Here is a 114,956-nt window from a genome sequence, read left to right on the forward strand (position 1 = left end):
AAACCGCCCGCTGCACCTCGGGGCAATCCTGCAGCGCCCGACACAACGCATCGGCCCGGGCGGCCAGAGACACGCCCTCGCGCTGCAGGCGCAACCAACTGTGCAATCGAACGGGAGTCAGGATCATTGCGGGTCCACTTCGTCAGGGAAACCAAGCATATACCAGCCTTGGAGGGCTGGCGGCGGCGATTTGGAGTCAAAAGAATAAAATATAGTATATATACTATATGACATAGGTTGTACTTCCATATTCACAGCAGAATGTTATATAAGGTAATCCGGACTTTGAAGGTGGCCTCGGCGAGGTCAACCATAGAGCTAACAATCAGCCATCGAGTACCCGCACATGTCTATCTATGACCAAGGCCTAGGCCCTTCGGCTGTGAACCACATAGCCTTGTCTCCGCTCAGTTTCATCGAGCGCACCGCTAGCACTTATCCTGATCACCCCGCCGTGATCCACGGTTCGATTCGTCGCACCTGGGCGCAGACCTACACCCGTTGCCGACGTCTGGCCTCGGCGCTGGCCGGTCGCGGTATCGGCAAGGACGACACGGTCGCGGTGATGCTGCCCAACATCCCCGAGATGCTTGAAGTGCATTTCGGTGTGCCGATGATCGGTGCCGTGCTCAACCCGCTCAACGTCCGCCTCGATGCCGAGGCGATCGCCTTCATGCTGCAGCATGGCGAGGCCAAGGTGTTGATTACCGACCGCGAGTTCCATGATGTGATCCAGGCGGCGCTTGGCATGCTCGATCACCCGCCTCTGGTGATCGACGTCAATGACCCGGAATACGGTGAAGGTCAGGCCGCGAGCGACCTGGACTACGAAGCGCTGTTGGCCGAAGGCGACCCGGCATTCGACTGGCAATGGCCGGTCGACGAGTGGCAAGCCATTTCGCTGAATTACACGTCAGGCACCACCGGCAACCCCAAGGGCGTGGTCTACCACCATCGCGGCGCTTACCTGAGCGCATTGGGCAACCAGATGACCTGGGCCATAGGCAACCATCCGGTGTACCTCTGGACCCTGCCGATGTTCCATTGCAATGGCTGGTGCTACCCATGGACCATCACCGCCCTGGCAGGTGTGCACGTATTCCTGCGCCGGGTCGATCCACAGAAAATCCTCACGCTGATCCGCGAGCATCAGGTCACTCACCTGTGCGGTGCGCCGATCGTGCTCAATGCACTGGTGAACATGCCCGAATCAGCCAAAGCGGCCATCGATCACCCGGTCAACGCCCTGGTTGCAGGCGCTGCGCCACCGGCCAAAGTGATCGGTGCCGTCGAAGAGATGGGCATCAAGGTCACTCACGTATTTGGCCTGACCGAAACCTATGGCCCGGTAACGGTCTGCGCCTGGCACGCCGAATGGGATGAGTTTTCTCTGGAGAAGCGGGCGCAAATCAAATCGCGACAGGGCGTGCGCTACCCGACGCTGGAAGGCGTGATGGTCGGCGATAGCACAACGCTGGAGCCAACCCCGCGCGACGGCCAGACCATCGGAGAGATCTTCCTGCGCGGCAACACTGTCATGAAGGGTTACCTGAAGAACCCGACCGCCACTGCCGAAGCGTTCGAGGGCGGCTGGTTCCACACCGGTGACCTGGCCGTCTGGCATCCCGACGGTTACGTCGAAATCAAGGACCGGCTCAAGGACATCATCATCTCGGGCGGCGAGAACATCTCCACCATCGAACTCGAAGGCGTGCTCTATCGCCACCCGGGTGTGATGGAAGCAGCCGTGGTCGCCCGTCCCGATGAGAAATGGGGCGAAACGCCCTGCGCCTTCGTCACCTTGAAGGCTGATCACCAGGACGTTCGCGAGGCCGACATCATCAGTTTCTGCCGTGAACATCTGGCCGGATTCAAGGTACCGCGAACAGTGGTTTTCACGCTCTTGCCGAAGACTTCCACAGGCAAGATCCAGAAGTACGTGTTGCGCGACCGGGCCAAGGCGCTCTAACCCCATCTGACATTGCATCCATCAAGCAGCAGGTGTTTTACCTGCTGCTGCGGGTTCGTGCAGGCCGGATTCGGCAGTGCCCTGCCCTACACAACGACAACAAAAACAATGTGGAGCTACCGATGATCGACATCCATTCAACCGATACCCAACGTTGCGAACGCATTCGGCGCAATCCGAAATTCCTTCAGCTGGTGAGCAGCCGTTCACGCCTGGCCTGGACGTTGAGCGCCGTTGTATTGGGCACTTATTACCTGTTCATGCTCGTGGTGGCGTTTGCCCCGCAGTGGCTGCATGCACCGCTGGGCGAACATCGGATGTTGACCTTGGGTATGCCGGTTGGCGCGGCAATCATCGTGTTTTCCTGGTTACTGACCGGTTGGTATGTCTACAGCGCCAATACCCGTTTTGACGCCCTGGGCGCAGCCATTATCGAGGAGAGCAAGTGATGACTCTGTTGCGTAAACTGATCCTCGCCGCTACCGGCCTGCTGCCAGCCTCCATTGCGCTCGCCGCGCCGACGATGGGCGCGGTGGAAAAGCAACCACTGAATATGAATGCGATCGGCATGTTCTTCGTGTTCGTCCTCGGCACGCTGGCCATCACCTGGTGGGCCGCGCGCCAAACCAAATCCACCTCGGACTTTTACACGGCGGGCGGTGGTATCACCGGGTTTCAGAATGGCCTGGCGATTGCCGGCGACTATATGTCCGCAGCTACCCTGCTGGGGCTTTCCAGCCTGGTATTCGCCAAAGGTTACGATGGCTTCATCTATACCATCGGCTTCTTCGTTGGCTGGCCCATCATTACCTTCCTGATGGCCGAGCGTCTGCGCAACCTCGGGCGCTATACCTTCGCCGACATCGTTTCCTATCGACTGGACCAGAACAAGGTGCGGATCTTCGCAGCCTTCGGCTCGCTGACGGTGGTGTGCTGCTACCTGATCGTGCAGATGGTCGGTGCCGGCCAACTGATCAAATTGCTGTTCGGCCTCGACTACCCGGTTGCGGTGATGATCGTTGGCGCGCTGATGCTGATCTACGTGATCTTCGGCGGAATGATCGCCACCACCTGGGTCCAGATCATCAAGGCTGTGCTGCTGCTCGTCGGCGGCACCACCCTCGCGGTCATGGCCATGTCGCAGTTCGGTTTCAGCTATGAAACCCTGGCCGACAAAGCCGTCAAGGTTCACGCCAGCGGCTGGAACATCATGGGCCCGGGCTCACTGCTCGCCAACCCGATAAACACCGTGTCGATGTCGCTGGGCCTGGTGTTCGGGATTGCCGGACTGCCGCACATCCTGATGCGCTTCTTCACCGTGCCGAGCGCCAAGGAAGCCCGCAAGTCGGTGTTCTACGCCACCGGTTTCATCGGTTTCTTCTTCCTCGTAGTCTGCACCCTGGGTTTTGTCTCGATGGTGATCATAGGCACCGATCCGCAGTACTACGTCAATGGCGAAGTCGGCGGCGCCCTGATTGGTGGCGGCAACATGGTTGCCATGCACCTGGCCAAAGCTGTCGGCGGCAATCTCTTCTTCGGTTTCCTCGCCGCTGTAGCGTTCGCAACCATCCTTGCAGTGGTCTCCGGCCTGGCGCTGGCCGGTGCTTCGGCGATTTCCCATGACCTTTACGCCACCGTATACAAGAAAGGCACCGCCAACGAGAAGCAGGAAATGCGCGTGACCCGCATGGCCACTGTGGGCCTGGGCGTCATCGCGATTGTGCTGGGCATTGTGTTCGAGAAGATGAACGTCGCCATTCTGGTGGGCCTGACGTTCGGCATCGCCGCTTCGACCAACTTCCCGGTGCTGATCATGGCCATGTACTGGAAAGGCCTGACGACCAAAGGCGCGATCCTGGGCGGTTTTGCCGGCCTGATCTGCGCACTGGCACTGGTGATCCTGTCGCCACCTGTCTGGGTGACCGTACTCGGTCATGCGCAAGCGATCTTCCCGTACGACCATCCAGCACTGTTCTCCATGCCGCTGGCTTTCCTGGTGATCGTCGTCGTGTCCAGGCTCGACCGCAGTGCGCGCGCCGACAAGGAGCGTGACGCCTACGCCGACCAATTCGTTCGAGCTCAGACCGGCCTCGGCGCTGCCGCCGCTTCCAGCCATTGACTGAAGGGGCACGGCCCGCCTGTGCGGCGCTGTGCCCGTGACACAACTGTCCCAACGAGGTTCACGTTATGCCCGAATTCAAAGCTCCGCTACGCGACATGCGCTTTGTGCTGCACGAAGTGTTCGATGCCCCGGCCATGTGGGCGCGCCTGCCGGCCTTGGCCGACAGCATCGATACCGATACGGCGGACGCCATTCTTGAGGAGGCGGCAAAAGTCACCTCGCACCTGATTGCGCCCCTCAATCGCAGCGGCGACGAAGAAGGCGCGCAGTGGCATGAGGGTCGGGTCACCACCCCCACCGGTTTCAAACAGGCTTACGCTACCTACATCGAAGGCGGTTGGGTGGGACTGTCCGGCAACGCCGGGTTCGGTGGTATGGGCATGCCGAAAATGCTCGCCGTGCAGTTCGAAGAGATGCTCTACGGCGCCAACTCAAGTTTTGCTCTGTATTCGGCGTTGAGCTCCGGTGCCTGCCTGGCGCTGGATGCCCACGCCAGCGACACCCTGAAAAAAATCTATCTGCCACCGATGTATGAAGGCCGCTGGGCCGGCTCCATGTGCCTGACCGAGGCCCATGCCGGCACCGACCTCGGGCTCATCCGCACCCGCGCCGAACCTGAGGCTGACGGCAGCTACAAGATCACCGGCAGCAAGATTTTCATCACCGGGGGCGATCAGGACCTGACCGAAAACATCGTGCATCTGGTACTGGCCAAACTGCCGAACGCGCCTGCTGGTCCGAAAGGCATTTCGCTGTTTGTCGTACCTAAAGTGTTGGTCAATGCCGACGGCTCCCTCGGTGCTGCCAACGCCGTGAGTTGTGGTTCGATCGAACACAAGATGGGCATCAAGGCCTCGGCCACCTGCGTGATGAACTTCGACGGCGCCAGTGGCTGGCTGGTCGGTGAGGAGAACAAAGGCTTGGCGGCGATGTTCACCATGATGAATTACGAACGCCTGTCCATCGGCATTCAGGGCATCGGCTGCGCCGAGGCGTCCTACCAGAGCGCCGTCGCCTACGCTCGCGAACGCATTCAGAGTCGGGCGCCCACCGGTGCCGTGACCCCGGACAAACTGGCCGACCCGATCATCGTTCACCCGGATGTGCGGCGTATGCTGCTCGGCATGAAAGCCATGACCGAGGGCGGCCGCGCATTCGCCAGTTATGTCGGGCAACAACTGGACCTGTCGAAGTTTTCCAACGATGCCAGCGAGCGCGACAGTGCGCAGGACTTGGTTGCGCTGCTGACGCCGGTGGCCAAGGCGTTTTTTACCGACACCGGCCTGGAAAGCTGCATCAATGGCCAGCAGGTTTTTGGCGGCCATGGCTACATCCGCGAATGGGGCCAGGAACAATTGGTCCGTGATGTGCGCATTGCACAGATCTACGAAGGCACCAATGGCATCCAGGCATTGGACCTGCTCGGACGCAAAGTGCTCGCCGATAAAGGCGTCGTGCTGCGCCAGTTCACCGGCGAGATTCGCCGTTTCGCCGCTGAGCCCGATGCACCCTATGCCACGCAGCTGCTCGATGCCGTGCAGCGGCTGGAGGACATCGGCGACTGGCTGCAGGATCGGGCGGCAACCAACCGCAATGAAGTCGGCGCTGCCTCGGTGGAGTATTTGCACCTTTTCGGTTACGTCGCCTACGCCTGGCTCTGGGCGCGTATGGCTCAGGTTGCCCGGCAAAAACGCACCGAAGACGAAGATTTCTACGATGCGAAAATCGCCACCGCCGACTTTTACATCCAGCGCTTGCTACCACGCATTTTGAGCCTGGAACAATCCATTCGGGCCGGCAGTGCCTCGTTGTATGGCCTGAGCGCGGAACAGTTCTAACGATTAAGTCGACGCCGCGTCAAAAAACTCCTCTCTTTCGGCGTTGGCGTTTTTTTATCCATTAGCTCTCGCCCCTCTGGCGAGGGCTGCTTCACACCTACTGCCCCACGGACATCGCGCCCAGTCGCCCAGTGGCAGCCCCATGATTCCAAAAATAAAAACAAAGGAGCTTCACCATGGACCGCAGCACCCGCAATCTCGCCTCCCGAATCCTGCTCACGGGTGGTGTCATCAGTCTTTCAGCCCCGGCTGCTGCTGACTTTATCAAGGACAGCAAGGCCAGCCTTGAACTGCGCAACTTCTACTTCAACCGAGATTATCGTCAGACCAACGCTCCCCAATCCAGGCAAGAGGAATGGGCACAGGGTTTCCTGCTGCGCTATGAGTCGGGATACACCGAAGGTTTGATTGGCGTGGGTTTCGATGCCCTGGGCCTTGAGGGCGTCAAGCTTGATTCCAGCCCTGATCGCGCGGGTTCCGGCCTGCTCAAACGCCACAGCAACCCCCGCAATGGTTCCCAGGACGAGTATGGCGAACTGGGCCTTACCGCTAAACTGCGCGTCTCCAAAAGTGCGCTGAAACTCGGCACGCTGATGCCTAAACTGCCGACGATCTTGGCCAACGATTCACGGCTGCTGCCACAAACGTTCGAGGGAGGTCAGCTGACATCGCTGGAGATTGAAGGCATGACGGTGGATGCCGGGCGACTGACGCAGGTCAATCAGCGCGACTCCTCGAACTACGAAGACATGGGCATCACCCGAACTGGCGCCAAAGGCATCACCACACGTCATGTCGACAGCGACACATTCGATTTCGCCAGCCTGAACTACAAATGGACCAGCAACCTCGCCACCGGCTACAGCTACGGTCACCTCGACAACTTCTACAGCCAGCACCTGGTCAACCTGACCTACGTGTTGCCGGTCACAATCGGCCAGTCGCTGAAGACCGATCTGCGCTTCGCCCGCTCCACGGACGACGGTGGCAGCAATGTCGATAACAATGCCATCGGCGCGATGTTCACCTACAGCGTCGACGGGCATGCGTTGGGCCTGGGTTACCAGGGCATGAGCGGCGACACCGGCTACGCCTACGTCAACGGCACCGACGCCTTCCTGGTGAACTTCGTGCAGATCGGCGACTTCGCCAGCAAGGACGAAAAGTCCTGGCAGGCTCGCTACGACTACAACTTCGCGGCCATCGGGGTGCCTGGCCTGACCTTCATGACCCGCTACATTAACGGCGACAACATTGACCTGGGCAATAACCGGCCAGAGGGCAAGGAATGGGAGCGCGATACCGACATCGGTTACGTTGTGCAAAGCGGCCCGCTGAAAAACGTCGGGGTGAAATGGCGCAACGCGACTGTGCGTTCGACCAACTTTGGCAGCGATCTGGATGAAAACCGTTTGATCGTCAGCTACACCTTACCAATCTGGTAGGCGTTCTGCTCTGCGTCACTATTGCCCAGTACACATGGTTTATAGCTGAAGGCTGCCTTGCGCAGCTTTCAGCTTTTCTCACTCACGCCTTCGTAGGAGTCGGCTAGCCATGACGCGGTTACTCGGGCGCTGAGCTCGGGCATCTGATTGAGGCTGCAAATAGGGTATCAGCAACTGACTCGCGGCGGCCGGTGCTGACGATCTTGAAGAGGAAAACTGGATGACGTCCCGAAAAACTCCCCACCAATGAAAAAGCCCAACTGGCTAGGGTTGGGCTAAGTCATTGAAAAATATGGTCGGGACGGAGTGATTCGAACACTCGACCCCTAGCACCCCATCTTCTTTTTCATACGTCTTGAAAGCTTCCAAAATTTTACTCTGGATTTTTCCAAGCCAGTATTTACTTGAGCTCCAGCGGTGTTCTGCTCCACGAGAGTCCAGGAACGTCCATCAAGAGCCGACGTTTTTGTAGGGGTAAAAGTAGGGGGAACCCATTTCATGGCCAAAATCACCATCAAAGAACTCGAGTCGCCGACCGCCCACGATGCCGGTTGAATCCTCCGGGAGGATGGCAATCTGGCCGGTCGAATCTCAGTGCGCAACGGCGGTGTATCGGTCAGCTTGTTCTATCGGTATTGGTAGGGCGAGCAGAAAAAAGAGTACGCCTGTTACTCCTACATACCGGTCAGTTATACGGTTACGGCGAAGCGCTGAGCATCAAAGGGCGGCAACGGCCAAGAACCCGGCGCCCTTCTTGAAGCTCATGTTATGGACGAAATTCTTCATCAGCCTGACTTCAAGGCACGTTATGACGCGCTTCGGGAGCGAGGCAAGAGCGCGAAAGTCGCGCTCTTGCCTGCATGCGGGTCCTATTGATTAGACTGAATGCCATGTTGCGGGACGGCACCGAATGGCGGTGACGAGTGGCATGGTGAAGGCAGTTGCTCCCACAAGGTTGGCGCATATCCTCTGAGAGCGGGCTTGCTCGCGATGAGGCCCTGCAGAAACCGCATCACACTCAGGCGATAACGATCCCGCCGCTGGACAGACTGTCCAGCCCCACGCCAACCAGCGTCACCGAATCATTGCCAAACGTCAGCACGGTATCCTGCCCCACCACCGTGGCATGGGTCCGGAAGTCGTCGTTCGGCGTCACGCCCTGAACCCCGAGAAACACCAGTTTGTCGTTCGCCTGATACCCAACCACCCGGTCCTGGCCGAACGCGCCGCTGAACAGGAACGTATCGATCCCGCCCCCTGACTCCAGCAGGTCGTTGCCTGCCCCGCCGACAAACACGTCGTTGCCCTTGCCACCGATCAGATGATCGTTGCCGTCCAGGCCAAACAACCAATCACCAACAGCCTGTGCCTTTAGCGTATCGGCCCCTGCACCGCCCTTCACCGTTGAGGCGTACTGAGTCAGTTGATTGCCGATCGCGAGGCCATTGGCGGTCACGCTGTGGGTCACGTCATCCTTGAACAGTCCCCACAGGAAACCCGGCTCCTTGGTCACGATACTGCCGATGTCGCGGGTGATGCTGATGCCGCCATTGGCGTCGCGGATGTACAGGTTGCCGGCGCCGTCATTGGCAAAATCGAAACTCTTCACCGACTGCTGCAAATCGAACACGTTATTGCCCTTGCCGCCCAGCAGGATGTTGTAGCCGCCGCTGTCTCGAAAGGTGTCGTTGCCGTCACCACCGTCCAGATAGTCATTGCCCTTGCCGCCCTGAATCAGGTCGCTGCCGTCACTGCCAATGATGAAGGTACTGCCCTTGTGGGTTTCAGCATTGCGGTTCAGGTCCTGGACCCAGGTGTTGGCGCGTGCCGGGTCCGAAAGATTGGCAACGATGATCGTCGAGTCTTTGCTGGTGAGGTCGTAGAACTTCGACTCCAGCACCCGGGTCATGCCATCGCCGTAAGCGGTGGGCAGGTGCGAAATCCAGGTCGGGATGTTGAGGATGGAAAATGGCAGCAGGTTCCACGCCGTCGACGCATAGTGGTCGTTGAAGCTGACGATGTTGTTGGTCGCCGAGTCTTGATGGGCATCGTGCACGCCGACCGATGCCAGGTTGAACGATGAGCCGTCGAGCGCACGGAACACCGGATCGTTTTCATAGCCGATATTCAGCACTTTATCGGTGGTGCTTTGGGTCGGTGAGGCATAAGCGACGTAGTTCGAGTCCTTGAAGAAACCGCCCCATTTATCGTTGCTCAAATCCGCCAGGCTGTTGACTGCCAGCCCGCCGAGGCTGTGCCCGCTGACCAGTACGTCCTTGCCTGACAGGCCATTGGCGCTGGCGAACGCAGCAACGTCGCCGAACAGTTTTGCGAAGGCCTCGCCTGCGTAGTTTTTCGCATAATCCTGGGGACCCAACGCCGCCAGCAGGTCATTGATCACATCGCCGATGGAGTCGCTGATCCGGCTTTCCCGAGGGCCGCTGGTGCCGCGAAAGGCGATGCCGATTTCCGTGAGATGACCCTGTGCATCGTACTTGCCGAGGATCTCTACCTGAGCACTGGTGTACCCGGCCTTCTCACCGAAGAAAGTCCCGCGCGCATCCGTCTTGCCATCATAGCCCAGCTGCGTGGCGGTGATGGGGGTCCAGCCGGCCTTCTGCACCGCATCCAGTGCGGCTTTTTCGGAATCGGGGTTCCAGGGAATGCCGGGAATCACGCCTTGGGAATCAGTGCCGCCAATCAGCGCCGTGACCAGCGTTGCCGGCAAACCTGCGCCGAATCCGTTGTGCTGGTAACCGGTGGCAAAGCCGTTGTCGAGGTTGTGATAGGAATACAGCGTGATTGCCATCGCGTCGGTAAACAACGCTTTGGCGTCTGCTGTGCCGAGGTTTTTGTAGTCGTATACACCCATGGGTATTGCCTCTCTCTCTTTGTTGGAATTGTCAGAGATAGCTCACGACCAGGACACCTCGATCACGAGGCGCCCCGGAGCATCCAGTGCAGTTGTTTGAACCCGTTACGCAAACACGAACCCGGAAGCCGAAAGGGTATCCAGCCCGACGCCTACCAGGGTCACGGAAAAGTCGCCAACCTTGAGTAGTGTGTCTTGACCGGCCTGTGACGCATGTTGCCGGTAGTCGTAGCCATGCCCCGCGCCTTCCACGCCCATGAACACCAGTTTGTCGCTGCCCTGGTAGCCATTGATCGCATCGAACCCGAAGGCGCCGCTGAACAGGAACGTGTTGCTGCCGCCACCGGAATGCAGCACATCGTTGCCGGCGCCGCCGACGAAGGTCACATGGCCCTTGTCGCTGCGCAGCAAATCATCACCCCCGTTACCGAACAGCCAGTCGCCCACGACACTGGCCTCCAGCGTGTTGCCCAAAGCGTCACCGTTGAGCGAATGGCTGTAGTGGGTCAATTCGCTATCATTGAGCAGACCATTGGCAGTCACGCTGTAGGTGACTTCCTTGCTCCCCCACCACGACCCGGACTCCTTGCCCACCAGTGCGCCGATGTCCCGGGTCATGCTGATGCCGCCATACGCGTCGCGCACGAACAATGTGCCTTCGCCGTCATTGGCGATGCTGAAGTTTTGCAACGGTTTCTGCAGCTCGAAGGTGTTGACGCCCTTGCCCCCCGACAGAATGTTGAAGCCGCCGTCATCACGGAAACGGTCGTTGCCGTCCCGACCTTCGATAAAGTCATTGCTGAGGCCGCCCTTGAGCAGGTCGCCGCTGTCGGTGCCGATGATGAACGTGCTGCCGGTGTGTGGTTCGCCACTGCGTCCGAGATCCTCGACCCAAGTGGAACCTCGTGCCGACTGCGAAAGGTTGGAAACGATCAGGGTCGAATCCTTGTCGGTCAACTCGTAGAAGCGCGAGTCGATCACCCGGTTCAATCCGTCGGCGTAGCCCAGCGAGCCATGGGCTGACCAGCTCATCGGGTTGAGAATGCTGAATGGCACCAGGTTTTGCGCAGTGGATGCGTAGTGATCGTTGAAGTTGACGATGTTGTTGGTGGCCGACGCTTGATGACCGTCATGCTTGCCCAGCGAGCCACTGCTGAAGGTGGTGCCGTCGAGTACCCGAAACACCGGATCGTTCTCGTAACCAATGTTCAGCACGTTATTGCCGGTGGAGCTCTGGGTTGGCGAAGCGAACGCTATGTAATTGGCGTCCTTGTAGAAGCCGCCCCAATTTTTCCCGCTCAGCTCGGCGACGCTGTTGACCCCCAGGCCACCGAGGCTGTGACCGCTGACCAACACGTCCCCGGCATTCAGGCCGTGGGTGATGGCGAACGCAGCCACTTTTTCGAGCAGCGTATCGAAAGCGTTTTTTGCGTAGTGGGTCGCGTAATCCACCGGCCCTACCGCCGCCAACAGATTGTTTTTCATGTCGCCGAACGTGTCGTTGTAGCCAAGCCCGCCGGTGCCACGAAAAGCAATGCCGATGCCGATCAGTTTTCCGGCGGCGTCGTACTTGCCGAGCACTTCGGCTTCGGCGCTGGTGAAACCGTCCTTCTCGCCGAAATAGGTGCCCTGCGCCCCGACCTTGCCTTGATAACCCAGGGCATTGGCGCCGATCGGCGCCCAGCCATTGGCCGGTAATGACTGGCCGGTAGGTGCGTAGGCATACAACGTCAGGGCGATGGCATCGCTGTACAACACCTTGCCGGCCTCGCTGCCGGCATTTTTGTAATCAAACAATCCCATGTTGTGCTCTCTCTTCCTTCAAGTCAGAACTGCCAGGCCAGGGTCAGGCCCCAGTCGCGTTGAAACTCGGCGCTGCGCCAACTGACGGGATCGCCGAGGGTGCCGGTGTCCAGCCAGGCTGCGGCGGCCTGTTCCGAGCCTGCGCCAATCAATAGCAACAGCATGCCGACCGGGGCCGGTTTGATGCATACGTCCATGTTGAACACTCACTTTTTTGTTTTTGTGTAGGTTCTGCGGTGTTACCGAGTCCTCGGCCCCTGGCCAAACGCCTCGTCCACCCGAGCCAGATCCTGCTCGCTCAAGGTACCCGCGTAGTAATGCAACCTGGTCCAGGCCATCAGATAGTCGTAGCGGGTCTGGGCGAGGTCCCGGCGGGTGGTGAACAGTTGTTGTTCGGCGTTCAGCGCATCGAGATTGACCCGCTCACCGCCCAGGATGCTTTGCTTGGTCGACACCACTAGCGCTTCAGCGGAAGTCAGGGCTTTTTGATAGGCCCGCAGCTTGCTCACCCCCGACAGGCAGGCGCTGAACTGCCGACGTAGCTCGATCAGGGTTTCCCGGGTCTTGCCGTCCAATTCGTACTCGGCCTGTTCCATCGCACGGCTGGCCTGCCGGGTCGAAGCCGAGACCCCGCCGCCGGCATACAACGGCACATTGACTTCGATGCCGATGGTGTTGGTGTCGTAACGCTGGTTGTAGGTGTTGCCGCTTTCGGATTCGTTCTGGCGCACCGTGGCGTAGGCGCTGACCTTGGGCAGGTGCCCGGCGCGGTTGCGTTCGACTTCGTAGCGCGCTACCTCCAGCGACTGACGCTGGGAGGCCAGGTTCGGGTTGTTGGCCACCGCCATCTCGTGCCAGGTGTCGTAATTGGCCGGTTGCAGGGTGAAGGTCTGAAAGTTCTGCTCCAGCGGTGCCAGATCAGCGATGTCGATAGTGGGCACGCCGACGAGCGCACCCAGCTCCCGCAAGGACGCATCCTGTTCGTTGCGCGCCTCGATTTCCTCGGCAGTTGCCAGTTCATAGCGCGACTCGGCTTCGAGTATGTCGGTACGCGTGCCTTCGCCCTGGCGAAACATCTGCTCGTTCTGCTGGAACTGTTGCTCGAAGGCTTTTTTCTTGGCCTGGGCAATGTCGATCTGGTCCTGGGCGAACAAGGCCTTGGTGTAGTTTTCCAGCACCCGTACCAGCAACTCCTGGCTTTTGCCGCGAAAGTTTTCATCGGCGAACAACGCCTGCGCCACGCCCTTGCGATAAGCGGCGTAGGCCTCGTAGTCGAGCAACGGTTGTTGCAAGGTCAGGCTTGAGCCGTAACTGCTGTAGTTGCGGTCATCGGTCTGGTTTTGCCGGTGCTCGTTCAAGTAGGTGGCCTTGGAAGAGTTGCGGCCCTTGTTGTAGTTGTAACCCAGCCTCGGCAACAGCCCGGCGCGGCCGATGGCGCGGTTTTCCAGGCCGGCGTCGCGTTCCTTGATCGCGCCGAGGAATACCGGGTCGTTGCGCAACGCCTGTTCGTAAATCTCGAACGGCCCCATGGCCGCTACTGCCGGGTTGCCCGCCAGCAGCAGGAGTGCCGCCCCAAGCATGGAAAGCTTATTCATACAACCGAACATCCTTATTCCTCGGTCAACGCGGAGCCTGCCCGGTCGAGCAGCGGTTTGAACAAATAGTTGAGGAGTGAACGTTCACCGGTGCGCACAAACATTTCCGCCGGCATACCGGGTTTGATCACCAGACCGTTGAGTTTTTCCATGGCCTGATCGCTGACGCTGCTGCGCAGCACGTAATACGGTGCGCCGGTTTTCTCGTCGAGCATCTGGTCGGCGGAGATCAGGCTGACTTCGCCCGGTACTCGCGGGGTGCGGCTCTGGTTGAACGCGGTGAACAGAATGTCCACCGGCAAGTGCGTGCCGACCTTGTCGACCAGGTTGATCGGCAGGTGCCCTTCCACTTCCAGGCGAGTGCCCTGGGGCACGATCTCCAGCAGATTTTCGCCCTGTCGCACCACCGCGCCGACCGTGTGAACCCCAAGGTTGACCGCGATGCCATCGGCCGTGGCGAGGATCTCGCTGTGTTGCAGGTCGAATCCGGCGGAGGTCAGTTGTTCCTCCAGGGTCACGCTTTTGAGCTGTGCATCGGCCAGTTGGGTACGGACTTCCTTCTGATACTCCTCGATGTGTTGTTGCAACTTCAGGTGCGATTCGAGGATGCCCTGCTCCACGCGCCCGCTTTCGCCGGTGTTTTCTGCCAATTGTTGTTGAACTTGCGACAACTGCCGCTGGTACTCCATTAGTCGGTTGCGCGGGATGTAGCCGTTGTCCGCCAGGGGCTGGAGATTGCTCAGCTGTTGTTGCAGCGAGTTGGCCTGGGCGCTCAGGTCAGTACGGGCGCGGCGCATGCCGGCCAATTGCGCGCCGGCGCCTTCGATACTGGCACGCAGGGCCGCTTGTTCGCGGGAGAAAGCATCGCGGCGGCTGCTGAACAACTGGCGCTGGCCTTCCAGCACCAACGCCAGGCGCGGGTCGGGATCGTTGCTCAACTCGGTGGGGAAACTCACTTGTTTCAGGTTGTCCCGTTCGCTCTGCCAACGCGCAAGGCTGGCCCAGGCCATACGGTACTGCGCTTGCAGGGATTGCACGTCGGCGGCGACCTGGGTCCGGTCGAGCTGGAATAGCGGCTGACCCTGTTTCACCACCTGACCTTCGCGCACCAGAATCTGACTAACGACGCCGCTGCTCATCGATTGCACTGCCTTGCGCTTGCCCGACACCACCACCGTGCCTTGCACCGCAATGCCCTGATCGAGCGGCGCCAGACTGGCCCAGACGAAGAAACTGCCAGCGCCGACGATCGCCAGAATCCAGCCCAGCCGGGCAAAGTAACGTGCGTCGCGCTCAGGACATTCCGCGAGGTAATCGTGTTCCACCGTGGCTTCATTTTGACTGCTCATGTGTGCGTGGCTCATACACCCGAGTTCCTTGTCGTGGGCTGATACTGCCGGCTCATGCTGAGCCCGCCCGGTGTCTGTGCAGCTTTTTCACGTTGCTGTTCCTGGGCGCCGGAAAGTGCCTTGAGTACCTCCTGGCTCGGGCCGAATGCCTGCAAGCGACCGTCATTGAGCACCAGCAGCTTGTCGGCCTGGGCCAGCGCGGATGAGCGATGGGTGACCAGAATCACGCTGGTGCCCTGGGCCTTCATTTGTGCGATCGCACCGGCCAGGGCCGCTTCGCCCACGGTGTCGAGGTTGGAGTTCGGTTCATCCAGCACCACCAGGCTCGGTTGGCCATACAGCGCACGGGCCAGCGCCACGCGTTGTTTCTGCCCACCGGACAAACCACTGCCGTCCTCGCCGAGTACGGTGTCGTAGCCCTGGGGCAAACGCAGGATCAGTTCATGCACGCCGGCCTGCTGCGCGGCTTCAACGACTTTATGTGCATCGGCTTCGCGGAACCGCGCGATGTTTTGCGCGATGCTACCGCTGAACAATTCGATGTCCTGTGGCAGGTACCCAATGTAGGGACCGAGGTCGTCGCGGTTCCAGCGATGGATATCCGCACCGTCGAGCCGCACCGTACCGCCGAGGGTCGGCCAGACACCGACCAGCACCCGGGCCAATGTCGACTTGCCGGAACCCGAAGCGCCGAGCACGCCCAGCACCTCCCCCGCAGCGAGGCTGAAATTGACCATGTGCAGGGTTGCCGCACGTTGCCCCGGAGGACTTGCGCTGACTTGCTCGAAACTGATCTGGCCCTTCGGCGCCGGCAGCGCCATGGCGTCGTCACTCGATGGAAACGCTTGCAACAAGGCGTCGAGACGGCGGTACGCGAGTTTGGCGCCGCTCCACTGTTTCCACACGGCGATCAACTGATCGATGGGGCTCAGGACGCGGCCCATCAGGATCGAACCTGCGATCATCATCCCGGCAGTCATGTCGCCCTTGATCACCAGCAAGGCGCCAAGACCCAGTACCAGGGATTGCAGGCACAGGCGCAGGGTTTTGCTCAAGGAGCTGATGACGGCACCAGTGTCACTGGCCTGGTTCTGCAGGCCGAGGAAACCTGAATGCACCTGGAACCAGCGGTTGCGCAAAACCCCCAGCATGCCCATGGCCTGGATGGTTTCGGCGTTATGCAGGTGACTGGTGGCCAGTTGGCTGGACTTCTGGGAAAAACCCGCCGCTTCGCCCAAGGGCTTTTTGGTCATCGCCTCGTTGAGCCAGGCCAGCCCGATCAGCAGCACCGCCCCCGCCGTGGCAAAAACCCCGAGCCAGACGTTGAACAGATAGATCACGAACAGGTAGACCGGAAACCAAGGCGCATCGAAGAAGGCAAACAACGCCGGGCCGGTGACAAACTGACGAATGTGCGTCAGATCGCCCAATGCCTGCCCGGCGTTACCCTCGCCCTTGAACAGATTACGTTCGAAAGCCGCCTGATAGACCCGCAGGTTGAAGCGCCGCTCCAACTGACTGCCAATACGGATGACGATAAAGCTGCGAATAACTTCCAGCAAACCGATAAAGGCAAAGAACCCGACAACCATCAGCGACAGCATGGCCAATGTCGTTTCATTTTGCGAAGACAAGACCCGATCATAGACCTGAAGCATGTAAATAGAGGGCACTAACATCAAAATATTGATCAGTGCAGTGAAACTGGCGACGCTAATCAAAATACCCTTGTAATCACCCAGTGCTCGAACTAAAGGTGCAGCAGGAGTGGTCTTCGCCATCTTCATTAATCTTCCTTGAGTTGATTACTCACAGGCACAACCCATTACGCCATTCGTTAAACGAACAGACCCACTTTTAGATAGAGGCATTAGGCCATCAACTTAACCTGGTGCTTTTACTCTGGCGCTCGCTGCAGCGACACATTGAATCCAACAGGCAATGTCAGCTTATAAAACTCACTCTTCTGTCGACTGAAAAATGCTGTTTTCGAACCTTCATGGTTGGTCAATGCAATCCCGTCCGGTTCGGGGAACCAGCCGGTGGGAGCCTGTCCCAGCCAGCGCACCATGCAATCGAGTTGACCGCCCAGCGTCTGGTCCAGTTTCAATTCAATCAGGCAACCATTCGGCTGTCGGTCCTGCACCAATTCGGACGAGCCTTCCCGGACTTGCCATTTTCCGGCGAGTTCCGACGGGTCCGCTAATTTCAGGCTGTTTGCCATGGTTAGATCTCCAAAAAACATCATCAGCGCCGCCGATAGCCACACGCTGTTTTTGCAGGTAAAGACGCGTTGCGTCATGGGACGTTTTACTCCGCACCGTAGCTTTGTTCGCAGCGAGGACAGAGGGCGGCGCATGAAGCGCCGTCCTCCTTTCTCACGTCACATCACGCCGCGATGTCCGAGTACGCCGCCTGGCCCACGGTGCTGACCAGGAAGTCAGCCAAGCCATGCCCGGAGAAGTCCACCGACAACAGGCTGTTGCCGGCCGAATTGCTCAACACCGCATCGCCTGCCGCACCGGTGAATGCACTGACAAAATGCAGGCCTGCGCCGTTGGTGATGCCGGTCAGGTCGATCTTGTCCAGGCCGCTGACAAAATCGAGGATCTGGTCGACCGCACCGGGTTTCGAGTCGCTGCTGGCCGCGAACACGAAAGTGTCCGAGCCGACGCCGCCCCACAACTTATCCGCACCACCAGCGCCGTAAAGGATGTCGTAGCCGGCACCGCCCTTCAGCTCGTTGGACACGTTGTTGCCGATCAGCAGATCGCTGCCCGAACCGCCGATAGCGTTCTCGACAGTGACACCCTTGGCAATGGATACGTTACCCACCATGCCACCAACGTCGGAGAACGAGGCTTCATTGAGGTTGATCTTCTGGTTCTGGGTGAAACCGGAGAAATCCAGAGTGTCCTTGCCGCCCGCGTCCCACACCGAGAACACCACTTTATCCGACGATGAAGACGCGTTGAGGAAATCGCGTCCGGCGTTGGAGTTGAAGCCGTAGGTGGTGTCGCCGGTACGGATCGTGGTGTTGGCGCCGTAGAGCTTCTGAATGGCTGCGATATCGTCCATCAGCGGGCCGGACGAATAGGCTTCGACGCCACCCTTGCTGAAGTTCTGGCTGGTATTGCTTTCACTCCAGTAGCTCATGACGCTGTAGCCGCGGGTGTCTTGCCCGTAGGACGCGTCGTTGTAGGTCGGCGCGCCTTCGCCGGCGTTGTAGTCGCCAGGGTGGGCCAGGCCCAGGGAGTGACCGATTTCGTGGGTCAGGGTTTGCCGGCCATAGTTATTCAGGTCCGGGGTCTTGTTGGGCGTGTAGCTGCTGTTGATCAGGTACCAGGAAGCTCCGTCATAACCGGCGCCCGTGCCAGGCAGGTAAGCAAACGCCGCTGCGCCATCCTGGCCGCCGCTGTAGTTACCGAAGGTCATGTGACCGTCGCCGCCGGCAGTCTTGTCAGTGAAGGTGACATTGGCCACGTCGGCCCAGGATTGCATGGCGAGCACAGCCTGGGCTTTTTGTAGCGTGCTGAACTGACTGAACCCGGTAATCCCGTGCTTGTACATGGTGCTCGACGAGGCCGAGGTCAGGAACGTATAGGTGAGTTCGATTTTGCCGCTGCCGTCCTTGTCCTGGTAGGCAGCACCGTCGCGCAGCAATTGGGTGGCGGCCTGGTCGACGGAGAACGAGGGTTTGCCATTGACCGTGAGGTTGCCACCCCGATCATATTGATGGCTGAAGCTATTGATCTGGTTGAAAGCAGGACTGGCTACAGCCAATGCTTGCAATGGCTGGAATGCCTGTTCGGCGGAATCAATAACGTGGACTTTCACTTTCGACATAAACACACTTCCTTGTTTAGCTATGGAACAGTTTTTGTCAGATAGCGACAATCTCTGGCGAGATCGCCCTATCACTCGCCCATTGAAGGCGAAAGAAAACTGACACAATTCGAAATCAAACGTCTACTACTTTTTTAATGTAAAATTTTGTTATCCAAGCAAATGCCCGAAAACAATAGGTGTGCTGTAGGCACTGTTATCTAAAAAATAGGCGGACCGGAATAATTGTCTGACAATCGACAATTTAATTATTAAATAATGGTAAGTTTATTTTGTAGACTCCTTCGCACTTCCCACGTTTATTCATAGATGTGCCCGCACACTCTTTTCATTGGATTAAACGTTTAGTGAGTTATCTCGGTGGTGTTCTATCCAACACCTTGCGCTTTTCAGTTTGTGCTCCCTCAAGCCCAGGTATGACCCGGAAGCTATCTGTTGCGATCTCGTCAATTCGCCAGATCTTGGGCTTGAATACCTCGGGCACCGAGCTAAGGGTAAGAGTGGCATTGACGAAACGATCACTCGTCTCGTTCAAGATGCGAAGCTGGCGAATCACAGGGATGGCGTTCTGGAAATCTGCAAGGTTCAGCTTCGCCACCAAGGTGGCAAGGATTTTTACTTCTTTAGGCTGGACTTCTTCTTGGGGCGTGTGGGGCTGAACGATGTCATCCATGCGCAACCATCCTTGTCGTGATCCCCAGGGGAGTGCCGGGAATGGCCGGCCAGGGGCCCCTCTTGAGCTGATGACGGGATGATAGTTCTTCTAGTGAGAGCCGGAATGTGCTTTGTAAAGCAGGCAAGCATCCATGATGAAAAGAAAACTTAAAGAGTTCAGCCAACATCTGCACGACTTAAATCCCTCTTGATTGAGCTAGAAGTAACCATCCAGCCGCCCCAGCGTTCTGATCCAACGCTTAGGGCGATGGTGTCCACCAAGTGGACACCATTTCTAGCCTATTAATCTGATCCCTCATGCAGCCAAAGCGATCGCGGTAGGAATGGCAGTTACCTGCCACCCCCCACAGATCCGTGCGTGCGGAACTATCGCATACGGCTCCTACCTCAGGTACGTGAGACGAAGCGTTCCTCAGGGTAAGGATGTGCATTTCTGGGTCTCGGTATATTGAGGTCTGCAAGGCGTCCATAGCGCGACCATTGGAGTCGGCTACGCTGGCTCCGCCGCTTGAGGGCTTGCCGCCATAGACGGCATACCACTAACCGAAAACCGCCAAGACGTATCAGGTTTCCCGGCACTGCGTGGTAGTTGAAATATCCATTGACCACACGGGTAAGCCACTGACCCACGACTCGAACAGGCTCATGACGTCGGCGCTTTAACTCGTCCCGAATGGCAAGCAGCGTCGCACGCATCCGCTTCTTTACCGTCAGCCGAAAGATATGAAAACGCAGCAGTAACAGCAGCACCACCCAAGATGCTGGCTAACAAGGCCCATGAAAGCTGAGCGAGGCGCACAATAACCAGTAGGCCGGCAACGATAGCTGCTGGAATACTCGCTGCTACACAGGCGGCTCCACTTGTTCTACTTGTTGTTTAAGGCATCTCTTCAGCTTCCGCCTTCGGCACTTGTTTGGTGCGCACCTGATTCCACAATGAATGCCTCTTTCTGGTGCGCGAGCGAATGAATCACGACCATTGCAACTATTTAGATATAGTTACATATATCCCTATAAAGTCTTAATATTTTGAGAGACAATGTAGAAAATATTCATTTATTGGGCTTTTTTTCACTAGACATTCATTCCGGGACTCGCCTATATTTGGTCAGCCCTAAAGCCAAGGAAGTGCTTGAAATGAGTGTTCGGCAATTGCATTCTTCCAACTCAAAATGGGAAGCGGTGTTCGGCTTTTCCCGTGCAGTCGAAGTTGATGACACACTGTACATATCCAAGACAGGTGCTCTGAATTCCAATGGAGAAATAACGGCGACAAGTGTTGCCGAACAAACTCGCATCGTACTTGAAAACATCTCACGAGTTCTCGAACAGGCCAACTTCAAACTTGATGATGTCATACAGAGCCGCATGTATCTGACCGAAATCGATCAATGGCAAGAGGCGGCAACTGTACACGGAGAGTACTTCAACGAAATCCGCCCGGCCTTCACCCTCCTTCACGTGCTGCCCTTCCCCGAGCGGAAGATGATCGTCGCCATGGAAGTGGTGGCACGCCGTCAAAAGACAGTCGATATCCCGGAGTCGGCATGAGTATCCGCCTATCGCCCTTTTTTACCGTCTTCGCCAGTATTGCCGCAGGAACGGCCATGGCCAGCAATTATTTGCTGCAACCGGTATTGCCCGCCGTCGCCAATACCCTGCGCATTGACCTGTCCAGCGCCGGTCTCATCGCAGCCAGCACCCAGATCGGCTACATGCTCGGCATCTTGCTGATCGTTCCGCTGGGGGATGTGTTCAACAAGCGCACCCAGATCATCTGGCAGTTCCTGGTACTTGGCGCGGCGATCTGGCTGGCCACACTGTGTACGTCCCCCGCTCTGTTCTTCGTCACCTGCATCGTGATCGGCGTGATGGCGACCAATGCGATTCAGCTCAATGCACTGGGATTCCAGTTGAGCGAACGGGGCAGCACGGTTGGCACTATCACCATGGGGATCAGCGCAGGCATCCTGCTTGCCAGGTTCGTGGGCGGAGCGATCGCCCAGGCCTGGGGCTGGCAGCACATGCTGATGTGCATCTCGGCGTTGATGCTGGCATTGGCGGTCGTGGGGTGGCTGGTAATGCCTTCTTCCCCGGCCCTGCACAAAACGTCCTACCGCCAGGTGCTCGGGAAATTGCCGGGGCTTCTTGGGCGATACCCCGTCCTGAGGGAGTCGGTCATGGTGGGCGGGGCATGGTTCTTTGTCTTCAGCATGCTGTGGGTGGCCTTGATGCTGCATTTGCAGGCCGCCCCCATCAGCCTTGACCCTACGACCACCGGACTGTTCGGCCTAGCTGGGATTGCCGGATTACTGATGTCCCGCTACGCAGGAGCCCTGGCAGACCGGATCGGCAGTCGCGCCGTCATCGCCTTGGGCCTGCTGCTGGTGCTTGCAGGAGTGGTCATCCTGTACTTGTTCCCCCATTCCATTGTCGGGCTGGTGATTGGAGTCATTCTGTTCGATCTGGGCTGCTTTTCAGCCCAAGTGGCGAACCAGACCCGCGCGCTTCGGCTTGACCCCGGCCTGCGCAGTAGTCTGTTTGCGGTGTACATGCTCTGTTATTACGGCTGCGGTGCCCTGGGTTCACTGTCTGCCGGTTACATCTACCAGCAATCAGGTTGGCAAGGCATTTGTATAAGTGCATTCATCGTAACGACCCTGGGTCTGGTAATAACCTGGAAGAATAGTAAGAACGCCGCGTTCGACATACAGACAGTTAAATAAGAATCCGCGCCAGTAACCAGCTAAATCCCTGCCACTAATTCATTAACTTACCGGACGGCAAGTTATGCGTCTGGTGGTGCCCGCGCACTCGCACTGCTGGAGATGACTGTTATGTTCACCCTGCAATTATTAGCGATTCTTCTTGTCGGCCAGCTGTTAGGTGGTTTGGCGCAACGCATAGGTCAATGCAGGGTGGTGGGAGAAATCACCGCAGGCATCCTGCTTGGCCCCACTTTTCTGCAACCGTTACTTCAAACACTGGGCGTACAGTCTTCCCTGTTTGCCGCCGAAAATATTGGCTGGATCAGTACGCTGGCTGAACTTGCACTGGTCTTGTTGATGTTTGAAGTCGGCATGCATATTTCTCCGACCGACAGTCTTCGCTCTCATCAGGAAAACAAATCTGCTCTCAGAGTTGCCGTTGCTGGCCTCGTACTACCCTTCATAACGGGCGTCGTTGTGGCCTGGTACGCGCACCCGGTACTGGCATCCGGTTTCGACAAGTTCTCCTTTATTGTCTTTTGCGGCATTGCGCTGGCCGTCTCCGCGCTCCCCGTCATGATCCGCATCGTTGAAGACCTGGGAATCAACGATCTGCCTGCCGTGGCTGTCACGCTTCGCGCCGCAGTATTGACTGACATTGCAGGCTGGCTCGCCTTGGGCGCGGTCATCGTGTTCGCCGCGTTCCGCTACGACTTGAAACTGGTCGCGCTGTTCGGGTTCTGCCTGCTGTTGGGGGTGGCGAGTTACATCGTCCTATCATTGCAGTGGATCGAGCGCAGTCTGGCTAGGATCGACGCTTCCGAGTACCCGCGACACCTACCCTGGGTGCTGTGTTACCTGCTGGCAAGCGCCTGGGTGACCCTGCATCTGCAACTTCATGCCGGAATCGGTGCCCTGCTGGCGGGCGCCATGATCAGCCGCGCGCCTGGTTTTGCCAGTTACTGGAACCGGCAGATCGGCGGCTTCCTGAGGTTATTTCTGCTGCCGATCTTCTTTGCCAGCGCCGGACTAAAGACCTCCCTGACCACTGTCAGCAATGCCGTGGAGCTCCAATGGTTGCTGATTTTTTTGGTCGCGGCCTTTGTCAGCAAGTTTCTCGGTGCTTACATCGGCGCTCGCCGCAGCGGCTTCTCTACCCGGGATTCGACATTGACCGGTGCATTGATGAACACCCGCGGCCTGATGGAGCTGGTTGTGCTGTCCATCGGACTGGAGCTGCACCTCATTTCCCCGACCGTTTACAGCTTGCTGGTGACCGTGGCGCTGATCGTCACGGCAACGACCACGCCTCTGGTTCGTCGACTGACGCAACGCAACACCCAGGTATTTGCCCGGCCCGCCATCGCGGAAAAAAACTTCAATTGATGCAATGACCCTTGTGGAGCTAAACATGACTCAGCTGAATGCAATTCTTGTAGCCAATAAGATCAAGGAAATCATCTCCGAGCGTCTTGACCTGGACATTCCGATTGCGGGAATCAACGAGACGGCGGGGCTGGCATCGGAAGTGGGTGTCGACTCCATTGGCTTTATCGAACTCAAGTTCCAGTGCGAAGAGGAGTTCAAGATCCAGATCGATGAAGAAGAGTTTGTTCCCGAGCACTTCTTCAGCGTGCACACGCTGTCCAGCCTGATCATTGAAAAGTCCGGGGCGTTGCAACGATGAAAAGCCTCACCAATATCGGGCAAAGGGAAGACTTCATTTCTCCCGGCCAACTGGAAAACATTTCCACCACCGCCAGCGTGGGCGAGCGAACCGATGTAGCCCGGCTTTACCGGCAATACATCGCCTACTGGCTGGATCAATCGCTGCCGGCGGGACAAGTGGTGTTGATCGCCGTCCCCAACAGCCCCGATCTACTGGCCATGTTCGCCGCCGTCTTGAACAGCAACCACGTTCCGGCCTTGATCGCACCCACGACCCCCGGGGATCGGGTCATGCAGATGGTACGGGATTTCGGTGCCGGCGCGCTGATCCGTTCGGCCACTCACGACGCGACCTGGGAAAGTTACGGGGTGCAGAACGTGCAAGACCTGGGGCGCTGGCAGGTGGGCCGGGTGCAGAATGCACCGTTGCCAATCACACAACCGGGCCAGGTCGTCATCGCCACTTCAGGTACGTCACGGGCCTTCAGCAGCGGGTGCGTCCACTGGTTCAGCGCCTTGCAAAACAACGCGCTGCGCCATGCCCGCAGCATCGGCCTCGGCCGAACCGACCGCATTCTGGTCAACCTGCCGATGTACTACTCCACGGCACTGGTCGCCCAGACGATTGCGGCACTGGAGCTCGGCGCCCACCTTGTCATCAGCGGCCCTCCGTTTCTTGTGCCCACCTACCTGGAGGACATCCACGAGCATCGCATCACGGCCAGCTCCGTGACGCCGGTGCTGCTGCGACAGATCAATGCCCATTCACAGTCGCTTCCGGGGTGCCTGCGCCTGCTGACTGTGGGGGGCGATCTGGCAGCCGCGACGGAAGTGAACCAATGCCTGACCGCCAATCCAGGGCTGGAGCTGTACCTGACTTACGGCATCAGCGAGGCCGGTCCGCGGGTGTCGACCTGCGCGGCGCATCGGGCATCACCCCAGCAACTGAGTTCAGTCGGGCTGCCCTTGGAGGGCACTCAGGTCATGATTCTGCGGCCGAGCCCGGACAGCGCCGAAGGCGAGTTGCTGGTGAGTTCGGACACGTTGCTGACCAGAAAGATAGGCCAGGACAGCCACACTCCGATCATCGAGTTGAACGGCAAGCGCTGGCTGAAAACAGGCGACATCTTCAGCCAGGATCACGACGGTTATCTGTACTTCAAAGGTCGTCACTCCGACTTCATCGTCATCCGTGACGAGAAAGTGAACCTGGGTGCGATCAAACAGATGTGCAAGCGCGTGCCCGGTGTCCTGGCGTGCAGAACCGAAGTGGTGAGCGACTCGTCCGTTCCGGCGGGATTTCAGTTGGAACTGACCGTTGATCGTGACGTAGTTCAGGAAAACGAGGGTGACTACTTCAAGACCCGCCTTTTGAAACAACTCAAACATTACGAGCGGCCGCTGGCGATAGCGCTGCTGCATCGCGATGCCTTGAGCATGACGAACCACAAGTAAGGAACCTTCATGAACAGTCATACCCGTTCATTGGCTCAACAGATCATCGCGCAGCACGGACTTGGCTCGATTGAAGACATCATGGCCAGCGTTCCCTTGACCCTGTGTCACGTTCTGCAAGAGCCGGATGTGTTCAAGACGTATTCCCCCGAGATCGTTCGCCTGAAGTACCCCAAGGATGAATGGTCGCTTCATATAACGCGCTATGAGCATTATCGGGACAACATCATTGCGGCGTTGAGCGTTGATGACTACTTGCAGGCGATGCTTGACCCCGGCAGTCGCCTGCCCTGCTTCTGTTCGCAAATGGCGGATGTCGCCGGGACATTGCTGCATGTCATGACCGGCGAACGCGTTTATGCCGTGCGCAACATCTTCGTGAACTATCTGTACCTGCCCCAGCGCTGGCATTGCATCAATGCCGTCGTGAGGGAACAGCGCATCCGTTACTTCGATGTGTCTGCCTACGCCCAGGTACTGGACAAGCCCAACCGCAAAGTTGTCCATCCAGCCGAACTGGACGGTTTCAATGCCGCCGATATCGCTACGCCGTTCATTTATAGCGAACGCTGGCTGCAGAAAGAACCTTTTGTTCGCCATATCGAGCTCAAGGGGCTCGTGATCGAAGACAACTTTCATCCATCACCGGTGAGCGGTAAACCGCTCGACGAGTTTCAACGGGTCTTCGATTTCAGTTAGTTGTCCGGCATCGACGCTGGCAACGCTTTATTCCTATGCAAATGTTTGAGGTGGCGATCATGGATATCCGATCAAATGTCGTCGTTGTGACAGGCCTGGGATGGAACACTGCATTAGGCTATGACGTGAATGCTGTGGTTTCCCGTCTACTCGATGGAGAGTCAGGCATACGGCAATTGCCCAGTGAGTTGCGGCTCAAAAACGACCGCGCTGCCTACTTAGAGGACGTCGACAGCCCCGACCGCAAGGCGCGGCTGATCAAACTCACCGCGCAATGCGTCAAATCCGCACTGGCCGATGCGAAGGTCGATGTGCAAACACCGAACCCACACGCATTCCTGATCATAGGTACGAGCCTGGGCTACCGCCTCGACAGCGAGGCGCATCACCAGGATCCTTTGAACCAATGGACCGATGAAGTCGGCGCTCGGGTCGGCATGACTCCGCTGGCGTTGTCGACGGCGTGTTCATCGGGCTCGGATGCCATTCTGATTGGCGCGCACCTGATCCGCTCCGGGCAGGCCGACCTGTGCGTTTGCGGGGGCGCCGATGTGCTGGGGGATGCCAAGCGGCTGGCACACACCGCACTGGGCACGCTGTCATCTACCACCTTGAAGTCCTTCGACCAAAGCCACGACGGCACCCTTCTCGGCGAGGGCGCGGGGTTTGTCGTGCTGCAGCGCGAAGGCCTGGAGAGACACAAGCCCTATGCCTATCTGGTCGGATGCGGCGCCTCCAACGATGCCGCCGGCCTGACCGCGCCGGACGAAACGGGGGCCGGCATTCGTCTGGCGCTGGATCGCGCGCTGGCCGAGGCCGACCTGAGCCGCAACCAGATCGGTCTCATCAATGCCCATGGTTCGGGCACCTATACGAACGACCGCGTCGAAAGTGCCGCTTACAACGAGTACTTCGGCGACTACCACCCCCTGGTCTTCGCGACCAAGGGCGCCTTCGGGCACACCCTGGGGGCCACCGGTGCCATTGAAGCCATCGCCCTGATCAAAGCCTTGCAGACCCAGCGTGTTCCGCCAGTCTTCGGCCTGCAGCAGCCGCTGCCGAATCTGGAGTTCGATCTGCCGATCCGGGAGCCGGCCTGTACCCGCAGCAAAGTGGGCCTGAGCCTGACCATTGGGTTCGGCGGTTTCAACACCGCTCTGGTTTTCCAGCGCTTTGACCAATAAGGCCGCCTGAGGAGCTGAGATGAAAACAATCGACAACAGCAATGCCAGTTCGCTGACCTATTCGGATCTCGACGAATCCTTGCGTCGGGGCCTCAAGAGTGCCGACCCCCTGGTCTTCAGCGTGCTGGAAAGCGTCGACGCCTTGCAGCGACGCCACCAGGACGTGCTGCACGCCCATCGGGGCAATGTCGGGATGATCCAGTATGGCAGCGCGTTTCCGAGTCATCTGACAGCAAAGATCGTAGGCGACGTCCAAGCGCGCAGCCGTGTGTCGCCGATCGACTTCATCAACGCCAATGCCGGCGCCCCGCTCTCCGTTTGCTGTACCCGGTACGGTTTCCAAGGGCCGACGCTGGTACTCACGATGCCTGGCGCCACTGCCAGGCCCATCGCTGAGAGCCTGGCACACCACTGGCTGCAAAGCGGTCAGGCCGATTACCTCTTTTTGTGTCGCGCTGATTTCGGGGTCGATCGTGCGATCGATGTCGAAACCCGGCTTGTTTGTTTGTGACTGTCCCTATTCGCCCTCCACGTTGAGAAATCGAAAATGCAAAACCAGACTTTTGATGTTGCAATCATCGGTAGCGGTATCGCGGGCACCATGCTTGGTGCGATTCTGGCCAATCAAGGCGTCAAGACCGTCATCATCGATGCGGGTACCCACCCCCGTTTCGCCGTTGGCGAATCGATGGTGCCGGAAAGCGCCGTGCTGCTGAAAATCCTGGCCAAGCGCTACGGCATTCCGGAGCTGGCCTACCCTGGCGAGCTGAATTCATTGATCAAACACGTTGGCTCATCGAGCGCCGGCATCAAACTGGCCTTCAGCTTCGCCTGGAACGGCAAGAACCGCGAACACGATCCGCTTGATGTCGTGTCCACACCAGTGATCGCACCGGAAGCCCACTTGTTCCGCCAGGATGTCGATGCCTACTACCTGGCCCTGGCGGCGCGCCTGGGGGCGACCATCCGGCAACAGGTGCGCATCCAGGACATCGAAGAAACACCCGATGGCATGCTACTGAATCTGGGCAACGAGCGGATCCAGGCCAGTTACGTGGTCGACGCCGCCGGCTATCGCTCGCCGATCGCCGACAAGTTCGGTCTGCGCAAAGGGGCGCGGGAAATGCAGGCACGCACTCGTTCGCTATTCACACACATGACCGGCGTAAAACTGTATGAAGAAGTTGTGGCCGGCACCGACGTGACCGGTTCGCCGACGGCGCTGGCACAAAGCACCCTGCACCATATGTTCGAAGGCGGCTGGTTGTGGATCATCCCGTTCGACAACCATCCGCATTCGACCAACACCCTGTGCAGCATCGGTCTGCAAGTGGATATCGACAAACATGGCCCGGCAGTCGATCCGGAAGAAGAATTCCAGCGCTTCCTCGATGAACACCCGACCGTAGCGCGGCATTTTGAAGGGGCTGCCCGTGTCCGGGAATGGACCGTGGCGCCACGCCTCAACTACACCAGCCGCGAAAGCGTGGGCGATCGCTACTGCTTGCTGGGACACGCGGTGGGGTTTGTCGATCCACTGTTTTCCCGCGGTCTGGTCAACACCTTCGAGTCGATTGCCCGGATGGCGCCGGCGCTCATCGAGGCCGTCCAAACCAACACCTGGAACAAGCGCGACTTCCTCGCCTACCAGGACTACAGCCTGGAAGTGGTCAGGATCAATGACCGGCTGGTCGCAAATTCCTTTACCGCCTTCGACAGCTTCCCGTTGTGGAATGCCTGGTTCCGGGTCTGGATCAGCGGCAGCTACATCGGCGTATTGCGCTTGCGCAAGATCTACTCAGACTACCTGGCCGACGGCGACGATGACAAATTGCGACAGGCCTTCGAAAACTCCACCTATGCCGGTCACCTGTCCATAGAAAGCCCGGCCTACGAGGCGCTGTTCGAACACGCCTGCGAGGCCATGGAAAGCTACGCAGCCGGCAATCAAAGCGAAGCGCACACCATTGAAATCCTGCAGAAGCTGTTCGACGAAAATCGCGAGCATTTGCCTATCGATTTTGCCGACTTCTCCAACCGTTTCCTGTCCCGTGCCAGCCAGCCGTTCGCCGATTCGCTGCTGTTGTGGGCACACAACGCGCCCGGCGGTATCAAACCGCTGTTCGACCGTGGCGCGATGCCGGTGAAATTCGACTTCCTCGACAGCTACCGATACGGCGACCGTGAAGCCTTGAACAAGGCTGCCGATCTGGCGCTGGCCGAATGGCGTCAGCGCTGATCCGACACTGACGCAGCCCGGCACGCGTAATGCGCTTGTGCCGGGCTCTACAAGCCTATCGCCTGGAGGACAACCCATGCAGAGTGAATTCCCTACATTGGACGCCCGTCGGCAGTTGGCCGTGGCACGGGGAATCAATCAGCTTCACCCCGTCTACGTACAAAGCGCCTACAACTCACGCCTCATCGATGCCAACGGCAAAAACTACATTGACTTTGCCGGCGGCATTGCCGCCCTCAACACCGGGCATTTGCACCCTCGAGTGGTCGAGGCCGTGCGCACCCAGCTCGAACATTTCTCGCACACCTGTTTCGCAGTAACGCCCTACGAGAGCTACATCTCTGTGTGCGAACGCATCAACCGGAACATGCCGGGCCCGTTCGACAAACGCTGCCTGCTGTTGACCACCGGCTCCGAGGCGGTGGAAAGCGCCATCAAAGTGGCGCGCGCGGCCACCGGACGTACCGGGGTCATCGCGTTCACAGGGGCCTTCCATGGTCGGACGTTCCTGACGATGGCCATGACCGCCAAGGTTTCGCCGTACAGCACCGCGATGGGGCTGATGCCCGGTCACGTGTATCGTGCGCTATTCCCTGACGCTTCCAATGGGGTCGACACGGCGCAGGCCCTGGCCAGCCTGGAGCGAATTTTCTACTGCGACGCGGCTCCGACCGATATCGCGGCAATCGTCATCGAGCCGGTTCAGGGCGAAGGCGGTTTCCATGTTGCACCACCGCCGTTCATGGCGGCGCTGCGGGCCCTTTGCGACAAACACGGCATCGTACTGGTCGCCGATGAAGTGCAATGCGGCGCAGGACGCACGGGCACGTTTTTCGCGATGGAGCAAATGGGCGCCCATGCCGATCTGATTGTGTTCGGCAAATCGGTGGCCGGCGGCTTTCCGCTGTCGGGAGTGGTCGGGCGCGCGGATCTGATGGACAGCATCGGCCCCGGCGGGCTGGGTGGCACGTATTCCGGCCACCCGCTGGCCTGTGCCGCGGCCCTGGCGGTGCTGGACGTGATCGATGAGGAACGATTGCTGAGCAAGGCGCTCAACCTGGGCGACACGCTGACCCAAGCACTTATCGAAACGACCGCAGGCCTGGGCATCAGTTGCCGGATCCGTGGCCTAGGCGCGATGGTGGCGATGGAGCTCTTCGAAGATCGCCAGCAATCCGTGCCCGCGACGGAGATGACGCGCCAACTTGTACGGCAGGCGCAGCAACGGGGCTTGCTGCTGCTCGCTTGCGGCCCCCGAAACAACGTCATCCGCTTCTTGATGCCATTGACTATCGACAGTCCATCGCTGTTCGAAGGACTGTCGATCCTGGGTCAATGCCTGGCGTCCATTACAGGCCATTCATCATTCGTTTGAGAAGGGAACATCGATGAACACCATTGCTACGGACAAGCGTGCCCTGCGCAATGCCTATGGCCAGTTCGCCACCGGCATCTGCATCGTGACCACTCTCGATCCCCTTGGGCAGCCAACCGGCCTGACGGTCAACAGTTTCAACTCCGTTTCGCTGGAACCGGCCCTCGTACTGTGGAGCTTGCGCAAGGAGTCCTGGAGCACTCCAGCGTTCCAGGCCGCCGACCGTTTCGCCATCAACGTGCTTTCGCACGGGCAGCGGGAGGTCAGCGACCGTTTTGCCAAACCGCTGCCCGACAAATTCCACAACGTCGGCTACGCGCTGGGCAAGCACGATATGCCCCTGATTCACGGCGCCATCGCACAGTTCGAATGCTTCAAGTACCGTCAGCTTGACGGTGGAGACCATTGGATATTCCTGGGCGAAGTGCTCGATTTCAACCATGCCCAGGGTGAGCCGCTGATTTTCCACGGCGGCTGCTACGCCACGACTCAGCCTGCCGTCGCGCCCGCCTGATTATGTGCCGGGGACAGCGGTTTGGCCGCTGCCCCTTTGGCATAGGCGGCCACGACTTCCGACCGGCCGGCGATCCGCTGCAGATACCCGACGATATTGGGTAGGCCCTGGATATCCACTTTCAATTGGGCATGGATGCGCAACCAAGGGTAGATGGCCATGTCGGCAATCGAATAGGCGGCGCAGATGAAGTCACGATCGGCCAGCGCTTTCTCCACTGTATTGAACAGGTGTACGGTCTGCTCCAGATAGCGGGTTCGGGCGTACTGGTTGCCTTCGGCATTCTGATGCAGGAAGTGATAGTTCTGTCCCGCCATGGGACCCAGGCTGCTGATCTGCCATGCCAGCCAGTGAAGCACTTCATAGCGTTCGGGCCCCGCCGGCGACAGAAAACGCGCGTGTTTCTCGGCCAGGTATTGAAGGATGGCCCCGGACTCGGGCAGGGTCAGCCCCTGCTCATGGTCGACCAGTACCGGAATTTTTCCATGGGGAGTCAATCGGGCGAAGTCCGGCAGGTGTTGCTCACCCTTCGCCAGGTCTACCCATTGGATCTGATAGGCAACGCCGAGCGCCTCCAGCATGATCACGATCTTGTGACCATTGGCCGTAGGCGAGAAATAAAGTGTGTACATGGCAGCGGCTCAAACACGCCAGCAATGGCAGGCTGGAAGTCGGCGCGGTCGGATCAGGCCCGATCCGCGCTCGGGGTCAGGCAATGGGGTAGCGTTTGAACAGATCGCTCTGTTCCAGATGCGCCGCATGGGCCTTTAGAGTCGGGAAGTCGTCGGCCTTGACCACGTCCGGCAGCATCAACTGCATGAACGACCATGCAACTGCGCTGGTGATGGCGGCCTGATCGGGCCGCACGCCTTGTGACGGTTGCGCCGCCAGTTGTTTGTCCAGCTCGGCGCAGGCTGCCAGCAACTGGCGGGTGACGCGTTCGACCCAGGGCTGGTGCAGCTTCTCGGCCGGACGAAGATTGTGCTCATAGACAATCTGTACGGTTTTCTCGCACGCTGCCAGCGCCAGGCCTAGGGTGCGCAAGGCCGCGGCCAATGCCTTGGGCTGCTGCGGCAACAGTTTGGTTTCCGGTGTGCTCAAGGTTTCGAAATAGTCGATGATCAGCGTCGAATCCATCAACACGGAATCGTCATCGAGCACCAGACTCGGCGCCTTGACGACGGGGTTGATCCTGGAAAACGCCTCGAAGGTGCTAAACACCGACAGCGGGTCATGTTCGAACTTCACCCCCAACAGATCCAGCGAAATAGCCACTCTGCGAACATAAGGTGAATCCAGCATTCCAATGAGTTTCATCCGTCACTCTCCCTAGTTGATATTGATCTGCAGCGCCAATGCCCGGCGCTTGAAAAGATTGACCAGCCGCCACGACCGCAAGTTCGCGTGCCGCTCTACGGGCGCATCGACAGGCGATAGCTGCAACGTTCCCTCGCCGTCGATCAGGGCAAGCCCCGCCGACAGTTTCACTCGCTCACCGGGGCCGATCGAGAAATCGATGCCATCGGTGCTGATCCAATGTGTGCCACTGACCGCCCGTGTATAAATGTCCTGAGCGAAACGTACCGAGAGTAGTTGCGCCTTGGCCAGTGAAACCTGCAGCCATTGCTGGTCATCGAAACCCGACCTGCCCGTTGCTGTTTGCCGTGCACCCCATGCGTCGTCCATTGCACTCGTCCTCCCTCGGGCCAGAGACCTCACTATTACTTACACTATATGGAACCAACCGGCTAGAATATCGGTATTTTTTACCATAACCAGTAAGAATAAATTACATGTCGAGTGTTCCCCCGATCACCTGTCTGCGCAGTTTCGAATCGGTTGCAAGGCTGGGCAGTGTCACCGCCGCCGCCAAAGAACTGCATGTCACCCATTCGGCCATCAGCCAGCAGATCAAAGTGCTGGAAGAGATGATAGGTGTCACCCTGTTTGTCCGTGAGGGGCGCGGCTTGCGGGTCAGCGAAGACGGACGTCTTTACGCCTTGCAGATCCGCGAAGCGTTGAGCGACATCGCCGAAGCCACGCGACTGATCAAGACTCAGCCCAAATCCACTGAGCTGGTGGTTGCCGTTCTGCCATCGTTCGGCTTCAGTTGGCTGCTGCCTCGTCTGCCAAGGTTCCAGCAGTTGCAACCGCATATCAGCATTCGTCTACAGGCCAGTCTGGCTGTATCGAACCTGACTCGCGAGTCTGTCGATGTCGGTATCCGCATGGGCAAGGGCGATTGGGACGGGCTGGAGCACCGCCTGCTGTTTCACGATGAAACGGTCGTGGTTGCCGCCCCGCATTTCAATGATGGGGCGCTGCCGCAGACCCCCGAAGAGATCATCAGCAGCAACATCATCTTCAACATGGAGTCGTGGCAGCCGTGGTGCCAGGCGGCAGGCCTGGATCTTGATGCTCCGCGCATCGGCCTTTGCAGCAATGACTCCAACCTGGTGCTGCAGGCCGTGCGCCTTGGCCAGGGCATTGCGCTGGAGCGTCGCAGCCTTGTGCACGACGCTATCCAACGCGGAGAGCTCGTGCAGCTTTCCGAGTTCACAGCCCCCTACCCTTACCCCTACTGGCAAGTGCTGCCCAACCGTGAGCGCTCGGAAGCCAAGCAGCGGGAATTTTCCAGTTGGCTGGCCAGTGAAGTCGATGTCTACCTAAATGAACTGAACCCCGGAAACAACCAAACGGAGTGAGCATGGATCTGCACCTGAACGGTAAACGCGTGATCGTCACCGGCGGCAGCAAAGGCATTGGACTGGCCTGTGCCCTGGCATTTGCGGCAGAGGGCGCACAGGTCGCGATCATTTCCCGCGACCGTGCCCATCTGGAGGCAGCCCGGGGCGAGTTCGCCAGGCGCGGATTACAGGTGATCACCCATGCCCAGGATCTGGCCTCGGCCGATGGTTGCGCGTCGACCATGGCGATCCTTGAGGAAGAACTGGGGCCGCTCGACATCCTGATCAACTGTGCAGGCGCAGCGAAGAAGCATGCACTCGATGCGCTGGAGCCGGCCCACTTCCACGCGGCCCTGCACGCCAAGTTCACGCCCTATCTGAACATGCAGAACGAGGCATTACAGTGTTTTCGCCGCCAGCGTGGCAGCGGTTCACGGGAGGACAAGGCTATTGTGAACATCATCGGCATTGGCGGCCGCCATGTGATGGCCAACCATCTGGCCGGTGGCCTGGCCAACGCCGCGTTACTGTTTCTCAACGCCGGCCTGGCCAACGCCTATGCGTCGAGTGCCATACGAATCAACGCAATCAACCCCGGCCTGACCCTTACCGAGCGCACGGAAAAAACCCTGGCCTTCGAGGCCGGGCTGGGCAATTCGACCGTCGAGGCCGTGTTGAAAGCCAAGGAAGCCGCACTGCCCATCGGGCGGCTGGCAAACCCCGAGGAAATCGCCGATGTTGCGCTGTTCCTGGCCAGCCCGCGAGCCAGTTACGTGACCGGAGCGGTCATCGACATGGATGGAGGGCTGCATCCGTCGCTATAGCGCCGTGACTGTTTGTGGTTACTGGATAAGCCAACCAGAAGTGCAGACAGCCAGGCAGCGATTCCCCCCCTCGAATCCCCCGGGCCAACTCCCAGTCCATGACACGCCGGTCGTACTGGGACTGCTCCCATCGTGCGGTGTGGAGGTAATGATCAACAACCTCATTGCCCAGGGCCTCGCGCAGCCAGATCGAATCCGAGCCGATTTCGATCGCCTCCCGCAGCGTCTTCGGAATTTCCGGAAGTTCGCTATCCCGATAGGCATCGCCGACAAATGGATCCGGCAAGACCAGCTTCTCGTCGATTACCGAAAGCCCAGCCGCGATCAGGGCGGCGAACGCCAGATAGGGGGAATTGCAGCGAACGCTGGCGATCCTCATGCTGCTCACAATTTTGGAATGATCTATTTCCGGGGAGATGGCGTCCTCTCAGATCCTTCCATATGACCGCTCAACTAATTACCCTGACCCACTTTCTGAGCTGCCTATACGGCAGTGAACTTACATATCTGATTCCATCGTCTGTTCGACTTTTTCAATCCCCCACCCCACCCCGGAAGACGTAGGCCACTCGCAAAAGCCGCAGTAATCCAGAGCAGTAATCCAGAGAGGTCTGTTTTGAACCGATAGGATGGGGTCCGCTTGCATTCGCACTGATTACTATCCAGTAACTGCCAACCCGACATAGCAGCGCAAGGCGCCAGCAAGTCTCAATTCACTACCATTTAACTACCAGAAAGCCTAAATCGCAGATATGAAAAAGCCCAACCTTTTCAGATTGGGCTAACTCATTGATAAATATGGTCGGGACGGAGTGATTCGAACACTCGACCCCTAGCACCCCATCTCCTTTTTCGTACTTCTTGAAAGCTTCCAAAATTTTACTCTGGATTTTTCAAAGCGAGTATTTACTTGAGTTCCAGCGGTGTTCTGCTCTGCGAGAGTCCAGTAACGTCCATCAAGAGCCGGCGTTTTTGTGGGGGGAAAAGTAGGGGGGAGTCCATTTCATGGCCAAAATTACCATCAAAGAACTCGAGTCGCTGACCGCTGAAGATGCCGGCCGAATCCTCAGGGAGGATGGCAATCTGGCCGGTCGAATTTCGGTGCGTAAGGACGGCGTGTCGGTCAGTTTTTTCTATCGGTATCGGTGGAGCGAGCAGAACAAAGAGTACGCCTGCGGAACCTGGCCGCGCAAATCCCTGACGGACATCCGCAAGGCCCGCAACCAGGCTCGAGCCCTCATCGATGAGCAGATCAATCCCAACGAACACAAGAAAACCGCCAAGGCACAGGCGTATGCCGCGGCTAACGTAGAGGCTGAACAACTAAAAACGACGAAGGTACAAACGCTGACCGTCCATTGCCGGCGAGCGCCTGAGCAGCGTGACCCTACGCATCGGCGAAATCGACGGCATGAACCAGTCGATGGCCACCGCCACCGAGGAGCAAACCGCCGTGGTTGACTCGATCAACATGGACATCAGCGAGATCAACACACTGAATCTGCAAGGCATGGAAATTTTTCAATCGACCTTGTGGGCCTGCTCAGACCTTGAGCAGCAGGTCGCGCGCCTGAAGCAATTGGTTGGCAGTTTCCGCATCTAAGCCTCATGCGCCAGAAGAACCGGCGCGCAACAACCGCTGCGGCGCAATCCAGGCTCGCGCCATCGAGGATAAAAACTCGAATTCAAAACCCATCGATATCAGGATCGTATCAACCGCTCGTACAGAGGACACAGCAGGTGATCTGCCAGTTTAGAAAGCCTGAACCGCAAAACTGCACAAGTCCCTGTAGCCGCTACGCTTCCATTTTCGCCTGCAGGCTACCCACCGCTGGAGAGTGGGTTGGCTCACAAGCTTGGTGAATGGTGGTCTTGCGGTATTTCAACATGCCGCCACTGCGCTCATTGAAGTAGGCCGTGATCTCGCCAACAATGGCCAGGGCCACGCTCGCCGGGGTATCGCCCCCCAAATCCAACCCAATCGGATAATGAAACCCGGGCACAACTTCTCGCAAACGGGCCGATGCGCCCATCTCATCAAGCAGTCGTTCTGTTCGCTCTCGAGGACCCAACTGCCCGACATAGGCAGGTGAACATTGCAAAACGTTTTCCAACCAATGCCGATCCTGTCGGAAGCTGTGGGTCATGATCACCACTGCGGCACCGTCGACAGCACTGGATAAGTCAAAAGGCTCGTCGATAGGCGCAACAATGACCTGGCTTGCTCCAGGGAATCGTTCCGGGCGAGCAAAGTGCGCACGCCCGTCCACCACCGTTACATGCCAGTTCAAAACCCTGGCGAACCGCACCAAAGGCTGGGCGTCATGACCCGCGCCAAAGATCATCAGTCGGCGCTGTGGCGCGATGTATTCAAGAAAGACCTCGACTTCATCGGCTTCGCTTCCGTAAATCATCAACTGAGATTTCTTGCGCGCAAGGGTACTGCGCAAATCACCCTGCAGGGTGTGTTGAAGCGCTTGGCAGTGGATGCCCTCACACTCGTTCATAAAGGCGTTCAGTCCCATTCGAGCACCGACTCGCACACGGGCTGTCCGACCCGCCGAAATGACCGTTGCCAGTGCTGCCGGTTGGCCGGTGGCCTTCACCCGTTGCAGCACATCGAGCAACAGACTCGGCTTGCCGGCATCATGGCGTTCCAGGAGTACATGCACGGTACCGTTGCAGCCCAGTCCAAACGTCAACGCCGCGTCTTCATCATCGGCGCCCCCATCTTCCTGGGCTGCAGTACTGTAACGACGAACCACTGCCCCGCCGGACTCGGTTAACCACCAGGCCTTCCTGGCCAATTCCTGTTCCAGACAACCACCGCTTATAGTTCCGACTGTCTGGCCAAAAAGCGGAATCAGCATCCTCGCACCCGGACGCCGATAGGCCGAGCCCTCGACCTTGACGACCGTGGCGAGTACAGCATCGATCTTTGTGCTGTTGGCTTGACCCAATGCATCGAGCAAGGCGTACAAATCAGACATGGCCACTCTCCCGGGTCAAATTCAGTTGATTTCTGCGCATCGTCTTCAAGTGATCGGCCCCTCGTTTGCGGGGAAAACAGCGTTGCCAACAACCCGACGAACGCAGTGAACGGGAGTACTATTCATTCCCTTGCATTCGTCGAAGAACAATGCGACATCGATCTGATGCATACGGTGTACGAGAAACCCCGGGGCGCCCAAAGAACCCCTTTGGCCGGAGTGCCCAGTTCAGAGATCGGTGGCGCACTACCACGGAATGTCAGGTCATTTCCCAGCCATAAATATCGCTACGCATAATCGTCAAGGGCAACAGCGTGAACAAAAAAACAGGTATCAGAGCCCAGCAGGCCGACCAGACCAAGGCTCGTATTCTCAAGGCCGCGGTCAAGGTCTTCACCCGTGATGGTTATGCGGGCGGGCGGATCGAACAGATTTCCAGTGAAGCCGAGTCCAATGACCGGATGATCTATTACTATTTCGGCAGCAAGGAAAACCTCTTTGTACGGGTGCTTGAGCACACTTATGAAGCATTCAACCAAGCCGAAAGCATGCTACGCCCGGACCTTTCGAACCCCGTGCAGGCCCTGCGTGATCGGGTAGCATTCGTCTGGCATTACTACGTTAAGCATCCGGAATTCGTCGCTATCCTCAATATCGAAAACCTGCACGAGGGCACGCACGCCAGGCAGTCCAGTGAGCTTCGTCGCTTGTCCGGCACCACGCTGGGCGTGATCACACCGATCATCGAAGCGGGTCAGCGGCAGGGGGTGTTTCGCCAGGACATCGACATCAATCACGTCTACTTGATGATCGCCTCACTCTGCTACTTCTATAACTCCAACCGGCACACCCTCACCTCATTTTTGGGTCAAGACCTGGCGGATCAAGTCCAGCAGCAGGACTGGCTGGCGTTCATCAGCGATCTGGTGGTGCGCGGCGTGCTGACACTGCCTGCGTCTCAGTGACTCTCTGATCAATGAGTTCCGGGATTGGCCCGCAAGTGCGCGACCTTCTGCTCCAGCCCTTGCCACGCAGGTTCCGCTGAGGCGAAGCGATTGCGCAGGTATGCCGTCAGTTCGGCGATCTGCCTGTTGGACAGGCTGTCCTTGAAGCCTGGCATATAACCAAGGTCCGGCGTTGCCGGGTTGGAGATGCCTTGCAAAATGACCTTCAGCAGGTTGTCTGGCAGCGTACTGTGAAGGTTGGTATTAGTCGCCAACGAGGGACTGACACCAAACAGTTTCGGCCCAAGACCATCGGCGTGACAGCCTTGGCAGGAACCTTCAAACACCCGCCGACCATTGCTCAACGACACTGCGGTGACACTGGGTTGCGCTACGGTTTGTGTGCTTGAGCGAGTCTGTGCTTGCGCCGTGCCATCGAGCGACGCGAGGTACACCGCCATCGCCCGTATGTCTGCTTTGGGCAGCTTCGCCAATTCGTTAACCACTGGCCCCATGGGGCCCGCCGCGACACCGTGGGCATCGGAATAACCACTGCTCAGGTAGGTGAACAATTGATCTTCAGTCCACGGCGTAGGCGATTTGGATAAGCCATTGAGCGCAGGGGCTTCCCAGCCATCGACCATGCCGCCCGCCAGGAAATTCTTACCGCCCTTCTCCGCGCCCATCAGGTTGCGCGGTGAATGACAGGCCGCGCAGTGACCCAACCCATTGACCAGGTAGGCGCCGCGATTCCACTGCTCGCTGCGTTGCGACTGCACCTGGATTTCACCCTTGCGCAGGAACAACGCGTTCCAACCCGCCATCAGCGGCCGCATATTGAATGGGAACTGCATGTCGTTGACCTTGGCTGGCTGGCTCACCGGGGCCTGTGACATCAAGTACGCGTACAGCGCCTGCATATCGGCGTCGTTGATATTCCTGAAGGCAGTGTAAGGAAATGCCGGATACAGATTCTTGCCATCGCGACTGATGCCATCGCGCATGGCCCGTTCGAACGCGGAATAGGACCAACTGCCAATCCCGGTTTTCGGGTCAGGTGTGATGTTGCTGCTGTACAGCGTTCCGAAAGGCGTCTGCATTGCCAACCCGCCCGCATTGGTCGCGCCGCCTGGCGCTGTGTGGCACACCGCACAATCGCCGACTGCCGCCAGCAAACGCCCTCGCTCCAGCGTCGCCGCAGACCAGGTGCCCGCGCTGGGTGGCGTGATCGGTGCGATTTCCGCACGCCAGGGCAAAGCCGTGGCAGCCACGCCAAGTATCGCGCCGAACGCTGCGAACAATGAGCCAAACAACCATTTCGAGCGCTTGGCCTTTGGCGAATCAGGGGGATTGGCATTCGCTTCGTCCGCCGAGCCTTTGAGCGCGGCCAGCACACGCTCAGCGGTGATCGGTAGTTCACGAAAGCGAATCCCGGTGGCGTCGTAGATCGCATTGGCTATCGCTGCCGCGCTCGGCACTGCCGCCGACTCACCCGCCCCCATGGGTGCTTCGTTCTGGCGCGGCATCATCAGCACATCGATTTGCGGCACCTGGGGGAATGTCAGGATCGGGTAACTGCCCCATTCCTTGCTGGCAACGGCGGACTCTTCAAAGGTCACGCGCTCCTTGAGCACGCGACTGGTGGACTGAATCACATTGCCGTGAATCTGATGCTGAACACCGGCCGGATTGATCATCATCCCTGCGTCATGACCGATCACTACGCGAGTGACTGACACTTCGCCGCTGCGCTTGTCCACCGCCACGTCCGCGACCCACGCCGCCCACGCCGCGCCGAAGCCTGGAAATTTGCTGTGAATGTAACGGGCATAGGCAAAACCCCGGCCACGAAGGATGTTGTCTTGTTCCGGGATTTGCATCGGCTGCGTACGCGGCGTCCATTCGGCGCGGGCAGCCGTGGCCTTGACCAGATCCGAGGCGCGCTCATCATTCAGATAACGCAAGCGGTATTCGACAGGGTCGACGCCCGCGGCAAAGGCCAATTCATCGATATACGACTCATGGGCGAAAGTATTGGGCAGCGCCGACACGCCCCGCATCCACGAAGCCCGGACAATGGGTGCCATGTCATTTACGCTCACGCGCATGTGTTCAAAATCATACGGAGGGATCGAAGTGCGGTCGCCCATTTCGAACATCGCCGCTACCGGTTCGACACGCCCTGTCAGCAGCAGTGCCAGGGTCGGCGCACCGTTGGACGGGTAGCTGGTCTGGAAATCGTAACCGGCCACCCCGCCATCGACATTGATGCCTCCATCGACCTCCATCAGTTGCGCCGTGCCCTTGGGCTCCCATACGTGCTCTTGCTCGCGGGTCAGTTGCACCCGTACCGGCACGCCGACGGCGCGGGACAGTAACACCGCATCGGCGCAGACGTCGTCGGCGCAATTACGCCCGTAACAACCTGCCGCTTCCATGCGGATGATCTCGATCCGCTCTTCCGGGTACTCTAACAACCATGCCAGGTCAGCGCGCAGCAAGTGCGGATTTTGTGTGCCCGACCAGACGCGAATGCCATCCTCTTGATAGTCCGCCAGCCCACAGGAAGGGCCGATGGAGGCGTGAAGCTGATACGGCCACAGGTAGGTGCGGGCCATGCGCTCGCTGGCCTGCTCCAGCGCTTGATCAACATTGCCCTTGTCCAGCACGACGCGCTGCACCCGGGGGTTGTCGCGAATGGCCTGCGCGATGTCATCCATGTTCGGCAGTTTGTGGTTCCAGGCTTTCCAGGTGACTTTCAGTGCCTGGGCGGCTTTCGCGGCCTGCTCTTCACGCAGGGCGACCACGCCGACAAAATCGCGAATCACCACCACCTGGACGATGCCGGGAATGTGCGCGATGGAGGACTCGTCCACCTCCAGCAGGCTGTTGCCGACAAAATCGCCGCTGTCGAGCCCGGCATAAGGCGGGCGAATCACCCGGCCATGCAGCATGTCCGGCAGCCGCATGTCATGCACGTAGGTCAGCTCGCCGGTGGCTTTACCGGGAATGTCCACCCGCGCTGCGCCCTTGCCCACCAGCCGATAATCTTCCAGACGCTTGAGCGGCGCATCGCCGGAAATCGTCAACTGGTCACGCTCGCCCTCCACCAGTTCGGCAAACGTGAGCTGGCGACCGTCTTCGCTGCTAACTACCCCGCTGTTTATCCGTAAGGTGTCAGCCGCAACGGCAAAACGCCGGGCCGCCCGTGCCAGCAAAAATCGCCGGGCTTCAGCCGCCGCGTTACGCAAGGGGATGGCCGAAATCTGGATGGTCGCACTGGCGATGGTTGCGCCCTGGTTCGGCGCGCTATCGGTATCGCCAAGGACCATACAGACTTGATCCAGCGCCAGGTCCAGCTCTTCGGCGACGATTTGTGCCAGCGAAGTACGGATCCCGGTGCCCAGATCCACGTGGCCGTTGAACCCATAGACCTTGCCGTCGTCGTTGACCGCAATGAACAACGCCAGCTCCTGGGGTTTGATCACGGGTACGCCACCTTTGGCCACAGGACCGGACGGTGGCTGGATCTGATCGACGATCAACAAGACGCCGGACTTGGTCAACAGCTGAGCACGGGTGAGCGTTGCATGGGTCATGGTCATCAATCCGTTCAAGACTTTTGACGGGCGGCACGCAGTACCGCACGAAGAATTTCGATATGGGTGCCACAGCGGCAGAGATTGGCCGACAGTTCGTTGCGAATCTGCGCCTCGCTGGGGTGCGGATTGCGGTCGAGCAAGGCCTTGGCCGTCATGATCATGCCGTTCATGCAGTAGCCACACTGCGCCGCCTGCTCCTCAATGAAAGCCTGCTGCACCGGGTGCGGGTGCTCACGGGTGCCGATGCCTTCGAGGGTGGTGATTTCCCGGCCTTCGGCGCCGGACAACGGGAACACACACGCCCGCGCCGCAACACCATCGATGATCACCGTGCAGGCACCGCACTCGCCCAGGCCACAACCGTATTTCGGGCCGTTGAGCTGTAAATCGTTACGCAGTACCAGTAACAGCGGCGTGTCGGCCATGGCAGAGACCGTAGTGGTCTGGCCATTGACTCGCAGCGTCACGGTCTTTTCCGGCACTAGTGCTTGCTCACTCATGTCGCACTCCCTGGGTGTTACCGCCCGCTCTCTTGAGGTGCGGCTTTTTTATGAAGTAACCACTACATGAAAAAGGCGTGACCGGGGCCGCGAGTGCATACTGCGCAGGTCGAGCGCAGTGCCATTGCGGGTGCTGGAGTTTGAAGAGGGGGATGGTTACCCGACTCTTCACGTTACCCCTGACTACATTTTTTAATGAAGTGCCTACTTCATGAATCAGAGGCAAGAAGAATGCCAGGGGCGGCTTGTCACTGGTTAATCGTCGACGTCATCGATCATTTTGCGCAGCAGATACAGGATCGCGACGCGCTCGGCCGGGTTGAGGTTACCCATGGTCAGTTCGCTGACGCGGGCAGCATGAGGCACGGTGTCACGCACTAATTGATGGCCACTGTCGGACAGGCCAACGATGACTTTGCGCCGATCTTGAGGGTCTGGCTCCAGGGTGATCAGGTCGCGCGCCTTGAGCCGCTCGACGATGCCTCGAATGGTTGCCTGATCCACCGCAGTGGCCTTGACCAGCTCGGTCAATGAGCTCGGCCCGCCATCACGCACGGCGCACAGCGTGATGAACTGCACGGCGGTCAGCTGCGAATCGTCGACGTTCTGCTGGAAGATCGCCATATTGCGCTGGTAAGCCTTGCGCAGCAAATGACCGACCTGCTCGGAAAAGGCATAGGGAGCGGTTGTTTGTGGGGTGTTGTCTGTCGTATCCGGCACGGCGGGCTCTATCAAAAAAAAGTAAGTGGCGTTTACATTAACCTGCGAGGGGGATCAAGGTAACTCAATCGTGGTGGGTCACTGTCCCGTGCCCCCCTCTTTTATATCACCGCGCGATAGAGGCCTGCGGCGCTACCACATCACCACCCAGGACCACCGCCTGATCATCGAGGTAGATATCGCAATGGCGTAGCGGGATGTCCAGGTGACACGGGGTTTTTCGGGTACCGCCAACCTCAGTATTGGGCCCGGTGGAGAACAGGAAGTTACCGTAGAACGCCCGGGCATCCATGCACATGCCGTCGTTTTTGTCATGCAAGCCCATGGCGGTCCACTGCGCACGCGGCTGCAAACCCCAGCCGATATGGGAGATGCCGTACACCTCGGGGTCGTTGAAGTACTTCATGTAATCGCGTAGGTATTCGGCCTCGAAGCCACCATGGATCGAGGTAATGAATCCCTTTTCGACTTCCAGGGTGATCTTCTCTCGCGAGTAATTCTTGAACGGCAACAGGATATCGCCGACGTCGATCACCAGTACGCCCTCGGCGGTTTCCTCGTTTGGCCAGGAGAATAGAAAACCGCTGGGCCAGTGATCCCAACGCCCCGGCTCATCGGCAAAACCGTACTCGGTGACCGCAGGGTATTGCCCGAGCAACGCCTTGAAATCACTGCCGGCCCTGGACTTCACGTGGATCGAGCGCGCCTGCTTCAGCAGCTTCTCGGCCGCCATCACCCGCTCTTTGTCCGCCAGCGTAGGCAGCATCCGCGCCAGCACTTCCGGTGGTTCGACCGCCAGCAGTATGCGCGTCCCGGTCTTGAGGATCTGCTCCTGCTCCGGCGAGTGCAGCAACATCATGGTGTCGACCACAAGGTCCGCCGCTTCCAGCGCCCGTTGCGCGGCGATATTGCCGGTCAGCGCGGTGTCGCCGCAGTAAGCGGTCATGTCATTGCCCATGGCCATAGGGTGATTGAATGACGGCAACTCGACCGCATAGACCTTGGCCCCAAGACGCTGCGCCGCGTCCATGGCCGCCCGCACGGTACGCGAGTCGGAGTAGTGGCTTTTCAGTACCGCGACGCTTTGAGTCGAGTCCACTTTCGACAGTTTCAACACGTGTTCAAACATCTGGGTCAGTTCGCAATCGCTTACCGGCATGTCTTGTCTTCCTCTTAACCTGTTGAGTTCGTTCGACGCCTCGCACCCTGCGCACCAAAGCAAGGCGGCGAGCTTGGCACCTGCACGAATTTGAAGTGTATACGCTATTTATTAACGATAAAACATTAAATTGACGGACGCCTGAAGAGAAAGGCCGAAACGTTACAAAGCAACACAACCCCACTAAATAATGGTTACTTAGCGTTACGCGCGCCATTTATCGCTGATTTTTTATTTTTCAAGCGGGATCTTCCAATTCAAAAACAATAGCGTATACACTTCAAATCGCGGCGAGACGACAACCCGATCTCACCAGCCACATATTCAAAATGAAGGAAAAGCCCCCCATGCGAAACAAACAAAAAATCGCAATCGTCGGCGCCGGTCTAGGTGGCGCTGCTGCTGCAACGCTGTTACAGAAAGCCGGGTTCGAAGTCGATGTTTATGAACAGGCGCCAGAGTTTTCCCGTATTGGTGCGGGCATCCACATGGGCCCCAACATCATGAAAATCTTCCGCCGCATGGGCATTGAGCAGAAGTTGAGCGACATGGGCTCGCACCCTGATTTCTGGTTCAGCCGCGACGGCGCCAGCGGTGACTATCTGTCCCGCATCCCCTTGGGTGAATTCGCTCGCAAGGAATACGGCGCGGCTTACATCACCGTGCACCGCGGGGACCTGCATGCACTGCAAATGTCGACCATTGCGCCAGGCACCGTGCACTTCAACAAGCGCCTGACCGGAATCGAGGAAACCGATGATCTGGTGCGCCTGCACTTCAGCGACGGCACCACCACCGAGGTCGACATCGTCATCGGCGCCGATGGCATCAACTCCAGAATTCGCGAAGAGTTGCTCGGAGCGGAAAGACCGCTGTACAGCGGCTGGGTTGCCCACCGCGCCTTGATTCGCGGCGAGGTGCTGGCCAAGTACAACATGGACTTTGAAAACTGCGTGAAGTGGTGGAGCGAAGATCGTCACATGATGGTCTACCACACCACCAGCAAGCGCGATGAGTACTACTACGTCACCGGCGTACCGCACCCGGCCTGGGACTTCCAGGGCAGCTTTGTCGATAGCAGCCGCGACGAAATGTACGACGCATTCCAGGGCTATCACCCCACCGTTCAAGCGTTGATCGAATCCAGTGAAAGCGTGACCAAATGGCCGCTGCTCAATCGCAACCCGCTGCCGCTCTGGAGCCGTGGACGGATGGTGTTGCTGGGTGATGCCTGCCACCCGATGAAACCGCACATGGCGCAAGGCGCGGGCATGGCCATCGAAGATGCCGCCATGCTGACCCGCTGCCTGCAGGAAACCGGGCTCACCGATTACCGCACCGCGTTCAAGCTATACGAAGCCAACCGCAAGGACCGCGCCTCGCGAGTACAGGCGGTATCCAATGCCAACACCTGGCTGCGCACACAGGAAGATCCGGCCTGGGTCTACGGTTATGACCTCTACGGCCACCCACTGAAATCGGAAGTGGCCGCATGAGCACCTTCATTCAGGGCGGCAACGTTCAAGCCAATGGTATCCGCCAGCACTACCTGCGTTATGGCGGCCAGGGCAGCACCGGCAAACCGATAGTGTTGCTGATTCCTGGCATCACCAGCCCGGCAGTCACCTGGGGGTTTGTCGCCGAGCGCCTGGGTCAGCATTTCGATACCTACGTACTGGACGCTCGTGGCCGCGGCCTGTCCTCCACCGGACCGGAACTGGATTACGGCACCGACGCCTGCGCCGATGACATCGGCGCATTCGCCAAGGCCATGGGCATCAATGCCTATCACTTGGTGGGACACTCCATGGGCGCGCGTTTTGCGGTGCGCAGCGCCGTACGCAATCCAGAAGGTCTGCAAAGCCTGGTACTGATCGATCCTCCCGTCTCCGGCCCCGGCCGGCGCGAGTACCCGAGCAAGCTGTCGTGGTACGTGGACTCTATCCGCCAATCACTGAGCGGGATGGACGCCGACGCCATGCGCGCCTTCTGCCCGACCTGGACCGAGGAGCAGCTGCAAGTACGCGCCGAGTGGCTGCACACCTGCTACACACCTGCCATTGTCCGCGCCTTCAACGATTTTCATGACGTGGACTTTCATCAAGATCTGCCGCACCTGCCTGTCCCCGCCCTGCTGATCGTTGCCGGTCGCGGCGGCGTAATCCAGGCCGGGGACGAAGCGGAAATTCGCGACCTGCAACCCGCGATCCAGATTGCTCACGTTGAAAACGCCGGGCACATGATTCCGTGGGATGACCTCGAAGGATTTTTCGCGGCGTTTGGCAATTTTCTCGGCCAGCCCCTGACCTGAATTCAACGCACGTTGCAAAGGAGACAGCTTGTGATCAAGCCTTATCGTATCGGCCAGATTGTGCCGAGCTCCAACACCACCATGGAAACCGAGATCCCGGCGATGCTGGCAGCACGCCAATTGATCCGCCCCGAACGCTTCACCTTTCACTCCAGCCGCATGCGCATGAAGCAGGTGCGCAAGGAGGAACTGGCGGCCATGGACGGCGAGTCCGACCGCTGTGCCATTGAGCTGTCGGACGCCAAGGTCGATGTACTGGGTTATGCCTGCCTGGTCGCAATCATGGCCATGGGCCTGGGCTACCATCGCCAGTCCGAGAAACGCCTGCGCCAGGCCACCGCCGACAACGACGGTAACGCACCGGTCATCACCAGCGCCGGCGCCTTGATCGATGGCTTGAAAGTAATGGGCGCCAAACGCATTGCCATTGTCGCGCCGTACATGAAGCCGCTGACCGAACTGGTGGTCAACTACATCCGCGAGGAAGGCTTTGAGGTGGTGGATTGGCGCGCCCTGGAAATCCCCGACAACCTGGAAGTCGCTCGCCACAACCCGGACAACTTGCCCGCCATTGTGCGCGACATGAACCTTGAAGGCGTGGATGTGATCGTCCTGTCGGCCTGCGTGCAGATGCAATCGCTGGGAGTGGTCTCACAAGTCGAGGCCGAAACCGGCAAACCGGTACTCACCGCCGCCATCGCCACCACCTACGCCATGCTCAAGGCACTGGACCTGGAGCCCATCGTTCCGGGTGCGGGCGCGCTGCTGTCTGGCGCCTATAAATAGGAGAGTGTCATGAGCCAAGAACAAAGTGCCGATGCCAACTATCAGGGCGTGTGGGGCCAGCGCATCGGCTTTGGCAATATGCCTGCGCTGTTGATGATCGATTTCATGCAGGGCTATACACAAGAAGGCGCACCGCTGTACGCGCCAGGCGTGGTCAGCGCTGTAGCCGAGAGCGTCGAACTATTGGCCTGCGCCCGCCAACATGAAGTCCTGGTAGTGCATACAAACATTCGCTACCACCCAGGGCATTTTGCCGACGGCGGTATATGGGTCAAAAAAGCCCCCGTGATGAAAGACATGATCGAGGGCAACCCACTGGCAGCCTTCTGCGAGCCGGTGCTGCCCAACCCGGACGAAGTGGTCATCAGCAAGCAATACGCCAGCTCGTTTTTTGGCACCAGCCTGGCGTCGATGCTGCGCGCCAAAGGTATCGACACCGTGGTACTGGCGGGCTGCTCAACCAGTGGCTGTATTCGCGCGACGGCGGTAGATGCCGTGCAGCATGGATTCCGGACCATCGTTGTTCGCGAATGCGTCGGCGATCGACACCCCGCACCACACGAAGCCAACCTGTTCGACATTGATAGCAAGTATGGCGATGTGGTGAGTAAACAGGAGGCCATGACGCAGTTCAGAAAATGAGAGGCCCATTGGTTTTCCCGGGCTGACACAGTGCCCTCCCGGGCAAGCCTGCAACCTCCACAGATTCACGGCTTTACCGAATAACCGGCAGAAATGGATATCTGCCGTAGAACCAGGCCGTAGAGCACTGGTCGCCAAATACTGAGCAAGGGTCGACATCAAACCCTGCCCAGTCTTCTGACACTGCCTTTGGAAGCCGCCGACCGGTGCTACCAAAGCATTGATCCGCGGCTAAACAACAATCACAAAGTCACCGCCAGGAGACACCCATGCCCTCTGCAAATGTAGGTACACCCACTGCGACCACCGTCGCAGACCCAGTCCAGGCGCTTTACCGCAAGATCACCTGGAAGCTTATTCCCTTCCTCTGTTTCTGCTATCTGGCCTCATATCTGGACCGGATCAACGTCGGCTTCGCCAAACTGCAAATGCTCGAGCATCTGCAGTTTAGCGAAACGGCTTTCGGCCTGGGCGCCGGTCTGTTTTTCGTCGGCTATATCATTTTCGAGGTTCCGAGCAATCTGGTCCTGGAAAAAGTCGGGGCGAAGATCTGGATCGCCCGCATCATGATCACCTGGGGGCTGCTCTCGGCCTGCACCATGCTCGTCACTTCCACCACGCAGTTCTACTTCCTGCGCTTCCTGCTCGGCGCCGCCGAAGCGGGCTTTCTGCCGGGGGTGCTGTATTACCTGACCACCTGGTTCCCAACCTATCGCCGCGGCCGCATCATCGCCTTGTTCATGATCGGCCTGCCGTTGTCCAGCGTGCTCGGCGGCCCGCTGTCCGGCTGGATCATGGGGCATTTCGATAACGCTGGCGGCCTGCGCGGCTGGCAGTGGTTGTTCCTCCTCGAAGCGGTACCCAGCGTGTTGCTCGGTGTGCTGACTTTCTGGGCCTTGCCGAACAACTACCGCCTGGCCAAATGGCTCAACGATGACGAGAAAAACCTGTTGGAACAGGAACTGCGCGCCGACGACGCCGACTCCTCCGGCAGCAAGCACAGCTTTCGCGACGGTTTCTTCAACCTGAAGGTGTGGATGCTCGGCGGCATCGACTTCTCGATCCTGCTCAGCGCCTATGCCATGGGGTTCTGGATGCCGACCTTCATCCGCAACGCAGGCGTCGTCGATACCTTTCACATCGGCGTGCTCACCGCACTGCCGAGCATCGCCGCGTTGCTGGGCATGCTGTTGATCGGCGCCAGCTCCGACAAACACCGCGAACGCCGCTGGCACATCATCGTGCCCTTTCTGGTGGGCGCGGCAGCCATGGCCAGTGCGCCCTTCTTTGTCGACAACGTGGTGGCGACCGTGGCGCTGTTCGCTATTGCGTCGGCGGCGATCATCGGCGCGGTACCGGTGTTCTTCAGCCTGCCGGCAACCTTTCTCAAAGGCACCGCGGCGGCTACCGGCTTCGCCCTGGCCTGCTCGGTGGCGAACATTGCCGGGCTGGTCAGCAACTCGCTGATGGGCGTGGCCATCGACGTCACCGGAAGCAGCGCCGGCGCACTGTGGTTCTTCGCCGGCTGCCTGATTCTCAGCAGCTTCCTGGTGATCGCCCTGCCGGCCAAGCTGGTCAATCGCTAAGACACGTAAGCCAGGCGACTGCGTGTCCTGCCGTGAGTCGCAAGGGGGTCTCATACGGCCCCCTTGCGACTGATCCCTCCGACGTGGAGCAGATCGAGCCCGGGCCGCGAGCCGCCGGCCAACCCCATGTTCAAGCCCTCCATGCGGACAAGCCTCGGCTTCGTCTGACGGGAGGCGCTATGCCCTGATTCCGGAGTATCAACAGCATGCACACTCCAGCACTGCGCAAAACCCATGCAATCAGCGGCGCCCTAGGCGGCTGCCTGACACTCGGCCTGGCTCCGCACCTGCTCGCCGAAGAAACAGGCTTCATCGAAGGCGCGACGGCCAACGTGCAACTGCGCAACTACTACTTCAGCCGCGATTTCTCGGACATCGTCGGCCCCAACAAGCAATCCAGGGCCGAGGAGTGGGCCCAGGGTTTTATCCTTGATGCCCGCTCAGGCTACACACAGGGCAGTATCGGTGTCGGCGTGGACGTGCTCGGCCTCTACGGTGTCAAGCTCGACAGCAGCCCGAGCCGGGCCAGGACCGGACTGCTGCCGACACACGGCGACGGCAGATCCGCCGATGAGTACGGCCGCCTGGGTGCGGCGATGAAACTCAAGGTCTCCAGCACTGAGCTGAAGGTTGGTGAGCTGCGGCCCAACCTGCCGGTACTGGTCTACAGCGATCTGCGCCTACTGCCGCCGACCTACCAGGGCGCTTCGCTGGTTTCCAACGAATTGTCCGGACTGACCGTAAACGCTGGCCAACTGCACTCCACTAGCCTGCGCGACTCGAGTAACACCCAGGAGATGTATGCACTGATAAATGACCCGATCAACCCGGCGCGTATCGCCAATTTCACCAGCGACCGCTTCAACTATCTGGGTGCCGACTACAGCTTCAACTCCAATCGCACCAGCGTCGGTCTCTGGCAGGCGCAACTGGAAGACATCTACCAGCAGCGTTACTACAGCTTCAAGCACGCCGAGCCAGTAGGTGACTGGACGCTCGGCATAAGTGTCGGCTACTTCGATGCCCGCGACGACGGCCGGAGCATCGCCGGCAAGCTCGATAACCATGCACTGTTCAACCTGTTGTCGGCGAAGCGCGGCGGCCATACCTTCTACTTGGGCTACCAGCAGATCGGCGGTGACGATGGTTTCATCCAGGTTGGCGCCAACACCAACCCGCTTGGCAATACCCTGCCTACCTACGAGTTCGCCGCACCGGATGAACGCTCCTGGCAAGTCCGGCACGACTACGACTTCGTCGCCCTCGGAATTCCCGGTCTGACCACCACTCTGCGCTACGTGACTGGAGACAACGTCACCACTGGGCGGGGGTTTGAAGGTCATGACTGGGAGCGCGATCTGGATATTGGCTACGCAGTCCAGAGTGGAGTGCTGCGTGGAGTGGGTATCCGCATCCGCAACGCTATTGCGCGCTCCAACTACCGTAGCGATATTGATGAGAACCGGCTGATCCTCAGCTATAACATCAGCCTTTTCTGATAGCCGTACCCGCCGGAACTTTAAGGCAGAGTAAGCCAAGAACCTGGGCACCATCAGCGACGGTGCCCAGGAGCCGACATGGCGAAGCAGAGCCTCAGCGAGCATCATCACCCTCGGGAAGATCACCCCCGTGGTGAATTGCAAAACGTTTTCCAGCCAATACCGATCCTGTCGATAGCTGTGGGTCATGATCACCACTGCGGCGCCGTCGACAGCACTGGATAAGTTAAAAGGCTCGTCGATAGGCGCAACAATGACCTGGCTTGCTCCAGGGAATCGTTCCGGGCGAGCAAAGTGCGCACGCCCGTCCACCACCGTGACATGCCAGTTCAAATCCCTGGCGAACCGCACCAAAGGCTGGGCGTCATGACCCGCGCCAAAGATCATCAGTCGACGCTGTGGCGCGATGTATTCGAGAAAGACCTCGACTTCATCGGCACCGCTTCCGTAAATCATCAACTGAGACTTTTTGCGCGCAAGGGTACTGCGCAAATCACCCTGCAGGGCGTGCTGAAGCGCTTGGCAGTGGATGCCCTCACACGCGTTCATAAAGGCGTTCAGTCCCATTCGAGCACCGACTCGCACACGGGCTGTTCGGCCCGCGGCTATGACGGTCACCAGTGCTGCCGGTTGGCCGCGCATATCCCTGACGGACATCCGGCAGCACTGGCGACCGTCATAGCCGAGGGCGATCCGACGGAAACTGTTGGAACTGCACAATCGCTTCCAGCAAATGACCGCCGATTACAACGCCCTCCCCGCCGGGCAAAAGTACAACGGCATTCGGCCGTTAAAGAAGGAGACCCAACTCGCGCTCTGGATCAGCCTGGGCACGCTGTGCCGGATGGGCGAACTGCTGCGTACGCCGCGTACTGGATCCCTACCGCCTTCATAAGTCGGCGAGCCCTCATAGTTTCGTAAACATCGCCGAGAGCGCTCTTCAGTTCGATTTCGGCCCGTCATGACCGACAGAAATCGGCCAAACGCTGCCGGTTGGACCGAGCAGTAGCGGATGAGCAGCTATGTTTGTTCTACCCCTGAATCGTTTAAACAAAATGGGCTCTCCACCCATTTTTTTTGTAAACCCTGCTGGTCTATTTAGAGTTTGCGACGCGAGTCGCCCGTAAGCCGTCCTCCCCCCGAGCATTCCTGGCCACCTTGCATAAGTAGCTAGACTGGCGGAAGAATTCATCGTGACCCAACTCTCTCACCCAGTAGGGTCTAACGCGAGAATTGTGAGCTGATCTACTGCGATTCCGGGCACGCTGCCGATCCCAGTCAATCTGCTCATCCAGTGAGTCTTTAAAACGCTGTATCACTAGATTGGTCATAGCATCATCAGGCAACCGTTTCCCACACGGCAACCCTAAGTCAAATCCAAAGGCAAATACTCGGGTGCAGTCAGACAGGCTTCCCTGGTCGCCTGGTTACTGGCATGCCTGGCCGCACGGCGCCCGGAAAACACACAATCCGCGGCAGACAGTCCACTCACATACAGGTTCGATGGAAGTCCGATTGCCGTACGACCGGCTGCATACAAGCCGGTGATCCGGGTGCGGTCCTCGCGCAACACCTGACCGCTGTCCTCATCAACTCGTAGGCCGCCTACCGTCATGGCAGAACATGGGAAGAGCTTGCTCGAGGCCGATACATCCACGGCATAGAACGGTCCTTCGCTAAGAGCGTGGCATTCCGAGCGACTCTTGCCGAACTCGTCTGGTTCCAGCCCTTGGGCTGCCCGGTTGTAGCGGGTCGCGGCCTCCCGAAGGTTGGCCGCCGGCATCCCGAGCTTTTCGGCCAGGCCTTCCAGAGTGCTCGCCTTGCGGGTCTGGAAGAGCAGCGCCAGCACCAGGGGCAGACGCATGAAGGGAAACAGGTTCTCCAGCACTGCAGACTTCCAGGCACCGCGGTAAAGCGTCCGGTCGAGGATGATGTAGCCCCGGCCCTGCTGATGCTCGTTCATCTTGAGGCCGATAGCCGCGCCATAGAGTTCCTCGTTTACGAAGCGCTGCCCCTGGCTGTTGACGAGAATGCCCTTGGGCCACTGAGAGGGCGGGTTTATGAAGCGCCAGCTGCTCACCCGCTCCATCAGCGCAGCCTCTCCCCCCACACTCTGGCCCAGGCGGATGCCACTACCGTTGTCCCCGCCTGGGGATCCCATCGCCATATTGGAGATGTACTTGGGGGAATGGGCGGCAAGCATCTGCCGGTTCCAGATGAACCCGCCGGCACTCAAGCACACCCCACGCGTCGCCCGGATACGCTGGACGACGCCATGCTGGCGCTGCAACTCGTCGGCCTTGCGCCAAAAACGTTCGGCCTTGCGCTCCAGACGCGCGAATCCCGGCATCGATGAGGGGAGCTTCTGCAGCAGTTGCCGGGCCATCTCCTGCGCATCCATGTACGCCTGGGTATGCGGCGAGTCGGGTGGCATCCGGATGACCACCAGCCCAACCACCTCCCCTCTTGCGCAAAGCACCAGACGGCGAGCTTCGGTTCGTGGCCAGAACTCCACCCCCTGGGCCCGCGCCCGCTGCTGCAGGGGCTCGGTCAGATGAACACCGAAGCCTACTGCCTGATTGACCGGCGGATGCCAGTACTTGTGTCCCCGTGGCGCAGGCTTGGCAACTGCCGCACAGGACTCGGCCAGCGAGCTGTCGGAGTGGTAGAGAAAATAGCCGGAAGGCGGATAGAAAGTCTTCTTCGTGTAGTAGGTGCTGTCGAACCGTACCCCATGCCCCTGCAGCCATTCCAGATCGGCCACACTGCCTTCGCAGAAGCGGCGCAGTGTTTGCGGGCTGACCACGTCCTGTACCTCAAGGTTCAAGTAACGGTACATAGCCTCGACACTGTCCGTAACGCCTGCCGCACGCTGAATCGGTGTGCCGCCCCCGGCATAGAAAATGCCGCCGTTCATCGCCGTCGCCCCGCCGCCTCCAAAGGCATCGACCGCCAGCACTTTCAGACCTTTTTCCACCGCCTGCAAGGCCGCGCTGATGCCTGCGCCTCCATAGCCGACCACGGCGAAGTCGGTGGTGACATCCCATGCGACCTGGTCAGGGTTCTCCACCCGTTCCGGCGCCTCGATACGACTGAACCATTGAGGCGAGTGCGGGCCAAAATCGGACGACATGGCGTACTCCATGATGCTGCCTCTCTATCGAAGAGGCTGGTGTGAGGATGACCGGCTGCGCTGCAGTGCCCCGCACCGAAGGCCAGCCGGAAACAGGAAATCGGGGCACCGCTCCAGTGCGGTGCCCCTCGTACATCAGTCTTGCGACTTGGCTGCCGATGGAGGTGCGTACTGAGCGAGCTTTTCGGCAGCCTGCTGCTCCCACACGGGTTGTGCGTGGCGGGTGTCGGTTTCGGCCTCGAAGCGGTTAACCATTTCCGGTTTGATATCGGCAATGTCCTCGAAGAACTGCTGGTACCAGCGACGTAGTTGGTACAACGGACCGTCGCTGTCGCAGAGCAGCGGATTGTCGATGCGGGTCTTGGTACGCCAGATCGCCACGTCCTGCAGGGTGCCCAGGCGATACGCCTCGGCTACGGCAGCGGCGCGAGCGGCATTGTGCTCGGGCGGCAGCATCGGACTATTGCGGGTGATAAAGCCCATGTGCAGTACGAACTTGTTCGCATGAACCGGGTAGTGCGCGAGGATTTCATAGGTCTCTATCGGCTCGTTGCCCGGAATATTGGTCAGCAAGCGCGACACCAGATAGGAGGGACCATGGTAGGTCGTTTCTCCACGTGAAAAGCCATCCAGCTTGCTCAAATCGCCGGTATAGGCGGCATCCTTCTGATAGCCGGGTTGCTCTGGTTGCGGCCCCATCTCCAGGTACTGGGTGGCGAAATGGTCCTCGAAGACGTTCTTGAAGTAGGTGCTGCCGCCACCCATGCCCTCGCCATGCACGTAGAAGAAATGCGCGACATCGACCAGATTGTCGACCAGCTCCCGACTGTTGGTATCGACCTCATGGGTTGACCAGGACCAGTTGCTCCAGTCATCGCTGAAAGCGCCTTCCAGGTGGGGAATGATCACATCCGGCGGTGGCGGATTGCCCTCGGGGTCGTGCCAGACGAACAGCTGCTTGTTTTCCTCGCAGGTCATGAAACTTTGCGTGCGCGCGCGCGGCGGCACGCGCTTGGCATAGGGGATGGCCGCGCACTTGCCGTCACCGGTCCAGCGCCAGTCATGGAAGGGGCAGGCGATGGTGTCGCCCTTGATGGTGCCCTCGCCCAGGTTACCGCCCAAGTGCGGGCAGAAGGCGTTGATGACATTGAGCTTCTTGTTGTGTTCGCCCTCGAACACTACCAGCTTGAGGCCGAATGCCTCGAAGGTATGCGGTTTGCCATCACGGAACTGTTCACTCAGCCCCAGGCAGTGCCAACCGCGGGCAAAACGTTCGCACTGGTCGCTCACGATGATGTGCGGTTTCTCGTTGGCCAGGTTGCTCATAAAGAACTCCAGTCGTTTTTATTGTTTGCAGGCTAAAGACAGTGGTTGTCGCGAGACCCGTGTCCACCCTTTGTCTATCCCGGGAATACCAGTGGGTCGGGGGTATGTCCCCGACCCCGGGGCGTTACAGGAAAAAATCCAGGCTCTGCTGGCCCAACTGCACCTTGGCCCAGTTCGTGCCGAACATCTGGAACTGATTGGCGGCATGCTGGCGACAGACATTGATGTCGGCCAGAAAGCGCCCATACGGGTTTCGGGTGTAGACCGCCGCACCGCCGGCTGCCTTGAACAGGCGCGAAGCCAGCTCCGCGACGCGCTCTGGCGGGTAGCTGGCCTGGAAGCGATACTTCACCCGCTCCTCGATCGGCGGAACCTCGCCCCGCTCGGCATAACCTTCGAGCGCCTCGAAGTTGCGCTTGAGCACCAGAGTCAGCTCGTCGATGGTGTTGATCGCTTCAGCGATCGCCAGCTGCGCTACCGAGTCGTCGCTGGTTTTGGCGCCCACGACGTTGACACGGGTCTTGGCGGTCTCCACGAAGCTGTCGACCATGCCGCGCAACGCCCCGATTGAGGCCGTGGACACCGCCCGGCTGAATACCTGGCCGAATGGCATGCGATACAGCGCCGCGGTATTCAGCTGGTTGCCGGGGCTGTTGCAGGTAAAGCCGTCGATCATCTTGTGCGTGCGGTACTCCGGCACAAAGGCATCCTTGATGACGATGTCCTTGCTACCGGTCCCCTTCAGGCCCGCGGTATGCCAGGTATCGACGATTTCGTAGTCCTTGCGTGGAATCAGCCAAGTGCGCGCATCAACAGGTTGCCCCTCGGCAGTTTCCACCAGGCCACCGAGGAACACCCAGTCGCAGTGGTCGCAACCACTGGAATAGCCCCAGCGCCCGCTGAACAGGAAGCCGCCCTCGACAGGCTTGGCACGACCCGTGGGCATATAGGAAGAAGAGATCCGGACATTGCTGTCCTCGCCCCATACTTCCTGCGCCGCACGGTCATCGAACAGCGCCATCTGCCACGCATGTACCGCGACCACCGAGTAGACCCAGCCTACCGACATATCGCCTTCGGCCAGGATCATGACGATGTCATAGAACACTTTGGGACTCATCTCGTAGCCGCCATAGCGCTTGGGCTGCAGCACGCGGAACAGCCCTGCGGCCTGCAGGTCGGCGATGGTCTCCTGCGGCAGACGGCGGTTCTCGTCGCCCAGCGCCGCTCGCTCGCGCAACACCGGAACCATGGCCCGGGCTCGGGCGATCAGCTCTTCGCTGCCGGGAATGTTCGCGGCAGGCTGTTTCATCTCGACTGTTTGCATTGTTCTCGACTTCCCAAGTAGTGAATCCCGCTTTGGCGCAAGGGTGGCCACAGGCCCATGTTCCACAACAAAAGGCCCCCGGCGCGCCCTGCATCAGGAGTAGATGGCGCTAAATCACGAGGCCGGCGGAGCGGCCCACTGGTGTCCCCAATGGCTGCCACGGGTCGTTTCGAAAACCGTGTGATCGTTCTCCCAGTCCACAACCATGCCGCCGCAGCCGAACTCCAGGGCGAAGCCGCCCGGCGTCCAGACGTAGAACGAAACCATATCGTCGTTGACGTGGCGTCCAAGCGTGGCCGCCAGCGGAACCTTGTGCCGGGCGATGCGGTCCAGTGCGCGACCCACATCATCGAGCCCAGGCACCTCCATCATGATGTGCACGCAGCCACTGGGCTGGGGCATCTCGGCCAGCGCCAGGCTGTGCTGGCGTGGGTTGCAGTGCATGAAGTGAATGCGCGCCCGGTACTCGGGCGAGAGCTGGACATGCAGCATGTCGGACAGCTGAAATCCGCAGACGTCGGTCCAGAACTGCTTCGTTTCTTCGAACTTCATCGACGGCAGCACCACGTGCCCCATCCCCATGGGACCGGTGACGAAACGCTCGACGCCGACCGGCGAAACGAAGGGCGCGAAGTCCGAGATCGGTCCCCAGGTCACCTCTTGCCGATTCCCGGACGGGTCCACAAAGGAAAACATCCCGGTAACGCAACGAAGATGTCGATCCAACGGTGTCGACTCGACGATCTCCACACCCGCCTTGACGAGCGATTCTCTCGACGCGAGATACTGCTCCTCGGAGGCAGTCTCCCAGCCCGCCGCATAAAGGCCGTCCCTCGCCCCCGGTACCACCAGGATGCGATAGCGGCGGCCATCGGCCTTCAGATACAGCGCGCCGTCCTCGCCCGACTCTTCGGCCAGGCCGATAATCTGGCTGCCAAAGAAGCGCCACTTTTCGATATCCGTGGACTCGACTACCGCGTAAGCGAATTGATTGATGCTCATGAGCCTCTCCCTAATGATGTTTCTTGTTTTTCACCCAAACGTCAGCCGTCGAAGCTGACCGATACCTTGTCGCTCAGTGGTCGAGCCTGGCAGGCCAGCACCCAGCCCTCGGCCAGATCGACGGCACTCAGCACCTCGTTGCTACGCATGCTCACCTCGCCCTCCGCCACCCGGCACATGCAGGCACTGCAGCGCCCCTCACGACAGGAGAAGGGCGCACCGACCCCCGCCCCGAGCAGGGCATCCAGCAGATCGACATCCGGACTCCAGGGCAGCACGTGATGCTCGCCGTCGAGCTGGGCCATGAGTTCAACCCGCGGGCCGTCGGCAGCCGCCGCGGGGACGTCGGCCAAGACGCCGGGGTCGCTGCTCAGCGAAACAAAACGCTCGACATGAATCCGGCTGCGCTCCACGTTCAGGTCAAGCAGCGTCTGCTCCACGGCATCCATGAAGGGGCCGGGGCCACAGACGAAGGCGTGGGCATCCAGGCGCCCGTGGCAGATGCCGGCCAATTGCGCCGCTGTCGGCAACCCCTGAACTGACTCCAGCCAGTGCATGACCGTGAGGCGTTGCGGGTAAGCACGCCCCAGTTGCTGCAACTCATCGCGGAAGATCACCGAACGCTCATCGCGGTTGGCGTAGAACAGCTGAACCCGACCGCGACCCTGGTGCAGGCAGGACTTGATAATCGACATCACCGGCGTGATGCCGCTGCCGCCGGCGAACAGCAGGAAATCGACATCCAGAGAAGCCGGACAGAACACCCCGGCTGGCGGCAATACCTCCAAGACGTCGCCGGCGCGCAGGTTGTCGCAAATCCAGTTGGAACCCAGACCATCGCGTACACGCTTGATGGTGACCTTCAGTGCAGCGTCCACCGCCGGCGCACTAGCCAGCGAATAGCATCGTGCGATGCTCTGCCCCTGGACAGGGACGCGCAGAGTCAAGAACTGGCCCGGCTTGTAAGCGAATGCCCGCGGCTCCACGGGAGAGGCAAACACGATCGACTTGCTATCGTGCGTTTCCTCGATGACCTCGGCCACCTGGAGCCGGAGATAAAGGGACGTCGACATAACTTCAACTCTTGCGCTAGCAACGGAGCCGAGCTCCATCACGTGCTCCCCGACTGGCGAGCACCCCTGACTCAGCCGAGGAAATCCAGCACTTCCCGGTTGAAGTAGTCCGGCTCCTCGAGCATGAACCAGTGCCCGGAGCGGCCGGAGATCACCACCCGCACATCCTCGACCTGCTCCGCGACGATCAGGGCATGGCGCACCGGCAGGAAGTTGTCCTTCTGCCCCCACAGGCACAGCACTGGCATCTTCAGCTCGGCCAGGCGCTCGGTGAGCACCTCGACCTTTATCGTGGCGTACACCGCCAGGGGCTGTTCGAGCCAGATCGGCAGGCGCGAATCGATTACGTCCTCAGTGATCGTCTGTGGCGAGGCAACTATGTGATGCAGCAGCTCACGAAAGGACTCGCGATCGGTCTTGCGCCCCTGGATCAAGGCGCCCATGCAGCGCAGCCCGCTCATCTGGGCGGCCCATAATGCAGGCTCCTCGACCCCGCCGGGGCCCATCACCACGAGCTTGCTGATCTGCTCCGGGTAGGTCAGGCCGTACTGAAAGGCGATGGCGCCCCCCATCGAATTGCCGATCAACACCGCACGGGTCACGTTCTTCTTGCTCAGCAGTTCGTGCAGCAACTCCACTTGCAAGGTGGAGGTGTAGTGGATGTCTTGCGGCTTGTCCGAAAGCCCGTAACCCAGGAGATCCGGGATCAGCACATGAAAGCCCTGCTCGGCGAAGAACGGGAAGTTCAGGTGGAAATTGCTGTAACCGCTCGCGCCTGGACCACTGCCGTGCAGGAAGACCAGCGTCGGGCGCTCCGCCGAGGTCTGGCCAACTTCGTGACAATGCAGGCGATAGGAATCACCCACCTCGATGAAATGGCCCACCGGAATCGGCGATCGAGAAGTTTCTGGTTGCAAGGACATAACCGTTCTCCACATGTTGTTATGGCCTGACTATGCTGCGGCAACCGCGCGCTCCGCATGATCCGCATGCAGTAGACGTTCAAATTTAGTTCGCTGCGAAAAGCCACTGAGCAATGCCAGGAGCAGTTCATCGACGGCGGCTGCCAACCGGACAGGGAAGCCCTACCCTGCTGGCCGATAACCTCGGGGACGGGATTTTCGAGATGAAGGGATTCGTCACGGCAGCGATGCGCGTGAGCGCGCGCACCGCGTCCTTGCCGATGTTGCAAGTGGTGGTATGCAGGCGGGCGCGGGCCGAAGTTGACGCCGTGCCGCCCCTACCTACCCGCTAGCCCGCCGGGCTGGGAGTCGAAAGGCAGATCACCCCATTGAGCACCAGCCTGACCAGCTCCGCCTGCCGAGTCACCCCGGCCTTGGCGAAGATCGCGCGCAGGTGCGTGCGCGCGGTGTTACGCCGGATACCCAGCAACTCTGCCGCCTCGTCCAGCGACAGCCCGTTGGCCAGCTCCATCGCCAGGTTCGCTTCGGCGGGGGTGAACTCGAACACCTGGCGCATGATTTCACGCGGTGCCGTGGTTTGTGCATCCGGGTCGCAGACGAAGATCATCCAGGCCGGGCGACATTTACCTTCGGACCCTTCGCGCAGGGGGATGCTCCTGACCACCAGCCCCAGCTTGCGTTTGCCGGAGGCCCGGGAGACGGACATCACCTGTGCCGCCGGGCCCGCCGAGTTGATGAGCTCCTGAAGTATGCTGCGCTCGTTGCGGTAGTAGGCTTCCACACCATTTCCCGCCCGCTTCAGGCCATCGCTGTCATTGAGCAGCGACTGGGCCACATGGTTGCAGCGCAACACCTTTTGATTCTCGTCGAGCACGATCGCACCAATGTGCAGCCGGTCCAGTGCCCCTTCGTACAACTCGCTCTGCGTCGCTTGGCACTCGAGCCGGGCCGCCAGGCTCAACGCCTTCCGGAAATGGGCAACCAGCTCGCGCAGGCGATCCTTGTCCACCTGGGTGAACGCGGGTTGCTCGGGCAGGCGATACAGGCGGATACGGCACAAGGTGCCATTCTCGGAGACTATGTTGATGCCCAGGCCGTAACGCGCTCCGCCCTCGCCGATGATGCGCTGATAGAACTCCGAGGAAAGCCAATTGTCCGCCCCGAGGTGCTCATCGATAGTGAGCACCTGATCGATGGGTATCTCGAGAAACGGATCCTGAGTCCAGAAATGGGCACGATAGGCATGCTCGATTTCCGGATGGCGGGGATGGCAGACCAGAAAGCCAAGATCCGTGCTGGAAGATGGCCGAATCACCATGATTGCAGTGGACGACATATAGGCGCCCAGGTGCTGGGTCGTTTCGCGCCAAGGCTCTCGACCCAGTACCCCCTGGTAGATCGAGAGGATCATGCGACTCTGGTCGACAGTCCCGAGCGCGGCTTCGACAGCCAGGTCCTCGGCCGTCAGCGCGGCCAGCTCCGGGCGGGGTATGGTAGAGGGAAGCGTGTTCAAAATTTCAATCAGGTTGAGTCTGGAGCTTGCGCCTGCACGAGGCATTTTCACGGCATGCATCTCATTAACCTCCTGTTATTGTTTTTGTTAGTTTGAAATTATTTACGCCCAACTAACCTTATGGTCAATCTGCCGCTGGTCGCCTCGCCAGGGTCGGGTCATTCGGTGCTTTCAGCACACAGCCCTCGTCGATCACCTGCCTGGCGGCTGCCAGGGACTTCACTCCACCTACCAGCGCCAGCGGCATGGAAACCTCCCGCCGAATCTTGCGCGCACTCTCGAGGAAGTAGAGTTCACGAAACGCCAGATCCCTCGGCTGCTGCAGCCCCAGCGCCAGGGGCCCGATAAGCGCCAGCCCCCGAGCATGTGCATGCATGTCGGCAATCGGCATGGGGCTTGCGAAGAGCGCCCAGGGGCGAGAATGGCGAGATTGCGACTGCCATGCTGCACCCCCATCAACCGTGAGTGCCGCCATCGATTCGCAGGATCGTCCCATTGACGAAAGCGCCGTCGGCAGACGCCAGCATGGCAATCGCACCCGCCACCTCATGGGGCTCACCCAGTTTTCGATCCGGGCGAGTCAGGTGCATGTACAGGGAGAGATCGGCTCCGGGCGGGAAGCTCTGCGCCTGAGCCGCCACCATAGGCGTGGCAATCCCGCCTGGCGCCACGGCGTTAACGCGTACACCACGCTTGATGTACTCGCGCGAGAGCGCCTGGGTCAGCGCTGCCACACCGCCCTTGCTGGCCGAGTAGGCGGCCATGTAGGCATGGCCGAAGAAGGCCGAGGTGGAGGCCGCATTGACAATGTTGCCCTTGCTTTCCAGAAGGAAGGGCAAGGCTTCACGGCAGAAGAGGAAGGTACCGCCCAGGTTGGTCTGGACGACCCGCATGAAGTCTTCGAAGGAGGTGTCGGTGGTATGCGTGGAGCACAGCACCCCCGCCATGTTGACCAGCACATCCAGACTGCCGTGTTCCTGGGCGAAGTTCTGCACCGTGCTGCGCACCGCCTGTTCGTCGGTGATCGACAGCCTTGCCGCGAACGCCCGGCCCCCCTTCTCCACCGCATTGGCCTGCGCCAGGGTTTCCTGCAGGCCGGCCTCGTCGAGGTCAACGGCAAGCACCGTGCCCCCTTCGGACACCAGTCGGATCACGGTCGCCCGGCCAATGCCGGACGCACCGCCGGTAACGATGATGTTCTTGTTCTGGAAGCGAGATGCAAGGGTCATAACAGGTACCTTGTTGTCATTGTTGACTTTGCCCGGGGAGCGACGTCGCCCCCCGGTTCCGAAACGTCTTGCTAGCGGCCGGTCAAAGCCGACTGACGCCCCGCTTCCTTGAGGGACTGTGCGGATCGTTCCGCGTCAGCTACGGCCTGTTCTGCAACCTTGTCGACTGCCGGCTGGCGGGTCTCACCGCGCAGCAGGAAGTACGACAGCGCCGGAGTCAGCACGAGAACCCCGAGCATGTTCCAGAGAAACATGAAGGTCAGCAGGATGCCCATGTCGGCCTGGAACTTGATCGGCGAGAACACCCAGGTCAGCACACCGGTCGCCAGTGTCAAACCGACCAGTGCAACGACCTTGCCAGTAAAGCGCAGGGCGCCGGCATAAGCCTCTTCCAGACTCGCACCGCGTCGTTGCAGGGTCAGCTGTACGCTGATCAGGTAGAGGGCATAGTCCACGCCGGCGCCCACCCCCAGGGCAATGACCGGCAAGGTCGCGATCTTCACACCGATCCCCATTACCACCATGAGTGCTTCGCACAGCAGCGATGTGATGATCAGCGGTATCAGCGCCACCAGCACAGCGCGCCAGCTGCGGAAAGCGATCAGGCACAGCAGCACCACCGAAGCGTAGAGCAACAGCAGTACTGTCAGGCTGGCGTCGGCAACGACCTGATTGGTCGCGGCTTCGATTCCTGCAGGACCCGCCGCCAGCAGGAACTGGCGATCGTCGCCGTCATGCTTCTCTGCAAAGTTTTTTACGGCGTCCACCACGCCCTGCAGCGTCCCGGCGCGATGGTCAGACAGATAGGCGATGACCGGCGATACAGAACAGCTGAAGTTGGCCAGCTCCGGCGATTGCACAGACGCGATCTGTGAGGCCTGTGCCGCCACTTCATCCTGGCGCGGGATGCTCATCCACTTCGGGTTCGCCTCGCCATAGCTGGCATTGATGAAGCGCACGGAACTGGCCAGGCTGGCGACCGACTGCACACCGGGTACGTCGCGCAACACCTGGGTGAGGCGGTCGAGCTCGGTCAGGGTCTCGAAGGTGGAGCAGCCGCCCGGTCTGGTCTTGACGATCACGGCGAACTGATCGGTGGAGCGACCAAAACTCTGGTTGAAGAACGCCACGTCACGGTTGTAACGAGACTCGGGACGAAGCTCCGGTGCCCCGGCATCCAGATCGCCGATCTGCAGCCCCGACCGCACCTGGTAAGCGCCGATGCCCACCAGTAGCGACAGCAGCACCAGCACATGGGCATGTCCCGGTCTGGTGCATTTCACCAGCAGATTGCCGATGGCTTCGAAGAACCGGCCACTGCCTGCCCGCGCGCCCTCGACTTCGTTGCGTACACTGCGCCGTGCCGCCGACTGGCTGACGCCCAGGTAGGAAAGCATCACTGGCACCATGATCAGCTGCGTGAAGATCAGCACGCAGACACCGATGCTGGTGGTAATGGCCAGGTCGCGGATCACCGGGATGTCGATCACCATCAGGACGGCGAAGCCGAAGACATTGGCCAGCAGGGCCGACAGCCCGGCGATGAACAGGCGGCGGAAGGTATAGCGGGCGGCCACATACTTGTCGGTGCCACGGCCGATGTCCTGCATGATTCCGTTCATCTTCTGGGCGCCATGGGACATGCCGATAGCGAAGATCAGGAACGGTACCAGGATGGAGTAAGGATCGATCTGGTAACCCAGCAGCTGCATCAGACCGAGCAGCCAGACCACGCTGCTGAGCGAAGCCATCAGCAGCAGCAGTGTGCTGCGCAGGCAGTGGGTGTAGCCAAAGATGATCAGCGCCACGATCAAGGCTGAGGCGGCGAAGAAGCCCATGACCAGCGTCAGTCCGTCGATCAGGTCGCCCACCAGTTTGGCGAAGCCGATGATATGGACGCGCACCTTGGGCTGGCCATCGGCACCGGGCACCTCGTACTGCCCACGAATCTCTTTCTCCAGGAAGGTCGCGAACTGCCGGTAGTCAAACGCGGCACCGGTGACCGGATCCTTGTCTATCAATGGCACCTGGATTACCGAGGAGCGCACGTCCAGGGACACCAGGTCGCCGATCAGGTTGCCACGCAACACGTTCATCTGTAGTTGCTGCAGCTTCTCAGGCGAACCGTCGTATTCATTAGGCATGACCGGGCCGCCTTCCATGCCAACCTCGGTGACCTCGTTCCAGCGCACCGCCGGCATCCACAGCGAACGCATCCAGGCGCGATCAACCCCGGGCGCCAGGTTGATCTTGTCGTTGATCTCCTGGAGCGCCTGCAGGTAGGCGGGGTCATAGATGGAGCCGCGCGGGTTCTCCACCATGACGCGTACGGAGTTGCCCAATGCGGCGAGGTCTATCTTGTTGTTCAGGTAGTTGCGGATGAACTCATGGGAGCTCGGCATCATTCGCTCGAAGCTCGCGTTGATGCGCAGGTCGGTGGCCCTGTAGCCCAGCAGCACCGTGAGAATGAAACATAGCAACACGAAGAACAGGCGATTGTTGAAGATCAGTCGCTCGATGAAACTTCCGGAGCGGACATCGAACTGAGCGCGATCCTTCATTACCGGTGTCGCATTGTTATCCTGGGATTTGGCCATTTTGTCTTTCCTCTGAGTCAGGCCCGATTGAGCACGCGCTCCCCTTCCGGCCCGACTCTACTTGAGATTCATGGTGGTGACGCCATTCAGGCCGACCAGTGCCAACTGGTGGTCGGACACTCCCACCACCCCGGAAAACAGGCTTGGGCGCTGGATGTCGAGTGGCGTGAAAGTGCCCCCTTGATCGCGGCTCATAGCCACCTGCGCGGACTGGCTGACCAGCACCACTCCTCGACCTGACAGGGCGGCACCGGCGACCACCCCGGTATCTAAATCACTCTTCACCGGGGACCAGGTGTGCCCCTCATCGGCACTGCGGAACACATGGCCGCGCAGCCCATAGGCCAACAGCGCCCCCTGACTACCCGTGATACCGAACAGGGTGCCCTCGTAACCTGTCTGCAGAGCGCTGAAGCGACCCGTGCCGGGTTCCAGGCTCCAGACATGGCCACGCTCGCCGGTGATGAACAGTCGCCCGCCCACCTCGCCGATGGCGGTCAGGTGCAGCAGGTCGTTGTTGTCGATCCGGGTATTCCAGGGCTGCCAGGTCTTGCCGCCATCGTGGCTGCCGACGATCAGACCGAAGGGGCCGACGGCAAAGCCATTGTTGCCAGACTCGTCAAACCACACGCCCATGAAGAACTGGCCGGGTCCCGGCCGGCTCATGGAGAGGATCGCGGACAGGTAGCTTTCGGCTTGCGCAGGCTCCAGGCCCGACTTGTTCTTGAAGTAATCGACAACCAGGGTCTCGAGCTGGCGTCCATCGAGCTGCTTGATCCAGGTCTCGCCGCCGTCGCTGCTGTGGAGGATGACTGCGCCGTGGCCGACCGCCCAGCCGTGCTGCTCGTCGGCGAAATACACCGCATTGAAGTCGACGCTGACCGGGACCTGCGCCTGGCGCCAAGTGCCTGCCTGGTCGTCGGAAAAAATGATCAGCCCGTTGTCGCCGACCGCGATCAGGCGCTTGCCGGTATTGACGATATCCCGCAGGGGCTTCTGCGCGGCCTGGAGCACCGTACTGGCCGGCTGATCAAGGGGATCGACGAAGCTCTTGGCAGTTACGGAGAGAGCGGACAGGGACAATGCCAGTGCCAGCATTGCCCCCGACGCCAGCTTCAGGCCAGTTGAGGTGATACCCGAACTGGCAAAGGCAGTCCTCATTGCACACATGTTGTTCTCCGCAAGATCAAGTCCGCTGTTGTTATTGTTCAACTTGCTGCTTTGCCCTTTGACCCGGTGACAGCCCGGTCAGGCATGACTTCAGTCTCGGGAAAAACCTGCTGTCCGGCATGCCCCATCTGCAGTAGGCCTTGAAAAAAAAGCGTATTGATCAACCGGGCGCATGAAAAATGGAAAGACCGCCCAGACGCAGGCCCGCGGTACGGGTAGATACGATGAGCCCGGCCAGGCGACGCACATAAAAAAGCGACACCGGCCGGTGTCGCTGAGGAGGTGACGGGGTGTGGCACCGGATATCGATGCCACCGCGCACTCAACGAATGCCGCTGCCCGCCATGGAATCCGGTGTCATCTTGCTGTTGGGCCAGCGCGGAACACGAACGTAACCAGTACCACCCGCCAGATGCATGGAGCTGCCGTACTGCCCCTTTCCCAGGTCGTAGATGATCATGGGCGTGTTAGGCACGGACTTGGTATTCCAGTCGTAGGTCAGGAGGCCCTGGGCTGAACGCATCATCTTCCCGGCCTGGTCGTAGCCCTCGTAGAGAACGATCGACCAGCTGTCCTCATCCACGTAGAACACCTTCTTGCTCTGTGCATGGCGCATTCCCGGCTTCAGCGTCGCCTCTACTACCCAGACACGATGGGGTTCCCAGCGAACCAGATCAGGGTTGGCAAACTGCTTGCCATAGGCCTGCTCGGGCGAGCTATGCATGATGAACTTGTAGTTGTTGTACGGAACCAGCATCTCTTTCTTGCCAACCAGCTTGAAGTCGAAGCGGTCCAGTTGCCCCTCCCACATCCCGAGCTCGTCGAAAAAATACGCCCCGCCGGCCATGGCCATCGGGATGTCGTAGCCGAAGTCCGGAGTCAGGCGCACACGACGCTGCCCTTGGTTGTAGATCCAGTTCTTGTTGCGCCCATCCTTCTTGAAGTTCGTCACCATATAGTTGAGCGACTTTTCACCCACGCTGCGCGGCGGACCGATATAGGTGCTCAGACGGCGCTGGAAGTACTGGGCAGGCTCATCCGGGCGCTCGTGATAAGGCGACTCCGTATAGTTCTCCAACTCGTGGGTCATGATGCGATTACCCGATGAGTCGATCAGATAACCCGAGAACGTGGAGCGATATGCCGGTCCGTAGTAGCGCAGGTTGTGATTCCAGATCACCTCGGCGCCGCTCTTGGGAATCGGGAACGGATAGCCCCCCATGGCGCCGTTCAGATCGGAGCCGTCGCTCGTGTTCTGCACGCGGGTGGCGTTTTTGGCAGTGTCTTCCTTCAGCCAATCGGGGAAGTCGACTACCCGATGACTCTTATAGACCTCGACCTTGAAGTCCGGCCAGCGGGAGAGCAGAACCTTGGTGCCCTCGCTGAGCTTGTCCGCATACTGCGCCATGTTGGCCGCACTGATGATGTACTGGGGTTTTTCGCCGGGAAAGGGATCGGGGTAGATCCCGCCCTCCTGGGGCATGTCCGGCCCCTTCCAGTTCGGCGCCCAGGCCGGAATGCTGCCATCGGCACTTCCCGTCCGCTCGGCGCCAATACCGGTCAGTTTGTCACCACCGAGCTGCGCGGCTTCCTCGGTGGAAACAGTGGCCAGAGCAGCCATCGACAGCGGCAGGGACAACGCAAATGACAAGGCGACTTGACTGATTTTCATCTTTTTCTCCTCTTTTGGCGCGCCCCCACGAGCACGCGCAACCCCTCCCGCCCCGTCGGGGCGCAAGGACCTTACAGACTGGTTTGGAAAGTCAGGGTGATACGACCGCGGTCCGTACTGCCCATCGCACCGAGGCGCTCTTCGGTATCTCCGGCATCCGAGTAGAGGAGGCCAACCTTGTACCGCATGTTGATGTCGGCAGTGACGCCGGTCGACCAGGCATACGCGCGCTCCGCAGACCCTGTCGGAACCGGTGAATTGCCATGCAGGCCGTAGCCGGCCAAGGTCAGGTTGCCGGTCAGGTCGACGCCGGGCAGTACCTGCAACCAGGTTGGCAGCAGGATCAACGAGAAGCTGCTGGCGTCGCGACTGCCGCAGCCAGGGCCGTCCAGGTCGTCGGCACACTCGCTGAAGACAGCTTTATTGTGTGTCACCTTGTCCAGATAGGTGTAGGAGAGCTCCGCAACCACGACCCCGGTGTCGTACAGCGGCAACACCGGCATTGACGCCTGGGTATTGAACAGGGCATGCCAGGTATTGCCGGTCGCACCGTCGAGGCTGCCATTTGGCAGCGGCCCCCCGGTGCTATCCAGCGCAGTGCCACGGCGATAGGAAACCTCTGCCCCCCAGCTGATGTCCTGCCAGCTGAAGTTGGTGAAGGCGCCGAAAAGGTCGACGCCACGGTTGTACACCTGATGGAAACGCAGGCCGGTGATTTCGCTCGGGTCAACCGCGAAATTGACCGGCCACGGCTGCATCTCATCCAGGTGGCGATACACCAGACCGACGGTGCCGCCGTACCAGTCCGGGCTCAGGCTCAACTGCATGCCAAAATTGCCCTTCTGCTTGTCATCAGGCTCGATGATGTTGCCCTGGTTGATGTAGATATTGCCGAAACCGGGCGCGGAAGCCACAAAAATCCGGCCATCGTCGCTATACAAAAAGTCTGGTCCGCCCAGGAAGGTACCGCCCTCGCTCTGCCGGTTCGGCTTCCAATCCAGGTGGTAGTAGCCGGACAGGGAGACCGTGTCACTCAGTTGGCTCTGGAAAGACAGTTGCGGCAGCGGCAAAGCCAGCTCCTTCGGCGAAGCTCCGGGGATTTCCGCACCCTTCTGGAAGTTGGCCGGCTGCTGGCTCCAGGAAATCGCGTCGCTGCCATTGACCTGGGATACCCCCCAAATCAGCGCGTACTGGCCTGCCTTCACCGACACAGGGATGCTGCCCATATTGAAGGCACCGAACACGAATGCGTCGAGAATCTCGCCAGACGGACCGTTGTAGTATCGCTGCGCCTGCCGCGAAAGCTTGCCGTCGGCGTAAGCGGAGATCCCAGGCAGGTCGGGATTGCCCTTCAGGTCATGATCGTCGTAAGCGTTGTCGTACCAACCCGTGGCACTGACGCGAACGCCATAATCGTCCTTGTAGATGACGTCCATCTCGGTCAGCACATCGAGGCGCCGCTTCCACATATCGCCGCTGTGGGTGGAGTAATCAGACTGTTGGTTGGTGGGATCGTCGCCGATATGCGAGTCGATCGACTCCGCGCGCCACCCAAGCCCAAGACGCAAGTCCGTGGTCCAGTTGATCTGCAGGTCGGGATTGCCGGTATCGATGGATATGGCATGGGCCAAGGGGCTGGCCACTGCACCGAGCAACAGCATCGGCGCCAATAGCCTGCGACTACCATGGGTCGCAGCCTTCTCTGTCTTGTGCATGTTGTGCTCCGCAAGTCCAAGTCTGGTTTTGTTTTTTGTTCAACTTGTCCTGATGACAGCCCTGGCCGGTTCCCCGGGCCGCGACTTCGGAGCCAGTTTCAACACAACGACCCAGTGCCAACATCAACCGTTTGCAGTAGCCAATAAAATAAATTTCCCCCTCATGTCTGCATCGTGCTCAACGAATGAGCTCATCTACTGCATACGGTTGATGATTACGCAGAGGCATCCCGGTCAACCTATGTGCATCGAAGCAGCGCCACCGAAAACCGGCGGCGGCCTTCGCTCCCCAGAACAAGAAAGCGCCCCCGCTGGCGCGTGACAACGGAGATCGCATGCCATGAATGCATTCGTCGAGGACAAGCACTGTGCGGTCCTGGTGGTCGGTTCCGGGGCGGGCGCCCTGCTCGCCGCCAACCGTGCCCATGACCTCGGACTGAAGGTCATCATCATTGAGAAGAGTGATCGCTACGGCGGTACTTCCGCGTTGTCCGGCGGCGGCATCTGGATCCCCAACAACTCAGGAATCCAGGGGCTGGACAACTACGAACAGGCGCTGACCTACTTCAGGGCCTGCACCAAGGGCCGGGTCCCGGAAGGGAAGCTTCGTGCCTATCTCGACTCGGCACCGGAAATGGTCGAGTACATGCGCCAGCAGATCGGGGTGAAATACAACGCCGTCACTGGCTACGCCGATTACTGCCAGCACCTGCCGGGTGCCTCGGACAACGGCCGTACCATGTTCGTCGAGCCGGTGGATGCCGGAGTGCTGGGAGATGACTTCTTCGCCCTGCGTGAAGCCGACATGGGCGCCAAACTGTTCGGTCGCATCGCTCTGGACTACTACGACGGCCAGTTGCTGGGCGCCCGCGCCACGGGCTGGAAGCGCAAGATCTTCTCGCTGATCTGGAACTACTGGTCGGACATCGGCTGGCGCCTGAAGACCCGCCGTGACCGACGCGTCACCATGGGCAACGCCCTCATCGCCGGTCTGCGCATCGGTCTGCAGGAACGCGGGGTTGAGCTGCTGCTCAACACCCGCCTGGAGCATTTCATTATCGAGAATGGCGTCGTCCAGGGAGCGGTCGTCAGCCAGGACTGCAACGAGTACCGCATCCTGGCCAGCCAGGCGGTGATCGTCGCATCCGGCGGTTTCGAACAGAGCCAGCCGCTGCGCACCGCTCACCTGCCGTGCCAGACACGGGTGGAGTGGAGCGTGACGCCCATGCACAACAACACCGGCGATGCGCTGATTGCCGGCCAGAACATCGGCGCGGACACCGAGTTCCTCCACGAAGCCTGGTGGGCGCCGACCGTACGCATCCCGGCGGCGGACACGCCGAACGTGAACATGCGCAGCGCGCTTTTCATCGAACGCAGCTACGCCCACAGCCTCTGTGTCAATCGCCAGGGCAGGCGCTTCGCCAACGAGGCCATGTCCTATAACGACTTCGGCCACGCGATGATCAAGGACGGCGCCAGCACCGGCGCAAACACACCCTGCTGGTTCATCTTCGATGCCAACTATCGCAAGAAGAACATCCTCGGCCGGATCATGCCCGGCTCGATCATGCCGGACGCAAGCCTGCCTCCCGAGTGGTGGGACAGTGTGCTCTACCGCGCCGGTTCCATTGGCGAACTGGCCCACAAGATCGCTATCGATCCCGCCACCCTGGAAAATACAGTGTCGGTCTTCAACGATTACACCAAGACCGGCGTCGACCTCGATTTCAATCGCGGTCTCCACAGCTTCGACCGCTTCTACTGCGACCCCCGGCACCAGCCGAATCCGAGCTTGGGCGCGCTCGACCGGGCGCCCTATTACGCGATTCGCGTCGACCTCGGCGACCTCGGCACCAAGGGCGGCCTGAAAGTCGATCGCGACGCCAACGTACTGGACGTCGAGGGTCGCCCGATCCCCGGCCTCTACGCCATCGGCAACGCCTCGGGCGCGGTGACGGCGGACTCCTACCCTGGCGCGGGCGGCACACTCGGCCCCGCTCTCACATTCGGCTACCGCGCGGCCAACCACATTGCCCGCTCCACGCAGCTTGCAGCCGCCACGCCGTCTGTGGCCCGCGTCTAGTACTGCGTTTGCGGCATGACACCCAGGCCCGGGCTCATGAAAAATGAGTCCGGCATGGGCAACAAGTACCAGATACCTCGCAGTCGACCCATCCACGACTCAAAGAAGGAGCCCACCCGTGCTCGCGCTATTCAACGACGAACAGCAGATGTTTGAAAACTCAGCCAAACGCCTGGCGCAGTCCATTGGCATCGCCAACCCGCATGATCTCCAGACCCGCGACGCCCAACGGGACTGGCAGAAGCTCACCGAAGTGGGCCTGCTCGGCCTGCGCATGCGTGACAACGGCACGCCCCTCGCCTCCGGCGTGGAAGTCATGATCGCCGCCCAGGCCTTGGGCGAAACCCTGGTTCCCCAGCCCTTCGCCTCTGCCGTACTGGCCAGCGAGCTGCTCGCCCAGGCAGACGCCCCGTACGAACTGATCGAAGAACTCGCCGCCGGTGAAACCCGCTATGCGCTGCTGCTGGACCGCACTCTGGAGCGTCTGGCCGCCCCCGACGAAGTCGGCTGCATCGCCTGGGATTGCGAAGGCGCCGACTATGCCCTGGGCCTGGCCGATGGCCGCCTGGTGCGTATCAGCCTGCAACAGGGTTTTGTTGCGGGCCACGATCCGGCCGACCTGACCCGCGCCATATTGCACCTTCGCACTCCGTATGGCGCAGCAGAGGTGCTCGGCCAACCGATAGACGCCGACGCCCTCAAACGCTGGTACGCCCTGGCCCTGACTACCGTGGCGGCGGACATCGTCGGCGCACTCAACGGCGCCCAAGCCGGTGCAGTGGCCTACACCAAGGAGCGCGTGCAGTACGGGGCACTGATCGGCAGCTTCCAGGCCATCCAGCACCTGTGCGCGGAAATGCTCGTCCAGGCCCAGGCCGCCCACAGCATTACCTGCTACGCCGCCTGGGCGGTGGACCAACTGGACGCCGACGAGGCACTGCTGGCCGCCCGCACCGCCAAGGCCTACGCCTCTTCCGTGGCACTGCCAGTGACCGAAGCAGTGATGCAGGTCTACGGCGGCATCGGCCAGACCTGGGAGCACATCGCCCACGTCTACACCCGCCGCGCCCTGCTCGACGCCCGACTGTTCGGCGGCGAGTCCCATCAATTGCAGCAGATCGCCGACGCCCGACTGGGAGCACGCTGAATGGACTACCGAGATACCCCCGAAGAGGCTAAATTCCGCCTCGAACTGCGCGAGTGGTTCAAGCACAACACTCCCGCCAACTGGCGCGAAATCACCGACCCGCAAGGCCTGCGCGCGCTGAGCAAGAGCTGGCACAAAGCACTCTACGCCAGCGGCTACATCGGCCTGAACTGGCCGAAGGAGTACGGTGGCCAGGGGCTGTCCGCAACTTTCGACGCCATTCTCAATGACGAAGCGGGCCGCGCCGATTCCCCTCGCCTGCCGGCGATGGTGAACTACCTTGGGCGGGCGATCTTCACCTACGGTACCGAGGAGCAGAAACAACACTTTCTACCCACCCTGCTCAGTGGTGAGGTGCAGTGGTGCCAGGGTTTCAGCGAACCCGGTGCCGGCTCCGACCTGGCCTCGCTGCGCACCCGCGCCGAGCAGGACGGCGACCACTACGTGGTCAACGGCCAGAAAATGTGGACCAGCGGTGCACTGCAGGCCGACTGGTGCCTGCTGCTGGCACGCACCGACAGCAACGCGGCCAAGCACAAGGGCATCTCCTGTCTGCTGACCCCGCTCGATGCGCCCGGCATCACCGTCAAGCCGATCGTATTGCACAGCGGCGAACCGGAAACCGCCGAGGTGTTCTTCGATGATGTGCGCATTCCCGCAAGCCAGCGCATCGGCGCGCCGGGCGATGGCTGGCGCATCGCGATGACGACGGTGTCCTACGAACGTGGCGCTTCGGACACCGGCTCCATTTCAGCGCTGCGTCGCCAACTTCGCGAGATCGAACAGATCGCCGCCGAGCGCGGCCTGCTCGCCGATACCAGCACCCGCCATAAGCTGGCGCGCGCCCATGTGGACATCGAAGCGCTGAGCCTGAACGTGGCGCAGCAACTGTCGCTGCGCCTGGCCGGACGCGATCCCGGGCCGGAAGGCTCAGTGGGCAAGCTGCTCTGGTCCAAGGCCGCCCAGTACACCCTGCATGTCGCGCTCGACGTACTCGGCGCCGACGCCCTGACCGGCAATGCCCCCCGCTGGCTGGCCGAGTACTTCACCTCGCGCCCGGTCAGCGTTTACGGCGGGTCCTCGCAAATCCAGAAGAACATCCTCGCCCGCATGCTCGACATGCCGCGCTGACCAAAAGGAGCCCCATCATGCGTTTGAACAATCGCGTCGCCGTAATCACCGGCGCTTCACAAGGAATCGGTCGCGCCGTGGCCCGCTGCTATGCGGCGCAAGGCGCCAGCGTGGCCATAGTCGACATCAACGTCAGTGGCGGTGAAGAAACCGCCGCGCTGATTCATGCCGAGGGCGGCAAAGCCCTGTTCGTGCGCTGCGACATTGCCAACCAGGTCGACGTCAACGCCGCCGCCGCCATCATCAAGGCCGAGCTCGGCCCCATCGATATCCTGGTGAACAACGCTGGCATCACCCGTCCGGCCATGCTGCACAAGATGACCGGTGCCGAGTGGCACCAGGTGATCGATGTGCACATGCACGGTTCCTTCTACTGGCTACAGGCGGTGGTCCCCGACATGATCGAACGCCAGTGGGGGCGCATCGTCTTCGTCACTTCCTCCACTGCGCAGAACGGCTCCATCGGCCAGATCAACTACGCCGCGGCCAAGTCGGCGATGCTCGGCATGGTGCGCACCGCCGCCCGCGAGCTGGGCAAGTACAACATCCTGGTCAACGCCATCGCTCCGGCGGCGGCCACCGAGATGACCAAGACCATCATGAACGACCCGAAATTCGCCGATGCCCATGCGGCAGCGCTCAAACAGCACCCGCTGCGGCGCTCGGCCGAGCCCGAAGAAATAGCCCCGGCCTTCCTCTATCTCGTCAGCGAAGAGTCCTCCTACGTCACCGGCCAGGTTCTGTCGGTGGATGGCGGCTCGATGATGGTGCGCTAAGCGCGCAAACCACCACGGAACAGGACAACGACAATGACTCGTATCGACACCGCAGCTCCCGATCTCGATCGCCTGCTGGCACCTCGCTCTATCGCCATGGTTGGCGCCTCCAACAACCTCTACAGCATCGGCGGCATGCTGTTCGCCAACCTCAAGCGCTCCTTCGGCGGCGCGCTCTACCCGATTCATCCCAAGGACGACAGCGTCCAGGGCAGCCCTGCCTACGCCAGCCTGCACGATGTACCGGGAACCGTGGACCTGGTAGTCATCGCGGTGGCCTGCCAGGCCGTCGAAGGCATCATGGAACAGGCCGTGGCCAAGGGCGTGGGTGGCGTCGCGCTGCTCTCTTCCGGCTTCGCCGAGGCCGGAGCCGAAGGGACCGCCCTGCAGCAGCGCATCGCAGAGCTGGCCAAGGCTGGCGGCGTGCGGGTGATTGGTCCGAACTGCATCGGCTACCTGAACATCGCCGGGGGCGTCATGGCCAACTTCGCCCTGACCCCGGACGAACCTTTGCCACCGGGCGGCGGTGTGGCGCTGGTTTCCCAGAGCGGTGGCTTTGGCTCCTACCTGACCACCAAGGGACTGCTCACCGGCCTGCGCCTTGGCTGGTTCGTCAGTACCGGCAACGAGCTGGACGTGAACGTCGCGGCTGTTTTGCGCTACCTCGTGGAGCGACCGGAAGTTCGTGTGCTGCTGGCGTTCAGTGAGACCCTGCGTGACCCGGAGGTATTCATAGAAGCAGCCCGGCGCGCCCAGGCGCTCGACAAGCCACTGGTGGTCCTCAAGGCGGGGCGCTCCGAAGCTGCGGCCAAGGCCGCCATGAGCCACACCGCGTCGGTGGTCGGTGCCGTCGATGTATTCGATGCAGTCTGCCGTCAGTACGGCGTGATCGTGGCTCACAGCCTGGAGGAGATGCTCGATCTGGGCATGATCTTCCAGGACGGTCGCCGGGCGTCCGGCAAACGCCTGGCGATCATGACTGCCTCCGGTGGCACCGGCGTATTGCTGGCCGACGAAGCCAGTCTCAACGGCCTGGATATCCCGACCTTCCCCGAAGCGGAACAGGCACAGATGCTCAGTGTGCTGCATACGCCCTTCTTCGGCAGCGTTGCCAACCCCATCGACACCACCGCAGCGGTGAAGCAGGAGTCACTTTTTGCACTGCAGAACCTGGTCGCCCAGAGCCCTTCGGTCGACATGCTCACCACGGTCACCTGGGCTCGCGCCACCGAGGCAGCCAGGGAACTGGCCGCGCTCTACCAGCGCACCGACAAACCCATGGCTGTGCTGTCCACCGACCTTGTGGAGCCCTTGAAGCAGGCTGGCGTGCCGACCTACACCGATCCGCAGAGGATCGCCCGCTCGCTCGCCGCCCTGCAGCGTTTCTCCTCGCGACCGTCCCTCGCGGCGGACCACACCCGGGAACCCGATGCCGAACGTGCCCGGCGCGCGCGGCAGCACCTGCAGTTACCCCAGGGAGAGCAGGTGCTGATGGAGGCCCAGGGTAAGCGCCTGTTCGCCGAGTACGGCATCCCCATCACCCGTGAAGAGTGGGTACACAGCGAGGAGGACGCCATCGCGGCGGCGACGCGCATCGGCGGCAAGGTGGTGCTCAAGGTCATGTCCTGTCAGCTGCCGCACAAGTCCGACGTGGGCGCCATCCGCCTCGGTCTGCAGGGGCCGGATGCGGTGCGTGAAGCCTATGGAGACATGCTCGACGAAGTGCGGCGCCGGGCGCCCCATGCCGTCCTCGACGGCGTGCTGGTGCAGGAGATGGTACCCGCACGCATGGAGCTGACCTGTGGCTTGCAGCGCGACCCGGTGTTCGGCCCGATGGTGGCGGTGGGCCTGGGTGGCGTGCTGGTCGAGCAGTTGGCGGAAACCACGCTGTTGCGCCCGCCGTTCGGGCTCGAAACCGCCCGCGTCGCGCTCGGAAAACTGCTCCAGGGTCGCCTGGTCCAAGGGCGGCGTGGCCTCAGCGCCGAGGAACAGACGCAGATCGCCGCCATCATGATGGGCGTCGGCAACCTGGCCCTGGAGCTCGAGGAGATCAGCGAAATCGACATCAACCCGATCCGGGTCGACGACGGCAAGGTCTTCGCCGCCGACGCTCTGGTGGTGCTGGCCGGGTCATCCGGGCCGGCGCACTGAAGGAGTGAACGCGATGGCAGATCAATCCCTGGTCGGTTACCAGTTCCCCTCGTTCCGCTTCAAGGTCGAGGAAGGCAAGATCGCCGAGTTCGCCAAGGCGATCCTCTGTACCGATGCCTGTTACTTCGACCCCGAGGCGGCGCGCCAACAGGGCTTCTGCGCCCCGCCGGCACCGCCGACCTTCAGCACCGTCTCCATGCACTGGCAACCCCCGCAGGAAGGCAACCCGCTCAACCTCGACCTCAAGCGCGTACTGGCCGGCGGCAATGAATGGGAATACCTGCGACCGGTGCTGGCCGGCGAGGAATTCACCGTCCGCTCGCATATCGCCGACGTGACCTGCAAGCGGGGCGCCAAGGGCGAGATGACCCTGATCGTGCGCGAGACGGGTTTCTACGACGAACACGATCAACTGGCGCTGATCGCCCGCAGCACCATCATCGAACTGCCCCCGCCGCCGCCCATGGACGAGCACGAGGTACTGCCCACATGAACAGCACAAACCACGACACTTCGCCTCGTTTCCAGATCGGAGACACCGCCCCCGTGCGCCGTGTCGGGCCGATCACCCGAACCGACATCGTTCGCTACGCAGGCGCCGGTGGCGACTTCAATCCCATCCACCACGACGAGACCTTTGCCTGCCGCGCCGGCTACCGCAGCGTATTCGGCCATGGCCTGCTGACGGCGGGCATCCTCTCGGCCTACACGACTTCCTGGCTGGGCCTGGCGGCGCTGCGCAGGTACTCGGTGCGCTACGTCTCCCAGGTCTGGCCAGGCGACACCCTGATCCTCAGCGGCCGGGTTACCGCCATCGACCCCGAAGGCCCTGACGGCATGCAAGTGAACTGTGAACTGCTGGTGCAGCGCGAAGCAGCCAACGGTCAGCGCCAGGACGTCCTGACGGCAACCGCCGTCGCCACCTACGACACCCCCGGAGGAAGCCAGAATGAATGATGTCCGCGAACCGGCGCCGTACCAGCGCTATCTCGAAGGCCTGGCACGGGGTGCCCTGGCTTATCAGCACTGCCAAGACTGCGATCAGGCAGTCTTCTACCTGCGCCCCTGCTGCCCTCATTGCGGCTCGGTGGAACTGGGCCTGCGCGACAGCCAAGGGCTGGGCACGCTCTATTCGTCCAGCGTGGTCTTCGACAAGGAGCACAACTACAACCTCGTGCTGGTGGACCTGGACGAAGGCTTTCGCATGATGAGCACTGTCCCGGGTTGCGATGCACCGCCCATTGGCGCCCGGGTCCAGGCGCGGGTGGAACGCCTCGATGGCCAGGAGCCGCGCGTGGTGTTCGACCTCAACGAAGGAGAACGACCATGACTCACCATGATCTGCGCGGCGCTGCCGCTATCGTCGGGGTCGCTGAATCGGACCTGGGTGACGTCGGGCCACAGCGCTACCCCATCGAACTGGCCGCCCAGGCGGCGGTTCACGCGCTGAATGACGCAGGCCTGCGCACCCGGGATGTCGATGGCCTGTTCGGCTGTGTCGCCGGCCGTTTCATGTCGAACCTGGACCTGGGTGAATACCTGGGTATCCGCCCCCGTTACAGCGATAGCGGCAATATCGGCGGCAGCTCGTTCCTGTCCTACCTGTTCCACGCGGCGGCGGCCCTCAACGCCGGGCTCTGCGACACGGCGTTGATCGTCTACGGCAGTACTCCGCGCGCGGATGCCCAACGCCGGCAGCCGTTGACCGGACCACTGGAGATGCCGAGCTACGAAGCCCCCTACAAGCCGCGCCACCCGGTGTCCGGCTACGCCCTGGCCACCGCCCGGCACATGCATCAGTACGGCACCACTCGTGAGCAGTTGGCCGCGGTGGCCGTCGCCGCGCGCGCCTGGGCGCAACTCAACCCCGTCGCCTTCTGCCATGACAAAGGGCCGCTCGGTATTACCGACGTGCTGGACAGCAAAATTGTCTGCAGCCCGCTCAGCATCCGCGATTGCTGCCTGGTCACCGATGGCGGCGGCGCCCTGGTGGTTACCCGTGCCGATCGCGCACGTGACCTGCCAAGACCACCGGTATACCTGCTCGGCGCGGGCGAAGCGCACTCGCACCGCAGCATTTCCCAGATGCCTGATCTGACCACCACCTGTGCAGTCGAGTCCTGCGCCAGAGCCTACGCCATGGCCGGGGTCAGACCGGCGGACATCGGCGTGCTACAGCTCTACGACGCCTTCACCATCAACACCATCATGTTCCTGGAGGACTTGGGCTTCTGCGCCAAGGGCGAAGGCGGTGCATTCGTCGCCGATGGACGCATCGCCCCGGGAGGCGTACTGCCGGTCAACACCAACGGCGGCGGCCTGTCCTACTGCCATCCGGGCATGTACGGCATCTTCGCCCTCATCGAAGCCACGCGGCAACTGCGCGGTGAGGCCGGAGCACGGCAGCAGGCCGGCGTGGAGCTGGCGCTGGCCCACGGCAACGGCGGTCAGTTCTCCAGCCAGGTCACCGCCATTCTCGGCACGGGAGCAGCGCTATGAGCACTGTCTTGCGCGAACGCCAGGGCGCGGTGCTTCTGGTGACACTCAACCGCCCTGAGGCGTTGAACGCGTTCAATGCCGAGTTGCACCGCGAGCTCTGCGACGCCTGGCACGAGGCCGGTGATTCGCAGGTTCGCGCAGTGGTGCTGACCGGCTCCGGACGCGGCTTCTGCGCGGGTGCCGACCTCAACGCGCCACCCGCCTCCGGGGCACTGGGCCATAGCACGCTGCGCCACGCACTGAATGCGAACACCCTGGCAATGGCCGCGCTGGACAAGCCTGTCATCGCAGCCGTCAACGGCGCCGCAGCGGGTGCCGGACTCTCGCTGGCTTGCGCCGCCGATATCCGGATCGCGTCCAGCGACGCCAAGTTCGTACCGGCGTTCGTCGACATAGGGCTGGTCCCGGATGCCGGTGGCAGCTGGTTCATCACCCGGTTGCTGGGTTACGCCCGGGCCTTTTCCTGGCTGTCCAGCAATCGCCGGCTGGGCGCCGAAGAGGCCCGCGAGTGGGGCCTGGTGAGCGAGGTGCTGGCCCCGGAACGACTGCTTGGACACGCGCTGGAGATGGCCGAGCAACTGGCCACCAAACCCGGACTCGCCGTAGGGCTGACCAAGCGCCTCCTGGCCCAGGCCGCACGCAACAGCCTGGCCGAGCAACTGGAGGCCGAAGCCACGCTGCAGAACCTTGCAGTCCTTGATCCCGATCGGGCGCGAGCCCGCGCGGCGATGCTGGAAAAGCTCGGGCGCCGCTCAATCCCATAGACAACAAAAACGGAGTTTCCCCATGACCGATTACGGACGTTTTCACAGTATTCTCGCCGAGCTCCGGGACCATGTCCTGGTGCTGACCCTCAATCGCCCCGAACGCCTCAATGCCGTGGGAGCCGACATGCATGAAGGCCTCGAAGCCATTCTTGCCGACCTGCGCCACGACACCAGCGTCCGGGCCGTGGTGCTGCAGGGTGCAGGACGGGCCTTTTGTGTCGGTGGCGACGTCAAGGCGTTTGCCGAGACGCCGGCCATCGAGCAGACCCCATGCGAAGCCATGGCCCTGGTCACCCGCGGCGCCGGGAACCTGATCGAGCGCTTCCTCGATGTCCCACAGCCGATTATCGCCGCGGTGCAGGGCTACGCCATGGGGCTGGGGGCGACTCTGGCCCTGCTCTGCGATGTGGTGCTTATCGCCGACGACGCCCAGATCGCCGACACTCATGTGCCCATGGGCCTGGTCGCAGGCGATGGTGGCGCGCTGGCCTGGCCCCTGGGCATGCCCCTCGGCGCTGCCAAGTACTACCTGATGACCGGCGAGCGACTCAGTGGCAGTGAAGCTGTCCGGCTGGGCCTGGCCTTGCGGGCCATGCCGGCCACGGAGCTGCATGATCAGGCGCTGCAGATGGCAGAGCGCATGGCCGCCCTCCCTCCTCTCGCGCTGCAGGGCACCAAGCGCGCGCTGAACCAGATCCTGCGCCAGCGCAGTCAGTTGGTGACCGACTTGGGGCTGCAGCTGGAAGCGGCGACCTTCCTCAGCGCAGATCACAAGGAAGCCTCCAGCGCCTTCGCGCAAAAGCGCCAGCCGGTCTTTCATGGGCGCTGAGCACAGTATGTCCAGAGGCGCTGGAGACACCGGCTGGCTCGGCGGCATTTCTACGGAAGTGCGCTGCCTGTGCGTAATCAGCTTTATCTCCGCCGTGGGCTTCGGCATCCAGTCACCGGCCATTCCGCTGTTCGGCCAGGCGCTAGGGGTGGGCAGCAGCATGATCGGCATGATCATCGCAGCCTTCCCCTTCGCCCGCCTGCTGATGGCTTGGCCAGGCGGCAGGCTGGTCAATCGCTGGGGCGAGTACCGGTTGCTGTGCGGCGGCCTTGGGCTCATGGCGCTGGGCAGCGTTGCCGCCGGCTTTTCCACTTCCGCCGAGCAGTTGCTGGCATGGCGCGGTCTGTGCGGAATGGGCTCGATCCTCTACAGCGTGTCGGCCATGAGCCTCATGCTGCGCACCACCGCCGCCAGCCACCGGGGGCGGGCGGCGGGGCTGTTCATGGGTGCCTATTACGTCGGGACGGTCGCCGGTCCCGCCATCGGCAGCCTGTTCGTGGACATGTCTGTGCGTCTGCCGTTCTTCCTCTACGGAGCCGGAACGGGAGCGGCGGCCCTGGTCGCGGCACTGCTGCTGCGCCACCTGCGCCACGCTCACAACGCGGCGAACGACTCCGGGCAAGCGGCGGTCAGCTTTGGCCAGGCGCTACGCCTGGCCTCTTACCGATCCGCGATCGCCAGCAATTTCGCCATCGGCTTTGCCGTTTACGGGGTCAGGGTTTCCGTCCTGCCGCTGTTCCTGCTGACGGTGCTCAACCAGCCGGCGAAGTGGATCGGCATCGGTCTGACTGTCGGTGCACTGACCCAGACACTGCTGCTGCCCAAGGCTGGCCGATGGGTGGACACCTGGGGCCGCAAGCCAAGCCTGATGCTGGGCATGTCCCTGGTACTGGGCAGTTTCCTGCTCATCCAGGGCGGGCAATCGCTGGCAACCTACCTGGGCGGGCTCGCGCTGATGGGGCTCGGAACCGCCTTCTGCACCACCGCCGCAGCCGCAGTCGCCGGTGACGCCGCCAATGGCCGTGGGGGTACGGTGATAGCCGGCTACCAGATGGCCGCCGACCTCGGCATGGTCATCGGCCCCATTCTCATCGGGGTACTCGCCGAGCGGCACTCCTACGCCCTCGCCCTCGGCTGCACCGCCGCTCTGCTGACACTGGCCGCCTTGACGACACTGACCATCCCCCACGACAAGAACCAGGGGAGCACCCCATGAGTGAGCGCAGCCAATCGGCCTTGATCCGCGCCAACCTGCAGTTCTCCCGTGAGTTGCGAAGAGGTGGCGGCCGGGTTGTGGGAAGCCTCGGTGCATCTAACCCGGGTGGAGTTCCAGCCGGTCACGCAAACCACATCCGCCATAAACCAGCAGGCAATCGCCTGAGCAAGGAGTAGACATGCCAACGGAAATCCAAATGAAAAGCGCCCTTCAGGCCTACATCGACGCCTTCAACCGCAATGACCTGGAAGCCATCATCGCTCTCTACCACGACGACGCAACGGTGGAAGACCCGTACGGCTCGTCGCCTCGCGAGGGCAAGACGCAAATCGTCGAGTTCTACCGCAGCGCCATGGCCAACGGTGCCACCCTGCAGCTCTGCGCACCGATCCGCGCCTCTCACGGCGATGCTGCCGCAATGGCCTTCGATGCCGTGGCGAAGCTACCCCAGGGCAAAGCGCGGGTACGGGTCATCGATGTGATGACCTTCGACGAAGCCGGGCTCATCACCTCCATGCGCGCCTATTTCGGCCCAGGCGACATCGAGTTCAAGGCCTCCTCCGACAGCCGCAACGACTAGCCAAAGCGATAAGCCGAGACCGCGACAAGGCCCCCCAGCCGCTCGGCGTAAACACGCCGTGCGGGCTGGTCACCTGCTGCAGCGCAAGCCACCAGCAACGGCAGCAAGTGTTCCTCGCGCGGATGGGCGAAACGCGCCTGCGGTGCCTCGACCCAATGGCGCAGGCGCTGACTTCGTTCCTCCGGCGTCCCCATCAGCGTATCGAGTAGCCAGTCATCGAATGCCTGCGCCCGCGCAGCCAGGTCCTCTGCAGATGCACGGATGTTGTGGAAAGACATGCCGCTGCCCACGATCAACACCCCATCCTCTCGCAACCCTGCCAGCGCCACCCCGGCAGCCAGGTGCGCTGCTGGGTCCAGATCGCCGCGCAGTGACAGCTGCAACATCGGGATATCCGCCTGTGGATAGATCAGTTTGAACGGGATGAACGCACCGTGATCCAGTCCGCGTGTGTCGTCGAGCGTTGCCGGTAGTCCAGCGCCGCGCAAGCGTTCGCAAACATCCCTGGCCAGCCAGGGTGCGCCGGCGACCGGGTATTGCAGTCGATAAGTGTGCGCCGGGAATCCGCTGTAGTCGTAGATCAGGCCAGGGGCCGGACTGGAAGTCAGCGTGAACCGCTCGGCCTCCCAGTGTGCGGAAACGACCAGGATGGCCTTCGGCCGTTCCGGCAGGCCCGACGCCAGGCCCTGCAGCCAGGCCCCCAGTGAATGCCACATTTCGGCCGGGCCGAAGTCCCAGCGCATGAAGAAGCAGGGACCCGCCCCATGGGGAATGAACAGACTCGGAAGGCTCATTGAAAATGCAACCTCAGGCTCAGGAGCAGGATTGATGACGCTGCCAGCAGAGAGAGCGCCAGACTCAGGACGCATGCCAGTAACGGGTTGGTCACCGGTAATTTGTCGCCAGTGTGCGGGCTTCTCAGCCCCGGACGCCTCCTCCAAATCAATTACCCCGACTCCGTAAAAATGCAGAGATGCAGAAAGAGTGCTGAAGCTACTGCATGCGGGTGAGGGCACGCGCCGACACATCCGGCATGATTTGGACAACCCCGACAAGAGGACAGTCCAATGCCGCCCGTAATCGAACCGATCTCCAGTACCTCGCAGGACAAGACGCGACTGCGCCAGCGACTCGCCGAGCGTCTCTACAGGGCGCTACGCAATGGCGAGACGATCGAGCCGCTGACCACCACCGACTCGCTGGATATCGAAGACGCGTACCACATCTCACTGGCCATGCTGGAACAGCGTAAAGCCGACGGCGAGCAGATCATCGGCAAGAAAATCGGAGTGACGAGCAAAGCCGTGCAGGAAATGCTCGGCGTCCACCAACCGGACTTCGGCTTCCTCACCGACCGCATGCATTTCGATAACGATGCCTGCGTCAGCCTTAGCCAGGCCAACCTCATCCAGCCCCGTGCAGAAGGTGAGATTGCCTTCATCCTCAAGCACGACCTGATGGGCCCCGGCGTCACCCGGGAGGATGTGCTGCAAGCCACTGACTCGGTCATGGCCTGCTTTGAGATCGTCGATTCGCGCATCTGCGACTGGAAGATATCCATACAGGACACCATCGCCGACAACGCCTCCTGCGGTGTCTTCGTCCTGGGTAGCCCGCGCGTCTCCCCTGCCGGTCTCGACCTCGCCAATGTCCGCCTGGATATGAAGCGCAACGGAGAGCCACATTCCAGCGGGCTTGGTTCGGCCGTGCAAGGGCACCCAGCCGAGGCCGTGGCCTGGCTGGCCAATACCCTGGGTACCTTCGGCATGCCCCTGCTCGCTGGCGAAATCATCCTGTCGGGATCGCTGGTTCCCCTGGTACCCGTAAAAGCTGGCGACCACTTCGAGCTGACCATTACGGATATAGGCTGCGCCTCGATTCGCTTCACCGACTGACTCTGCCCTCCCTAGATGCGAGAGAACTGGCCATGACACGCAAAATCAGATGCGCCCTGATCGGCCCCGGCAACATCGGTACCGACCTGCTCTACAAACTGCAACGCAGCAAAGTGCTGGAACCGGTCTGGATGGTCGGGATCGACCCCGAATCCGACGGTTTGAAGCGCGCCCGGGAAATGGGCCTGAACATCACCTGCGAAGGCGTCGATGGGCTCCTGCCCCACGTCAAGGCCGACGACATCCGGATCGCCTTTGACGCGACCTCCGCCTACGTACATGCCGAGAACTCGCGCAAGCTCAATGAACTGGGCGTGCTGATGATCGACCTCACGCCTGCGGCCATCGGCCCGTACTGCGTGCCGCCGGTAAACCTGGCCGATCACTTGGGCAAGCAGGTGCTGAACGTCAACATGGTGACCTGCGGGGGACAAGCGACCATTCCCATGGTCCACGCGGTGTCACGTGTGCAGCCCGTTGCCTATGGCGAAATTGTGGCGACGGTGTCGTCCCGCTCGGTCGGTCCCGGCACCCGCAAGAATATCGACGAGTTCACCCGCACCACTGCCGGCGCGGTGGTCACGGTCGGAGGGGCCAGGGAAGGCAAGGCGATCATCGTGATCAACCCGGCCGAACCTGCGCTGATCATGCGCGACACCATTCACTGCCTGACCGAAAGCGAACCGGATCGCGAGGCTATCACCCAATCGGTGCACGCAATGATCAAGGACGTACAGAAGTATGTGCCCGGCTACACGCTGAAGAACGGACCGGTATTCGACGGCAATCGCGTGTCGATTTTCATGGAGGTGCAGGGCCTGGGCGACTACCTGCCCAAGTACGCCGGCAATCTGGACATCATGACTGCGGCCGCCGCCCGTACCGCGGAAATGTTTGCCGAAGACATGCTGAACGCCTAACCACTCTCGAATGGAAATTGCCATGACCTCTTTACGCGGCAAGCAAATCAAACTGCACGACATGTCATTGCGCGACGGCATGCACCCAAAGCGCCACCAGATCACCCTGCAGGAGATGGTGGATGTGGCCACCGGTCTGGACGCCGCCGGTGTTCAGTTGATAGAAGTCACCCACGGCGATGGCCTGGGCGGCGCCTCCGTCAATTATGGCTTTGCGGCACACAGCGACGAGGAATACCTGCGTGCGGTCATTGCGCAAATGAAACAGGCCAAGGTATCGGCCCTGCTGCTGCCCGGTATCGGCACCGTCGATCACCTTCAGATGGCACATGACTGCGGCGTACACACCATTCGCGTGGCAACCCATTGCACCGAGGCCGACGTTTCCGAGCAGCACATCCAGTACGGCCGCAAGTTGGACATGGATACGGTCGGCTTCCTGATGATGGCACACATGCTCGACGCCGACGGTTTGGTGAAACAGGCCAGGTTGATGGAAAGCTACGGCGCCAACTGCCTCTACATCACGGACTCGGCCGGGTACATGCTCCCCGAAGACGTTCGCGTGCGCATCGACGCAGTTCGCCAGGCGCTGAAACCGGAAACCGAGCTGGGCTTCCACGGCCACCACAATCTCGGCATGGGCATAGCCAATTCGCTGTCAGCCATTGAAGCCGGTGCCAATCGCATCGACGGCTCCGCCGCCGGCCTCGGTGCCGGTGCCGGCAACACGCCGCTGGAAGTCTTCAATGCGGTCTGCGATCGCTTGGGCATCATTACGGGCGTGGACGTGTTCAAGCTCGCCGATGTCGCCGAAGAGAAGGTGTTCCCGATGATGGAGCACATCGTCCGGGTCGACCGTGACTCGCTGATGCTAGGGTACGCTGGCGTCTACTCCTCGTTCCTGCTGTTCGCCAAACGTGCCGAAAAGAAGTACGGCGTGCCCTCCCACGAGATCCTGTTGGAACTGGGCCGACGCAAGACTGTCGGCGGCCAGGAGGACATGATCGAGGACCTGGCGCTGGACATGGCGCGTGAACGCGCAATCAGCCACTGACGCGGCCAGGTCCCGACATCGGAGATCGTTTACCCCTGCCCCCTTACGGGGGCTTTTTTTCCCATGAAATCAATGTCTAGCGCACACGAAATCGCGCAGATCAGGTCCATTTCAATCGACATCCAGCCTGAGCCACAAAATCTCATCCATGCCCGCCTTCCTTGGCCCTCACGTAGTTTTGCAAACACCTTGATATCAACAAACATCGTCCGTTCTGACCATGCTGGAAAGTGCTGCACGTTAGACAATTCAAGCCACAGATACGGCTCCCAGCACCAGAGGAAACGGGCATGAATAACAACGCACAACGCTCACAAGCCGGCCAGCAGAAACATGGCAGTACCACACTGGATCCCCGGGAGTTTCGCCACGCTCTGGGGACGTTCACCACGGGTGTCACCATCATTACGGCTCGCGACCAGGACGATGCCCCCGTCGGCGTAACGGCCAATAGTTTCAACTCCGTGTCCCTGGACCCTCCACTGGTGCTCTGGAGCCTGGCTCGCAAATCACAGAGCCTCGCCACCTTCGAAAAAGCCAGCCACTGGGCTGTGCATATCCTCGCCCACGACCAGGGCGAACTCTCGGCGCGTTTCGCCCGTAGCGTCTCCGGGCCGGAGAAGTTCGACGGCATCGAGTACGAGGGCGGCCTGGGCTCGGCGCCGCTGCTGGCCGGCTGCACCACTCGGCTGCAGTGCCGCACGGCCCATATCTACGATGGCGGCGACCACATCATCCTGGTGGGCGAAGTACTCAAGTTCGACAAGTCCGATACCCCTCCGCTGGTATTCCAGAGTGGCAACTACGCCATCGCCACCAGCACCGCGCAAACCATCATGCCGCCTCCTGACGAGGATCCTCGTAACGTCAGCGAAGCCAGCCCCCTTGGCTATTTGCTGGCCAGCGCATACCTGCACTTCTCCGCCAGGACGCAGGAACATGCCTCTGAGCTCAAACTCAACAACATCGAGTACCTGGTCCTCAGTGCACTGGGTACGCGGGAAGGACGCACCTACCACGAGTTGATTTCCCTCGCCGCGTACACCGGACGCGAAGTCGGCCCTGAATCGATCAACGACCTGGCAGCGAGAGGGCTGATTCGCATCGATGACGAACGCACCGCACCGGACGATGAGGACCACGCGCAAATTTTCCTGACACCCGAAGGCAAGAAAGTCGTCGCTCGCATCCTCATCCAGAGTCAGCAGGTGGAGGATACGATGATGCGACAGCTCGGAGTCCCCGAGACCATTGCGCTACGTACTCTACTGAGCCGCTTCGTGAGGATCCACAGTCCGCTTATCCCTTATCGCTGGTTCTGAGGCTACCACCGAGAGCCAGTCGTTTTGTAGGGGTAAAAACGATCAAAAATAAAAAGGGTCGCGAGATAAAATCTCGCAACCCCTTGAAAAATATGGTCGGGACGGAGTGATTCGAACACTCGACCCCTAGCACCCCATGCTAGTGCGCTACCGGACTGCGCTACGCCCCGACTAGGCGTGAAACCTGTTCCTCACCTCGAGGAACGTTCAAGAATATATCGCAAGCTTTTGAAAACTGGAAGTATTTAAAAGCAGGATTTTATTTCTTGAGCACCACCAGAACATCTTCGAGCTCGGCGATCATCTGGCGGATCATTTGTTTGTATTGGGTGGTGTCGTCTTTGGCCTCATCACCGGACAAGCGCAGGCGCGCTCCGCCGATTGTGAACCCCTGGTCATAAAGAAGCGCGCGGATCTGCCGAATCATCAGCACATCCTGGCGCTGATAATACCGGCGGTTTCCGCGACGTTTGACAGGGTTGAGTTGAGGAAACTCCTGCTCCCAGTAGCGCAGCACGTGCGGTTTTACCGCACACAGCTCGCTGACTTCACCAATGGTGAAGTAGCGTTTGCCCGGGATGACGGGGAGCTCGTCGTTATGACTTGGTTCCAGCATAAGCCTCAACTCGGGCCTTCAACTTCTGCCCTGGACGAAAGGTGACCACACGGCGAGCCGTGATCGGGATTTCTTCCCCCGTTTTCGGATTGCGGCCAGGCCGCTGGCGTTTGTCCCGAAGGTCGAAATTGCCGAAACCGGACAATTTGACTTGTTCGTTGTCTTCAAGAGCGTGCCTGATTTCTTCAAAAAACAGTTCGACCAATTCCTTGGCCTCCCGTTTGTTCAGGCCCAGCTCTTCATACAGACGTTCCGCCATCTCAGCTTTCGTCAGAGCCCCCATACGTCACTTCCTTAACGTGGCGTTCAACCTTTTTTCGAGCGAGGTGAGGATGTTTTGCGTTGCGGTATTCACCTCATCGTCATTAAGAGTGCGCGATGGATGCTGCCAGGTCAAGCCGACTGCGAGGCTTTTTCTATCAGGATCAATGCCTTTACCCTGATACACGTCAAATAGCCTGAGGTCTGTCAGCCATTCGCCTGCATTTTCACGGATTACGTCCAGTACAGCCGTGGCTGCGACGTCTTTGTGTGCAATCAGTGCAAGGTCACGACGCACTTCAGGAAAGCGCGATAACTCGTGGAATGCAGGCATTTTGCCCGACGCCACTTCCGCCAGAACCAGCTCGAAGACGAAGACCGGACGGTCGAGACCGAGGGTTTTCGACAATTCAGGGTGGATCGCGCCAATGAAGCCGACCAGACGACCGTCACGCTCGATGCGTGCGGTTTGACCCGGGTGCAGCGCTGGGTGCTTGCCCGGCACGAAAGTGAATGCATCCAGGGCACCGGCGAAGCCCAGCACCGCTTCCACGTCAGCCTTGACGTCGAAGAAGTCGACGGTATCGCGACCCTGCGCCCAGCCTTCCGGCAGGCGACTACCGCAAACAACACCCGCCAACATCGGCTCTTGCTTCAGACCTTCGAGCTGACCAACGAAACGCAGGCCGCTTTCGAACAGACGCACGCGATCCTGCTGACGGTTCAGGTTGTGCTGAAGCGCCTTGACCAGACCTGGCCACAGCGACGAACGCATGGCAGCCATGTCATTGGAGATCGGATTAGCCAGCAGCAACGGCTCCACACCCGGATTAAACAGCTCGAACTGTTTTGGATCGATGAAGCTGTAGGTAATGGCTTCCTGATATCCACGGGCAACCAGCAGGCGGCGCAGTTCCGGCAAATCGCTACGGGCTTCTGCCTTGGCTTGCGGCGCCAGACGCGCTTGCGGATAACGAACCGGCAAACGGTTGTAGCCGTACAGGCGTGCCAGTTCTTCGATCAGGTCGACTTCCAGGCTGATATCGAAGCGATGGCTTGGCACTTCTACACGCCACTGCCCTGCCCCGTCGGCAGTAATGGTCAGGCCCAAGGCATTGAGCAGGCGCTCCACTTCAGCCGAATCCATTTCCATACCCAGCATCTGGGTAATGCGCTGGGCACGCAGGGTGACCGGAGCAATTTTCGGCAGGTGCTGTTCGCTGACGGTCTCGATGATCGGACCCGCTTCACCACCGGTGATGTCCAGCAGCAGGCCAGTCGCGCGCTCCATGGCTTCGCGGGCCAGTTGCCAGTCCACACCACGCTCATAGCGATGCGATGCATCGGTGTGCAGGCCATAGGAACGGGCCTTGCCTGCTACGGCGATCTGGTCGAAGAAGGCGCTTTCCAGGAACACATCACGGGTGGTCGCGGAAACACCGCTGTGCTCGCCACCCATGACGCCGGCGATGGCCAGTGCGCGGGAGTGGTCGGCAATCACCAGCGTATCGCTACGCAGGGTGACCTCCTGACCGTCGAGCAGCACCAGCTTCTCGCCCTCTTCGGCCATGCGTACACGGATGCCACCGTTGATTTCGGCGAGATCGAAGGCGTGCAGCGGCTGACCCAGCTCCAGCATCACGTAGTTGGTGATGTCGACGGCAGCATCGATGCTGCGCACATCGGCACGACGCAGGCGCTCGACCATCCACAGCGGCGTAGGCCTGGACAGGTCGACGTTACGAATCACTCGACCGAGGTAGCGTGGGCACGCGGCGGGCGCCAGCACTTCGACCGAACGCACTTCGTCGTGGGCGGCAGGCACCGAAGCCACTACCGGACGAACCACCGGAGCGGCGTACAGTGCGCCGACTTCACGGGCCAGACCGGCCAGGGACAGGCAGTCGCCACGGTTCGGGGTCAGATCGACCTCGATGCTGGCATCTTCCAGGTTGAGGTATTCACGAATGTCCTGACCGACCGGCGCATCGGCCGGCAGCTCCATCAGACCGTCATTACCTTCACCAACCTGCAGCTCGGATTGCGAGCACAGCATGCCGTTGGACTCAACGCCACGCAGCTTGGCCTTCTTGATCTTGAAGTCGCCTGGCAGCTCGGCACCGATCATGGCGAAAGGAATCTTCAGGCCCGGGCGCACGTTTGGCGCACCGCAAACGACCTGGAAGGTTTCCGAACCGCTGCTGACCTGGCACACGCGCAGCTTGTCGGCGTCCGGGTGCGGCTCGGTGCTCAGCACCTCGCCAACCACCACGCCACTGAAAACACCGGCGGCCGGCGTAACGCTATCGACCTCAAGACCGGCCATCGACAGACGAGCAACCAGCTCGTCGCGACTTACCTGCGGGCTAACCCAGCCGCGCAGCCATTGTTCACTGAATTTCATCCTGCTCTCCTAAGAATTCGTTACGACTAGCGAAATTGCGCGAGGAACCGCAAGTCGTTGTCGAAGAACAGACGCAAGTCGTTCACGCCGTAACGCAGCATGGCCAGACGCTCGACACCCATGCCGAAGGCAAAGCCCGAGAACTCTTCCGGGTCGATCCCGGACATGCGCAGCACGTTCGGGTGCACCATGCCGCAACCCATCACTTCCAGCCAGCCAGTCTGCTTGCAGACGCGGCAGCCTTTACCGCTGCACATCACGCACTCCATGTCGACTTCGGCGGATGGCTCGGTGAACGGGAAGTAGGAAGGACGGAAACGCACCGCCAGTTCCTTTTCGAAGAACACCCGCAGGAACTCTTCGATGGTGCCTTTGAGGTCGGCGAAATTGATGTCGCGATCGATCAGCAGGCCTTCGACCTGGTGGAACATCGGCGAGTGGGTGATATCGGAGTCGCTGCGATATACACGGCCTGGGCAGACGATGCGGATCGGCGGCTGTTTCGACTCCATGGTGCGGACCTGTACCGGCGAGGTATGGGTGCGCAACAGCATGTTCGCATTGAAATAGAAGGTGTCATGCATCGACCGGGCCGGGTGGTGGCCTGGGATGTTGAGCGCTTCGAAGTTGTGATAGTCGTCTTCGACCTCAGGGCCTTCGGCGATGCCGTAGCCAATACGGGTGAAGAACTGTTCGACGCGTTCCAGAGTGCGGGTAACCGGATGCAGACCACCGGAGGTCTGACCACGGCCAGGCAGGGTCACGTCAATGGACTCGGCAGAGAGTTTGGCAGCCAGATCGGCTTCTTCAAACAATGCCTTGCGCGCATTAAGGACCTCTGTGACACGCTCCTTGGCAACGTTGATCAGCGCACCGACCTGCGGACGCTCTTCTGCCGGCAAATTCCCCAGGGTCTTCATCACCTGAGTCAATTCACCCTTCTTGCCAAGGTAGTGAACCCGGATTTGCTCCAGGGCATTGATATCTTCAGCGCTTTGCACAGCCTCTAGTGCTTGAGAGACGAGCGCATCCAGGTTTTCCATGTACAGACTCCAGATACAAAATAGGGGAAGAGCTTGAAGGCTCTTCCCCTATTTATGACGTTTAACACCTGACCCCACAGATGTGAGGCCGGGTGACTGTCGGGGGTACTTAAGCCAAGGTGGCTTTAGCTTTCTCGACAATCGCAGCAAACGCCGCTTTTTCGTTCACTGCCAGATCAGCCAGAACCTTACGGTCGATCTCGATGGACGCTTTTTTCAGGCCGGCGATGAAACGGCTGTAGGACAGACCGTTGATACGAGCACCAGCGTTGATACGAGCGATCCACAGAGCGCGGAACTGACGTTTTTTCTGACGACGGTCACGGTAGGCGTACTGGCCTGCCTTGATTACCGCTTGCTTGGCAACACGGAATACGCGGGAGCGTGCGCCGTAGTAGCCTTTAGCAAGTTTCAGAATTTTTTTGTGACGCTTACGGGCAATGACGCCACGCTTTACACGAGCCATGAGTTACTTCCTCTATTCTTGACTAAAATTAACGAAGGCGCAGCATGCGCTCGACTTTTGCCACGTCAGACGGATGCAGCAAGCTGCTACCGCGCAGTTGACGCTTACGCTTGGTCGACATTTTGGTCAGGATGTGGCTCTTGAAAGCGTGCTTGTGCTTGATACCGTTAGCAGTTTTCAGAAACCGCTTAGCAGCACCACTTTTGGTCTTCATTTTTGGCATGTTCGGATACTCCGCATTCAGTTGATAAACATAATCAGAAGGCCTGCCGTGCCCTGTTGATTACTTCTTCTTTTTCGGGGCGATGACCATGATCAGCTGGCGTCCTTCCATCTTAGGATGCTGTTCGACCGAACCGTACTCGAGCAAGTCACCTTCAACTCGCTTGAGGAGTTCCATCCCCAGCTCCTGGTGGGCCATCTCACGGCCGCGGAATCGCAAGGATACCTTGGCCCTGTCCCCATCACTCAGGAAACGTACCAGGTTGCGCAGTTTTACCTGGTAATCCCCTTCCTCCGTCCCTGGACGAAACTTGATTTCTTTAACCTGAATCTGCTTCTGGTTTTTCTTGGCCGCAGCAACCTGTTTCTTCTTTTCGAAGATCGATTTGCCGTAGTCCATCAGTTTGCAAACAGGTGGTACTGCATCGGCGGAAATCTCCACCAGATCCAGCTTGGCCTCTTCAGCCTTAAGAAGCGCGTCTTCAATTGACACAATCCCAAGCTGTTCACCTTCAGCTCCAATTAACCGAACCTCGCGTGCCGAGATATTCTCGTTGATCGGGGCTTTCGGTGCAGCTCGTTTATCTTGTCTCATTTCACGCTTAATAATAATTACTCCGAATCTGGGCGACCACGCCGGGAAACCGCTTGCGCGAGAAACTCAGCGAACTGGGCGACGGGCATCGAGCCCAGGTCAGCACCTTCACGAGTACGCACAGCGACAGTCTGCATCTCGACTTCCCGATCTCCGATAACCAAGAGAAAAGGAACCTTGAGCAAAGTATGCTCGCGGATTTTAAAGCCGATCTTTTCATTTCTCAAGTCAGACTTGGCACGAAACCCGCTTTCGTTGAGAGTTTTTTCCACTTCGGCGGCAAAATCAGCCTGTTTATCAGTGATATTCATCACCACTGCCTGGGTCGGAGCCAGCCACGCGGGGAATGCGCCCTCGTAGTGCTCGATCAGAATTCCGACGAAACGCTCGAAGGACCCCAGGATCGCCCGGTGCAACATGACCGGGTGCTTGCGGCTGTTGTCTTCGGAGACGTATTCGGCTCCCAGACGGACAGGCAGGTTAAAATCGAGCTGCAGGGTACCACATTGCCAGACGCGACCGAGGCAATCTTTCAGCGAGAACTCGATCTTCGGACCGTAGAACGCACCCTCGCCCGGCTGCAGATCGTACGGCAGGCCCGCACTATCAAGGGCTGCGGCCAGCGCAGCTTCGGCGCGATCCCAAAGCTCGTCGGAACCGACGCGTTTTTCCGGACGAGTGGACAGCTTCATCTCGACATCGGTGAAGCCGAAGTCGGCGTAGACATCCATGGTCAGCTTGATGAACGCAGCGGATTCAGCCTGCATCTGTTCTTCGGTGCAGAAAATGTGCGCGTCGTCCTGGGTGAATCCACGCACGCGCATGATGCCGTGCAAGGCACCCGATGGCTCGTTACGGTGGCAGGCACCGAATTCGGCCAGGCGCATCGGCAACTCGCGGTAGCTTTTCAGGCCCTGGTTGAACACCTGCACGTGGCACGGGCAGTTCATCGGCTTGATCGCGTAGTCGCGGCTTTCCGACTGGGTGGTGAACATGTTGTCGGCGTAGTTGGCCCAGTGCCCGGACTTTTCCCACAGGCTGCGGTCAACGACCTGGGGTGTCTTGATTTCCAGGTAACCGTTGTCGCGCTGCACCTTGCGCATGTACTGCTCGAGCACCTGGTACAAAGTCCAGCCATTGGGGTGCCAGAACACCATGCCCGGCGCTTCTTCCTGGGTGTGGAACAGGCCCAGGCGCTTGCCGATCTTGCGGTGGTCGCGCTTTTCGGCTTCTTCAATGCGCTGGATGTAGGCGGCCAGTTGCTTCTTGTCCGCCCAGGCGGTGCCGTAGACGCGCTGCAATTGCTCGTTCTTGGCATCGCCGCGCCAGTAGGCACCGGACAGCTTGGTCAGCTTGAAGGATTTCAGGAAGCGCGTGTTCGGCACGTGCGGACCGCGGCACATGTCGACGTATTCTTCGTGATAGTACAGGCCCATGGCCTGCTCGTTCGGCATGTCCTCGACCAGGCGCAACTTGTAGTCTTCGCCACGGGCCTTGAACACTTCGATCACTTCGGCGCGCGGAGTGACTTTCTTGATCACGTCGTAATCTTTCTCGATCAGCTGCTGCATGCGCTGTTCGATCGCGGCCAGGTCGTCCGGAGTGAAAGGACGCTCGAAAGCGATGTCGTAATAGAAACCTTCATCGATGACCGGACCGATGACCATTTTGGCGGTCGGGTACAACTGCTTGACCGCATGGCCAACCAGGTGGGCGCAAGAGTGGCGAATGATCTCCAGCCCCTCTTCATCCTTTGGCGTGATGATTTGCAGCGACGCGTCGCTGTCGATGATGTCGCTGGCGTCGACCAGCTTGCCATTGACCTTGCCGGCCACGGTGGCCTTGGCCAGGCCTGCACCAATGGATGCGGCGACCTCGGCTACGGAAACCGGGTGATCGAATGAACGTTGACTGCCGTCGGGAAGAGTAATAGTTGGCATGGCGCCTCCTCTCCTAGTGGTGACCCCTACCAAAGGTCACGTGGGTTGGGATGAGCCAGTACAAGATCCGGTCCAGGCCATTCAATGACGAACGCCTGCCTTACAGCGGCAGGAGCCTTGCGGCCAACCGGAAAACCGAACCAGAGTGACTGGGATTCAAATCAGGGTTAATCGCGCATCTGCCGCCGCCGGGACTGAAGGTCCGTCGGAGCCTGCAAACGCCCGAGCGAGGCATGCTAGCACAGATGAACGGTCGTCGATGCACGCAGACTTTGTGCGGGGGCAAATCGGGCATTTTTATGCCAGAGTGCTGAACTTGAACACCGCTTCGCCCCTCAGATAACACGTCATTGACCCACAAGGAGCATCCCAGCATGCGTCTGAACCGTTTGTTCGCCGTAGTCGCACCCATCGTTCTGCTGCTGCCATTGGCCGCCCACGCCGATTGGCCAAAGGGTGAGCGCGAGAAATACATGGCGCAATGCGTCCCTGCAGCGGCACAAAAGATCGGTGATGCGAAGGCAAAAGCCGTCTGTGGTTGCGGCGCCGACCAGATCAAATCCTATCCTGCCAAAGACCTTCAGGCATTGATGGACGGCACGGCAAGTCAAGAACTGGGAAATCAGGCGATGAAGAAAATCGCCACTTGCAGGGTCGATCCCGGGGCGAAGAAATAAGCTTCTCGCATTGATTTTTTCACCTGCAATAACCGAAAAAACAGGCCGAATGTCGCTTTGCCTGACATTTTTTGAAGGTTTTACAGCTTTTTTTTCGTCTTTTCTTTCGGCTGAAAGCCTTATAAACCGGGGCTTTCAGCCATTTCAGGACATAAAGAAACCACGACTGATCGGCAAACAGCTCGCCCGGGGGGCTCCCAAAGCGAACATTTCGACTATGATATCCGGGTGTGCCCAGTTGGCCTGAGCAGCACAGTACTACTGAAAATATATGTTTCTTGGAGATACACCATGTCTAATCGCCAAACCGGCACCGTTAAATGGTTCAACGATGAAAAAGGCTTCGGCTTCATCACTCCTCAAGGTGGCGGTGACGACCTGTTCGTACACTTCAAAGCTATCGAAAGCGACGGTTTCAAAAGCCTGAAAGAAGGCCAAACTGTTTCCTTCGTGGCTGAGAAAGGCCAAAAGGGTATGCAAGCTGCTCAAGTTCGCCCAGAGTAATTTCCAGGCGCACTAAAAAAACCCCGTCCATGTGACGGGGTTTTTTATGGATGAAACAAAAGCCGAGCGATCAGCCGCAGTTGACGCGAGTGACCACTTTATTGGCATCGGTGTTCAGGTTCAGGCGGTCTGAACGGTACTCCAGCGTCACCATGTCGGTTGGCAACAGGAACCGCGCGTTTTGCGCTCCTGCGCGGGTGCGCGCTTGCTCAAGCAATTGCGGCGATGCCTGTTTGCCGATGGTGAACTCGGCAGCCTTTGCTTCACAGCGGCTGTGACCCGTGTCAGTCGTCGCAACATCCGTTGTTGCCGACTCCGTAGAGGTAGTGCTGCAACCGGCCAGCGTGGCAACGGCCAACAAAGTACCCAATGACGCGAGCTTCCAAGGCATGAAGCCTCCTTATTCAATGATTAAGCTGAGATCGTGCGACAACCAGACTGGCGTTTGGTTTCACAGGGAGCACTAGCACCCTGCCCATGATCCGGACGAGCCGCGATTCTGCCTGAGCGCCGCGCTCCCCTTAATCACTGAATCGTGACTGAATATGAACGACGCTCAATAGACGTCGATGTAGTCGTAAGGCGGATTGGGCCAGTTCTCTTTCAAGGCATTGAAGATTTGCATGACCCAGACTTCATCGCTGGCCGCGACCCGCCCGACATAACCGGAGCCCTTGGCCCAGGTTTCGAGCCGGAACAACAACCCGTCGATATCGGTACCGCCCACGACACCTGAGGAGATGTAGGCAATGCCCCCTTTGGTGACCCGCAACTGAGTGTGCTCATCGTCACTGGCGCTGGCCAGCAATCGACGCACCGCCTCCAGGGTCAGGCCATCCGGGGAGTTCAAATCGATCTGCACAGCGCATTCCTTGAATATTCGTCAGAGACCAAGTGTCGCACAGCCCTCCTTTGCTGCCTAAGTCGACGTGTCAAAAGCCCCGTAAAATGGTTAACTCGGCACTCAGACTTCCCCGACCCCACGAGCGCCATCATGACCACCGTAAGCATCGACGCTGACATCAAGGCCAAGTGGCAAGACGGCCACAGCTCCTACAGCCCAGGCAGCACGGAAGAGCTCGCCATTATCGGTATCGACCTTCTGGTCAGGGACCTTGGAACCGAAGCCGCCCAATCGTTCATCGAGCAGATTTTCGAGAAACACTTGTCGGACCAAAAGAGCTAAGCGGTTAGCGGTTAGCGGTTAGCGCGAGGGAGTGAAACCACCTGCGGGAGATGATGCTTACTTCAGGCGGGCCAGGCGCTCGGTCAGCAGATCGAAGAAGCCCTGGGCATCGCCGCTTTCTACCCAGAAGGCGTTCTTTGGCGCCTTCAGACCGTCATACCAATCAACGATGGTTTGTCCAAAGGTCGGCCCTTCGCGGCTGTCGACCACCACGTTGACCGAACGACCGCTGAACAACTGCGGCTTGAGCAGGTAAGCGACAACCGTGGCGTCATGCACCGGGCCGCCCGGAATGCCGTAGTGTTCCATGTCGCCTTTGACGTACTCATTGAGAATGTCGCTCACCAGCCGGCTGGCGTTGTTGTTCAGCGCGGCAATCTGTTTGAGGCGCGCTTCGCTGGTAAGGATCTTGTGGGTCACATCCAGCGGCAGGTAGGTCAGCTTTACGCCGCTGTTGAGTACCACTTCGGCCGCTTGCGGGTCGGCGAACAGGTTGAACTCGGCCACCGGTGTGATGTTGCCGCCGTTGAAGTGCGCACCGCCCATGACCACCACTTCCTTGATGCCCTGAACGATACCCGGCTCCTGGATCAGCGCCAGGGCCAGGTTGGTCTGTGGGCCTAGCATGGCGATGGTAATGCTGTGGGGCTCGGCCGATTTCAGCGCATCGATCAGGTAAGTCACCGCACTGCCCTTTTCCAGGCCCTTCTTCGGCTCATGCACGGCGACGCCCGACAGACCTTCCTTACCATGAACATCCTCGGCATAGATCGGCGTGCGCATCAGCGGCCTGAGTGCACCGGCATAAACCGGCACCTCCTCACGCCCCGCCCATTCCCGGGCCAGTCGCGCATTGCGTGAGGTCTTGTCCAGGCGAACGTTGCCTGCAACGGTGGTCAATGCCCGAACATTCAGCTCGTCCGGCGATGCCAGGGCGAACAACAGGGCAACGACATCGTCAGCCCCTGGATCGGTGTCGATGATCAGGTCGATCTTTGCTGCCTCGAGGGCGTTCGTGGCGGTCTTCAAGGTCAAAAGCAGCAAGCTCCAGAGCAGTGGGTTCAGTTTCTGAGCATAGCGATACGGGACACACTCCTTGTGCCGGGGACATCAAACACGCGGACAGCCAGTCAAAACGTAACGCCGGCGACCAGCACAATGTTGCAGTACGGCTGACACTCGCCTGTCCGAACAATCGCCCTGGCCTGCCGGCTCAGAACCTTGAATTGTTCATGGGCGAGCACCTCACGCCGACCCAGTGCGCCTTCGCCGTCCAACTCATTCAGCGCAACCAGGGCCGACGGCTTTTTATCGAAGATTTCCTGAGCCAGCACATGGCTTTCGACCTGCATCTCACTGAGCACGACCTTCAAGGTGCTGACAAAATCCGGAATGCCGTGGGTCAAGGCCAGGTCGATCAATTCAACGCCCGGTGGAACCGGCAGCCCCGCATCCCCGATGACGACCCTGTCGCCATGCCCCAATGAGGCTATCAGCCGTGACAGCGCAATGTTGAGAAGGGGTGTCTTTTTCATGGGATTTTAAACGCCTGCACATCGCTCAAGGCGGGAATCGAAGGTTGCGCGCCGGCACGGGTGACCGACAACGCCGCAGCCACCTGCCCGAAGCGAATCGCCGACACCTCATCTTGACCCGCGGCCAGCGCCGCAGCGAAACCGCCGACGAACGTATCGCCGGCCGCCGTGGTATCGACAGCCTTTACCACGGGCGCAGGGAAATGTTCGAAGCGTTGGCCATCGGCAAACAGCGAACCTTGCGCACCGAGGGTGATGATCACCTTGCCGGCGCCCAGGGCTATCAGGCGGGTCGCCGCGGCTTGCGCGGTGTCCAGGGAGTCCACCGACAGACCGCTCAGGGCCGACGCCTCGCTCTCGTTGGGAATCAGGTAATCGATGGACGCGTACCAGTCCGATGGCAGCGGACGACTGGCCGGTGCCGGATTGAGGATGACGGTCTTGCCCAGCTCGCGACCGCGCTTGAGCGCATGACCAACAGAAGCATCGGGCACTTCCAGCTGACAGATGAGCACGTCCGCCGCGTGTATCACCGATTCAAAACGGTCAATGGCTTCTGTGGTCAATGCACCGTTGGCGCCGGGGACGATCACGATGGTGTTCTGACTGCTGTCGTCGACCACAATCAACGCCACGCCGCTGGAACCGTCAACGGTGCTCACCGCCTGGCAATCGATCTGCTCGGCCAACAGCGCCCCACGCAGCGCCTCACCATAAGCGTCACTGCCCACGCACCCGATCATCGACACCTGGGCTCCCAGCCGCGCCGCAGCCACGGCCTGATTCGCGCCCTTGCCGCCGGAGACGGTGCAGAACGACTGACCAATCAGTGTTTCACCGCCCTTGGGCAAGCGTGGTGCCCGGGTCACCAGGTCCATGTTCAAACTACCTATTACCACTACTTTTGCTGGCATACATTGCTACTCATCGATTCTGTTTCGGCGACGCTGTGGGTTCAGCGGCTTTCTGTTTTCAACGGCTCTCTGTTTTCAACGGCACTGGGCAAACACGCCGGCCAGCGGCGCCGTCGATTCACGTATGACGATACTCGGCGTCACGATCCGCTGATCGGTCGCCAGGCCCGGCGTGGCAATTCGCCGTAAAAGCACTTCGGCGGCCATTTCGCCGAGTTGCACGATCGATTGCCCCACCGTGGTCAACGACGGATAGACATACCGACTCATCTGGATATCGTCGAAGCCGATCACCGACAACTCGCTCGGTACGCGAATATTGCGCTCGGCGGCGGCCCGGAGCACGCCGATGCCGATCATGTCGTTGGCCGCAAAAATGGCGGTAGGCGGGTTGTTTTCCAGCAAAATTGCGGCGGCACTGTAACCGCCGGTGCTGGTGAAATCGCTTTCCAGCATGCGCTCGGGAGAGACTTCGACGCCCGCCTCCTTCAAGGCCCGGCGATAACCCGCCAGACGCATCTGCGCCACGCTGGTGTTTTCCGGCCCGCTGATCGTGGCGATATCCCGGTGCCCCAGTTCCAGCAGATGCCGGGTCGCCAGATACGCGCCGTATTCATGGTCGATGCGCACCAGGTCCGCATCGATACCGTCCAGTCCGCGGTCGACGATCACCATGGGCGTACGGACGCCTTTAAGACCTTGCACCAGGCGACTGTCGCCGCCGGCCGAGGCGACAATCAGGCCGTCGATACGTTTTTCCAGCAGTACACGCAGATAGCTGCGCTGCTTGTCCGGATTGTCGTCGGAGTTGCACAGGATGACGCAGTAACCGTTTCGCTCGCAGTAATCCTCGATGCCCCGGGCCAGTTCGGCGAAATACGGGTTGAGGCTGTTGGGCACCAACAGGCCGATGGTCGCCGTGGTCTTGGCCTTGAGCGAACGGGCTACCGCACTGGGAACATAGTCGAGGGTCTGGATGGCCGCCTCGACCTTGATCCGGACTTCTTCACTGACCGGGCGGGTCTTGTTCACCACATGGGAAACCGTGGTGTAGGAAATGCCGGCAAGGGCTGCCACATCTTTGATCGTCGCCATGACTCAGGTCCGCCGGCTTGCGCGTTGACTGCGATAGGTGTCCAGCACCACCGCCACCACGATCACCGCGCCGGTAATGATGCGTTTGGTTGGCTCGGTTGCGCCGATCTGCGCCAGCCCCGCGGCCAGCACGGAAATGATCAGCACACCAAAAAACGTGCTGATCACCGAGCCGCGCCCGCCCATCAGGCTGGTGCCGCCGATCACGACAGCCGCGATCACTTGCAACTCAAGACCGGAGCCGGCATTCGGGTCGGCGGCTTCCAGGCGGGAAATCTGGAACAACGCGGCAATACCGGCCAGCAACCCCATCAGGCTGAAAACCAGGATTTTGTAGGGCTTGGGATTGATCCCCGCCAACCGCACCGCCTCTTCGTTGGTGCCGATACCGATCAGGTAGCGACCGAACACCGTGCGGGTCAACACGGCCTGGGCGATGAAAATGATCAGCAGCGCGATGATGAACGACGGTGAAATGCCGAAAGCGATCGGGTTGGACAACCAGGCGAACGCATCGCCGATGTAGGCCGTACGCGAGCCGGTCATCTGGTACGCCACCCCGCGAGCCATTTCCAGCACGCCCAGGGACACGATGAACGACGGAATCCGCCAGGCCACCGTGATCGAGCCGGTGATGGTACCGGCGAGCGCCGCGACGGCCATGCCCAGCAGCGCCGCCGGCAGAACGCCCCAGCCCCAGCCAAGCATCGCCACGCTCACAGTCGAGGCCGCCAGCGCCAGCACCGAGCCCACCGACAGGTCGATGCCACCGATGATCAACACAAAGGTCATGCCGACCGCCAGCACCATCAGGTCCGGAATCTGGTTGGCCAGAGTGCTGAAAGTATCGTAGGACAGGAAATGACTGCTCAACACCGAGAACAGCACGATCATCGCCAACAAGGCACCCGCCAGCCCCAGGTAAGTGCCCAGGCCGTAGAAGTTGCCACTGCGTGTGCCGGCGAAAGAAGCGGTTTTCATGGAAGATCCCTAGGCGCGGCTTCAAAGAGCTGCGCATCACGTTTTTGGTAGCCGGCAAAAGCAGCGGCGAGCAACTCATCCTGGGTCCAGCTGTCGCGATCGAACGTATCGATCAGGCGCCCCGCCGACAGCACGCCGATCCGGTCGCAGATCAGCATCAGCTCGCGCAAGTCGCTGGAAACCACCACCAGTGCCTTGCCCTGGCGGGTCAATTCACCGAGCAGGTTGTAGATATCGAACTTGGCGCCGACGTCGATGCCGCGGGTCGGCTCGTCGAACAGCAACACCGAGCAGTCGCGCTCCAGCCAACGGCCGATGACGACTTTCTGCTGATTGCCGCCGGAAAGCTCGGACACCAACTGAGCCGGACCGGAGCTGCGAATGCGCATGGCATCGATCTGACGCTGGGCCAAGGCGTTTGCGCGATCGTTGTCGACCAAGCCCGCGCTGGAGATGCCGGGCATGTTGCCCAAGGCGACGTTGGCGCCGATCGATTGGGTCAGCAAAAGGCCTTCGCCCTTGCGATCTTCGGTGATCAACGCAATGCCATGCCCGACCGCATCCACTGGCGAACGGATACTGACGACCTGTGCCGGCGACCCCAGGGCAATCGCGCCGCTGTCGGCGATATCGGCACCGAAGATCAGGCGCAGCAACTCGGTACGCCCCGCGCCGATCAAACCGGAAATCCCGAAAATCTCTCCGGCACGGACCTGGAACGACACGTCGCGAACCTTGTCGGCACGGTTCAGGCCGTTGACCGTCAACACCGGAGCGCCGATCTTGCGCGCCCCCATATCGATGTGTTCGCCGAGCTCGCGCCCGACCATCAGGGTGACCAGTTGCTCGCTGTTGTAGTTGGCCATAGGCTCGACGCAAACCAGGTTGCCGTCGCGCAGTACGGCAATGCGCTGCGCGACCCGCGCCAGCTCTTCGAGGCGGTGGGAGATGTAGATGATCGATACGCCGCGAGCCTGCAGACGGGTGATCTGCTCGAACAGCATTTCGACTTCGCGCGCAGTGAGCATCGCCGTCGGCTCGTCGAGAATCAGCACATGACAATCACCAATCAGGTTGCGGGCAATCTCCACCATTTGCTGGTGCCCAATGCCCAGTTCGCCGACCAGGGTGTCCGGGTCAATGGCGTCGAGCCCGACATGCGCCATGGCTTCGATTGCAGCCTTGCGCAACTGCTTGCGGCTGATCCAGCCACCTTTGCTGGGCAGGTTGTCGAGAAACAGGTTTTCCGCCACCGACAAGGTCGGCAGCAGATTGAGTTCCTGCATGACCATGCGGATACCCAGCGCTTCAGCCTGAGCCCGGCTACCCGGACGATAGTCCTGCCCCTGAAACTGCATCTGGCCGGTGGTCGGCGTGACCAGCCCGCCAATAATCTTCGAAAGCGTGCTTTTGCCTGCGCCGTTCTCGCCGGTCAACGCCAGCACTTCACCGCGCATGAGCGTCAGGTCGATGCCGGTCAGCACCGGTTGAGCGTAGGTCTTGCCGATACCGCTGACCGAGAGGACAGCGTTCGGGACGGAAACTGACATAAAAACTCTCCATGCGCTCGTCCGGTTGGACGAGCGCCGCTGCGTCGCCAGAAGGCTATTTGGTGACCAGTTCTACCGGCGTTTCGATCACGCCATTGGCACCGTCGTCGACCTTCTCGCCCTTGAGAATCTTCAATGCAGTCTCGATGCCGAACACCGCCTGTTTAGCCGCAAACTGGTCCGCCGTGGCCAGCACGCGACCATCCTTGAGCATTGGCTGGATGGCATTGATGTTGTCGTAGCCGACCACTTGCACCTTGCCGGCCTTGCCCGCGGCGCGCACAGCAGACACCGCACCGACCGCCATGCTGTCGTTGCCGGCCAACAGGGCCTTGGTTTGCGGGTATTCGCTGAGAATCGACGCGGCGACCTTGTTGCCCTTGTCGATCTCCCAGTCACCGGATTGCACGGACACGACCTTGATTTGCGCCGCCTCCATCGCATCCTTGAAACCTGCGGTCCGCTGCTGGGCATTGGTGGTGGTGGACACACCTTCGATGATGCCGACTTCGTCACCGGCCTTCAGCTGTTTGGCCAGGTAATCGCCCACCAGCCGTGCGCCCTTGCGGTTGTCCGGGCCTACGAACGGAACATTGATGTTTTTGCTTTTGACGACGGCGGGGTCCAGCTGGTTGTCGATGTTGATCACGGTGATACCGGCATCGATGGCTTTCTTGATCACCGGGACCATGGCTTTGGAGTCTGCCGGTGCAATCACCAGTGCATTGACCTTGGCCAGGATCATCTGCTCGACGATGCGCGTCTGGCCAGCGGTGTCGGTTTCATCCTTGATGCCGTTGGAGATGAGCTCGAATTCGCCGGAGTGATCTTTCTGGTAAGCCTTGGCGCCGTCTTCCATTGTCAGGAAGAACTCATTGGCCAGGGATTTCATGACCAGTGCGACTTTCGGTTTTTCAGCGGCTTCAGCAAAAGCCGAGGAGACAGGCAATGCTGCGGATGCGGCGGCCAGCATAGCGACAGCGAGAAGACGTCCAGCGAATGGCAGCTTCATGGGTTCACTCCGATCTTATGATTATTGTGAGCAACGCTTGCGCCGACGTAAGCTTCACGACCCACCTCGATGGAAAGCCATCACTGGAGTCGCGCAAACGTTTGCGTGAAGCAAACTATGCGAACCCTGCCGGTATTTGTCAACGACCCGAAAAGTGCTTTCAGAGATGTTCAGCGAAAAACGGCATCCAGTTCACGCCGTGGTGTTGACTAGCGATCCCGTGCCAGAACCCTTGGCCAGCTCTTTGATCAGACTCGCACTCACTTGCAGGATGGCGCCGTTGGTGTCGGCAACCTGCCCCTGAATGGCCGCTACTGCCGTGGTCTTGGCTTGCGGAGTCGGATAGGACGCCGCCTGGGCCTGCGCCAGTTGCTGCTGTTGCTCGCGCAATTGCTGCTGAAGCTCCTGCAAACGCTTGAGCAGGATCTTCACCGCAACGCTGGTGTTATCGCTATCGCTGGTTTGCGACTCGGCCTGTGTGCCGGCACTCTCCCCCAGACCTACCGGACCGGTTTTAACCTGGGTGCCGTCGCCGTCCTTTACACCCAGCGCTTTGGCAGCCGCATCCTCAGTCGCATCGCCCAAAGCGCGAATGGTCGCAGCAGACTTCCCCCCGATGGTGATGCCCGCGGCATTCGGGAAGCCAATAGATAACGACATGTGAACTCCTGAAGAAAAAGATCCCTTGAAGGAGCATCGACCGACACGGGCGTTTCTTTAGTCGTGACGGATGATTTGACCCGTTGAAATCTTAAACAAGACCGCGATCCGTTTCGGAGAGCCGAACGCGAAAGTTAAACATGTTCGGCATTCCGGACGCCCCGCCCCCGAAACCGGTCCGAACACAAACAACAATATCGTTACAAATCATTAACTTAAGCTGTTTTTTCGATTCCGGGTATTACTGGTACAGATCCTGCTCTTCCCCTCGCACCCCCAGCGTTCAGATTCGCCTGGGGCTAGATGAACTTGCATCTGCACCGCCTCACAACCAGAAGAGAAAAATAATGACATCTGCACTCAAGAACTTTGTTCCGGGCGCCTTGGCCCTCCTGCTGCTTCTGCCCACCGCCCTTCAGGCCAAAGAAGCCGAAACCCAACAGAAACTGGCCAACGTGGTGATCCTGGCCACCGGCGGCACCATTGCCGGCGCAGGGGCCAGCTCCGCCAACAGCGCAACCTATCAAGCGGCGAAAGTCGGCATTGAACAGTTGATCGCTGGCGTTCCCGAGCTGAGCCAACTGGCTAACGTTCGCGGCGAACAGGTCATGCAGATCGCCTCTGAAAGCATTACCAACGAAAACCTGCTGCAGCTGGGTCGCCGTGTGGCTGAACTGGCCGACAGCAAAGACGTCGATGGCATCGTGATCACTCACGGCACCGACACCCTGGAAGAAACCGCGTACTTCCTGAACCTGGTGGAAAAAACCGAGAAGCCAATCATTGTCGTGGGCTCGATGCGCCCGGGCACCGCGATGTCCGCCGATGGCATGCTGAACCTGTACAACGCGGTGGCCGTGGCCAGCAGCAAAGACGCGCGGGGCAAAGGCGTGCTGGTGACCATGAACGATGAAATCCAGTCGGGTCGCGACGTCAGCAAGATGATCAACATCAAGACCGAAGCGTTTAAAAGCCCCTGGGGTCCGCTGGGCATGGTGGTAGAGGGCAAATCCTACTGGTTCCGCCTGCCGGCCAAGCGCCACACCATGGATTCCGAATTCGACATCAAGACCATCAAGAGCCTGCCTGACGTCGAGATCGCCTATTCCTACGGCAACGTCAGCGACACTGCTTACAAGGCCCTGGCTCAATCCGGCGCCAAAGCCATCATCCACGCTGGCACCGGCAACGGCTCGGTATCGTCGCGGGTAGTTCCATCCCTGCAAGCCTTGCGCAAGGATGGCGTGCAGATCATTCGTTCCTCCCACGTCAACGCCGGCGGCTTCGTATTGCGCAACGCCGAACAGCCTGACGATAAATACGACTGGGTCGTGGCTCACGATCTGAACCCGCAAAAGGCCCGGATCCTGGCAATGGTCGCGCTGACCAAAACCAATGACAGCAAAGAGCTGCAACGGATGTTCTGGGAATACTGATTCGCCCTCGCCCGACCGATCCGGTCGGGCACCCCGTGCGCCATTCGCCAGCCTTGGCGAGTGGCTGCCGCTGGATCTGACAAAAAAACTCCCTTCGTCTTACGCCAAACGGAACAAACCGCTGTCAGAGGATTTTCTTGAATTTTAAGCAGTTGCGAAATGGCCTACAGTTAAATACTGTATGCACGTACAGCTTAATAAGGATAATTCCATGGACACCACCTCTGCCTCTCCTGACACCTATGTACGCATGGGCCTGCGCGTTCAGAAAATCATCAACTCTCCCACCGCACAAAAGGCCAGGGCAGCACTGATCTTCCGCCTTCCTGACGAGCCGGTGGATGAGTGGGAACGCTTGCTGGAAGAAATCGACGAGAACGACAACGTCACCCTCGCCTACCGCGACGATGGCGGCGTGCAGATTTTCTGGGTTGTGCCGAAGGAAGATTGAGTCGATGAGTGTCCGCTGGCTTGCTTTGCTGTTCCTGTTTTTTGTCGTGGGTGCGCAAGCCGACGCACCGCGCACCTTCACCGAAGCGAAAAAGGTGGCGTGGAAGCTCTACGCGCCCCAATCCACCGAGTTTTACTGTGGTTGCAAGTACACCGGCAACCGGGTGAACCTTGCCGCTTGCGGTTACGTGCCACGTAAAAATGCCAAACGCGCATCCCGCATCGAATGGGAGCATATCGTTCCGGCCTGGCAGATCGGCCATCAACGCCAGTGCTGGCAAGAAGGCGGCCGCAAGAACTGCACCCGCTACGATCCGGTTTACCAAAAGGCCGAGTCCGATCTGCACAACCTGGTGCCCAGCATTGGCGAGGTCAACGGCGATCGCAGCAACTTCAGTTTTGGCTGGCTGCCCGTGCAGTCGGGGCAATATGGTTCGTGCCTGACCCAAGTCGACTTCAAGGCCAAGAAAGTCATGCCCCGCCCTTCCATCCGCGGCATGATCGCCCGAACGTACTTCTACATGAGCAAGCAGTATGGTTTACGTCTGTCGAAACGGGATCGGCAACTGTACGAAGCGTGGGACAAAACCTATCCGGTTCAGGCCTGGGAACGGCAACGCAACCAGAGCGTGGCGTGCGTCATGGGGCGCGGCAACGAGTTTGTCGGCCCGGTAGACATGAAAGCCTGCGGCTGAATCCAGGCAATACCCGAAAATGAAAAGGCCTCGGGGCTGAGCACCCGAGACCTTTTTTATTTCTTGAGCATCCGCAATACAGAACGTTACAGAGCGGCCGGACGCTCAAGCACCAGCAATTCGATGTTCTGTTTCTTCGCGCGAGTGAGCGCGGCACGGACTTCATCCTGTTTGGCTTCGGCCTCGGCTTTCGAATTGAACGGCCCCATCAGGATTCGCGTATTGCCATTTTCCTTGACGACGCTGGACATGAAGCTGTGCTCGATCAGCCAGCCACTCAAATCGCTGACTGCCTGAGGGGTTTCACCTCGCACTTCAAGATCCCATTGCGGACCGGACACCGCCGCGGGTACGGCAGCCATGGCCGGTTCAGGCTTCGGCGCATCCACACTACTGCCCTCGCCACATCCCGCCAGCGCCAATATCGCGATTACCAAAACCATTTTGCGCACGGCGTTTCCCTCTAAATCCATAAAGCAGGGATTTTAACATCCATGAATACTTCACGAGTGCCGTAAAATGGGCTCAAAACAACGAGAATGATGGTTGCGGCCTCTGTATAGTTACGCCTTGGGAATTAATGCCACATCTGCACGTCAGAAAGAGGCACCCAAACCACGAGACTTCGCACTAATCTATACATACCACCGACCTCTGCACTGTCCGAATCAGGTGCCCCACAAAGCAATCAAGGAGAAGACCATGCTGATACTCACCCGCAAAGTCGGTGAAAGCATAAACATTGGTGATGACATTACGATCACCATCCTGGGCGTAAGCGGCCAGCAAGTCAGGATCGGCATCAACGCCCCGAAGGACGTTGCAGTGCATCGAGAAGAAATTTATCAGCGCATTCAGGCAGGCCTGACCGCCCCGGAAAAGCCACAACCCTGAATCCTGTTGCAGTCAGTAGCCAGCCCGTTCAGTCCGGAATCACGGCTGGCTAAAGATTCGGCATTGCATCGCTTCCGCCTGCGTTCCACACAAGCCTCCAAGGTCCGATACTAGCGACAAGCTCAACGCTCTGGCTGTCAGACATTTCCGGTTCGCCCTACGGAAGTACGCGTTAGCTGCGTGATCAACCAAACATCACGCCACGCGCCATACCCGTCGCCGCCACCACCATCAGCAGCACCAGCAGCGCCTCGACATGACTGATCCGCGCAAATAGCTTCGCACGGCCTGTATCGATCGCCACTTTACGGGCAAGCGCTATCCGCCATTTGATCAGCGTCACCATTGGCGCAATCTCCAGCAGCAAGATCAGGATGAACAGCGTCATCTTCAGATGAAACAGCGGCTGGTGCAGGTAATAGTCCGTGCCTTTCTCGTACCCGCCAAAGGCTCGCACCCCCCCGCTGATCAGTAAAACGACAGCTGAAATACCCCAGATATTGTCCGCCATCAGAACACTGCGCACTTGCGCGGCCCCATCGGCCAAACGCCGAAAAGCGGTACCTCGAACCAACACCGCCCAAAATCCCAAGGCAAATGCCAAAAGATGAACCGCCGCTAGAAACCAGTGAGTCAGCATCGAGAAACTCCTGCCAGGTCGAAGTTGTATGAGCCTGTCAGTAGTAGCCCATGAAATGGCTGCTTGCACGGCATCTGCGGACAATGCCCGGAACACAATATGACAGACCAACTAGACTCCACTGCGCTGGCATTGAGTGTCCGTGACAGTACCAGCCCCAACGACAACTCACTCTCACCGCATTGAACTGAGTAAACAAAATCATGTGTGAATCATGTGATTCAAGCTCTGCTTCAAACTCAACAGGCCGTCGTCGATTTCTTCAATTTGCCGGGTTGAGCGCAGGCGCCCTGCTGCTGACCGGCACACTGCCCGGCAAGCTCATCCAGGCAGCCGAAAAAGCGTCAGCCCCACCAAAACCTCAAAACGTAATCAGTCCCGATATGGCGTTGAAAAGACTGATGGAGGGCAATGAACGATATGTAAGCGGTACATCCACGACACACGATTTCAAGGCTGAGCGAGAGGCCCTGGTGTCCGGTCAAAATCCGTTCGTGGCAGTACTGAGCTGCTCTGACTCGCGGATCGCTCCGGAATACGCGTTTGATACCGCGCGAGGCGATCTTTTCTCCATCCGTGTCGCGGGCAACTTCGTGACCCCGGAAGGCCTGGGCAGTCTTGAATATGGGGTTGCCGTACTGGGCGCACCGCTGATTCTCGTACTCGGTCATGAGAGCTGTGGCGCCATCGAGGCAGGCATCAAGGCCGTCAAGGATCGGACGATTTTCCCGGGCCATATCCCGAAACTGACTGACGCACTCAAGTCGGCAATCGAGACAGTGCTGAAGCAACCCGGGAGCTTGATGGAAAACGCCACCGCGCAGAACGTCAAAAACTCTGTCAACAGCCTGAAACAGGCCTCGCCATTGCTGACAGATGCGCAGAGCAAGGGCAAGTTGAAGATAGTGGGAGGCATTTATCGCCTGGCAAGCGGCAAGGTAGAGTTGATCGTTTGAACCGCAACACGCACATCGCCCGCATCGGAACACAACCGCGCGTGCAAAGAGCCCAGCGCGATGGCTGGGCTCTGTTTATTTTCGATTTTCCATCATTTTGTCGGCGAGGGTTATAGCCCTCTCGATCAACAGGTTCTGCCTGTCTTCGTGCGTAGCACCGCCCACAACCGGGGCAGTCAAATTGCTTTCCGCAATTAATGCAGTGCAGAAATATTGATCCCAAACAGCCTTGTCCACAGATGCCTGCTTGCTGATTTGATCGACGTTCATAGGCGGCTCCTTTCGATGAGGCAGCCTTACTAGTTTACGCCTGAATGGCAAAGAATCCGGACTATCATCCACGGCGGCCCGCCATTCGTCGCCTACGAAAACACAACGAAGAATTCATTCATATCCGTGGCTTGAGGATTGCTAAGATCGCGCATAGCAGCGGCCGGAACGACATGATTCTGACGCAGTAGCCATTCAACCAATGCTTAAGGACTCCAGCGATACGCTTGGCCAGTCACCAGGAGATGTAACGTGTCAACGCTCAACGAAATCGCAATGAACCACGCAAGAATGGCCAGGGAAAAGGCAGCAGAATCGACCGAACCGAGCGAGCGGCAGCTCCAGATCGTAGGAAGCATCGAGGTACCGTCCATTGAAGTACAGCAAAACATCCCACTGCACCTGATCGCGGGAGTGCAGGAGGGACATCTTGCCCATGCGACGGGTTTCGCGCTCTGACCTTTTTTGAGGTTCTTCACGCAATCCCGGGAAACTGTAGGAGCCAGCTTGCTGGCGATGGACTCAAGTACGCCGCGTTTATCCGGTTCACACGCGTCTCGGAGCCACACGGGACTCACTCACCAACAAAAAAAGGCCCAACTTTCGGTGAGCCCTTCCAGACCGCCCGGTAGAGCGGATTTTGCTCGTTAGGCTCAATGACCAATTGATCGGTAGCCAAAAGCTACTTCGCGACATACCTCGCGCCGTGTGGATCGTTGAGTTTTGCCTGCAATATCCCCCACTCGCGCTGAATGATCGAATAAGGAATAAAAATGCTGATCCTCTCAGCCCCCTTTACGCCTGAGTTATTGCTCACATCGTTCAGAGTGGTTGAGTAGAAACCGATATTGATGCCGACAATACAGCCGTCACTGGTGAGGACCGGCCCACCCGACATGCCCTTGACCAGCGGGGCATCATGGATGGCATAGAGATCACCGCTGTGTTCGTCGGCATTGACGAAAGGCGTTTGATACACCTTGCCTTTCCCGGTAGTGGTCATGAGGTAAGGACTCGTCCCAACGGCAGTGATGCTCTCGCCCACTCGCGGTGCGCGCCATGGTGGGTAGCGGCCGCTGGCCTTGTGCTGGATGAAGACGAGATCGCAGCCTGTGCTGCAGCTGTACTTCACGTTGGGAATGAACGGAGTGTGGCGGGTGGTTACCGCATAGTCATCGTTCCATTGCACGGCCGAGGCCATGTATAGATACGGTGCGGGAAACCCCGAGTGGACTAAAAAGTATGAATCATTGGCAGGACCCGAAAAGTCAGGCTTTACGATGCCGTTGCATCCTGCAGTTACAGCTCCAATTAAAAAGTAGGCCATGATCTTGATCATGATATATCACCGACTTAATTGGGAGAATGTGACTGTTTTTTGTTGTCATTATTTTGGCTTTTGTCAGATTGCAGTACTCCTCGCCACTTGCTCTAGTTGGACGTTTTCTTACTTATGGCTGAGTTTGCAATGACGCGTATGAATAAATCGTGCTAATGCCAATTGCTTTTCGATCAACTTCAAAAGTTCAAATATTTGGCGCCTGAAAATTGTTAAAGACGAGAAAAAAAACCAGGCGTTGCTATCGACGCTTTCGTTAATGGCACCAACGATCATGGAAAGTGGCGCCTGCCTGAATCAATCGCCATGCCCGTCACCCACAAGAGCGACAAGTGCAAGCAGTCGCAAACGCAAGCGCAAGCGCAAGCGCAAGAACATTTATATCGAGTGCCTATACAACAGGTAACTCACCAATAGCAAACCCGGACCGTTTCAATATCGACGGAACGGGTTTTAGCGGTAGTACCAAGTCAACCAACCATTCTAAAGAGCAGTCACCCATAGAAACTCTGCCGGAGTTAAAGGCATGGTTATTTCTCACTGTTTTATTTATACGTCCAGGCACCAGAATATTAAGCCGTCACTGACAGGGTTAACGGTAAAACATTGGAGCCTGGCTTCATGCGCCGTTATGTAGTGGACACTACGAATATCACGATTGAATATCGGGTGATAACACCGGCTATAGGGGGGGGATCATGAGTATCGCCGCACAAGCGACGGCACAGTAACGGAGGCCGCCACCCCGGAAATGTCGAACTGGATCGAGCGGCGCGGATCGGCCGATGTCGCCGACAATGCGCGCAGTGCCCTGGAAGTGATCGACAGGAATGAAGAATTCATCAAGATGACGCTCGCGCTGATGATAGCGCCGGAGTGAAACACCTTTTACGGTCAGCGTCAGTGTGAGGCCCTCGTCTCATCTAAGGGAAAAAGCAGCCCACTAAGGTATTGCCCTAAAGACAGCTGTTTTCCAGGGGCTTACATTCGCTCACCGGCAAGGACGCATTTCAAACAAACACTCACGCCCAAGGCACCGAGTAAAATGCGTAGTTCAGCCTTCACCCTCGCAGCCATCATCTTCGCCACCCTTGCTATAGCGTTTTATGGTTGGTATCGCCACCTGCGAGATGATGAAGATGACCTCGTTTAGCCTGCGTTCCTCTCCCCACCCGGAAAACTATCTATCAAGCTCCCGCACATTGGTCGCAGCGACGGGAAGATACCGTGATGCGCCCAAACCCAAAACAACAAAAAAGGGCCCACCTTTCGGTGAGCCCTTCCAGACCGCCCAGCAGAGCGGATTTTGTTTGGTAGGCGCGATTGGACTCGAACCAACGACCCCCACCATGTCAAGGTGGTGCTCTAACCAACTGAGCTACGTGCCTGCTGTGAGGCGGCATTCTACGGAATTCCGGAAGGGTGTCAACACCTTTTTTCGAGCTAACCCTATGAATATGCAAAATATTTAATTTTGCCGGTCCAAAGAAGATTTTCCGGGTGGCTGGCGGGCGATTTTCAACTCGGGTACGATCGGCGCACTCGTAAAATATATTAAACAGAGGCTGCAGGATGGCTAACACCCCCTACCCAGAGTCCTACTACGCCGCATCGGCCAATGCGGTTCCGCCGCGCCCGGCATTGCAGGATGATGTCGAGACCGATGTCTGTGTGATTGGCGCCGGTTATACGGGGCTGTCCTCTGCCCTGTTTCTGCTGGAGAGCGGCTTCAAGGTCACGGTGCTCGAAGCCGCCAGGGTGGGTTTCGGGGCGTCCGGGCGTAATGGTGGGCAGATCGTTAACAGCTATAGCCGCGATATCGATGTCATCGAGCGCACGGTCGGTCCCAAGCAGGCCCAGTTGCTGGGGCAGATGGCATTCGAGGGTGGGCGAATCATTCGTGAGCGCGTCGCCAAATACAACATTCAGTGCGACTTGAAAGACGGTGGCGTG

At 59.7% G+C, this 114,956-nt stretch carries 108 protein-coding genes, 2 tRNA genes and 7 pseudogenes (2 of these 117 cut by a window edge); 58 read left to right on the forward strand and 59 right to left on the reverse strand.

All coding sequences use genetic code 11. The annotated features are described in order from the left end of the window. Positions 1-127, reverse strand: partial view of a PAS domain S-box protein gene (locus C8K63_RS16405; protein WP_108217676.1) — the 5' portion only. 2,147 nt of this gene lie to the left of the window's left edge; 127 of the gene's 2,274 nt are visible here — the first part of the coding sequence; its start codon is at positions 125-127; the stop codon falls past the left edge of the window. 219 nt (positions 128-346) lie between these two features. Here C8K63_RS16405 and C8K63_RS16410 point away from each other — a divergent pair, with 219 nt between their 5' ends. The 7 genes and pseudogenes from C8K63_RS16410 to C8K63_RS30885 form a co-directional block, all read left to right on the forward strand. After that, entirely contained in the window at positions 347-1,969 is a 1,623-nt protein-coding gene (locus C8K63_RS16410; RefSeq protein ID WP_108217677.1) for an acyl-CoA synthetase, read from the forward strand. 122 nt (positions 1,970-2,091) lie between these two features. Then, positions 2,092-2,418 carry a DUF485 domain-containing protein gene (locus tag C8K63_RS16415; RefSeq protein ID WP_108217678.1) on the forward strand — a complete coding sequence of 109 codons (327 nt, stop codon included), beginning with the start codon at positions 2,092-2,094 and terminating at the stop codon, positions 2,416-2,418. Next, positions 2,418-4,088: a cation acetate symporter gene (locus C8K63_RS16420; protein WP_108217679.1), complete on the forward strand. Its 1,671-nt coding sequence runs from the start codon at positions 2,418-2,420 to the stop codon at positions 4,086-4,088. The genes C8K63_RS16415 and C8K63_RS16420 overlap by 1 nt, the downstream gene beginning before the upstream one ends. Before the next feature lie 68 nt (positions 4,089-4,156). Then, complete coding sequence (locus tag C8K63_RS16425; protein ID WP_108217680.1) at positions 4,157-5,929, forward strand: acyl-CoA dehydrogenase C-terminal domain-containing protein; 1,773 nt, start codon at positions 4,157-4,159, stop codon at positions 5,927-5,929. Positions 5,930-6,105: 176 nt separating this feature from the next. Next, a complete protein-coding gene (locus C8K63_RS16430) occupies positions 6,106-7,374 on the forward strand; it encodes an OprD family porin (RefSeq protein WP_108217681.1) in 1,269 nt (422 codons plus the stop codon). A 119-nt stretch (positions 7,375-7,493) separates the two neighbouring features. Then, a pseudogene (locus C8K63_RS30880) lies at positions 7,494-7,598 on the forward strand (integrase); the annotation flags it as partial. Between the two features lie 565 nt (positions 7,599-8,163). Next, positions 8,164-8,294, forward strand: a pseudogene (locus C8K63_RS30885) (IS110 family transposase); the annotation flags it as partial. Between the two features lie 98 nt (positions 8,295-8,392). On the opposite strand, the gene C8K63_RS16440 reads toward C8K63_RS30885, so the two are convergent. The 9 genes from C8K63_RS16440 to C8K63_RS16475 all read right to left on the reverse strand — a co-directional run bounded on the left by C8K63_RS16440 (position 8,393) and on the right by C8K63_RS16475 (position 19,512). Then, positions 8,393-10,246 (reverse strand): polyurethanase, encoded by a 1,854-nt coding sequence (locus C8K63_RS16440; protein WP_108217682.1) that lies wholly within the window; start codon positions 10,244-10,246, stop codon positions 8,393-8,395. 105 nt (positions 10,247-10,351) lie between these two features. After that, the gene (locus tag C8K63_RS16445) at positions 10,352-12,049 is read right to left on the reverse strand and encodes a polyurethanase (RefSeq protein WP_108217683.1); all 1,698 of its coding nucleotides are present in this window, start codon (positions 12,047-12,049) and stop codon (positions 10,352-10,354) included. A 23-nt stretch (positions 12,050-12,072) separates the two neighbouring features. Beyond that, entirely contained in the window at positions 12,073-12,246 is a 174-nt protein-coding gene (locus C8K63_RS30360; RefSeq protein ID WP_158273949.1) for a hypothetical protein, read from the reverse strand. Between the two features lie 42 nt (positions 12,247-12,288). Further along, the gene (locus tag C8K63_RS16450; RefSeq protein ID WP_108217684.1) at positions 12,289-13,656 is read right to left on the reverse strand and encodes a TolC family outer membrane protein; all 1,368 of its coding nucleotides are present in this window, start codon (positions 13,654-13,656) and stop codon (positions 12,289-12,291) included. Between the two features lie 2 nt (positions 13,657-13,658). Continuing rightward, positions 13,659-14,993, reverse strand: a complete 1,335-nt coding sequence (locus C8K63_RS16455; protein ID WP_256594958.1) for an HlyD family type I secretion periplasmic adaptor subunit — start codon at positions 14,991-14,993, stop codon at positions 13,659-13,661. Between the two features lie 11 nt (positions 14,994-15,004). Then, entirely contained in the window at positions 15,005-16,780 is a 1,776-nt protein-coding gene (locus tag C8K63_RS16460; RefSeq protein WP_108217686.1) for a type I secretion system permease/ATPase, read from the reverse strand. 110 nt (positions 16,781-16,890) lie between these two features. Further along, positions 16,891-17,295, reverse strand: coding sequence for an AprI/Inh family metalloprotease inhibitor (locus C8K63_RS16465; protein WP_108217687.1), 405 nt, complete (start codon positions 17,293-17,295; stop codon positions 16,891-16,893). A gap of 86 nt (positions 17,296-17,381) precedes the next feature. After that, positions 17,382-18,839 carry a serralysin family metalloprotease gene (locus C8K63_RS16470; RefSeq protein ID WP_108217688.1) on the reverse strand — a complete coding sequence of 486 codons (1,458 nt, stop codon included), beginning with the start codon at positions 18,837-18,839 and terminating at the stop codon, positions 17,382-17,384. 352 nt (positions 18,840-19,191) lie between these two features. Next, positions 19,192-19,512 carry a hypothetical protein gene (locus tag C8K63_RS16475; protein WP_108217689.1) on the reverse strand — a complete coding sequence of 107 codons (321 nt, stop codon included), beginning with the start codon at positions 19,510-19,512 and terminating at the stop codon, positions 19,192-19,194. Positions 19,513-20,651: 1,139 nt separating this feature from the next. Here C8K63_RS16475 and C8K63_RS16485 point away from each other — a divergent pair. From C8K63_RS16485 to C8K63_RS16535, 11 genes are all read left to right on the forward strand, one after another. Continuing rightward, positions 20,652-21,065 (forward strand): RidA family protein, encoded by a 414-nt coding sequence (locus tag C8K63_RS16485; RefSeq protein ID WP_108217690.1) that lies wholly within the window; start codon positions 20,652-20,654, stop codon positions 21,063-21,065. Beyond that, entirely contained in the window at positions 21,062-22,240 is a 1,179-nt protein-coding gene (locus C8K63_RS16490) for an MFS transporter (RefSeq protein WP_108217691.1), read from the forward strand. The genes C8K63_RS16485 and C8K63_RS16490 overlap by 4 nt, the downstream gene beginning before the upstream one ends. 111 nt (positions 22,241-22,351) lie before the next feature. Continuing rightward, a complete protein-coding gene (locus C8K63_RS16495; RefSeq protein WP_158273950.1) occupies positions 22,352-23,608 on the forward strand; it encodes a cation:proton antiporter in 1,257 nt (418 codons plus the stop codon). A gap of 25 nt (positions 23,609-23,633) precedes the next feature. Then, complete coding sequence (locus C8K63_RS16500; RefSeq protein WP_108217693.1) at positions 23,634-23,909, forward strand: acyl carrier protein; 276 nt, start codon at positions 23,634-23,636, stop codon at positions 23,907-23,909. Further along, the gene (locus C8K63_RS16505) at positions 23,906-25,345 is read left to right on the forward strand and encodes a class I adenylate-forming enzyme family protein (protein ID WP_108217694.1); all 1,440 of its coding nucleotides are present in this window, start codon (positions 23,906-23,908) and stop codon (positions 25,343-25,345) included. The genes C8K63_RS16500 and C8K63_RS16505 overlap by 4 nt, the downstream gene beginning before the upstream one ends. A 9-nt stretch (positions 25,346-25,354) precedes the next feature. Then, positions 25,355-26,044, forward strand: coding sequence for a hypothetical protein (locus tag C8K63_RS16510; RefSeq protein WP_108217695.1), 690 nt, complete (start codon positions 25,355-25,357; stop codon positions 26,042-26,044). 59 nt (positions 26,045-26,103) lie between these two features. After that, a complete protein-coding gene (locus tag C8K63_RS16515) occupies positions 26,104-27,228 on the forward strand; it encodes a beta-ketoacyl-[acyl-carrier-protein] synthase family protein (RefSeq protein ID WP_108217839.1) in 1,125 nt (374 codons plus the stop codon). A gap of 19 nt (positions 27,229-27,247) precedes the next feature. Further along, positions 27,248-27,739: a hypothetical protein gene (locus C8K63_RS16520; protein ID WP_108217696.1), complete on the forward strand. Its 492-nt coding sequence runs from the start codon at positions 27,248-27,250 to the stop codon at positions 27,737-27,739. Positions 27,740-27,775: 36 nt separating this feature from the next. Next, positions 27,776-29,467: an NAD(P)/FAD-dependent oxidoreductase gene (locus C8K63_RS16525; protein WP_108217697.1), complete on the forward strand. Its 1,692-nt coding sequence runs from the start codon at positions 27,776-27,778 to the stop codon at positions 29,465-29,467. 76 nt (positions 29,468-29,543) lie between these two features. Next, positions 29,544-30,842 (forward strand): aminotransferase class III-fold pyridoxal phosphate-dependent enzyme, encoded by a 1,299-nt coding sequence (locus C8K63_RS16530; protein WP_108217698.1) that lies wholly within the window; start codon positions 29,544-29,546, stop codon positions 30,840-30,842. A gap of 13 nt (positions 30,843-30,855) precedes the next feature. After that, complete coding sequence (locus C8K63_RS16535; protein ID WP_108217699.1) at positions 30,856-31,356, forward strand: flavin reductase family protein; 501 nt, start codon at positions 30,856-30,858, stop codon at positions 31,354-31,356. Here C8K63_RS16535 and C8K63_RS16540 read toward each other — a convergent pair. The 3 genes from C8K63_RS16540 to C8K63_RS16550 form a co-directional block, all read right to left on the reverse strand. Next, positions 31,332-31,988 (reverse strand): glutathione S-transferase family protein, encoded by a 657-nt coding sequence (locus tag C8K63_RS16540; RefSeq protein WP_108217700.1) that lies wholly within the window; start codon positions 31,986-31,988, stop codon positions 31,332-31,334. The genes C8K63_RS16535 and C8K63_RS16540 overlap by 25 nt on opposite strands. 76 nt (positions 31,989-32,064) lie before the next feature. Continuing rightward, positions 32,065-32,673 carry a glutathione S-transferase gene (locus tag C8K63_RS16545; protein ID WP_108217701.1) on the reverse strand — a complete coding sequence of 203 codons (609 nt, stop codon included), beginning with the start codon at positions 32,671-32,673 and terminating at the stop codon, positions 32,065-32,067. A 12-nt stretch (positions 32,674-32,685) separates the two neighbouring features. Next, positions 32,686-33,042: a hypothetical protein gene (locus tag C8K63_RS16550; protein WP_108217702.1), complete on the reverse strand. Its 357-nt coding sequence runs from the start codon at positions 33,040-33,042 to the stop codon at positions 32,686-32,688. Positions 33,043-33,149: 107 nt separating this feature from the next. Here C8K63_RS16550 and C8K63_RS16555 point away from each other — a divergent pair, with 107 nt between their 5' ends. Together C8K63_RS16555 and C8K63_RS16560 are read left to right on the forward strand one after the other, a co-directional pair. Beyond that, positions 33,150-34,061: a LysR substrate-binding domain-containing protein gene (locus C8K63_RS16555; protein WP_108217703.1), complete on the forward strand. Its 912-nt coding sequence runs from the start codon at positions 33,150-33,152 to the stop codon at positions 34,059-34,061. A 2-nt stretch (positions 34,062-34,063) separates the two neighbouring features. Further along, positions 34,064-34,867 carry an SDR family NAD(P)-dependent oxidoreductase gene (locus C8K63_RS16560; protein ID WP_108217704.1) on the forward strand — a complete coding sequence of 268 codons (804 nt, stop codon included), beginning with the start codon at positions 34,064-34,066 and terminating at the stop codon, positions 34,865-34,867. Positions 34,868-34,943: 76 nt separating this feature from the next. On the opposite strand, the pseudogene C8K63_RS16565 reads toward C8K63_RS16560, so the two are convergent. Then, positions 34,944-35,255: pseudogene (locus C8K63_RS16565) on the reverse strand (hypothetical protein); the annotation flags it as partial. A gap of 617 nt (positions 35,256-35,872) precedes the next feature. Between C8K63_RS16565 and C8K63_RS16570 the strand changes: the two are divergent. Beyond that, a pseudogene (locus C8K63_RS16570) lies at positions 35,873-36,223 on the forward strand (Arm DNA-binding domain-containing protein); the annotation flags it as partial. Positions 36,224-36,227: 4 nt separating this feature from the next. Next, positions 36,228-36,470, forward strand: a pseudogene (locus C8K63_RS16575) (chemotaxis protein); the annotation flags it as partial. A 193-nt stretch (positions 36,471-36,663) separates the two neighbouring features. Here C8K63_RS16575 and C8K63_RS16580 read toward each other — a convergent pair. Further along, entirely contained in the window at positions 36,664-37,857 is a 1,194-nt protein-coding gene (locus C8K63_RS16580; protein WP_108217706.1) for an XdhC family protein, read from the reverse strand. A 314-nt stretch (positions 37,858-38,171) separates the two neighbouring features. Here C8K63_RS16580 and C8K63_RS16590 point away from each other — a divergent pair, with 314 nt between their 5' ends. Continuing rightward, a complete protein-coding gene (locus tag C8K63_RS16590; protein WP_108217707.1) occupies positions 38,172-38,822 on the forward strand; it encodes a TetR/AcrR family transcriptional regulator in 651 nt (216 codons plus the stop codon). 8 nt (positions 38,823-38,830) lie between these two features. On the opposite strand, the gene C8K63_RS16595 is transcribed toward C8K63_RS16590, so the two are convergent. The 4 genes from C8K63_RS16595 to C8K63_RS16610 all read right to left on the reverse strand — a co-directional run bounded on the left by C8K63_RS16595 (position 38,831) and on the right by C8K63_RS16610 (position 44,782). Further along, on the reverse strand, positions 38,831-42,400 hold the full coding sequence (locus C8K63_RS16595) for a molybdopterin cofactor-binding domain-containing protein (protein ID WP_108217840.1): 3,570 nt from the start codon (positions 42,398-42,400) through the stop codon (positions 38,831-38,833). Positions 42,401-42,414: 14 nt separating this feature from the next. Further along, the gene (locus tag C8K63_RS16600; RefSeq protein WP_108217708.1) at positions 42,415-42,903 is read right to left on the reverse strand and encodes a (2Fe-2S)-binding protein; all 489 of its coding nucleotides are present in this window, start codon (positions 42,901-42,903) and stop codon (positions 42,415-42,417) included. Positions 42,904-43,158: 255 nt separating this feature from the next. Next, a complete protein-coding gene (locus C8K63_RS16605; protein ID WP_108217709.1) occupies positions 43,159-43,623 on the reverse strand; it encodes a MarR family winged helix-turn-helix transcriptional regulator in 465 nt (154 codons plus the stop codon). 106 nt (positions 43,624-43,729) lie between these two features. After that, positions 43,730-44,782, reverse strand: a complete 1,053-nt coding sequence (locus C8K63_RS16610) for a 2,5-dihydroxypyridine 5,6-dioxygenase (protein WP_108217710.1) — start codon at positions 44,780-44,782, stop codon at positions 43,730-43,732. A 347-nt stretch (positions 44,783-45,129) separates the two neighbouring features. Here C8K63_RS16610 and C8K63_RS16615 point away from each other — a divergent pair, with 347 nt between their 5' ends. The 6 genes from C8K63_RS16615 to C8K63_RS16640 all read left to right on the forward strand — a co-directional run bounded on the left by C8K63_RS16615 (position 45,130) and on the right by C8K63_RS16640 (position 51,606). Next, positions 45,130-46,278 carry an FAD-dependent monooxygenase gene (locus C8K63_RS16615; RefSeq protein ID WP_108217711.1) on the forward strand — a complete coding sequence of 383 codons (1,149 nt, stop codon included), beginning with the start codon at positions 45,130-45,132 and terminating at the stop codon, positions 46,276-46,278. Beyond that, the gene (locus C8K63_RS16620; RefSeq protein ID WP_108217712.1) at positions 46,275-47,093 is read left to right on the forward strand and encodes an alpha/beta fold hydrolase; all 819 of its coding nucleotides are present in this window, start codon (positions 46,275-46,277) and stop codon (positions 47,091-47,093) included. The genes C8K63_RS16615 and C8K63_RS16620 overlap by 4 nt, the downstream gene beginning before the upstream one ends. Positions 47,094-47,123: 30 nt before the next feature. Then, positions 47,124-47,879: an Asp/Glu racemase gene (locus C8K63_RS16625; RefSeq protein WP_108217713.1), complete on the forward strand. Its 756-nt coding sequence runs from the start codon at positions 47,124-47,126 to the stop codon at positions 47,877-47,879. A gap of 9 nt (positions 47,880-47,888) precedes the next feature. Further along, entirely contained in the window at positions 47,889-48,521 is a 633-nt protein-coding gene (locus tag C8K63_RS16630; protein WP_108217714.1) for an N-carbamoylsarcosine amidohydrolase, read from the forward strand. 269 nt (positions 48,522-48,790) lie between these two features. Further along, positions 48,791-50,107, forward strand: coding sequence for an MFS transporter (locus tag C8K63_RS16635; protein ID WP_108217715.1), 1,317 nt, complete (start codon positions 48,791-48,793; stop codon positions 50,105-50,107). Between the two features lie 206 nt (positions 50,108-50,313). Next, positions 50,314-51,606 (forward strand): OprD family porin, encoded by a 1,293-nt coding sequence (locus C8K63_RS16640; RefSeq protein ID WP_108217716.1) that lies wholly within the window; start codon positions 50,314-50,316, stop codon positions 51,604-51,606. Between the two features lie 186 nt (positions 51,607-51,792). Here C8K63_RS16640 and C8K63_RS31250 read toward each other — a convergent pair. Continuing rightward, positions 51,793-52,263, reverse strand: a pseudogene (locus tag C8K63_RS31250) (XdhC family protein); the annotation flags it as partial. Positions 52,264-52,306: 43 nt separating this feature from the next. On the opposite strand from C8K63_RS31250, the pseudogene C8K63_RS30895 reads away from it, so the two are divergent. Beyond that, a pseudogene (locus tag C8K63_RS30895) lies at positions 52,307-52,468 on the forward strand (site-specific integrase); the annotation flags it as partial. A 232-nt stretch (positions 52,469-52,700) separates the two neighbouring features. Here the strand turns inward: C8K63_RS30895 and C8K63_RS31255 are convergent. The 14 genes from C8K63_RS31255 to C8K63_RS16720 form a co-directional block, all read right to left on the reverse strand. Then, positions 52,701-52,970: a hypothetical protein gene (locus tag C8K63_RS31255; protein ID WP_371920769.1), complete on the reverse strand. Its 270-nt coding sequence runs from the start codon at positions 52,968-52,970 to the stop codon at positions 52,701-52,703. A 2-nt stretch (positions 52,971-52,972) separates the two neighbouring features. After that, on the reverse strand, positions 52,973-54,739 hold the full coding sequence (locus tag C8K63_RS16660) for an FAD-binding protein (protein ID WP_158273951.1): 1,767 nt from the start codon (positions 54,737-54,739) through the stop codon (positions 52,973-52,975). Between the two features lie 135 nt (positions 54,740-54,874). Further along, a complete protein-coding gene (locus C8K63_RS16665; protein WP_108217719.1) occupies positions 54,875-56,065 on the reverse strand; it encodes a Rieske 2Fe-2S domain-containing protein in 1,191 nt (396 codons plus the stop codon). A 124-nt stretch (positions 56,066-56,189) separates the two neighbouring features. Then, on the reverse strand, positions 56,190-57,377 hold the full coding sequence (locus C8K63_RS16670; protein WP_256594959.1) for a flavin-dependent monooxygenase: 1,188 nt from the start codon (positions 57,375-57,377) through the stop codon (positions 56,190-56,192). Between the two features lie 129 nt (positions 57,378-57,506). Beyond that, positions 57,507-58,394: a VOC family protein gene (locus C8K63_RS16675; protein ID WP_108217721.1), complete on the reverse strand. Its 888-nt coding sequence runs from the start codon at positions 58,392-58,394 to the stop codon at positions 57,507-57,509. Between the two features lie 41 nt (positions 58,395-58,435). Then, the gene (locus C8K63_RS16680) at positions 58,436-59,467 is read right to left on the reverse strand and encodes a ferredoxin--NADP reductase (protein ID WP_108217722.1); all 1,032 of its coding nucleotides are present in this window, start codon (positions 59,465-59,467) and stop codon (positions 58,436-58,438) included. A gap of 71 nt (positions 59,468-59,538) precedes the next feature. After that, the gene (locus C8K63_RS16685) at positions 59,539-60,390 is read right to left on the reverse strand and encodes an alpha/beta fold hydrolase (protein WP_158273952.1); all 852 of its coding nucleotides are present in this window, start codon (positions 60,388-60,390) and stop codon (positions 59,539-59,541) included. A gap of 328 nt (positions 60,391-60,718) precedes the next feature. Continuing rightward, positions 60,719-61,963, reverse strand: a complete 1,245-nt coding sequence (locus tag C8K63_RS16690; protein ID WP_108217724.1) for a helix-turn-helix transcriptional regulator — start codon at positions 61,961-61,963, stop codon at positions 60,719-60,721. Between the two features lie 64 nt (positions 61,964-62,027). After that, positions 62,028-62,279 carry a hypothetical protein gene (locus tag C8K63_RS16695; RefSeq protein WP_146176395.1) on the reverse strand — a complete coding sequence of 84 codons (252 nt, stop codon included), beginning with the start codon at positions 62,277-62,279 and terminating at the stop codon, positions 62,028-62,030. 79 nt (positions 62,280-62,358) lie between these two features. After that, a complete protein-coding gene (locus C8K63_RS16700) occupies positions 62,359-63,132 on the reverse strand; it encodes an SDR family NAD(P)-dependent oxidoreductase (RefSeq protein WP_108217726.1) in 774 nt (257 codons plus the stop codon). A gap of 71 nt (positions 63,133-63,203) precedes the next feature. Next, complete coding sequence (locus C8K63_RS16705) at positions 63,204-65,729, reverse strand: RND family transporter (RefSeq protein WP_108217727.1); 2,526 nt, start codon at positions 65,727-65,729, stop codon at positions 63,204-63,206. A gap of 57 nt (positions 65,730-65,786) precedes the next feature. After that, complete coding sequence (locus C8K63_RS16710; RefSeq protein ID WP_108217728.1) at positions 65,787-66,899, reverse strand: YCF48-related protein; 1,113 nt, start codon at positions 66,897-66,899, stop codon at positions 65,787-65,789. A 322-nt stretch (positions 66,900-67,221) separates the two neighbouring features. Next, on the reverse strand, positions 67,222-68,571 hold the full coding sequence (locus tag C8K63_RS16715) for a DUF1329 domain-containing protein (protein WP_108217729.1): 1,350 nt from the start codon (positions 68,569-68,571) through the stop codon (positions 67,222-67,224). A 71-nt stretch (positions 68,572-68,642) separates the two neighbouring features. Beyond that, positions 68,643-70,286, reverse strand: a complete 1,644-nt coding sequence (locus tag C8K63_RS16720; protein WP_108217730.1) for a DUF1302 domain-containing protein — start codon at positions 70,284-70,286, stop codon at positions 68,643-68,645. A gap of 340 nt (positions 70,287-70,626) precedes the next feature. Between C8K63_RS16720 and C8K63_RS16725 the strand changes: the two genes are divergently transcribed. From C8K63_RS16725 to C8K63_RS16785, 13 genes are all read left to right on the forward strand, one after another. Then, on the forward strand, positions 70,627-72,372 hold the full coding sequence (locus C8K63_RS16725; RefSeq protein WP_108217731.1) for an FAD-dependent oxidoreductase: 1,746 nt from the start codon (positions 70,627-70,629) through the stop codon (positions 72,370-72,372). Between the two features lie 118 nt (positions 72,373-72,490). Continuing rightward, positions 72,491-73,519 carry an acyl-CoA dehydrogenase gene (locus tag C8K63_RS16730; protein WP_158273953.1) on the forward strand — a complete coding sequence of 343 codons (1,029 nt, stop codon included), beginning with the start codon at positions 72,491-72,493 and terminating at the stop codon, positions 73,517-73,519. Beyond that, complete coding sequence (locus C8K63_RS16735; RefSeq protein WP_108217733.1) at positions 73,520-74,650, forward strand: acyl-CoA dehydrogenase family protein; 1,131 nt, start codon at positions 73,520-73,522, stop codon at positions 74,648-74,650. It begins immediately after the preceding gene. Between the two features lie 17 nt (positions 74,651-74,667). Continuing rightward, a complete protein-coding gene (locus tag C8K63_RS16740; RefSeq protein ID WP_108217734.1) occupies positions 74,668-75,426 on the forward strand; it encodes an SDR family NAD(P)-dependent oxidoreductase in 759 nt (252 codons plus the stop codon). Between the two features lie 33 nt (positions 75,427-75,459). Beyond that, positions 75,460-77,577, forward strand: coding sequence for an acetate--CoA ligase family protein (locus C8K63_RS16745; protein WP_108217735.1), 2,118 nt, complete (start codon positions 75,460-75,462; stop codon positions 77,575-77,577). Positions 77,578-77,590: 13 nt separating this feature from the next. Next, the gene (locus tag C8K63_RS16750) at positions 77,591-78,070 is read left to right on the forward strand and encodes a MaoC family dehydratase N-terminal domain-containing protein (RefSeq protein ID WP_108217736.1); all 480 of its coding nucleotides are present in this window, start codon (positions 77,591-77,593) and stop codon (positions 78,068-78,070) included. Continuing rightward, a complete protein-coding gene (locus C8K63_RS16755; protein WP_108217737.1) occupies positions 78,067-78,534 on the forward strand; it encodes a MaoC/PaaZ C-terminal domain-containing protein in 468 nt (155 codons plus the stop codon). Before C8K63_RS16750 ends, C8K63_RS16755 begins: the two co-directional genes overlap by 4 nt. Beyond that, entirely contained in the window at positions 78,527-78,907 is a 381-nt protein-coding gene (locus C8K63_RS16760; RefSeq protein ID WP_108217738.1) for a Zn-ribbon domain-containing OB-fold protein, read from the forward strand. The genes C8K63_RS16755 and C8K63_RS16760 overlap by 8 nt, the downstream gene beginning before the upstream one ends. Next, positions 78,904-80,076, forward strand: a complete 1,173-nt coding sequence (locus tag C8K63_RS16765) for an acetyl-CoA acetyltransferase (protein ID WP_108217739.1) — start codon at positions 78,904-78,906, stop codon at positions 80,074-80,076. The genes C8K63_RS16760 and C8K63_RS16765 overlap by 4 nt, the downstream gene beginning before the upstream one ends. Continuing rightward, on the forward strand, positions 80,073-80,840 hold the full coding sequence (locus C8K63_RS16770; protein WP_108217740.1) for an enoyl-CoA hydratase/isomerase family protein: 768 nt from the start codon (positions 80,073-80,075) through the stop codon (positions 80,838-80,840). The genes C8K63_RS16765 and C8K63_RS16770 overlap by 4 nt, the downstream gene beginning before the upstream one ends. 22 nt (positions 80,841-80,862) lie before the next feature. Further along, on the forward strand, positions 80,863-81,672 hold the full coding sequence (locus C8K63_RS16775; protein WP_108217741.1) for an enoyl-CoA hydratase/isomerase family protein: 810 nt from the start codon (positions 80,863-80,865) through the stop codon (positions 81,670-81,672). A 7-nt stretch (positions 81,673-81,679) separates the two neighbouring features. Continuing rightward, a complete protein-coding gene (locus tag C8K63_RS16780; RefSeq protein ID WP_158273954.1) occupies positions 81,680-82,888 on the forward strand; it encodes an MFS transporter in 1,209 nt (402 codons plus the stop codon). 196 nt (positions 82,889-83,084) lie between these two features. Then, complete coding sequence (locus C8K63_RS16785) at positions 83,085-83,468, forward strand: nuclear transport factor 2 family protein (RefSeq protein WP_256594961.1); 384 nt, start codon at positions 83,085-83,087, stop codon at positions 83,466-83,468. Here the strand turns inward: C8K63_RS16785 and C8K63_RS16790 are convergent. Continuing rightward, positions 83,465-84,262 carry a class III extradiol ring-cleavage dioxygenase gene (locus tag C8K63_RS16790; RefSeq protein ID WP_108217744.1) on the reverse strand — a complete coding sequence of 266 codons (798 nt, stop codon included), beginning with the start codon at positions 84,260-84,262 and terminating at the stop codon, positions 83,465-83,467. The genes C8K63_RS16785 and C8K63_RS16790 overlap by 4 nt on opposite strands. Before the next feature lie 273 nt (positions 84,263-84,535). Here C8K63_RS16790 and C8K63_RS16795 point away from each other — a divergent pair, with 273 nt between their 5' ends. The 4 genes from C8K63_RS16795 (at position 84,536) to C8K63_RS16810 (ending at position 88,662) form a co-directional block, all read left to right on the forward strand. Further along, positions 84,536-85,363, forward strand: coding sequence for a fumarylacetoacetate hydrolase family protein (locus C8K63_RS16795; RefSeq protein WP_108217745.1), 828 nt, complete (start codon positions 84,536-84,538; stop codon positions 85,361-85,363). 32 nt (positions 85,364-85,395) lie between these two features. After that, positions 85,396-86,283 (forward strand): acetaldehyde dehydrogenase (acetylating), encoded by an 888-nt coding sequence (locus C8K63_RS16800; RefSeq protein ID WP_108217746.1) that lies wholly within the window; start codon positions 85,396-85,398, stop codon positions 86,281-86,283. 22 nt (positions 86,284-86,305) lie between these two features. After that, complete coding sequence (gene dmpG / locus C8K63_RS16805) at positions 86,306-87,340, forward strand: 4-hydroxy-2-oxovalerate aldolase (protein ID WP_108217747.1); 1,035 nt, start codon at positions 86,306-86,308, stop codon at positions 87,338-87,340. Between the two features lie 290 nt (positions 87,341-87,630). Then, a complete protein-coding gene (locus C8K63_RS16810; RefSeq protein WP_108217748.1) occupies positions 87,631-88,662 on the forward strand; it encodes a flavin reductase in 1,032 nt (343 codons plus the stop codon). A gap of 93 nt (positions 88,663-88,755) precedes the next feature. Here C8K63_RS16810 and C8K63_RS16815 read toward each other — a convergent pair. The 9 genes from C8K63_RS16815 to thrS form a co-directional block, all read right to left on the reverse strand. Beyond that, positions 88,756-88,832 (reverse strand) — tRNA-Pro (locus C8K63_RS16815). 89 nt (positions 88,833-88,921) lie between these two features. Then, complete coding sequence (locus tag C8K63_RS16820) at positions 88,922-89,278, reverse strand: MerR family transcriptional regulator (protein WP_003179985.1); 357 nt, start codon at positions 89,276-89,278, stop codon at positions 88,922-88,924. Beyond that, the gene (gene ihfA / locus C8K63_RS16825) at positions 89,259-89,561 is read right to left on the reverse strand and encodes an integration host factor subunit alpha (protein ID WP_002553164.1); all 303 of its coding nucleotides are present in this window, start codon (positions 89,559-89,561) and stop codon (positions 89,259-89,261) included. The genes C8K63_RS16820 and ihfA overlap by 20 nt, the downstream gene beginning before the upstream one ends. Before the next feature lie 3 nt (positions 89,562-89,564). Further along, the gene (gene pheT, locus C8K63_RS16830; protein ID WP_108217749.1) at positions 89,565-91,943 is read right to left on the reverse strand and encodes a phenylalanine--tRNA ligase subunit beta; all 2,379 of its coding nucleotides are present in this window, start codon (positions 91,941-91,943) and stop codon (positions 89,565-89,567) included. Between the two features lie 26 nt (positions 91,944-91,969). Further along, positions 91,970-92,986 (reverse strand): phenylalanine--tRNA ligase subunit alpha, encoded by a 1,017-nt coding sequence (pheS, locus tag C8K63_RS16835; protein ID WP_007975711.1) that lies wholly within the window; start codon positions 92,984-92,986, stop codon positions 91,970-91,972. A 109-nt stretch (positions 92,987-93,095) separates the two neighbouring features. After that, entirely contained in the window at positions 93,096-93,452 is a 357-nt protein-coding gene (gene rplT / locus C8K63_RS16840; protein WP_007905879.1) for a 50S ribosomal protein L20, read from the reverse strand. Positions 93,453-93,480: 28 nt separating this feature from the next. After that, on the reverse strand, positions 93,481-93,675 hold the full coding sequence (gene rpmI / locus C8K63_RS16845) for a 50S ribosomal protein L35 (RefSeq protein ID WP_002553160.1): 195 nt from the start codon (positions 93,673-93,675) through the stop codon (positions 93,481-93,483). Between the two features lie 60 nt (positions 93,676-93,735). Next, positions 93,736-94,287: a translation initiation factor IF-3 gene (gene infC, locus C8K63_RS16850; RefSeq protein WP_172668659.1), complete on the reverse strand. Its 552-nt coding sequence runs from the start codon at positions 94,285-94,287 to the stop codon at positions 93,736-93,738. After that, positions 94,287-96,209, reverse strand: a complete 1,923-nt coding sequence (gene thrS / locus C8K63_RS16855; protein WP_108217750.1) for a threonine--tRNA ligase — start codon at positions 96,207-96,209, stop codon at positions 94,287-94,289. Before thrS ends, infC begins: the two co-directional genes overlap by 1 nt. A gap of 374 nt (positions 96,210-96,583) precedes the next feature. Here thrS and C8K63_RS16860 point away from each other — a divergent pair, with 374 nt between their 5' ends. Both C8K63_RS16860 and C8K63_RS16865 read left to right on the forward strand, forming a co-directional pair. Then, positions 96,584-96,886, forward strand: coding sequence for a hypothetical protein (locus C8K63_RS16860; protein WP_108217751.1), 303 nt, complete (start codon positions 96,584-96,586; stop codon positions 96,884-96,886). 291 nt (positions 96,887-97,177) lie between these two features. After that, the gene (locus C8K63_RS16865) at positions 97,178-97,390 is read left to right on the forward strand and encodes a cold-shock protein (protein WP_003179963.1); all 213 of its coding nucleotides are present in this window, start codon (positions 97,178-97,180) and stop codon (positions 97,388-97,390) included. Between the two features lie 70 nt (positions 97,391-97,460). On the opposite strand, the gene C8K63_RS16870 is transcribed toward C8K63_RS16865, so the two are convergent. Both C8K63_RS16870 and C8K63_RS16875 read right to left on the reverse strand, forming a co-directional pair. Next, entirely contained in the window at positions 97,461-97,781 is a 321-nt protein-coding gene (locus tag C8K63_RS16870; RefSeq protein ID WP_108217752.1) for an I78 family peptidase inhibitor, read from the reverse strand. A gap of 165 nt (positions 97,782-97,946) precedes the next feature. Next, the gene (locus C8K63_RS16875; protein ID WP_108217753.1) at positions 97,947-98,252 is read right to left on the reverse strand and encodes a hypothetical protein; all 306 of its coding nucleotides are present in this window, start codon (positions 98,250-98,252) and stop codon (positions 97,947-97,949) included. 132 nt (positions 98,253-98,384) lie between these two features. On the opposite strand from C8K63_RS16875, the gene C8K63_RS16880 reads away from it, so the two are divergent. Beyond that, entirely contained in the window at positions 98,385-98,576 is a 192-nt protein-coding gene (locus tag C8K63_RS16880; protein ID WP_108217754.1) for a hypothetical protein, read from the forward strand. A gap of 57 nt (positions 98,577-98,633) precedes the next feature. Here C8K63_RS16880 and C8K63_RS16885 read toward each other — a convergent pair whose 3' ends face one another. From C8K63_RS16885 to C8K63_RS16920, 8 genes are all read right to left on the reverse strand, one after another. Continuing rightward, positions 98,634-99,641 carry a nucleoside hydrolase gene (locus C8K63_RS16885; RefSeq protein WP_108217755.1) on the reverse strand — a complete coding sequence of 336 codons (1,008 nt, stop codon included), beginning with the start codon at positions 99,639-99,641 and terminating at the stop codon, positions 98,634-98,636. A 65-nt stretch (positions 99,642-99,706) separates the two neighbouring features. After that, on the reverse strand, positions 99,707-100,111 hold the full coding sequence (gene rbsD, locus C8K63_RS16890; RefSeq protein ID WP_108217756.1) for a D-ribose pyranase: 405 nt from the start codon (positions 100,109-100,111) through the stop codon (positions 99,707-99,709). Continuing rightward, positions 100,108-101,025, reverse strand: a complete 918-nt coding sequence (gene rbsK, locus C8K63_RS16895) for a ribokinase (protein WP_108217757.1) — start codon at positions 101,023-101,025, stop codon at positions 100,108-100,110. Before rbsK ends, rbsD begins: the two co-directional genes overlap by 4 nt. A gap of 75 nt (positions 101,026-101,100) precedes the next feature. Further along, positions 101,101-102,120, reverse strand: coding sequence for a LacI family DNA-binding transcriptional regulator (locus tag C8K63_RS16900; RefSeq protein WP_108217758.1), 1,020 nt, complete (start codon positions 102,118-102,120; stop codon positions 101,101-101,103). Positions 102,121-102,123: 3 nt separating this feature from the next. Further along, positions 102,124-103,101 carry an ABC transporter permease gene (locus C8K63_RS16905; protein ID WP_108217759.1) on the reverse strand — a complete coding sequence of 326 codons (978 nt, stop codon included), beginning with the start codon at positions 103,099-103,101 and terminating at the stop codon, positions 102,124-102,126. After that, the gene (locus C8K63_RS16910; RefSeq protein ID WP_108217760.1) at positions 103,098-104,651 is read right to left on the reverse strand and encodes a sugar ABC transporter ATP-binding protein; all 1,554 of its coding nucleotides are present in this window, start codon (positions 104,649-104,651) and stop codon (positions 103,098-103,100) included. The genes C8K63_RS16905 and C8K63_RS16910 overlap by 4 nt, the downstream gene beginning before the upstream one ends. A 55-nt stretch (positions 104,652-104,706) precedes the next feature. Then, positions 104,707-105,663, reverse strand: coding sequence for a sugar ABC transporter substrate-binding protein (locus tag C8K63_RS16915; protein ID WP_108217761.1), 957 nt, complete (start codon positions 105,661-105,663; stop codon positions 104,707-104,709). Positions 105,664-105,855: 192 nt separating this feature from the next. After that, positions 105,856-106,323, reverse strand: coding sequence for a hypothetical protein (locus tag C8K63_RS16920; protein ID WP_108217762.1), 468 nt, complete (start codon positions 106,321-106,323; stop codon positions 105,856-105,858). Positions 106,324-106,670: 347 nt separating this feature from the next. Between C8K63_RS16920 and C8K63_RS16925 the strand changes: the two genes are divergently transcribed. From C8K63_RS16925 to C8K63_RS16935, 3 genes are all read left to right on the forward strand, one after another. Beyond that, positions 106,671-107,759, forward strand: coding sequence for an asparaginase (locus tag C8K63_RS16925; RefSeq protein WP_108217763.1), 1,089 nt, complete (start codon positions 106,671-106,673; stop codon positions 107,757-107,759). Between the two features lie 211 nt (positions 107,760-107,970). Continuing rightward, positions 107,971-108,210 carry a DUF1654 domain-containing protein gene (locus C8K63_RS16930; RefSeq protein WP_007975694.1) on the forward strand — a complete coding sequence of 80 codons (240 nt, stop codon included), beginning with the start codon at positions 107,971-107,973 and terminating at the stop codon, positions 108,208-108,210. A gap of 4 nt (positions 108,211-108,214) precedes the next feature. After that, positions 108,215-108,904: an endonuclease gene (locus C8K63_RS16935; RefSeq protein WP_108217764.1), complete on the forward strand. Its 690-nt coding sequence runs from the start codon at positions 108,215-108,217 to the stop codon at positions 108,902-108,904. Between the two features lie 86 nt (positions 108,905-108,990). On the opposite strand, the gene C8K63_RS16940 is transcribed toward C8K63_RS16935, so the two are convergent. Then, on the reverse strand, positions 108,991-109,356 hold the full coding sequence (locus C8K63_RS16940) for a penicillin-binding protein activator LpoB (protein ID WP_108217765.1): 366 nt from the start codon (positions 109,354-109,356) through the stop codon (positions 108,991-108,993). 250 nt (positions 109,357-109,606) lie between these two features. Here C8K63_RS16940 and csrA point away from each other — a divergent pair, with 250 nt between their 5' ends. Then, positions 109,607-109,798, forward strand: a complete 192-nt coding sequence (gene csrA / locus C8K63_RS16945; protein ID WP_053161267.1) for a carbon storage regulator CsrA — start codon at positions 109,607-109,609, stop codon at positions 109,796-109,798. A gap of 184 nt (positions 109,799-109,982) precedes the next feature. On the opposite strand, the gene C8K63_RS16950 is transcribed toward csrA, so the two are convergent. Then, positions 109,983-110,438, reverse strand: coding sequence for a DUF2214 family protein (locus C8K63_RS16950; RefSeq protein WP_108217766.1), 456 nt, complete (start codon positions 110,436-110,438; stop codon positions 109,983-109,985). Positions 110,439-110,641: 203 nt separating this feature from the next. Between C8K63_RS16950 and C8K63_RS16955 the strand changes: the two genes are divergently transcribed. After that, positions 110,642-111,394, forward strand: a complete 753-nt coding sequence (locus C8K63_RS16955) for a carbonic anhydrase (protein WP_108217767.1) — start codon at positions 110,642-110,644, stop codon at positions 111,392-111,394. Positions 111,395-111,469: 75 nt separating this feature from the next. On the opposite strand, the gene C8K63_RS16960 is transcribed toward C8K63_RS16955, so the two are convergent. Further along, positions 111,470-111,664, reverse strand: coding sequence for a hypothetical protein (locus C8K63_RS16960; RefSeq protein ID WP_108217768.1), 195 nt, complete (start codon positions 111,662-111,664; stop codon positions 111,470-111,472). Positions 111,665-111,916: 252 nt separating this feature from the next. Between C8K63_RS16960 and C8K63_RS16965 the strand changes: the two genes are divergently transcribed. Beyond that, entirely contained in the window at positions 111,917-112,123 is a 207-nt protein-coding gene (locus C8K63_RS16965) for a hypothetical protein (RefSeq protein WP_108217769.1), read from the forward strand. Between the two features lie 223 nt (positions 112,124-112,346). On the opposite strand, the gene C8K63_RS16970 is transcribed toward C8K63_RS16965, so the two are convergent. After that, positions 112,347-113,003: a trypsin-like peptidase domain-containing protein gene (locus tag C8K63_RS16970; RefSeq protein WP_108217770.1), complete on the reverse strand. Its 657-nt coding sequence runs from the start codon at positions 113,001-113,003 to the stop codon at positions 112,347-112,349. Positions 113,004-113,754: 751 nt separating this feature from the next. Here C8K63_RS16970 and C8K63_RS30900 point away from each other — a divergent pair. Beyond that, the gene (locus C8K63_RS30900; protein ID WP_256594965.1) at positions 113,755-113,883 is read left to right on the forward strand and encodes a hypothetical protein; all 129 of its coding nucleotides are present in this window, start codon (positions 113,755-113,757) and stop codon (positions 113,881-113,883) included. A 431-nt stretch (positions 113,884-114,314) separates the two neighbouring features. Here C8K63_RS30900 and C8K63_RS16975 read toward each other — a convergent pair. Next, positions 114,315-114,391 (reverse strand) — tRNA-Val (locus C8K63_RS16975). A gap of 184 nt (positions 114,392-114,575) precedes the next feature. On the opposite strand from C8K63_RS16975, the gene C8K63_RS16980 reads away from it, so the two are divergent. Continuing rightward, positions 114,576-114,956, forward strand: the 5' portion of a protein-coding gene (locus C8K63_RS16980) for an FAD-binding oxidoreductase (protein WP_108217771.1). 903 nt of this gene lie beyond the right edge of the window; 381 of the gene's 1,284 nt are visible here — the first part of the coding sequence; its start codon is at positions 114,576-114,578; its stop codon lies beyond the right edge, outside the window.

The sequence above is a fragment of the Pseudomonas sp. GV085 genome, from assembly GCF_003050925.1.
Classification (GTDB): Bacteria; Pseudomonadota; Gammaproteobacteria; order Pseudomonadales; family Pseudomonadaceae; genus Aquipseudomonas.

Coding starts and splice junctions, on each gene's coding strand:
- C8K63_RS16420 (WP_108217679.1), top strand. CDS start 2,418: ATGACTCTGTTGCGTAAACTGATCCTCGCCGCTACCGGCCTGCTGCCA.
- thrS (WP_108217750.1), bottom strand. CDS start 96,209: ATGCCAACTATTACTCTTCCCGACGGCAGTCAACGTTCATTCGATCAC.
- C8K63_RS16690 (WP_108217724.1), bottom strand. CDS start 61,963: ATGCATGCCGTGAAAATGCCTCGTGCAGGCGCAAGCTCCAGACTCAAC.
- dmpG (WP_108217747.1), top strand. CDS start 86,306: ATGACCTCTTTACGCGGCAAGCAAATCAAACTGCACGACATGTCATTG.
- C8K63_RS16745 (WP_108217735.1), top strand. CDS start 75,460: ATGACTCGTATCGACACCGCAGCTCCCGATCTCGATCGCCTGCTGGCA.
- C8K63_RS16795 (WP_108217745.1), top strand. CDS start 84,536: ATGCCGCCCGTAATCGAACCGATCTCCAGTACCTCGCAGGACAAGACG.
- C8K63_RS16970 (WP_108217770.1), bottom strand. CDS start 113,003: ATGATCAAGATCATGGCCTACTTTTTAATTGGAGCTGTAACTGCAGGA.
- C8K63_RS16445 (WP_108217683.1), bottom strand. CDS start 12,049: ATGGGATTGTTTGATTACAAAAATGCCGGCAGCGAGGCCGGCAAGGTG.
- rbsK (WP_108217757.1), bottom strand. CDS start 101,025: ATGCCAGCAAAAGTAGTGGTAATAGGTAGTTTGAACATGGACCTGGTG.
- C8K63_RS16425 (WP_108217680.1), top strand. CDS start 4,157: ATGCCCGAATTCAAAGCTCCGCTACGCGACATGCGCTTTGTGCTGCAC.
- C8K63_RS16755 (WP_108217737.1), top strand. CDS start 78,067: ATGAACAGCACAAACCACGACACTTCGCCTCGTTTCCAGATCGGAGAC.
- ihfA (WP_002553164.1), bottom strand. CDS start 89,561: ATGGGGGCTCTGACGAAAGCTGAGATGGCGGAACGTCTGTATGAAGAG.
- C8K63_RS16540 (WP_108217700.1), bottom strand. CDS start 31,988: ATGTACACACTTTATTTCTCGCCTACGGCCAATGGTCACAAGATCGTG.
- C8K63_RS16630 (WP_108217714.1), top strand. CDS start 47,889: ATGAGCCAAGAACAAAGTGCCGATGCCAACTATCAGGGCGTGTGGGGC.
- C8K63_RS16810 (WP_108217748.1), top strand. CDS start 87,631: ATGAATAACAACGCACAACGCTCACAAGCCGGCCAGCAGAAACATGGC.
- C8K63_RS16535 (WP_108217699.1), top strand. CDS start 30,856: ATGAACACCATTGCTACGGACAAGCGTGCCCTGCGCAATGCCTATGGC.
- csrA (WP_053161267.1), top strand. CDS start 109,607: ATGCTGATACTCACCCGCAAAGTCGGTGAAAGCATAAACATTGGTGAT.
- C8K63_RS16680 (WP_108217722.1), bottom strand. CDS start 59,467: ATGTCGACGTCCCTTTATCTCCGGCTCCAGGTGGCCGAGGTCATCGAG.
- C8K63_RS16925 (WP_108217763.1), top strand. CDS start 106,671: ATGACATCTGCACTCAAGAACTTTGTTCCGGGCGCCTTGGCCCTCCTG.
- C8K63_RS16640 (WP_108217716.1), top strand. CDS start 50,314: ATGCACACTCCAGCACTGCGCAAAACCCATGCAATCAGCGGCGCCCTA.
- C8K63_RS16865 (WP_003179963.1), top strand. CDS start 97,178: ATGTCTAATCGCCAAACCGGCACCGTTAAATGGTTCAACGATGAAAAA.
- C8K63_RS16415 (WP_108217678.1), top strand. CDS start 2,092: ATGATCGACATCCATTCAACCGATACCCAACGTTGCGAACGCATTCGG.
- C8K63_RS16930 (WP_007975694.1), top strand. CDS start 107,971: ATGGACACCACCTCTGCCTCTCCTGACACCTATGTACGCATGGGCCTG.
- C8K63_RS16950 (WP_108217766.1), bottom strand. CDS start 110,438: ATGCTGACTCACTGGTTTCTAGCGGCGGTTCATCTTTTGGCATTTGCC.
- C8K63_RS16880 (WP_108217754.1), top strand. CDS start 98,385: ATGACCACCGTAAGCATCGACGCTGACATCAAGGCCAAGTGGCAAGAC.
- C8K63_RS16515 (WP_108217839.1), top strand. CDS start 26,104: ATGGATATCCGATCAAATGTCGTCGTTGTGACAGGCCTGGGATGGAAC.
- C8K63_RS16550 (WP_108217702.1), bottom strand. CDS start 33,042: ATGGACGACGCATGGGGTGCACGGCAAACAGCAACGGGCAGGTCGGGT.
- C8K63_RS16910 (WP_108217760.1), bottom strand. CDS start 104,651: ATGTCAGTTTCCGTCCCGAACGCTGTCCTCTCGGTCAGCGGTATCGGC.
- C8K63_RS16915 (WP_108217761.1), bottom strand. CDS start 105,663: ATGAAGCTGCCATTCGCTGGACGTCTTCTCGCTGTCGCTATGCTGGCC.
- C8K63_RS16735 (WP_108217733.1), top strand. CDS start 73,520: ATGGACTACCGAGATACCCCCGAAGAGGCTAAATTCCGCCTCGAACTG.
- C8K63_RS16470 (WP_108217688.1), bottom strand. CDS start 18,839: ATGTCGAAAGTGAAAGTCCACGTTATTGATTCCGCCGAACAGGCATTC.
- C8K63_RS16660 (WP_158273951.1), bottom strand. CDS start 54,739: ATGTCGTCCGATTTTGGCCCGCACTCGCCTCAATGGTTCAGTCGTATC.
- C8K63_RS16665 (WP_108217719.1), bottom strand. CDS start 56,065: ATGAGCAACCTGGCCAACGAGAAACCGCACATCATCGTGAGCGACCAG.
- C8K63_RS16490 (WP_108217691.1), top strand. CDS start 21,062: ATGAGTATCCGCCTATCGCCCTTTTTTACCGTCTTCGCCAGTATTGCC.
- C8K63_RS16770 (WP_108217740.1), top strand. CDS start 80,073: ATGAGCACTGTCTTGCGCGAACGCCAGGGCGCGGTGCTTCTGGTGACA.
- C8K63_RS16955 (WP_108217767.1), top strand. CDS start 110,642: ATGTGTGAATCATGTGATTCAAGCTCTGCTTCAAACTCAACAGGCCGT.
- C8K63_RS16555 (WP_108217703.1), top strand. CDS start 33,150: ATGTCGAGTGTTCCCCCGATCACCTGTCTGCGCAGTTTCGAATCGGTT.
- C8K63_RS16495 (WP_158273950.1), top strand. CDS start 22,352: ATGTTCACCCTGCAATTATTAGCGATTCTTCTTGTCGGCCAGCTGTTA.
- C8K63_RS16580 (WP_108217706.1), bottom strand. CDS start 37,857: ATGTCTGATTTGTACGCCTTGCTCGATGCATTGGGTCAAGCCAACAGC.
- C8K63_RS16905 (WP_108217759.1), bottom strand. CDS start 103,101: ATGAAAACCGCTTCTTTCGCCGGCACACGCAGTGGCAACTTCTACGGC.
- C8K63_RS16505 (WP_108217694.1), top strand. CDS start 23,906: ATGAAAAGCCTCACCAATATCGGGCAAAGGGAAGACTTCATTTCTCCC.
- C8K63_RS16610 (WP_108217710.1), bottom strand. CDS start 44,782: ATGCCGGTAAGCGATTGCGAACTGACCCAGATGTTTGAACACGTGTTG.
- C8K63_RS16595 (WP_108217840.1), bottom strand. CDS start 42,400: ATGACCCATGCAACGCTCACCCGTGCTCAGCTGTTGACCAAGTCCGGC.
- C8K63_RS16545 (WP_108217701.1), bottom strand. CDS start 32,673: ATGAAACTCATTGGAATGCTGGATTCACCTTATGTTCGCAGAGTGGCT.
- rpmI (WP_002553160.1), bottom strand. CDS start 93,675: ATGCCAAAAATGAAGACCAAAAGTGGTGCTGCTAAGCGGTTTCTGAAA.
- C8K63_RS30900 (WP_256594965.1), top strand. CDS start 113,755: ATGTCGAACTGGATCGAGCGGCGCGGATCGGCCGATGTCGCCGACAAT.
- C8K63_RS16785 (WP_256594961.1), top strand. CDS start 83,085: ATGAAAAGCGCCCTTCAGGCCTACATCGACGCCTTCAACCGCAATGAC.
- C8K63_RS16695 (WP_146176395.1), bottom strand. CDS start 62,279: ATGCATGCACATGCTCGGGGGCTGGCGCTTATCGGGCCCCTGGCGCTG.
- C8K63_RS16620 (WP_108217712.1), top strand. CDS start 46,275: ATGAGCACCTTCATTCAGGGCGGCAACGTTCAAGCCAATGGTATCCGC.
- C8K63_RS16675 (WP_108217721.1), bottom strand. CDS start 58,394: ATGAGCATCAATCAATTCGCTTACGCGGTAGTCGAGTCCACGGATATC.
- C8K63_RS16935 (WP_108217764.1), top strand. CDS start 108,215: ATGAGTGTCCGCTGGCTTGCTTTGCTGTTCCTGTTTTTTGTCGTGGGT.
- rplT (WP_007905879.1), bottom strand. CDS start 93,452: ATGGCTCGTGTAAAGCGTGGCGTCATTGCCCGTAAGCGTCACAAAAAA.
- C8K63_RS16710 (WP_108217728.1), bottom strand. CDS start 66,899: ATGTGTGCAATGAGGACTGCCTTTGCCAGTTCGGGTATCACCTCAACT.
- C8K63_RS16860 (WP_108217751.1), top strand. CDS start 96,584: ATGCGTCTGAACCGTTTGTTCGCCGTAGTCGCACCCATCGTTCTGCTG.
- C8K63_RS16560 (WP_108217704.1), top strand. CDS start 34,064: ATGGATCTGCACCTGAACGGTAAACGCGTGATCGTCACCGGCGGCAGC.
- C8K63_RS16705 (WP_108217727.1), bottom strand. CDS start 65,729: ATGGCCAAATCCCAGGATAACAATGCGACACCGGTAATGAAGGATCGC.
- C8K63_RS16820 (WP_003179985.1), bottom strand. CDS start 89,278: ATGCTGGAACCAAGTCATAACGACGAGCTCCCCGTCATCCCGGGCAAA.
- C8K63_RS16530 (WP_108217698.1), top strand. CDS start 29,544: ATGCAGAGTGAATTCCCTACATTGGACGCCCGTCGGCAGTTGGCCGTG.
- C8K63_RS16790 (WP_108217744.1), bottom strand. CDS start 84,262: ATGAGCCTTCCGAGTCTGTTCATTCCCCATGGGGCGGGTCCCTGCTTC.
- C8K63_RS16775 (WP_108217741.1), top strand. CDS start 80,863: ATGACCGATTACGGACGTTTTCACAGTATTCTCGCCGAGCTCCGGGAC.
- C8K63_RS16500 (WP_108217693.1), top strand. CDS start 23,634: ATGACTCAGCTGAATGCAATTCTTGTAGCCAATAAGATCAAGGAAATC.
- C8K63_RS16525 (WP_108217697.1), top strand. CDS start 27,776: ATGCAAAACCAGACTTTTGATGTTGCAATCATCGGTAGCGGTATCGCG.
- C8K63_RS16900 (WP_108217758.1), bottom strand. CDS start 102,120: ATGGCGACGATCAAAGATGTGGCAGCCCTTGCCGGCATTTCCTACACC.
- C8K63_RS16520 (WP_108217696.1), top strand. CDS start 27,248: ATGAAAACAATCGACAACAGCAATGCCAGTTCGCTGACCTATTCGGAT.
- C8K63_RS16410 (WP_108217677.1), top strand. CDS start 347: ATGTCTATCTATGACCAAGGCCTAGGCCCTTCGGCTGTGAACCACATA.
- C8K63_RS30360 (WP_158273949.1), bottom strand. CDS start 12,246: ATGGACGTATGCATCAAACCGGCCCCGGTCGGCATGCTGTTGCTATTG.
- C8K63_RS16750 (WP_108217736.1), top strand. CDS start 77,591: ATGGCAGATCAATCCCTGGTCGGTTACCAGTTCCCCTCGTTCCGCTTC.
- C8K63_RS16685 (WP_158273952.1), bottom strand. CDS start 60,390: ATGTCCTTGCAACCAGAAACTTCTCGATCGCCGATTCCGGTGGGCCAT.
- C8K63_RS16720 (WP_108217730.1), bottom strand. CDS start 70,286: ATGCACAAGACAGAGAAGGCTGCGACCCATGGTAGTCGCAGGCTATTG.
- C8K63_RS16780 (WP_158273954.1), top strand. CDS start 81,680: ATGTCCAGAGGCGCTGGAGACACCGGCTGGCTCGGCGGCATTTCTACG.
- C8K63_RS16485 (WP_108217690.1), top strand. CDS start 20,652: ATGAGTGTTCGGCAATTGCATTCTTCCAACTCAAAATGGGAAGCGGTG.
- C8K63_RS16430 (WP_108217681.1), top strand. CDS start 6,106: ATGGACCGCAGCACCCGCAATCTCGCCTCCCGAATCCTGCTCACGGGT.
- C8K63_RS16870 (WP_108217752.1), bottom strand. CDS start 97,781: ATGCCTTGGAAGCTCGCGTCATTGGGTACTTTGTTGGCCGTTGCCACG.
- C8K63_RS16450 (WP_108217684.1), bottom strand. CDS start 13,656: ATGTTCGGTTGTATGAATAAGCTTTCCATGCTTGGGGCGGCACTCCTG.
- C8K63_RS16725 (WP_108217731.1), top strand. CDS start 70,627: ATGAATGCATTCGTCGAGGACAAGCACTGTGCGGTCCTGGTGGTCGGT.
- C8K63_RS16800 (WP_108217746.1), top strand. CDS start 85,396: ATGACACGCAAAATCAGATGCGCCCTGATCGGCCCCGGCAACATCGGT.
- C8K63_RS16765 (WP_108217739.1), top strand. CDS start 78,904: ATGACTCACCATGATCTGCGCGGCGCTGCCGCTATCGTCGGGGTCGCT.
- C8K63_RS16960 (WP_108217768.1), bottom strand. CDS start 111,664: ATGAACGTCGATCAAATCAGCAAGCAGGCATCTGTGGACAAGGCTGTT.
- C8K63_RS16700 (WP_108217726.1), bottom strand. CDS start 63,132: ATGACCCTTGCATCTCGCTTCCAGAACAAGAACATCATCGTTACCGGC.
- C8K63_RS16715 (WP_108217729.1), bottom strand. CDS start 68,571: ATGAAAATCAGTCAAGTCGCCTTGTCATTTGCGTTGTCCCTGCCGCTG.
- C8K63_RS16475 (WP_108217689.1), bottom strand. CDS start 19,512: ATGGATGACATCGTTCAGCCCCACACGCCCCAAGAAGAAGTCCAGCCT.
- C8K63_RS16635 (WP_108217715.1), top strand. CDS start 48,791: ATGCCCTCTGCAAATGTAGGTACACCCACTGCGACCACCGTCGCAGAC.
- C8K63_RS16740 (WP_108217734.1), top strand. CDS start 74,668: ATGCGTTTGAACAATCGCGTCGCCGTAATCACCGGCGCTTCACAAGGA.
- rbsD (WP_108217756.1), bottom strand. CDS start 100,111: ATGAAAAAGACACCCCTTCTCAACATTGCGCTGTCACGGCTGATAGCC.
- C8K63_RS16465 (WP_108217687.1), bottom strand. CDS start 17,295: ATGACGCAACGCGTCTTTACCTGCAAAAACAGCGTGTGGCTATCGGCG.
- C8K63_RS16760 (WP_108217738.1), top strand. CDS start 78,527: ATGAATGATGTCCGCGAACCGGCGCCGTACCAGCGCTATCTCGAAGGC.
- C8K63_RS16455 (WP_256594958.1), bottom strand. CDS start 14,993: ATGAGCAGTCAAAATGAAGCCACGGTGGAACACGATTACCTCGCGGAA.
- C8K63_RS16670 (WP_256594959.1), bottom strand. CDS start 57,377: ATGAAACAGCCTGCCGCGAACATTCCCGGCAGCGAAGAGCTGATCGCC.
- C8K63_RS16510 (WP_108217695.1), top strand. CDS start 25,355: ATGAACAGTCATACCCGTTCATTGGCTCAACAGATCATCGCGCAGCAC.
- C8K63_RS16615 (WP_108217711.1), top strand. CDS start 45,130: ATGCGAAACAAACAAAAAATCGCAATCGTCGGCGCCGGTCTAGGTGGC.
- C8K63_RS16600 (WP_108217708.1), bottom strand. CDS start 42,903: ATGAGTGAGCAAGCACTAGTGCCGGAAAAGACCGTGACGCTGCGAGTC.
- C8K63_RS16440 (WP_108217682.1), bottom strand. CDS start 10,246: ATGGGTGTATACGACTACAAAAACCTCGGCACAGCAGACGCCAAAGCG.
- C8K63_RS16460 (WP_108217686.1), bottom strand. CDS start 16,780: ATGAAGATGGCGAAGACCACTCCTGCTGCACCTTTAGTTCGAGCACTG.
- C8K63_RS16920 (WP_108217762.1), bottom strand. CDS start 106,323: ATGTCGTTATCTATTGGCTTCCCGAATGCCGCGGGCATCACCATCGGG.
- pheS (WP_007975711.1), bottom strand. CDS start 92,986: ATGGAAAACCTGGATGCGCTCGTCTCTCAAGCACTAGAGGCTGTGCAA.
- pheT (WP_108217749.1), bottom strand. CDS start 91,943: ATGAAATTCAGTGAACAATGGCTGCGCGGCTGGGTTAGCCCGCAGGTA.